The sequence below is a fragment of the Castellaniella sp. genome, from assembly GCF_004321985.1.
Taxonomy (GTDB): domain Bacteria; phylum Pseudomonadota; class Gammaproteobacteria; order Burkholderiales; family Burkholderiaceae_B; genus Castellaniella.
The window spans coordinates 1-112,922 of record NZ_SCQN01000044.1 but is presented as its reverse complement, the minus strand read 5'-3'; the positions used below and the strand labels follow the sequence as shown (position 1 = coordinate 112,922).

General features: G+C 62.0%; 113 protein-coding genes, 2 tRNA genes and 1 riboswitch (1 of these 116 running past the window's edge). Of the genes, 44 read left to right on the top strand and 71 right to left on the bottom strand.

Annotated features, from left to right (window positions below):
* A protein-coding gene (gene argG / locus EPN31_RS10355; RefSeq protein ID WP_291772852.1) for an argininosuccinate synthase crosses the window boundary here: on the bottom strand, positions 1-992 show its 5' portion. 352 nt of this gene lie to the left of the window's left edge; the window shows 992 of its 1,344 coding nt (coding positions 1-992); the start codon lies at positions 990-992; its stop codon lies off the left edge, out of view.
* A 101-nt stretch (positions 993-1,093) separates the two neighbouring features.
* On the opposite strand from argG, the gene EPN31_RS10350 reads away from it, so the two are divergent.
* Positions 1,094-1,169: transfer RNA gene (locus tag EPN31_RS10350), tRNA-Ala, on the top strand.
* A gap of 342 nt (positions 1,170-1,511) precedes the next feature.
* Here the strand turns inward: EPN31_RS10350 and EPN31_RS10345 are convergent.
* Both EPN31_RS10345 and EPN31_RS10340 read right to left on the bottom strand, forming a co-directional pair.
* Positions 1,512-3,806: a cbb3-type cytochrome c oxidase subunit I gene (locus EPN31_RS10345; protein ID WP_291772850.1), complete on the bottom strand. Its 2,295-nt coding sequence runs from the start codon at positions 3,804-3,806 to the stop codon at positions 1,512-1,514.
* 159 nt (positions 3,807-3,965) lie between these two features.
* Positions 3,966-4,712, bottom strand: coding sequence for an N-acetylmuramoyl-L-alanine amidase (locus tag EPN31_RS10340; protein ID WP_291772848.1), 747 nt, complete (start codon positions 4,710-4,712; stop codon positions 3,966-3,968).
* A 232-nt stretch (positions 4,713-4,944) separates the two neighbouring features.
* Here EPN31_RS10340 and EPN31_RS10335 point away from each other — a divergent pair, with 232 nt between their 5' ends.
* Positions 4,945-5,658 (top strand): enoyl-CoA hydratase/isomerase family protein, encoded by a 714-nt coding sequence (locus EPN31_RS10335; RefSeq protein WP_291772846.1) that lies wholly within the window; start codon positions 4,945-4,947, stop codon positions 5,656-5,658.
* A 13-nt stretch (positions 5,659-5,671) separates the two neighbouring features.
* On the opposite strand, the gene EPN31_RS10330 is transcribed toward EPN31_RS10335, so the two are convergent.
* From EPN31_RS10330 to EPN31_RS10295, 8 genes are all read right to left on the bottom strand, one after another.
* On the bottom strand, positions 5,672-6,787 hold the full coding sequence (locus tag EPN31_RS10330) for an ABC transporter ATP-binding protein (protein ID WP_291772844.1): 1,116 nt from the start codon (positions 6,785-6,787) through the stop codon (positions 5,672-5,674).
* 69 nt (positions 6,788-6,856) lie between these two features.
* On the bottom strand, positions 6,857-8,068 hold the full coding sequence (locus EPN31_RS10325; protein WP_291772842.1) for a CaiB/BaiF CoA-transferase family protein: 1,212 nt from the start codon (positions 8,066-8,068) through the stop codon (positions 6,857-6,859).
* Between the two features lie 22 nt (positions 8,069-8,090).
* Positions 8,091-8,963 carry a carbohydrate ABC transporter permease gene (locus EPN31_RS10320; protein ID WP_291772841.1) on the bottom strand — a complete coding sequence of 291 codons (873 nt, stop codon included), beginning with the start codon at positions 8,961-8,963 and terminating at the stop codon, positions 8,091-8,093.
* A gap of 45 nt (positions 8,964-9,008) precedes the next feature.
* Positions 9,009-9,908 (bottom strand): carbohydrate ABC transporter permease, encoded by a 900-nt coding sequence (locus EPN31_RS10315; RefSeq protein WP_291772839.1) that lies wholly within the window; start codon positions 9,906-9,908, stop codon positions 9,009-9,011.
* A gap of 80 nt (positions 9,909-9,988) precedes the next feature.
* Complete coding sequence (locus EPN31_RS10310) at positions 9,989-11,269, bottom strand: extracellular solute-binding protein (protein WP_291772837.1); 1,281 nt, start codon at positions 11,267-11,269, stop codon at positions 9,989-9,991.
* Positions 11,270-11,347: 78 nt separating this feature from the next.
* Positions 11,348-12,139 (bottom strand): enoyl-CoA hydratase-related protein, encoded by a 792-nt coding sequence (locus tag EPN31_RS10305; protein WP_291772835.1) that lies wholly within the window; start codon positions 12,137-12,139, stop codon positions 11,348-11,350.
* Between the two features lie 12 nt (positions 12,140-12,151).
* Positions 12,152-12,922, bottom strand: a complete 771-nt coding sequence (locus EPN31_RS10300) for an SDR family NAD(P)-dependent oxidoreductase (protein ID WP_291772833.1) — start codon at positions 12,920-12,922, stop codon at positions 12,152-12,154.
* Between the two features lie 227 nt (positions 12,923-13,149).
* Positions 13,150-13,887, bottom strand: a complete 738-nt coding sequence (locus EPN31_RS10295; RefSeq protein ID WP_291772831.1) for a TetR/AcrR family transcriptional regulator — start codon at positions 13,885-13,887, stop codon at positions 13,150-13,152.
* Positions 13,888-14,086: 199 nt separating this feature from the next.
* On the opposite strand from EPN31_RS10295, the gene EPN31_RS10290 reads away from it, so the two are divergent.
* Both EPN31_RS10290 and fghA read left to right on the top strand, forming a co-directional pair.
* Positions 14,087-15,196, top strand: a complete 1,110-nt coding sequence (locus tag EPN31_RS10290; protein WP_291772829.1) for an S-(hydroxymethyl)glutathione dehydrogenase/class III alcohol dehydrogenase — start codon at positions 14,087-14,089, stop codon at positions 15,194-15,196.
* A 58-nt stretch (positions 15,197-15,254) separates the two neighbouring features.
* Positions 15,255-16,085, top strand: coding sequence for an S-formylglutathione hydrolase (fghA, locus tag EPN31_RS10285; protein WP_291772827.1), 831 nt, complete (start codon positions 15,255-15,257; stop codon positions 16,083-16,085).
* Positions 16,086-16,110: 25 nt separating this feature from the next.
* Here fghA and EPN31_RS10280 read toward each other — a convergent pair whose 3' ends face one another.
* From EPN31_RS10280 to EPN31_RS10265, 4 genes are all read right to left on the bottom strand, one after another.
* Positions 16,111-16,524, bottom strand: a complete 414-nt coding sequence (locus EPN31_RS10280; RefSeq protein WP_291772825.1) for a PAS domain S-box protein — start codon at positions 16,522-16,524, stop codon at positions 16,111-16,113.
* Positions 16,525-16,623: 99 nt separating this feature from the next.
* On the bottom strand, positions 16,624-17,211 hold the full coding sequence (locus EPN31_RS10275) for a hypothetical protein (RefSeq protein ID WP_291772823.1): 588 nt from the start codon (positions 17,209-17,211) through the stop codon (positions 16,624-16,626).
* Positions 17,212-17,331: 120 nt separating this feature from the next.
* On the bottom strand, positions 17,332-18,336 hold the full coding sequence (locus tag EPN31_RS10270; RefSeq protein WP_291772821.1) for a magnesium and cobalt transport protein CorA: 1,005 nt from the start codon (positions 18,334-18,336) through the stop codon (positions 17,332-17,334).
* Positions 18,337-18,347: 11 nt separating this feature from the next.
* On the bottom strand, positions 18,348-19,037 hold the full coding sequence (locus EPN31_RS10265) for a hypothetical protein (protein WP_291772820.1): 690 nt from the start codon (positions 19,035-19,037) through the stop codon (positions 18,348-18,350).
* Positions 19,038-19,273: 236 nt separating this feature from the next.
* Here EPN31_RS10265 and EPN31_RS10260 point away from each other — a divergent pair, with 236 nt between their 5' ends.
* The gene (locus tag EPN31_RS10260) at positions 19,274-20,236 is read left to right on the top strand and encodes a PIG-L family deacetylase (protein WP_291772818.1); all 963 of its coding nucleotides are present in this window, start codon (positions 19,274-19,276) and stop codon (positions 20,234-20,236) included.
* Here the strand turns inward: EPN31_RS10260 and trmD are convergent.
* Genes trmD through rpsP form a run of 3 tightly spaced genes read right to left on the bottom strand, consistent with a single transcriptional unit; the run spans position 20,233 to position 21,907 of the window.
* A complete protein-coding gene (trmD, locus tag EPN31_RS10255; protein ID WP_291773012.1) occupies positions 20,233-21,012 on the bottom strand; it encodes a tRNA (guanosine(37)-N1)-methyltransferase TrmD in 780 nt (259 codons plus the stop codon). The genes EPN31_RS10260 and trmD overlap by 4 nt on opposite strands.
* Before the next feature lie 6 nt (positions 21,013-21,018).
* Positions 21,019-21,627, bottom strand: coding sequence for a ribosome maturation factor RimM (gene rimM, locus EPN31_RS10250; protein ID WP_291772816.1), 609 nt, complete (start codon positions 21,625-21,627; stop codon positions 21,019-21,021).
* Between the two features lie 19 nt (positions 21,628-21,646).
* The gene (gene rpsP / locus EPN31_RS10245; RefSeq protein WP_291772813.1) at positions 21,647-21,907 is read right to left on the bottom strand and encodes a 30S ribosomal protein S16; all 261 of its coding nucleotides are present in this window, start codon (positions 21,905-21,907) and stop codon (positions 21,647-21,649) included.
* Positions 21,908-22,359: 452 nt separating this feature from the next.
* Here rpsP and EPN31_RS10240 point away from each other — a divergent pair, with 452 nt between their 5' ends.
* Genes EPN31_RS10240 through EPN31_RS10225 form a run of 4 tightly spaced genes read left to right on the top strand, consistent with a single transcriptional unit; the run spans position 22,360 to position 26,777 of the window.
* A complete protein-coding gene (locus EPN31_RS10240; protein ID WP_291772811.1) occupies positions 22,360-23,970 on the top strand; it encodes an acyl CoA:acetate/3-ketoacid CoA transferase in 1,611 nt (536 codons plus the stop codon).
* 42 nt (positions 23,971-24,012) lie between these two features.
* On the top strand, positions 24,013-24,804 hold the full coding sequence (locus EPN31_RS10235) for an enoyl-CoA hydratase/isomerase family protein (RefSeq protein ID WP_291772809.1): 792 nt from the start codon (positions 24,013-24,015) through the stop codon (positions 24,802-24,804).
* Positions 24,805-24,835: 31 nt separating this feature from the next.
* Positions 24,836-25,984 carry an acyl-CoA dehydrogenase family protein gene (locus EPN31_RS10230; protein ID WP_291772807.1) on the top strand — a complete coding sequence of 383 codons (1,149 nt, stop codon included), beginning with the start codon at positions 24,836-24,838 and terminating at the stop codon, positions 25,982-25,984.
* A 10-nt stretch (positions 25,985-25,994) separates the two neighbouring features.
* On the top strand, positions 25,995-26,777 hold the full coding sequence (locus EPN31_RS10225) for a 3-ketoacyl-ACP reductase (RefSeq protein ID WP_291772805.1): 783 nt from the start codon (positions 25,995-25,997) through the stop codon (positions 26,775-26,777).
* A gap of 24 nt (positions 26,778-26,801) precedes the next feature.
* Here the strand turns inward: EPN31_RS10225 and EPN31_RS10220 are convergent, their stop codons facing one another.
* The 11 genes from EPN31_RS10220 to EPN31_RS10170 form a co-directional block, all read right to left on the bottom strand.
* Positions 26,802-27,830, bottom strand: coding sequence for a LacI family DNA-binding transcriptional regulator (locus tag EPN31_RS10220; protein ID WP_291772803.1), 1,029 nt, complete (start codon positions 27,828-27,830; stop codon positions 26,802-26,804).
* A gap of 34 nt (positions 27,831-27,864) precedes the next feature.
* Positions 27,865-28,305 carry a MaoC family dehydratase gene (locus EPN31_RS10215; protein WP_291772802.1) on the bottom strand — a complete coding sequence of 147 codons (441 nt, stop codon included), beginning with the start codon at positions 28,303-28,305 and terminating at the stop codon, positions 27,865-27,867.
* Between the two features lie 22 nt (positions 28,306-28,327).
* Positions 28,328-29,101 (bottom strand): amidohydrolase, encoded by a 774-nt coding sequence (locus EPN31_RS10210; protein WP_291772800.1) that lies wholly within the window; start codon positions 29,099-29,101, stop codon positions 28,328-28,330.
* Positions 29,102-29,145: 44 nt separating this feature from the next.
* Complete coding sequence (locus EPN31_RS10205) at positions 29,146-30,150, bottom strand: NAD(P)-dependent oxidoreductase (RefSeq protein WP_291772798.1); 1,005 nt, start codon at positions 30,148-30,150, stop codon at positions 29,146-29,148.
* A gap of 29 nt (positions 30,151-30,179) precedes the next feature.
* Complete coding sequence (locus EPN31_RS10200) at positions 30,180-31,784, bottom strand: ABC transporter substrate-binding protein (RefSeq protein WP_291772796.1); 1,605 nt, start codon at positions 31,782-31,784, stop codon at positions 30,180-30,182.
* 69 nt (positions 31,785-31,853) lie between these two features.
* Positions 31,854-34,034 (bottom strand): ABC transporter ATP-binding protein, encoded by a 2,181-nt coding sequence (locus EPN31_RS10195; RefSeq protein WP_291772795.1) that lies wholly within the window; start codon positions 34,032-34,034, stop codon positions 31,854-31,856.
* A complete protein-coding gene (locus tag EPN31_RS10190) occupies positions 33,923-34,801 on the bottom strand; it encodes an ABC transporter permease (protein ID WP_291772793.1) in 879 nt (292 codons plus the stop codon). The genes EPN31_RS10195 and EPN31_RS10190 overlap by 112 nt, the downstream gene beginning before the upstream one ends.
* Complete coding sequence (locus EPN31_RS10185) at positions 34,798-35,808, bottom strand: ABC transporter permease (RefSeq protein ID WP_291772791.1); 1,011 nt, start codon at positions 35,806-35,808, stop codon at positions 34,798-34,800. Before EPN31_RS10185 ends, EPN31_RS10190 begins: the two co-directional genes overlap by 4 nt.
* 233 nt (positions 35,809-36,041) lie before the next feature.
* Complete coding sequence (locus EPN31_RS10180) at positions 36,042-36,302, bottom strand: sulfurtransferase TusA family protein (RefSeq protein ID WP_291772789.1); 261 nt, start codon at positions 36,300-36,302, stop codon at positions 36,042-36,044.
* Positions 36,299-38,923, bottom strand: a complete 2,625-nt coding sequence (gene alaS / locus EPN31_RS10175) for an alanine--tRNA ligase (protein WP_291772787.1) — start codon at positions 38,921-38,923, stop codon at positions 36,299-36,301. The genes EPN31_RS10180 and alaS overlap by 4 nt, the downstream gene beginning before the upstream one ends.
* Positions 38,924-38,998: 75 nt before the next feature.
* Positions 38,999-39,751: an RNA polymerase sigma factor FliA gene (locus tag EPN31_RS10170; protein ID WP_291772785.1), complete on the bottom strand. Its 753-nt coding sequence runs from the start codon at positions 39,749-39,751 to the stop codon at positions 38,999-39,001.
* A gap of 259 nt (positions 39,752-40,010) precedes the next feature.
* On the opposite strand from EPN31_RS10170, the gene EPN31_RS10165 reads away from it, so the two are divergent.
* From EPN31_RS10165 to EPN31_RS10140, 6 genes are read left to right on the top strand one after another with little or no spacing between them, the layout of a single operon-like run.
* Positions 40,011-40,424 carry a flagellar protein FlaG gene (locus EPN31_RS10165; RefSeq protein ID WP_291772783.1) on the top strand — a complete coding sequence of 138 codons (414 nt, stop codon included), beginning with the start codon at positions 40,011-40,013 and terminating at the stop codon, positions 40,422-40,424.
* A 37-nt stretch (positions 40,425-40,461) separates the two neighbouring features.
* Positions 40,462-41,862 carry a flagellar filament capping protein FliD gene (fliD, locus tag EPN31_RS10160; protein WP_291772781.1) on the top strand — a complete coding sequence of 467 codons (1,401 nt, stop codon included), beginning with the start codon at positions 40,462-40,464 and terminating at the stop codon, positions 41,860-41,862.
* Positions 41,863-41,880: 18 nt separating this feature from the next.
* Entirely contained in the window at positions 41,881-42,312 is a 432-nt protein-coding gene (fliS, locus tag EPN31_RS10155; protein ID WP_291772779.1) for a flagellar export chaperone FliS, read from the top strand.
* Positions 42,313-42,328: 16 nt separating this feature from the next.
* On the top strand, positions 42,329-42,664 hold the full coding sequence (locus EPN31_RS10150; RefSeq protein WP_291772777.1) for a flagellar protein FliT: 336 nt from the start codon (positions 42,329-42,331) through the stop codon (positions 42,662-42,664).
* A 3-nt stretch (positions 42,665-42,667) separates the two neighbouring features.
* The gene (locus EPN31_RS10145) at positions 42,668-43,960 is read left to right on the top strand and encodes a flagellar hook-length control protein FliK (RefSeq protein ID WP_291772775.1); all 1,293 of its coding nucleotides are present in this window, start codon (positions 42,668-42,670) and stop codon (positions 43,958-43,960) included.
* Positions 43,941-44,246 (top strand): EscU/YscU/HrcU family type III secretion system export apparatus switch protein, encoded by a 306-nt coding sequence (locus EPN31_RS10140; protein WP_291772773.1) that lies wholly within the window; start codon positions 43,941-43,943, stop codon positions 44,244-44,246. Before EPN31_RS10145 ends, EPN31_RS10140 begins: the two co-directional genes overlap by 20 nt.
* A gap of 3 nt (positions 44,247-44,249) precedes the next feature.
* Here the strand turns inward: EPN31_RS10140 and fliE are convergent, their stop codons facing one another.
* Positions 44,250-44,588, bottom strand: coding sequence for a flagellar hook-basal body complex protein FliE (gene fliE / locus EPN31_RS10135; protein WP_291773010.1), 339 nt, complete (start codon positions 44,586-44,588; stop codon positions 44,250-44,252).
* 348 nt (positions 44,589-44,936) lie between these two features.
* On the opposite strand from fliE, the gene fliF reads away from it, so the two are divergent.
* The 13 genes from fliF (at position 44,937) to fliR (ending at position 55,881) form a co-directional block, all read left to right on the top strand.
* The gene (fliF, locus tag EPN31_RS10130) at positions 44,937-46,607 is read left to right on the top strand and encodes a flagellar basal-body MS-ring/collar protein FliF (RefSeq protein WP_291772771.1); all 1,671 of its coding nucleotides are present in this window, start codon (positions 44,937-44,939) and stop codon (positions 46,605-46,607) included.
* Complete coding sequence (gene fliG / locus EPN31_RS10125) at positions 46,594-47,598, top strand: flagellar motor switch protein FliG (protein WP_291772770.1); 1,005 nt, start codon at positions 46,594-46,596, stop codon at positions 47,596-47,598. Before fliF ends, fliG begins: the two co-directional genes overlap by 14 nt.
* Entirely contained in the window at positions 47,591-48,367 is a 777-nt protein-coding gene (locus EPN31_RS10120) for a flagellar assembly protein FliH (protein ID WP_291772768.1), read from the top strand. The genes fliG and EPN31_RS10120 overlap by 8 nt, the downstream gene beginning before the upstream one ends.
* Positions 48,364-49,830 (top strand): flagellar protein export ATPase FliI, encoded by a 1,467-nt coding sequence (fliI, locus tag EPN31_RS10115; protein ID WP_291772766.1) that lies wholly within the window; start codon positions 48,364-48,366, stop codon positions 49,828-49,830. Before EPN31_RS10120 ends, fliI begins: the two co-directional genes overlap by 4 nt.
* The gene (gene fliJ, locus EPN31_RS10110) at positions 49,820-50,266 is read left to right on the top strand and encodes a flagellar export protein FliJ (protein WP_291772764.1); all 447 of its coding nucleotides are present in this window, start codon (positions 49,820-49,822) and stop codon (positions 50,264-50,266) included. Before fliI ends, fliJ begins: the two co-directional genes overlap by 11 nt.
* Positions 50,267-50,279: 13 nt before the next feature.
* Positions 50,280-51,545: a flagellar hook-length control protein FliK gene (locus tag EPN31_RS10105; RefSeq protein WP_291772761.1), complete on the top strand. Its 1,266-nt coding sequence runs from the start codon at positions 50,280-50,282 to the stop codon at positions 51,543-51,545.
* Between the two features lie 82 nt (positions 51,546-51,627).
* Entirely contained in the window at positions 51,628-52,104 is a 477-nt protein-coding gene (locus tag EPN31_RS10100; protein ID WP_291772759.1) for a flagellar basal body-associated FliL family protein, read from the top strand.
* The gene (gene fliM / locus EPN31_RS10095; RefSeq protein ID WP_291772758.1) at positions 52,105-53,124 is read left to right on the top strand and encodes a flagellar motor switch protein FliM; all 1,020 of its coding nucleotides are present in this window, start codon (positions 52,105-52,107) and stop codon (positions 53,122-53,124) included.
* Entirely contained in the window at positions 53,121-53,660 is a 540-nt protein-coding gene (gene fliN, locus EPN31_RS10090) for a flagellar motor switch protein FliN (RefSeq protein WP_291772756.1), read from the top strand. Before fliM ends, fliN begins: the two co-directional genes overlap by 4 nt.
* A gap of 16 nt (positions 53,661-53,676) precedes the next feature.
* The gene (gene fliO / locus EPN31_RS10085; protein ID WP_291772752.1) at positions 53,677-53,997 is read left to right on the top strand and encodes a flagellar biosynthetic protein FliO; all 321 of its coding nucleotides are present in this window, start codon (positions 53,677-53,679) and stop codon (positions 53,995-53,997) included.
* Positions 53,997-54,791: a flagellar type III secretion system pore protein FliP gene (fliP, locus tag EPN31_RS10080; protein WP_291772750.1), complete on the top strand. Its 795-nt coding sequence runs from the start codon at positions 53,997-53,999 to the stop codon at positions 54,789-54,791. The genes fliO and fliP overlap by 1 nt, the downstream gene beginning before the upstream one ends.
* 10 nt (positions 54,792-54,801) lie before the next feature.
* The gene (gene fliQ, locus EPN31_RS10075; RefSeq protein WP_291772749.1) at positions 54,802-55,071 is read left to right on the top strand and encodes a flagellar biosynthesis protein FliQ; all 270 of its coding nucleotides are present in this window, start codon (positions 54,802-54,804) and stop codon (positions 55,069-55,071) included.
* 24 nt (positions 55,072-55,095) lie between these two features.
* Positions 55,096-55,881 carry a flagellar biosynthetic protein FliR gene (fliR, locus tag EPN31_RS10070; protein WP_291772747.1) on the top strand — a complete coding sequence of 262 codons (786 nt, stop codon included), beginning with the start codon at positions 55,096-55,098 and terminating at the stop codon, positions 55,879-55,881.
* Between the two features lie 14 nt (positions 55,882-55,895).
* Here the strand turns inward: fliR and EPN31_RS10065 are convergent, their stop codons facing one another.
* The 12 genes from EPN31_RS10065 to flgB all read right to left on the bottom strand — a co-directional run bounded on the left by EPN31_RS10065 (position 55,896) and on the right by flgB (position 67,068).
* The gene (locus EPN31_RS10065; protein ID WP_291772745.1) at positions 55,896-56,483 is read right to left on the bottom strand and encodes a hypothetical protein; all 588 of its coding nucleotides are present in this window, start codon (positions 56,481-56,483) and stop codon (positions 55,896-55,898) included.
* Positions 56,483-57,769, bottom strand: a complete 1,287-nt coding sequence (gene flgL / locus EPN31_RS10060; protein WP_291772743.1) for a flagellar hook-associated protein FlgL — start codon at positions 57,767-57,769, stop codon at positions 56,483-56,485. Before flgL ends, EPN31_RS10065 begins: the two co-directional genes overlap by 1 nt.
* 29 nt (positions 57,770-57,798) lie before the next feature.
* Complete coding sequence (flgK, locus tag EPN31_RS10055) at positions 57,799-59,487, bottom strand: flagellar hook-associated protein FlgK (RefSeq protein WP_291772741.1); 1,689 nt, start codon at positions 59,485-59,487, stop codon at positions 57,799-57,801.
* Positions 59,488-59,574: 87 nt separating this feature from the next.
* On the bottom strand, positions 59,575-60,543 hold the full coding sequence (gene flgJ / locus EPN31_RS10050) for a flagellar assembly peptidoglycan hydrolase FlgJ (protein WP_291772740.1): 969 nt from the start codon (positions 60,541-60,543) through the stop codon (positions 59,575-59,577).
* Between the two features lie 17 nt (positions 60,544-60,560).
* Positions 60,561-61,664: a flagellar basal body P-ring protein FlgI gene (locus EPN31_RS10045; protein WP_291772738.1), complete on the bottom strand. Its 1,104-nt coding sequence runs from the start codon at positions 61,662-61,664 to the stop codon at positions 60,561-60,563.
* Between the two features lie 67 nt (positions 61,665-61,731).
* Complete coding sequence (locus EPN31_RS10040) at positions 61,732-62,424, bottom strand: flagellar basal body L-ring protein FlgH (RefSeq protein ID WP_291772735.1); 693 nt, start codon at positions 62,422-62,424, stop codon at positions 61,732-61,734.
* 11 nt (positions 62,425-62,435) lie between these two features.
* Positions 62,436-63,221 (bottom strand): flagellar basal-body rod protein FlgG, encoded by a 786-nt coding sequence (gene flgG / locus EPN31_RS10035; RefSeq protein ID WP_291772733.1) that lies wholly within the window; start codon positions 63,219-63,221, stop codon positions 62,436-62,438.
* A 34-nt stretch (positions 63,222-63,255) separates the two neighbouring features.
* Positions 63,256-64,005: a flagellar basal-body rod protein FlgF gene (gene flgF / locus EPN31_RS10030; RefSeq protein ID WP_291772731.1), complete on the bottom strand. Its 750-nt coding sequence runs from the start codon at positions 64,003-64,005 to the stop codon at positions 63,256-63,258.
* A 13-nt stretch (positions 64,006-64,018) separates the two neighbouring features.
* The gene (locus tag EPN31_RS10025) at positions 64,019-65,455 is read right to left on the bottom strand and encodes a flagellar hook protein FlgE (RefSeq protein ID WP_291772729.1); all 1,437 of its coding nucleotides are present in this window, start codon (positions 65,453-65,455) and stop codon (positions 64,019-64,021) included.
* A 69-nt stretch (positions 65,456-65,524) separates the two neighbouring features.
* Entirely contained in the window at positions 65,525-66,214 is a 690-nt protein-coding gene (locus tag EPN31_RS10020) for a flagellar hook capping FlgD N-terminal domain-containing protein (RefSeq protein WP_291772727.1), read from the bottom strand.
* A gap of 11 nt (positions 66,215-66,225) precedes the next feature.
* Positions 66,226-66,633 carry a flagellar basal body rod protein FlgC gene (gene flgC, locus EPN31_RS10015; RefSeq protein ID WP_291772725.1) on the bottom strand — a complete coding sequence of 136 codons (408 nt, stop codon included), beginning with the start codon at positions 66,631-66,633 and terminating at the stop codon, positions 66,226-66,228.
* Between the two features lie 21 nt (positions 66,634-66,654).
* Positions 66,655-67,068 carry a flagellar basal body rod protein FlgB gene (flgB, locus tag EPN31_RS10010; protein ID WP_291772723.1) on the bottom strand — a complete coding sequence of 138 codons (414 nt, stop codon included), beginning with the start codon at positions 67,066-67,068 and terminating at the stop codon, positions 66,655-66,657.
* Between the two features lie 181 nt (positions 67,069-67,249).
* On the opposite strand from flgB, the gene flgA reads away from it, so the two are divergent.
* The 3 genes from flgA (at position 67,250) to EPN31_RS09995 (ending at position 68,825) form a co-directional block, all read left to right on the top strand.
* Positions 67,250-67,948, top strand: a complete 699-nt coding sequence (flgA, locus tag EPN31_RS10005) for a flagellar basal body P-ring formation chaperone FlgA (RefSeq protein ID WP_291772721.1) — start codon at positions 67,250-67,252, stop codon at positions 67,946-67,948.
* Positions 67,949-68,087: 139 nt separating this feature from the next.
* Positions 68,088-68,375 carry a flagellar biosynthesis anti-sigma factor FlgM gene (gene flgM / locus EPN31_RS10000; RefSeq protein ID WP_291772719.1) on the top strand — a complete coding sequence of 96 codons (288 nt, stop codon included), beginning with the start codon at positions 68,088-68,090 and terminating at the stop codon, positions 68,373-68,375.
* A 3-nt stretch (positions 68,376-68,378) separates the two neighbouring features.
* Positions 68,379-68,825 carry a flagella synthesis protein FlgN gene (locus EPN31_RS09995; RefSeq protein ID WP_291772717.1) on the top strand — a complete coding sequence of 149 codons (447 nt, stop codon included), beginning with the start codon at positions 68,379-68,381 and terminating at the stop codon, positions 68,823-68,825.
* 8 nt (positions 68,826-68,833) lie between these two features.
* Here the strand turns inward: EPN31_RS09995 and flhF are convergent, their stop codons facing one another.
* The 14 genes from flhF to EPN31_RS09925 form a co-directional block, all read right to left on the bottom strand.
* Positions 68,834-71,317, bottom strand: a complete 2,484-nt coding sequence (gene flhF, locus EPN31_RS09990) for a flagellar biosynthesis protein FlhF (protein WP_291772715.1) — start codon at positions 71,315-71,317, stop codon at positions 68,834-68,836.
* Entirely contained in the window at positions 71,314-73,428 is a 2,115-nt protein-coding gene (gene flhA, locus EPN31_RS09985; protein ID WP_291772713.1) for a flagellar biosynthesis protein FlhA, read from the bottom strand. The genes flhF and flhA overlap by 4 nt, the downstream gene beginning before the upstream one ends.
* Positions 73,425-74,588 carry a flagellar biosynthesis protein FlhB gene (gene flhB / locus EPN31_RS09980; RefSeq protein ID WP_291772711.1) on the bottom strand — a complete coding sequence of 388 codons (1,164 nt, stop codon included), beginning with the start codon at positions 74,586-74,588 and terminating at the stop codon, positions 73,425-73,427. The genes flhA and flhB overlap by 4 nt, the downstream gene beginning before the upstream one ends.
* A 6-nt stretch (positions 74,589-74,594) precedes the next feature.
* The gene (cheZ, locus tag EPN31_RS09975) at positions 74,595-75,239 is read right to left on the bottom strand and encodes a protein phosphatase CheZ (RefSeq protein ID WP_291772709.1); all 645 of its coding nucleotides are present in this window, start codon (positions 75,237-75,239) and stop codon (positions 74,595-74,597) included.
* Positions 75,240-75,252: 13 nt separating this feature from the next.
* Positions 75,253-75,636: a chemotaxis response regulator CheY gene (cheY, locus tag EPN31_RS09970; protein WP_291772707.1), complete on the bottom strand. Its 384-nt coding sequence runs from the start codon at positions 75,634-75,636 to the stop codon at positions 75,253-75,255.
* A 57-nt stretch (positions 75,637-75,693) separates the two neighbouring features.
* The gene (locus tag EPN31_RS09965; RefSeq protein WP_291773008.1) at positions 75,694-76,752 is read right to left on the bottom strand and encodes a chemotaxis response regulator protein-glutamate methylesterase; all 1,059 of its coding nucleotides are present in this window, start codon (positions 76,750-76,752) and stop codon (positions 75,694-75,696) included.
* Between the two features lie 28 nt (positions 76,753-76,780).
* Positions 76,781-77,626: a CheR family methyltransferase gene (locus EPN31_RS09960; RefSeq protein WP_291772705.1), complete on the bottom strand. Its 846-nt coding sequence runs from the start codon at positions 77,624-77,626 to the stop codon at positions 76,781-76,783.
* 107 nt (positions 77,627-77,733) lie between these two features.
* Complete coding sequence (locus tag EPN31_RS09955) at positions 77,734-78,231, bottom strand: chemotaxis protein CheW (protein ID WP_291772703.1); 498 nt, start codon at positions 78,229-78,231, stop codon at positions 77,734-77,736.
* Positions 78,232-78,261: 30 nt separating this feature from the next.
* Entirely contained in the window at positions 78,262-80,268 is a 2,007-nt protein-coding gene (gene cheA / locus EPN31_RS09950) for a chemotaxis protein CheA (RefSeq protein ID WP_291772700.1), read from the bottom strand.
* Between the two features lie 13 nt (positions 80,269-80,281).
* Positions 80,282-81,259 (bottom strand): flagellar motor protein MotB, encoded by a 978-nt coding sequence (gene motB / locus EPN31_RS09945; protein ID WP_291772698.1) that lies wholly within the window; start codon positions 81,257-81,259, stop codon positions 80,282-80,284.
* Positions 81,260-81,271: 12 nt separating this feature from the next.
* Entirely contained in the window at positions 81,272-82,141 is an 870-nt protein-coding gene (gene motA / locus EPN31_RS09940) for a flagellar motor stator protein MotA (RefSeq protein ID WP_291772696.1), read from the bottom strand.
* 106 nt (positions 82,142-82,247) lie between these two features.
* Positions 82,248-82,811 carry a flagellar transcriptional regulator FlhC gene (flhC, locus tag EPN31_RS09935; RefSeq protein WP_291772694.1) on the bottom strand — a complete coding sequence of 188 codons (564 nt, stop codon included), beginning with the start codon at positions 82,809-82,811 and terminating at the stop codon, positions 82,248-82,250.
* Between the two features lie 5 nt (positions 82,812-82,816).
* Positions 82,817-83,137: a flagellar transcriptional regulator FlhD gene (gene flhD, locus EPN31_RS09930; RefSeq protein ID WP_291772692.1), complete on the bottom strand. Its 321-nt coding sequence runs from the start codon at positions 83,135-83,137 to the stop codon at positions 82,817-82,819.
* A 292-nt stretch (positions 83,138-83,429) separates the two neighbouring features.
* Positions 83,430-85,046, bottom strand: a complete 1,617-nt coding sequence (locus EPN31_RS09925; protein WP_291772690.1) for a glycerol-3-phosphate dehydrogenase/oxidase — start codon at positions 85,044-85,046, stop codon at positions 83,430-83,432.
* 77 nt (positions 85,047-85,123) lie between these two features.
* On the opposite strand from EPN31_RS09925, the gene glpK reads away from it, so the two are divergent.
* The 4 genes from glpK (at position 85,124) to EPN31_RS09905 (ending at position 89,442) form a co-directional block, all read left to right on the top strand.
* Entirely contained in the window at positions 85,124-86,617 is a 1,494-nt protein-coding gene (gene glpK / locus EPN31_RS09920) for a glycerol kinase GlpK (RefSeq protein ID WP_291772688.1), read from the top strand.
* A gap of 57 nt (positions 86,618-86,674) precedes the next feature.
* Entirely contained in the window at positions 86,675-87,145 is a 471-nt protein-coding gene (locus EPN31_RS09915) for a TM2 domain-containing protein (protein WP_291772687.1), read from the top strand.
* A 7-nt stretch (positions 87,146-87,152) separates the two neighbouring features.
* Entirely contained in the window at positions 87,153-87,884 is a 732-nt protein-coding gene (locus EPN31_RS09910) for a lipoate--protein ligase family protein (protein WP_291772685.1), read from the top strand.
* A gap of 131 nt (positions 87,885-88,015) precedes the next feature.
* Positions 88,016-88,108, top strand: a riboswitch (TPP riboswitch).
* A 50-nt stretch (positions 88,109-88,158) separates the two neighbouring features.
* Positions 88,159-89,442, top strand: coding sequence for a cytosine permease (locus EPN31_RS09905; RefSeq protein ID WP_291772683.1), 1,284 nt, complete (start codon positions 88,159-88,161; stop codon positions 89,440-89,442).
* A 1-nt stretch (position 89,443) separates the two neighbouring features.
* Here EPN31_RS09905 and EPN31_RS09900 read toward each other — a convergent pair whose 3' ends face one another.
* Complete coding sequence (locus EPN31_RS09900; RefSeq protein ID WP_291772681.1) at positions 89,444-90,619, bottom strand: ABC transporter substrate-binding protein; 1,176 nt, start codon at positions 90,617-90,619, stop codon at positions 89,444-89,446.
* Between the two features lie 117 nt (positions 90,620-90,736).
* On the bottom strand, positions 90,737-93,013 hold the full coding sequence (locus EPN31_RS09895; protein ID WP_291772678.1) for a nitric-oxide reductase large subunit: 2,277 nt from the start codon (positions 93,011-93,013) through the stop codon (positions 90,737-90,739).
* Between the two features lie 240 nt (positions 93,014-93,253).
* On the opposite strand from EPN31_RS09895, the gene EPN31_RS09890 reads away from it, so the two are divergent.
* The 4 genes from EPN31_RS09890 to EPN31_RS09875 all read left to right on the top strand — a co-directional run bounded on the left by EPN31_RS09890 (position 93,254) and on the right by EPN31_RS09875 (position 97,589).
* Positions 93,254-95,041: an ABC transporter ATP-binding protein/permease gene (locus EPN31_RS09890; protein WP_291772676.1), complete on the top strand. Its 1,788-nt coding sequence runs from the start codon at positions 93,254-93,256 to the stop codon at positions 95,039-95,041.
* 72 nt (positions 95,042-95,113) lie between these two features.
* Positions 95,114-95,491, top strand: coding sequence for a SirB2 family protein (locus EPN31_RS09885; protein ID WP_291772673.1), 378 nt, complete (start codon positions 95,114-95,116; stop codon positions 95,489-95,491).
* A gap of 9 nt (positions 95,492-95,500) precedes the next feature.
* Complete coding sequence (locus tag EPN31_RS09880) at positions 95,501-96,400, top strand: LysR substrate-binding domain-containing protein (protein WP_291772672.1); 900 nt, start codon at positions 95,501-95,503, stop codon at positions 96,398-96,400.
* Positions 96,387-97,589 (top strand): patatin-like phospholipase family protein, encoded by a 1,203-nt coding sequence (locus EPN31_RS09875; protein ID WP_291772669.1) that lies wholly within the window; start codon positions 96,387-96,389, stop codon positions 97,587-97,589. Before EPN31_RS09880 ends, EPN31_RS09875 begins: the two co-directional genes overlap by 14 nt.
* Positions 97,590-97,597: 8 nt before the next feature.
* Here EPN31_RS09875 and EPN31_RS09870 read toward each other — a convergent pair whose 3' ends face one another.
* Positions 97,598-98,584, bottom strand: coding sequence for a DMT family transporter (locus tag EPN31_RS09870; protein ID WP_291772667.1), 987 nt, complete (start codon positions 98,582-98,584; stop codon positions 97,598-97,600).
* Between the two features lie 68 nt (positions 98,585-98,652).
* Between EPN31_RS09870 and EPN31_RS09865 the strand changes: the two genes are divergently transcribed.
* From EPN31_RS09865 to EPN31_RS09845, 5 genes are all read left to right on the top strand, one after another.
* Positions 98,653-99,144: a MarR family winged helix-turn-helix transcriptional regulator gene (locus tag EPN31_RS09865; RefSeq protein ID WP_291772664.1), complete on the top strand. Its 492-nt coding sequence runs from the start codon at positions 98,653-98,655 to the stop codon at positions 99,142-99,144.
* 85 nt (positions 99,145-99,229) lie between these two features.
* Positions 99,230-100,654, top strand: a complete 1,425-nt coding sequence (locus tag EPN31_RS09860) for an efflux transporter outer membrane subunit (protein WP_291772662.1) — start codon at positions 99,230-99,232, stop codon at positions 100,652-100,654.
* A gap of 20 nt (positions 100,655-100,674) precedes the next feature.
* On the top strand, positions 100,675-101,862 hold the full coding sequence (locus EPN31_RS09855; protein ID WP_291772657.1) for an HlyD family efflux transporter periplasmic adaptor subunit: 1,188 nt from the start codon (positions 100,675-100,677) through the stop codon (positions 101,860-101,862).
* The gene (locus tag EPN31_RS09850; RefSeq protein ID WP_291772655.1) at positions 101,859-103,451 is read left to right on the top strand and encodes a DHA2 family efflux MFS transporter permease subunit; all 1,593 of its coding nucleotides are present in this window, start codon (positions 101,859-101,861) and stop codon (positions 103,449-103,451) included. Before EPN31_RS09855 ends, EPN31_RS09850 begins: the two co-directional genes overlap by 4 nt.
* A gap of 45 nt (positions 103,452-103,496) precedes the next feature.
* Positions 103,497-103,572: transfer RNA gene (locus tag EPN31_RS09845), tRNA-Asn, on the top strand.
* Between the two features lie 37 nt (positions 103,573-103,609).
* Here EPN31_RS09845 and EPN31_RS09840 read toward each other — a convergent pair.
* The 12 genes from EPN31_RS09840 to EPN31_RS09785 all read right to left on the bottom strand — a co-directional run.
* Positions 103,610-104,665 (bottom strand): site-specific integrase, encoded by a 1,056-nt coding sequence (locus EPN31_RS09840; protein WP_291772652.1) that lies wholly within the window; start codon positions 104,663-104,665, stop codon positions 103,610-103,612.
* A gap of 229 nt (positions 104,666-104,894) precedes the next feature.
* On the bottom strand, positions 104,895-105,131 hold the full coding sequence (locus EPN31_RS09835; RefSeq protein WP_291772649.1) for a hypothetical protein: 237 nt from the start codon (positions 105,129-105,131) through the stop codon (positions 104,895-104,897).
* Positions 105,128-105,400: a hypothetical protein gene (locus tag EPN31_RS09830; RefSeq protein WP_291772646.1), complete on the bottom strand. Its 273-nt coding sequence runs from the start codon at positions 105,398-105,400 to the stop codon at positions 105,128-105,130. The genes EPN31_RS09835 and EPN31_RS09830 overlap by 4 nt, the downstream gene beginning before the upstream one ends.
* The gene (locus tag EPN31_RS09825) at positions 105,393-106,829 is read right to left on the bottom strand and encodes a DEAD/DEAH box helicase (RefSeq protein ID WP_291772643.1); all 1,437 of its coding nucleotides are present in this window, start codon (positions 106,827-106,829) and stop codon (positions 105,393-105,395) included. The genes EPN31_RS09830 and EPN31_RS09825 overlap by 8 nt, the downstream gene beginning before the upstream one ends.
* A 288-nt stretch (positions 106,830-107,117) precedes the next feature.
* Positions 107,118-107,381: a VRR-NUC domain-containing protein gene (locus EPN31_RS09820; RefSeq protein ID WP_291772640.1), complete on the bottom strand. Its 264-nt coding sequence runs from the start codon at positions 107,379-107,381 to the stop codon at positions 107,118-107,120.
* An 87-nt stretch (positions 107,382-107,468) separates the two neighbouring features.
* The gene (locus EPN31_RS09815) at positions 107,469-109,637 is read right to left on the bottom strand and encodes a DNA polymerase I (protein ID WP_291772637.1); all 2,169 of its coding nucleotides are present in this window, start codon (positions 109,635-109,637) and stop codon (positions 107,469-107,471) included.
* A gap of 139 nt (positions 109,638-109,776) precedes the next feature.
* Entirely contained in the window at positions 109,777-110,145 is a 369-nt protein-coding gene (locus EPN31_RS09810; protein ID WP_291772634.1) for an HNH endonuclease, read from the bottom strand.
* Positions 110,135-110,350, bottom strand: a complete 216-nt coding sequence (locus EPN31_RS09805; RefSeq protein WP_291772632.1) for a hypothetical protein — start codon at positions 110,348-110,350, stop codon at positions 110,135-110,137. Before EPN31_RS09805 ends, EPN31_RS09810 begins: the two co-directional genes overlap by 11 nt.
* Before the next feature lie 179 nt (positions 110,351-110,529).
* Positions 110,530-110,883 carry a hypothetical protein gene (locus EPN31_RS09800; protein ID WP_291772630.1) on the bottom strand — a complete coding sequence of 118 codons (354 nt, stop codon included), beginning with the start codon at positions 110,881-110,883 and terminating at the stop codon, positions 110,530-110,532.
* Positions 110,884-110,893: 10 nt separating this feature from the next.
* Complete coding sequence (locus EPN31_RS09795; protein WP_291772628.1) at positions 110,894-111,478, bottom strand: ssDNA-binding protein; 585 nt, start codon at positions 111,476-111,478, stop codon at positions 110,894-110,896.
* Positions 111,479-111,488: 10 nt separating this feature from the next.
* Positions 111,489-111,692, bottom strand: coding sequence for a hypothetical protein (locus EPN31_RS09790; protein WP_291772625.1), 204 nt, complete (start codon positions 111,690-111,692; stop codon positions 111,489-111,491).
* The coding region (locus tag EPN31_RS09785) for a DUF2800 domain-containing protein (RefSeq protein WP_291772622.1) at positions 111,689-112,922 on the bottom strand (1,234 nt) is incomplete at its 5' end. The genes EPN31_RS09790 and EPN31_RS09785, both read right to left, overlap by 4 nt.

Below are 112,922 nucleotides of genomic sequence, written 5' to 3'. Positions count from 1 at the left end.
AGCCGGCCCAGGCGGATGCCATTGATGCGGTATTGCTCGATGGTGTCCTCGTTGTGGATACCAGTCACCAGACGCTCATAGGCAATGTGCAGCAGCGCCATACCCGGAGCCTCGTAGACGCCCCGGCTCTTGGCCTCGATGATGCGATTCTCGATCTGATCGCTCATCCCCAGCCCATGGCGCCCGCCAATGCGGTTGGCCTCCATCATCAGCGCAACGGCATCAGAGAACTCGACACCATTGAGCGCGACCGGCTGTCCCTCGTGGAACCGGATCGTGACCTCTTCAGCCTTGACGTCAGTCGCCGGCTTCCAGAATGGCACTCCCATGATAGGGTCCACGATCCGAATGCCGGAGTTCAAGTGCTCCAGGTCCTTCGCCTCGTGCGTGGCGCCCAGCATGTTGGAGTCTGTGGAATAAGCCTTTTCCTTCGACATCTTGTAGTCGAAGCCGTTTTCCTGCAGATACACGGACATCTCCGCACGTCCGCCCAGCTCATCGATGAAGCGCTGGTCCAGCCAGGGCTTGTAGATCTTGAGATCCGGATTGGTCAGCAGCCCATAGCGGTAGAAACGCTCGATGTCATTGCCCTTGAACGTGCTGCCGTCGCCCCAGATGTGCACATCGTCTTCACGCATGGCCGACACCAGCATGGTGCCCGTTACGGCGCGCCCCAGCGGGGTGGTATTGAAGTAAGTCACCCCGGCCGTGGACACATGGAAGGCGTTGCACTGCAAGGCCGCAATGCCTTCGGCCACCAGTTGCGCCCGGCAGTCCACCAGGCGCGCACCCTGCGCGCCGTAGCGCAGCGCCTTGCGCGGGATCTCGTCGTAATCAGCCTCGTCGGGCTGACCCAGATTGGCCGTGTAGGCATAGGGCAGAGCCCCATTGTTCTTCATCCACAACAGCGCTGCACTGGTATCCAGGCCACCGGAAAAGGCGATGCCGACCTTCTGCCCGACCGGCAGATTCTCGAGTATGGTTGTGCTCATGGGGCTCCGAAATAGCCAGAGGAAAGACAAACAGGCATTATATCGCCGCCGCAGCGGGTGGCGACCCACAGGAATTTTCTGTGATAGAATTCTGCTCTTTCGGGGACGTAGCTCAGCTGGGAGAGCGTCGCGTTCGCAATGCGAAGGTCGGGAGTTCGATCCTCCTCGTCTCCACCAAGAATTCATGTGGGTTTCCGCGCAACTGGGCCACCTAAACGGGTGGCCCTTTTTGCAGGTTGCCATTTTGGCACTATTTGGCACAACGCCCTATACCCTAAATACACCCGCCTTGGCTGCGTCCAAAACCAGGAGCTTAGGGTATGGCTATCATCTCACTTGAGGCCTTTGTGTTGAGGCCTTTGTGCTGTGATACACCGCGCATAAGATGCACCCAGTTCGGCAAAACGCGCAGGCGCAGATACTCTGGGTGCGTGTGCGGGTGACGCCTCCCCCAGTGTTCATGACGGGCGACATGTAAAGCCGAGCCTCCGGGGGCGATTCGACCCAGGTTGTCCAGGACTACTGAGTAGCTGCCGCCCGCACGCTCATCCAGCCCTTGGCCGTCGCGACCACCAATGGAATCGCACCGAAAATAATGAATACCAAGTCACCAGGCAGGCGTAACCATTCAATCAGATGGGAGCGCTCCATGCCCATGTAGGTCATGCTGCGCGCATGCCAATAGCCATGCTCCATCACGTCCCACATTTGCAGCACGCCACTGGGGAACAGGCTCATGACGAGCATCATGGCCAAGCCGATATTGGTGCCCCAAAACGCGACCTTGAGATGTTTTTCGATACCAGGCCAATCCCTTTCACTTGCAGTCTGGCGCAAAACAAACACCACCAATGCGATTGCCAGCATGCCAAACACGCCCATCAAAGAGGCATGGCCGTGATTCGGTGTCAACTGTGTACCGACCTCGTAGTAACTGATAATGGGCAGGTTGATCAGGAATCCCAGCATACCTGCGCCGACAAAGTTCCAGAAACCTACCGCCATCAGGAAATAGAAGGTCCACTTATGTGGTACGTGGGTTTGCTTGCCATCAATACCGGCCTTGCCACGAGTCGAACTGACAAAGTCCCAGGCGTCCAAAGTCAACAGTGTGAGCGGTACTACTTCCAGCACCGAGAACAATGCTGACATCGCCATATTGAATTGAACGTGACCTACGAAGTACCAGTGGTGACCCGTGCCTATCAGTCCCCCGAGGAAGTACAGAATGGCGTCGAGATAAATCACCCGCAATGCTACGTTGCGGCTGGCAAGCCCAAGCTGGTAGAACATCAATGCCACTACCGTCGTCGCGAAGAATTCGAAGAACCCCTCTACCCACAGATGGATGATCCAGAACCGCCAGGTCTCCACCACTGTATAGTTAGTATGCGCACCATAGAAGAGCGCTGGTATATAGAATACTGGTATAGACAGTGCGGCCCACAAAAACATGCGGACAATTGGGCGCGCATCGGGCTTGGCGATCTTGCTGGGCCGAGCTATCCAATACAGTACAGCAAACCAAACCAGCAGACCAATCACCAGCAGATATTGCCAGATACGGCCCAACTCAAGGTACTCCCAACCCTGATCACCCAGCCAGAACCACCATTTGCCGAGCAGATTGGACATCCCCGCCCACTCGCCCAGCAGGCTCCCGCAAATAACCAATGCGAATGCGACAAATAGGAAGTGCGCCCACACCGCCAAGCCGCGCGGCTCGTCCGAACGCAACGACCGGCCGAGGAACAGGGCTGCGGCGACGTAAGAAGTTGCAATCCACATAATGGCACTTTGCAGATGCCAGGTGCGCATCAGATTGCTCGGGAAGATATCCTCGAGTTGAAAGCCATAGAAACTACCAGGGTCTGCGCGGTAATGCGCTGTCGCGCCCCCAACCAAAGTCTGGAACAGAAACAGCAGTGCCACCACCACAAAAAACTTGACTAACGCGCGCTGGCCTGGACTGGCATGGCCGGGGATGATGCTTGGTTGAAGATCGTGACCGCGGGAGATCCAGCCCAAATAGTCGAATTTTCCGAACATCAATAGAACCGTCGCGATGCCGGCCAATAACACCAGGAGGCTCAGAGCGCTCCACAGAAATGCGCCGGAAATCGGCGTGTTCCCAACTAATGGATCGTAGGGAAAATTGTTTGTATAAGAATAGCCGTAGCCCGGACGATCGGCGACTGATGCCCATGCCGCCCACGTCACGAACGCCGTGAACTGGTGCAGCTCTTTCGGATCGGAAACCAGCCCAGGTTTGAGTCCGCCATTGGTGGCTGGGTGCTGGAAGTAGTTCGTCCAATATTTGACCTGCTGGCTCCAGGCGTCCGCCTCCGGCCGCGTAAGCTGCAATGTATCGGCGGCGGCATCATAGCGATTTTTCTTCAGGAGCACAGCAACCTGTGCATGCACAGCCGCCTGTTGCTGCGGATCAAGCGCGGAGACCGGCTTGCCATATTGGCTTTGTGCCAGTGAAGCAGCCGTATCCAGACCAATATGATGCAGTGCTTCGGCAGAGTAATCGGGGCCCAGGTAAGCCCCATGGCCCCAGATGGAACCATTGTCCATCAGGCCATATTTAAGAAATACCTCTTGTCCGGCCCGGATGTCACTGCCAGTAAATAAGGTCTGCCCTTGAGGATCGACCGTTTTTCCGGGAATGGGTGGCGCTTTATCGTACCCAAGCACGGTAATTGCGATCAAGACCGCAAAGCCAAACACCATGACGATCAGAATCGTCCGTATCCACCAGGGCGACAGCGGCGAGCTATCGGATTCAGACAGCAGATGTGTCGTGGTCATGATCAGGCCTCTGTTCCATTTTTGGCGGCTAGCTGCGCTGGTGCTTGCGACAGAGTACCACCACCGGGGTGATAATTCACCCTATCCAGATCCCGTAAGCCTTGGAGCAATCCATGATTTTGCGGACTGACTGACCTCCACCTTGGCATGCAATTTTGTTTAACGTCGCACCGATGTTTCATTTTGAGCGATCCACACGCGAACCGCCCGGACGATTCCGGCAATCATCCTGCGCCGGTTACCGGCGTCATTCACATAGGACTCGTCTTGCGCATCCGTGATGACGCCGACCTCCAGCAATACGGCAGGCACATTACTGTGCCTCAGCACAGCTAGATGGTCGTATTGATAAATGCCCAGTCGCGCGTCCAGCAGCGGGCGGTTTTCTCCACAAGTCGTTCCGGCATGCTCAAGCATGGGTGATCGTCCGAGCGAACGAAACTGCTCTCCGAGCAGCGTGGCGAACCGATAGGACAGTGTGAAGTCCGGATTCTCTTTGGAGACGTACAGCGAATATCCACCGGTGGGTCTGAGGGTCTCGAACGCGGGGCGCCCTTCCTTCGTGATCTGGCGCAGACACCTCAGTTGCACCGAGTCGTGGTGCACGGATAAAAAGAGGTTCGCCCGCAGCTCATCAGCCAACTGGGCGCGGCCCACGAGGCTGATCGATTCGCCCGGTGCCCGCGTCACCCTGACGCGCCACCCAGCTGCACGCAGAGCAGGTGCAAGCTCAGCCACAAAGCGGTCGTTGTAGCCGATCTCTCTGGTGCCACGAACGCTGGTCGCCCCACCGTCGGCCGGATTATGCCCTGGATCCAAAACAATTATGGGCGCCGCCGGGGCCGACCCTGATAGGGATGGCCGCACGGCCGGCGACGGCTGGGCGGCGCATCCGGCCAGCAACATGAAGACGGCACTCAGCCACATTCTAGACACGGATCACCACCACCGGTTTCTCAGCATCCACGGCCTCTTTTGGCTCCATCCCGAACGCTCTTGCATTTGATTTCGAATCAACAGCCGCCATTTTATGATGCTGAGAAAGCTGAGGACGCAGTATCCTGAGAAGGTGTTCCCTACTCAACGAAAAGGGGGGTTGCCGTCTATGCATTATGTCCAAATCGAGCAGCGCGAATCCGTGGCCATTCTCACCCTTGACCGGCCAGAGCGGCGTAATGCCCTCGGCTCTGAACTGCTCTCCGGGCTCACCGCCACACTGGCGCAGCTGTCCAATGAAACAGCCGTGCGGGCGATTGTGATCCAAGGTGCGGGCAAAGGCTTTTGCGCAGGGGCGGATCTCAAGGAATTCTCGGGCGACGACCGCGATGCCGTTTCACGCCTGAATCTGGAGATGGGCGCATTCGTGCGCTCGATTCCGTTGATGTCCAAACCGGTCGTCGCAGCTGTAGACGGCTTTGCACTGGGTGGTGGCCTGATGCTCGCGATATCCTGCGATCTGGTGGTGACCAGCCCACAGGCGCGCTGGGGACTGCCAGAAGTGTCGCTTGGCTGGCTGCCCGGCTTCGGCCTGAGCACGCTCGTGGACCGGGTCGGCCTCGTCAGGGCGCGGCGCATCGCATTCGGTGCCGAGCCATTCGACGGCACTGAGGCGGTTGCCATCGGGCTCGCTGATATCCTCAGCAACGGGCAGCCGGTGCTCGACAAAGCGCTGTGCCACGCGCAAAAGCTCGCCGCCTTGCCGACGCGTGCCGTCGGCTCGGTCAAGCATTACTTCTCGCTCATGACGCGCAACGCCGAGGTGATGGACGTGCTCGCCAATCGCGTCTATGCGCAGGACGCTGAAAGCCCTGAAGCGCTCGACACGATGCGCTCGCGGCGCGGCGAGAAATAGCCCCACCGCGCGTTCACCACGGCAGGTCTGAATCCTCCTGAAGATCGATGCCCTTCAGGAGCAGGTTGTCCTTCGTGTCGAACAGATACAGTTTGTCGGCGCTGCAGGCAACAGCCACCGCGTCGCCCATCGCGACCCGACGGCCGGGCTCGATCTGCGCCGTCATCACGGTCTTTCCAACCCGTACCTGCATCAAGGTGAAGGCGCCCAGAGGCTCGATGACCTCGACGGTGCCAGTCAGACGGCAGGAATGATCGTCCCGCCGCGACAGGTGCAGGTGCTCGGGGCGTATTCCGACGCAGATCTGCGCATGATCCCTGGCGGCGGCACAACCGGTCTCGTCCAGGACGAGTGAAAAGTTCTCGCCGACCACGCGGTCGCCGTCCAGCGTCGCTTCCAGAAAGTTCATGGAGGGTGTCCCGATGAAGCCTGCAACGAACCGATTGGCGGGCCTCTGGTACAGATTATTCGGCGTATCGATCTGCTGGACCAGGCCATCGCGCATTACTGCGACGCGTTGTCCCATGGTCATCGCCTCGGTCTGGTCGTGCGTCACATAGAAGGTGGTGACGCCCAGGGTCCGGTGCAGCTTGATGATCTCTGCACGCATGTCCACACGCAGCTTCGCATCCAGATTGGAAAGCGGCTCGTCCATCAGAAAGACCTGCGGCTGCCGCACGATGGCCCGCCCGAGCGCGACGCGCTGACGCTGCCCCCCGGAGAGTTCGCGTGGCTTGCGCTCCAGCAGCTTCTCGATTCCGAGAATCCGAGCGACTTTTTCCACGCGCTCCAGGATGTCGGTCTTGCCGAATTTCTTCAGCTTGAGCGAGAACCCCATGTTCTCGCGCACGCTCATGTGCGGGTACAGCGCATAGCTCTGGAACACCATCGCAATATCGCGATCCTTCGGCTCGACGCCGTTGACGTTCACCCCATCAATGAGGATGTCGCCGTGCGTATGGTCCTCCAGACCCGCGATCATGCGCATGGTCGTCGATTTGCCGCACCCGGAAGGCCCCACGAGGACGACGAATTCGCCGTCCTGCGTCACCAGGTTGAAATCTTCGACGGCCAGCGATGTACTCCCCGGGTAGCGCTTGCCGACATGTCTCAATTCAACGATCGCCATGAACTCTCACCTGAAATCTGAATAAACCATCGAACCGCAGCCGGGCATCACGCAATCGCGTCTCCCCAGTCATGCTTTTGTCTGCGCGAGCGTTGCCGCGATCTCGGCCGTGTGTTCCCCCAATCCCGGCGCGCGTTTGCGCGGCTCGGTATTCGTGTCAGAAAATCGGAAGGGTGTGGCGGGAATGCTGATCCGACCCATGACCGGGTCTTCCATGCTGACGAATGAACGGCGCGAGCGGGCCAGCTCGCTGCTGGGTACATTCCTGACTGGTTCCACCGGACCTGCCGGAATGCCTGCAGCCTTCAGCGCCTCGATTGTCCTGCGGGCCGATCCCAGGCCTCTTGACCAGGCTTCAACGCGCTGGCGCACGATGCCATGGGCCTTGATCCGCTGCGCATTGGTACTGAGATCTTCGGTGCTGGCCCCCAGGGCATCGTCCAGCAGCCGGCTGAGGCGGCCCCACAGCACTTCGGTGCCAGCGGCAAGCACGAATGCCGCGTCGGGTGCCTCGTAGACCCCGTAGGGAACCACCTGCGGGTGCTCGTTACCGTTGCGCGTCGGATTGACTTTCCCGCTTCCGACGCAGACCTGCATGAGCGCAATATCGTGATAGGGCAGGCACGAATCAAACAGCGAGATATCGATGTATTCGCCGGCGCTGTCCTGGCTCAGCTTCTTGTAAAGCGCCGTCACGATAGCCCCGTACGCGTGGATCCCGGAAGACACATCGGCCAGTGAAACGCCCAACGGCAGCGGCTGGCCACCTGCCTCGCCATTCATGTCGATCACGCCGGCCATCCCCTCAGCGATGATGCCCTGCCCTGCTTGCCCGGCCATCGCACCACTATTTCCGAACGCGGAAATCGAACACATGACGAGTCGCGGGTTCAGCTTGTGCAGGTCCTCGAACCCCAGGCCCTTTGCGGCCAAGCTGCCGGGGCGCATGTTTTCGACCACCACGTCTGCTTGCGCGATCAGATCACGCAACTGCGCCACGTCCGCCTCGTTGCGCAGGTCGGCCACGATGCTTTTCTTACCCGCGTTCAACCAGGCGAAATAGCCGCTATGGCCGGGACCCAACTGCGGTGGCAGCACCCGCGACGGGTCTCCTGCCGGGGGTTCGACCTTGATCACCTCGGCCCCCATGTCCGCCAGCAACCTCGTGCAATAAGGCCCGGCGAGAACCTGCGTGAAATCGATCACGCGCACGCCGACTAGCGGCCGGGTGTCCGGGGCTGCGGCATGCGTCGTGACGTCGTGTGATTTCGTTGTGCTCATGTCTGCATTTGCTCCCGGGGCCCTAGCCCTTGACGGCGCCAGCCGTGGCGCCTGCCAGCACATAGCGCTGGGCCAGCATGGAAAACAGGAGGACCGGCAACACCACCAGGATGCCGGCAGCCGCCATCTCACCCCAGAAAATGTTGCCGTCCGCAATAAACCCGATGATCGTGACAGGGAGCGTCTGCGTATGCTGCGACGTCAGGACCAGCGGGTACAGGAAATCATTCCAGGCCTGCACGAAGTTGAAGACCACCGTCGCGAACAGACCCGAACTGATGAGCGGCAACGTGATCCGCATCATGGCACCGAACCGTCCCAACCCGTCTATCATGCCGCTTTCCTCGAGCGACGCCGGCACCTGCCGGATGAAGCCAGTCATCATCCAGACGACGAAAGGAACCTGGAAGGTGCTCTCCGCGATGATCATTCCGGTATAGGTGTCGTTCAGCCCGAGGAACCCGAACAGGCGATAGAGCGGCAGCACCAGGGAGACCGCCGGCACCATGCGGATCAGCAGATACGCCGCCAGGAGCGCGTTCTCCCATTTGATGCGAAATCGCGCAAAACCGAACGCGGCGATGGTGCCAAGGAAGGTGGACAACAGCGTGGAACCCACCGCGATCACGATGCTGTTTACCGCGGCGTCAAAGAAGTTGTCGATCCTGCCCGCCTGGTACAAAGACGTGAGCTTGCCGCCAAACCCCATCACGTTCTTGTAGTGGTCCAGCGTGGGGGTGAAGAACCACGCAGGTGGGATCTGGAAGGTCTCGCTGCGGTCCTTGAGCGACGTGAGCAAAAACCAGACGACCGGCGCGAGCGAAAACACCAGCGCGATGCAGATCACGATGAGGGGAACCCTGCGTCGAAAGGCCTTCAAGCTACCGGCTAGCATCGGCACACCTTTTGGAATCGTTCATTTGCAGTTGGATCTCCCCGCTCACGCAACGTCGCTGCGCAGCACCGAGCGCACCATGGGGATCGCAACGACCATTGCGATCAGGATGAGCAGCCAGGAAACGGCCGCGCCACGGCCAAAATCGAAACGCTGGAAAGCATCCACATAAACCATGTAGCTGAGCGTCTCGGTGGCGCTGCCCGGACCGCCATTGGTCAGGACGAAGATCACGTCGAAGACCTTGAGCGACGTCAGCGCACGCGTCAACGCTACGACGAGCAGGACCGGCTTGATGAGCGGCAGAATGACCCAGCGCACCATCTGCATCGAGCTGGCGCCGTCGATCGACGCAGCATCGATCACGTCGCCCGGCATGGATTCGAGCGCCGCAACCGCCGAGATGATGACGAATGGGGTCCATTGCCACAGGTCCACACCTATGATCGACCAGATGGCGATATCCGGACTGCTGAGCCACGAAACGGGTCCCATGCCCACAAGGCTGAGCAGATAATTGAGAATGCCATAGCTGCGGTCCATGATCAGCAGGTACATGAGCCCGATCACTACCGGCGGCACACTGAACGGAATGATGAGCAGCAGCCGCACCAGCTTGCGGCCGCGTGTGAGCTTGATGAGGAGCAGCGCAATGGCCGTGCCCAGGATCATCTCGGCCACGACCGTCGTCCCGGTATAGATCGCAGTGACCTTGAGCGCATTCCAGAAGCTGGGATCGCTCAGCACGTCGATGTAATTCTGGATGCCGTTGAAATGCGGTGGACGCACCGATGTCGCCCGATTGAACGTCAAGCTCGTCCAGAACGAATAGACGAGCGGCACCAGCGTCGTGACGGCGATGTAGATGAGGCCCGGAAGGATGAGCACATAGGGAAACACCCGCCGACGCCACTGTGGCTTGTGTTCGATGCCGGCGTCGTGCATAAGCCTTTTCTCCATTGAAGGGCGGGTTGTTCACCGAAGCTGATCCGGGGAGCCCGGACCTGCTTCGGCATGTGCGTGGCTCAGTTGCCGATCTGCTTCTTGGCGGCGGCGGCCATCTGCGTGACGCCCTGCTCAACCGTCAGCCCCCCCGTCACGACACGTGCGAGGATCGTGGACATGGCGTCGTCGATCGCGGGCCAGGCCGGCGTGCGCGGACGCGGCATGGCGACTTCTTCGGCATCAGCCTGCGCGTTGAACCACGGGAATTTCGCCGACAGGTCCTTGTCCCTCAACAGATTCGTGCGGAACGGCGTACCACCAAGGTCTGCGACCTTTCGGGACATTGCAGGGCCAGTGGCCCAGCGGATGAACCTGAAGGCATCTTCCTTGTTGCGCGAGCTCGCCGGGATGGTGAGGCCCCAGCCGCCGATCACGGCAGCCGGCACCTTGGCAACCGGTGCGGCGGCGAATGCCATCTTGCCTGCCACCTTCGACTGCTTGGGCTCCAGCATGACGGCGGCCGTGTCGGTCCACTGCACTGCCATGGCGACCTCACCTTGCGAGAGGCCAGTCGTGAGCCGCTCGTACGCCCAGTTCGTCACGTCTTCGGGGGCGAATTTGCGCAGACTGACGTAGTACTCAAGTGCCTGGCGTGCCTCGGGGCTGTCGAGAATCACCTTGCCATTGGCATCGATCACACCACCGCCGAACGTGGACAGCCACTGGAAGTACTCTGACGTGAGGTTATGGCTCTTTTGCATCGTCAGGCCGGTCCCGTAGACCTTGGGTGGCGCATTGAGTTTTTGCGCATAGCTGCGGTACTCATCGGCCGTCTTGGGCGGATGCGTCAGACCAGCCGCCTGGAGCAGATCCTTGCGGTAGTATGTGATATAGGACGCGACCTGCCAAGGCATTCCGACCTGCTTGTTGTTCCAGCGATAGAAATTCATGAGCGCATCGGGGATGCTCTTGATGTCGTAGTCGGCTGGTGTCAGCTTGGCATCCTTCAGGTAAGGCGTGACATCTGCCAACACGCCTTTGGTGCCATAGAACGGCATCGAATCACCGCGAATGCTGATGACGTCGAACGAAGTACCCGATCCGAGCAGCTCTGTCGATGTCTTGTTGTTGATGACCTCGCCGCCAATGATCGTCAGGTTCACCTTGATGCCGCTCGCCTTCTCGAATTCCGGCAGATTCTGCTGCGTGAAGCTGGCGATCGGCCCCGCGAACAGCATGACGTTGACCGCTCCGCCCTTGGCCTGTGCCGGTGTGGCTGCCGCAAATGCCGTTGCAGCGCAAACGCAAAGCGCCGCAGCCGATGCCCGGAACCTGCCCGTTGTGTTGTGTGCTTGTTTCATGTCCTGTCTCCGACTTTGGTTTCTCGAACACTTCATGTGCTTCGCTACTCAAAACATGCCAGATGCCCCCAGGCCTGTTCATCGATGCCTGAAACGGGGCTTCTCCTTTGCAAAGAACGCCCTGACGCCTTCACGACAATCCTCCGTATCAAATACGCTGTCGCTCAGATCCATGGTGCGGCGGATGGCTTCGTCTTCGGGCAGTTCATACGACAAGGCGATCGCGGCCTTGCATAACTGCAGTGCCAGATTTGGCTGGTCAGCCAGGCCCCGCGCCATTGCCAGCGCTGCGTCCCGGCTCTGGCCAACCGGGACCACTCGATTCACCAGCCCCCAAAGAAGGGCTGTGGGCGCATCGATAGGTTCGCCGTAAAACATCATCTCCTTGGCTCGACTCGCGCCAATCCTCCGGGTGACACGAACCGTGCCGCCGCTGCCCGGAAATACGCCAAGCTTGATTTCTGGCAGTCCGAGACGGGTGGTTTCCTCGATGACGATGAAATCGCAGCAAACCGCCAGTTCAAGGCCACCTCCATAGGCCAGACCGGAAACCGCCGCAATCGTGGGCTTTGGGAACTTCGCCACCTGCCCGTAAACCCGATTTTCAAAGTCGAGTTTCATCGGGACGATCTTCCCGCGACCCAGCATCTTCGGAAACTCGCTGATGTCGGAACCGGCACAGAATGCCCGCTCCCCCTTCCCCGTCAGAATGAGCACGCGAACATCAGAATCCACGGCCAGGGCGGGCAACACCCGATCCAGCTCCCGGGACATCCCCAGCGTGACGACATTCAAGGGCGGATTGTTCAAGGTGATTGTGGCCACGCCCTCGGCCACATTGCATTCGATCTGCTTGCTGACCTCTGTCATCTCCCATCTCCCTCACAACAGCCACAATCCACCGGTGACATTCAGCGCCTGGCCGGTCATGTAATCAGCCTGATCCGAAGCGAGAAACGACACCAGTCGCGCGACGTCATTGGGCAATCCGACCCGACCGATCGGTATCTCGCCTTCTCGCTGCTTCGCCGTTCGCAAACCCTGCCGGATCGAGGCCGCATCCGCCTCGTCCCGCATGACGGTGTCGACGATGACCCCCGGACACACGGCGTTGACATTGACCTTCTGGCGGGCCACCTCCATGGCGAGCGACTGCGTCAGGCCGATGATGGCCGCCTTCGACGCGCAATACGCGCCGTAGTTCGACTTGCCGACCTTGCCAAGCCAGGACGAGGTGTTGATGATCTTTCCGCCACCCTGCCGGAGCATGTGCGGAACCACGGCCTTGCACCCGTAGAAGACGCCGTCCACGTTGACGCGGAACACGGCGTGGAAATCCTCCACCGAAGTCTCGACCACCTTGCCCACCCGGGTGATCCCCGCGTTGTGGACGGCGACATCGATGGTGCCGAACGATTTGACGAATGCGTCGACGGCCTGCCGGACCTGCTGATAGTCGCCCACATCGCCGCGCACGACTTCACAGGTGCGGCCCTCGGCCCGCACCATGGCCGCCGTGCGATGCGCGCCTTCTTCGTTGATGTCGAAAAGGGCCAGATCCGCCCCGTCCTGCGCCAGCCGGACGGCGATGGCGCGCCCTATGCCTGCTGCCGCTCCGGTGACGAGAGCGACCTTCCCTTCCAAGTTGCGCATGTTTGGCATTTGCATCCAAGAACGTTGACTTACTTATATGCAAGTCAGCATAGTTTGAGCAAACGGCTGACACAACAAGGGTTTTCCCGATACAGATTCAAGCGAACAGCCAACCTCAGGTCAGTGGTTGGGCCACTGACCGGCGTGGGCGGAAACTCGGTGAATGAGGTGACAGTAGTCCACAGGCCTTCGAACGAAGGCCGATCCAAGACGCTGAAGATCAGGAACTAAAGCTGTTTGCGGCGCCGCCTGGCGACTGTCGCGGACGGGGTACCAGCCGTGGCCTGCGTGGGCACCGCAGCCAACTTGCGTTTGGCCGGCCCAGGGGCAGCCCGTAAATCCTGATGGCCATAGGCGGCAACAACGGTCCTCAGGAACGCGCGGTAGATCAGCTCGAGCTGATCGAACCGCGCCGCGTCCTGTGTGACGAGTCCGGCACTATTGATGATGTTGACCAGCAAGGCGACGACGTCCTCGATCGGCGTGCTCGAGGACAATTCGCCGCGACCGACCGCGCTGGAGATACCGACCGTGATGGCGCTGGTCAGCTCGGACGCGAAGCGCTGCACCGACGCGACGCTACGCGGACTCAGCGCATCGCTGTCGGCACGCATCCGCGCCACCAGACTCCAGGACAAGCCGTCATCATCGCCTACATTGAACTCGTCATAGCGCAGGCGGTTGAATGCGATGGTTGCATCCAGCTTGAGGGCAAGCGGGGTTTCCGTATCCGTCCAGATCGAGCGGAATTTCGCCAATGTGGCCGTCACGTACTCGTCGGTCACCTCTTCGACCAGCGAGTTCTTGTTACCGAAGTGGTAGTGGATATTGGCCCGCGTGGTGGACAGCCTGTCGGCAATATCGCCAAAGCTTACACCACGGCAACCGTGCTTGATCAGCAGCTTCGCGGCGAGCAACTTGATCCGTTCGCGCATGTCGGGCTGCTTGATATTCGTTGATTTCACTTCTGCTCGAGGCATGGTTTTTCAGAATCCATAGACCGCCCGGGCCTCCCGAATCAAATGCGTCCACAAACTGGCAGGCAAGTCAGTAGTCTATCAGACTGATGCGCCCCTACCCTGAGCCGCCCGAAATGGTACTGTATAAAGTCGTAGCCAACGGCGTGCCACGCCGTGCCGCCGACAGTCTGAATGGAGAACCCGCATGAAGTCCCGCGCAGCAGTCGCCTTCACTCCCGGAAAACCGCTCGAGGTCGTCGAGATCGACGTGGCAGCCCCCAAAAAGGGTGAAGTCCTGATCAGGATCACTGACACCGGCGTCTGCCATACCGATGCCTTCACGCTGTCAGGTGACGACCCCGAGGGTGTCTTCCCGGTCGTGCTGGGCCACGAAGGCGCCGGTGTGGTCGTTGAAATCGGTGAAGGCGTCAGCTCGGTCAAGCCGGGGGACCATGTCATTCCGCTCTATACCGCCGAATGCGGCGAATGCGAGTTCTGCAAATCAGGCAAGACGAACCTGTGCGTGGCTGTCCGCGCCACACAGGGCAAAGGCCTGATGCCGGACGGCACCACGCGGTTCTCCTACAACGGCGCCCCCGTTTACCACTACATGGGCTGCTCGACTTTTTCCGAATACACGGTCGTGGCGGAAATTTCGCTCGCCAAAATCAACCCCAAGGCCAATCACGAACAGGTCTGCTTGCTGGGCTGCGGGGTCACGACCGGGATCGGCGCCGTCCGCAACACCGCCAAGGTCCAGCCCGGTGACTCGGTCGCCGTCTTCGGCCTGGGCGGGATCGGTCTGGCCGTCATCCAGGGCGCACGCCAGGCCAAGGCAGGCCGCATCATCGCAGTCGACACCAACCCGGCAAAATTTGCGCTGGCAAAGACGTTTGGCGCCACAGATTGCGTAAACCCGAAGGACCACGAAAAGCCCATCCAGCAAGTGATTATCGAGATGACCGGCTGGGGCGTGGACCACTCCTTCGAGTGCATCGGCAACGTGAACGTCATGCGGGCGGCGCTGGAATGTGCCCATCGCGGCTGGGGACAATCGGTGATCATCGGCGTGGCCGGCGCAGGCCAGGAAATCTCCACCCGTCCCTTCCAGCTCGTTACAGGCCGGCGCTGGCTGGGCACGGCGTTCGGCGGCGTCAAAGGCCGCACGCAGCTCCCTGGCATGGTCGAGGACGCCATGAGCGGCAAGATCGATCTGGCGCCCTTCGTGACGCACACGATGGGATTGGCCGACATCAACCGGGCCTTCGACCTCATGCACGAAGGCAAATCCATCCGCTCGGTCATCAAGTACTGACGCGAAACCAGCCCGGCCGCACCCACTGCGGCCGACCCCTATCCCCTAGAGCTGACCCATGAAACGCATCGAACGACACACCTGCTGGGACGGCAGCCAGAGCGTCTGGCGCCACGCCTCCACGACGCTGGGCTGCGACATGAACTTCGCCATTTTCGTACCGGCGCACGAAGACGGCGAAAGACTGCCCGTGATCTACTGGCTGTCGGGACTCACCGCCAACGAACAGAACTTCATCACCAAGGCGGGCGCGCAGCGCTACGCCGCCGAACACAAGGTCATCCTGGTGGCACCCGATACCAGTCCGCGCGGCGATGGCGTCGCCAACGACCCGGCCTACGATCTGGGCCAAGGAGCCGGCTTCTACCTGAATGCGACGCAGCCCCCCTGGTCCGCCCATTTCCGGATGCAGGACTACGTGGCGATGGAACTGCCCGATCTGATCGAAGCACACTTTCCGACGAACGACCGACGCTCCATCATGGGTCACTCCATGGGTGGCCACGGCGCGCTGGTGACCGCACTGCGCAACCCGGGCCGCTATCTGGCAGTTTCGGCATTCGCACCCATCGTCGCCCCCAGCCAGGTCCCCTGGGGTGAGAAGGCATTTACGGCTTACCTGGGCGCCAACCGGTCGGCCTGGGCCGAATGGGACGCCACGGCATTGCTGGCCAGTGCCAGCGAACGGCTACCCATCCTGATCGACCAGGGCGACGAAGACGAATACCTGGACACCCAGCTGCGGCCCTGGCTCTTCACCAAAGAGGCCGAGCACTTCGGCCATCCGGTCCGCCTGCGGCGCCATCCGGGCTACGACCACAGTTATTACTTCGTCGCCAGCTTCATCGACGAGCACATCGCCCATCACGCGCGTGCGCTGCGGGCCTGAAAAGCACGGGATTCTTTTCTGTACCCTACGCCTGCGCGGCCTTGCGGGCAGCCCGCTCCTTCTCAGTGCGCTCGGTGACATCACGCGCCATGGCAACCGCACCCTCCGCGTTGCCCGCCGTGTCCGTTACCAGCGCGAACGTCATCTCGACATAGAGCTTGCGCCCGGTCTTGTGCAAGCCGCGCGTCAGGGTCGGCCGCCCGCCCAGCTTCAGCTGACCGCGTTCCATGGCGGAATTGAAGCCGGCCCAGTGCGCTTCGCGTAGATGCTCCGGGATGATCAGATCCAGGTTCCGGCCCAGCGCCTCGGCAGCCGAAAACCCGAACAGGGCAGCAGCCGCCGGGTTCCAGCGGCGGATATTGCCGTTTCTGTCCGCGTAGATCAGCGCATCAGACACCTGATCGATGATCCACTCCGCCAGCCCAGCAGGTTCATTCACGACGAGTCCTCCAGTTGATCGCCGTACCCGACGTTCAATGGATGACGGCATTTGCTGGCGTTACTTATACCGCGGAAGACTCATGCAATCCAGGCATGCTCAGACACCGGTCACCAGCCGCGCCATGACCACGATGATGGCGATCTGCATGACACCCTGGCTGGCCACCACGTAGTAGAAGCGGCTCATCATCCGGCCGATCCGGGGCCCATCGGGCTGTGGCTTCTGGAGTTCGAGGCACACACGCACGCTCGTGGGCAGCAGATAGCCCAAGCCCTGGATCGCCATCAAGGTCACCAGCACCAGCGCGGCAACGATCCAACCCAGTTGCGGCCAGGGCATCTGGGTAAGGCCAAGCTGCACGGCCAGGAACCAGCCCGCCGTACCGGTGGTGATGGACAGGGTCGGCATCAGGAACAGGGTAACGGGCGTGAGCCGGATGATGATTTCCTTGCGGATGGGAACGGACACGCTGCGGATGATGGGACCGATCACGAACCCCATGAACAGATCGATGCCGGTCCAAAGTACACCGCTCATGACATGGACCCAGTTGAGGAACCAGGCGTTGCCGATCAGAATCGCGGCGACCATGACCAGCAGTACGGCGGCAACGTACCAAAGATAATTCCACCGAATCAGCGGAGGGCCTGGTTGAACGGGGGCCCCAGCGATAGACGCTTCCATGATGACTCCGGCTGCCTTCGACGGCATTTCGAAAGGAATGGAGAAGTATTCTTCTGCTCAGCCGGCGACTTCGTCGATCGGTAGTTTCCCAGGGGCGCAGACAGATGGGACCACGCGCACCTAAAGCCAGCGGATTCGCTTGAACTTCCAGTACAGCAGCGCACAGAAGGCGAACGTTCCGCCCAACATGACCGGGTAACCGAAACGCCAGCTCAGCTCCGGCATGTCATGAAAGTTCATGCCGTAGATGCCCGCGACGGCCGTCGGCACCGCAAGAATGGCGGCCCAGGCGGCCAGCTTGCGCGTGATGTCGGTCTGCTGCATCTGGCCTATCATCATGGCGGCCTCGAACGCAAAGGCCAGCGCCTCGCGCAGGCCCGCCACCGACTCGGTCACGCGCTGGATACGGTCGCCGGTCTCGGCAAAATAGGCGCGGCTGTCGGCCCCGATGTTGCGCGTCTCCACATGCGCCATGCGCCGGCAGATCTCAGCCAGAGGCGCGATGGCGGTCTGCACCCGCAGCAGATCACGGCGACGGCTGTACAGGCGGCGGATATCCGCCTCTCGGAACCCACGTAACAAGAACTGATGTTCCACCTCCTCGACCAGCGCCTCGAAATGCGCGAGCGTGTCCACATAGCGATCCGCCAGCAGATCCAGCAAGGCGGACGCCACGTAATCGCTGCTGCGACCCTGAAAATCGGGAGACTCGGTCAGCAGGCTGCGCAGCTCACGATGTGACTCCGAAGAATGCCGGCGGATGGTCAGGATATAGCCCGAGCCGATCAGGATCTGGATTTCGCCCAGATTCGGCCGGTCACGGCTGAATTCCACGGTAATGGCCACGATCAGCGTCAGGTGGTCATATTCCACGATCTTGGGCCGCCGATGCACGGACAGAATCTCCTCGATGGCCCGGCCCGGGAGGCTCAGCTGTTCGCCTACCTGCTGCAACAGATCGTCTTCCGGGTCCTTCAACCCTACCCACAGCAGGCCGTGGCGGGAGGCGGCAGACGCACCGAGCTCGTCCAGCCCGACTTCCCGCGGATCCTGACCCACTCCATAGTGGGTGGATGCAACGGCGCAACGTTCATACCGAGCTGCCGCCGACGGGCTGGTTGTCACAGAGATGCCCCCTATCTGGACTGCGGGCTGAGGCCCTGCAGCAATTGTCCCAGGTTACCCGGCAACTGCCCCGGGCTCGCCGGCAGATCCAGCACACCCGGCGCCGGGGTCGCCGACGAAATCTTTTCCACTCTGAACTGCGTTTCGTAGGCCAGCAGCCCCATGCCACGCTGGTTCAGGGCAGACAACACCCGCTCGGTCCCCTGAGCAGGCTGCTGAGCAGCTGTCTCCAGCAAGACCGCCATGCGCGCAAGCACCTGGGTCAATTCACGCACCTCGGGTTGCGGCCCCAACACGCCACGCCCCGTCCGCGTACGGCCCTTGGTATCGACATAGGTCACCGAATAGACGTCGCCTGCGCGTCCAGCAACGGTCTCATGCGCACCCGTGGCGGCCAGACGCGTCAGTGACCGGATCATGTCGGGGGACGTCTGCAGCGGCCCACCGCCCAGCAGCCCCGCAGCACTCCGCGCATCCAGCACCAGTGGCTGTCCATTGATCTGCATGACCGAATAGACCTTGTCGCCCCGCATCAGCAGATAACCGCGCTGGACACCCGACACATCCACCCTGGCGTCATTGCCCTGGAAGCGGACGGTCAGCGTCCGGTCGCCCGCATGAACGGTTGCCACCCCAGCCACCGCCGAGCCTGTGGAAACCACGCAACACCCTGTGAACAGCAAAACCGCAATCCCACGCATGGACTACCCCGCAAAATTTGAGCACGCACTCAACGATAGCGGCTCCAGCCATTGCCCGACAAGATGCTGCGGTGCACAAATGTTTCCGGATCTTGCCTGACCGCGCAACTTGGATGATCCCCAGCGCGCTCATCGAGGTAACCCCGAATACATCTTTTTCAGATGCCACAATGGCGCGCGAAGCCGATCAGGGAGTAAATTCCTGGAACCTGTAGTGCAACAGAATACGCAAACTCATGACAGGGTACTTTCCCGCCTTGCAATCCGCTTTTGGTTCTCTTCGCTTTGGGGTGCTTGGCAGGATCGTGCTGGCGCTGTGGTGCCTGACGACGGCGACCGGGTCCTGGGCAGCCCCCCCACACCTCTGCCACGCGGGAACCGTGCTGACTGTGGTCGCCCACACCGACGATGACCTGCTCTTCATGAACCCGGATCAGGACAATGCCATCCACAAGGGGCTCTGTGTGCACACTGTGTACCTCACAGCGGGCGACCGGGGCGAAGGTCTGCCCTACCTGCAGCAACGTGAGCGCGGCATCATGGCCGCTTACGCGGCTATGGCACACAAATCGGACCTCTGGGACACAGACGGCCTGCGGCTGGACGGCCACACATTGTTGCGACACACACTGCGCGGCAACCCGCACATCCAACTCATCATGCTGCGTATCCCTGATCCCTGGCTGGGGCCGGGCTGGGGCAGTCTGACGCCGCTCAGTCGGCTGGAGTCGATCCCAGACACGCAGGTGCAGTCTTACGGGCCCTACAGAGAAACCTATACACGGGGTGGCTTGGTGTCCCTGCTGGCCGGCCTGATCCAGACCGAATACCCTCAGGAAGTCCGCACGATGGACCCCACGATCCAGGTGGCCTACCAAGCCCTGTGCTGGCGCTGCGAGGGGCACGACCATCCTGACCACATCGCCAGCGCGCGCCTGATGGACGACGCCATGGCCACCGCCCCCGGACTGTATGCTCGCGTGGCCTACCTGGACTATCCGAGCCAGGAACGCGCCATCAACCTGACTGACGCGGAAGTCGAACGCAAGACGGCCATCTTCATGCGCTACATGAAGGACGACCCACACTACTGCCCGGATGTGTCCCGGTGCTCTGAAGTCCGGGGGCCGGAGGCCAAATGGGTGGAACGGCAATACACCGTCAGCAACACCCGCGTAACCGCAACGGCGGTCCGCTAATCTTCCGATGTAAGGCCGGCGAGAACCGCCTCGTCGGCAGCATTCAGAAGGCCCGCACGCCGCGCGGCGGCAATCAGATCGGGGCGCTTCACGGCGGTCAGTCTCAAGGACTGCTCGCGGCGCCAGGCAGCGATCCGTGCATGGTGACCCGACAACAGCGGTGCGGGAACGGCGGCCCCATCCCAGACTTCCGGGCGAGTGTAGTGGGGGTTATCGAGCAGACCATCCAGGGTCGGGCTGAAAGAATCCTGCTCTGCCGACTCCGCATCATGCAATGCTCCGGGCAGCAGCCGCACCACGCTATCGATCAGGACCATGGCGCCGAGCTCCCCACCAGAGAGCACGAAATCCCCCAGTGAAACCTGCTGGTCCACGCAGCGGTCAATGAACCGCTGGTCGATCCCCTCGTAGCGCCCACAGATCAGGATGGCCCCTGAACCGCTCGCCCACGACTGAGCCCGTTGCTGCGTATGCACGTCCCCAACTGGAGACAGCAACACGACAGGGGCAGGCCGGCCAACCGGATCGGCCTCCGATTGCTGCCGGGCGACCCGTGCGGCCGCAACGGCCAGAGCCAGCGGTTCGGCCATCATGACCATCCCCGGCCCGCCACCATAGGGACGGTCATCGACTGTCCGGTGGACATCATGCGTAAAATCGCGAGGATTCCAGGTGACCAGGGACCACAGGCCGTGGCCATGGGCGCGACCGCTGATGCCGGAGTCGCGCACGGCGGCGAACATCTCCGGGAACAGAGTGATCAGGTCGAAACGCATGGGCATTCAGAATTCGGCCGGCCAGTCGCTGTCGATGCGTCGTGCCGGCAGGTCAACCCGCTGGACATGCGCCGCAACGAATGGAACCAGCCCGTGACGGGGACGGCCCTGGGGATCGAGCCGGATCTGGAAATCACCGGAATCCGTCAGCTTGCCCAGTGCCACCTGAAGGACTGCATGGGCGCCATTGTCGAAAATTTCGTCCACCTGGCCCAGCAGCACCGGAGACCCATCTGCCTCACCATAGAGGAAACAGCCAATCAGATCGACCCAGTAGTATTCGTCTTCGGCTGGCGCCGGGAACGATGCCCGGGAAACCCAGATCGTCAGGCCCCGCAAAGCCTGTGCCTGGTCCCGATCGGTCACACCCTCGACCTGGGCCAGAAGATGGGAACCGCCTGGCCGACACGCCAGTACACGGACCGCGTGGGGTAAGCTGTTGGCCTGGGCTCCGGCTGTTGCCAACCACCAGATTCTGGCAGATCCCAGGGCACTGCCCTGACGCGAGTGAGGCTGAATTTTCAGCCAGCCGTGCACGCCATGAGCCGCCACCACCTGGCCGACCGCAACCAGATCGCCGGGCGTGGCAAGGCTTGCGTCGGCGGGCTCTGCCATGAAAAAAAGGCGATGCCCGTCAGGCCGTCGCCGAAACCGTGGCGGAGAATTCCTTGACCAGACGATCGACCGTGCCGGAGGGCTGGGCGCCGTTATCCACCCAGTATTTCACCCGATCCAGCGCAATCCTGAGCTTTTCCTGGCCTTCGACCGCGACGGGATTGTAGAAGCCCACGCGTTCGATGAAGCGCCCATCGCGACGATTGCGCGAATCAGCAGCGACGACATTGTAAAAGGGGCGCTTCTTCGAGCCACCGCGTGCCAGACGAATCACAACCATGAAGAGTTCCTTGAAAATACTGTAAAAAGCATTGGATTCTATCATTTGGTCCAATGTGACGCAATGGTCTTTCGAGGTCCACGGAAGCCGCAGTAGCACCCAAGGAGATTCCACTCCTATGTTGGGTTTTAACCTGCTCGCTAACTCGCTATTAGATCGATCTCGTCATTTATTATCAATTACTAAATTATGCTTATCGGACAAATAGGCACTAGGATAGGTCACACCCATACCCCCATCAACTGAACATCTTGGCAGCGAAACCAGCTGAGATGTCCTTCTCGCGGAAGGGCATGAGTACTAAGGTGCAATCCTGGACGGTCTGAGCACATTCAGACGCAGCATTCCCAGATAAGTTTTTTTGACCAAAACTTTAGATCGATCTAAAATTGCCAGAACTACTGGCAGATTCAGAGGACAAACAGTCTGAATCCAAAAGGGAGGGATTCACGATGGCTGAAGTTGTAACAGCGCGTGCCGCTGCCGCGGTAGTACGTTCGGGCGAGACACTACTCATAGGCGGTTCCGGTGGCGGCCACGCAGTCCCCGACGCACTGATGGCCGCGCTGGGCAAACGCTACACCGAGTCTGGAGAACCACGCGGTATCACGGCCCTGCATCCCGTCGGACTGGGCGACGGTAAAGGCAAGGGCGCCGGGTACTTTGCCCAGGAAGGCCTTCTTTCCCGCGTCATTTCTGGCACGTACGTAAACTCGCCAAGCATTTCCGATCTCGTACTAGCCGACAAGATCGAAGGCTGGACCCTGCCACAAGGCGCTCTGTCACAGTTAATGCGCGAAATGGCTGCGGGCCGGGCTGGGCTACTGACGAAGACCGGCCTGCACACCTTCGTCGACCCACGATTGGGGGGCGGCCGCCAGTCGTCGGCAATCACCGAAGAATTGGTCGAACTCACGACCTTTCGAGGCGAGGAATACCTGTTCTACAAGCCCTACAAGGTCGATGTGTGCTTTCTGCGCGGCACCACGGCAGATGAAGATGGCAACGTCACGATGGAACAAGAAGCGGTATTCGGCGAGATGCTGTCCGAAGCCCAGGCCACGCGGCGTAATGGGGGTGTCGTCATCGTGCAGGTCAAGCGCCTGGCCAAACGCGGCACGCTGGCGCCCAAACAAGTCAAGATCCCAGGCATCCTGGTCGACCTTATCGTGGTCGACAGGGATCAGCCTCAAACTTATCTCACGCCGTATAGCCCCTCGTACGCCGGCGAGCTGAAGACTCCAGCATCGGACATGCCTTCGATGCCATTCGGCGTGCGCAAAATCATCGCAAGGCGGGCGGCCCAGGAGTTGTTCCTGCAAGCAGTGTGCAACCTGGGCTCCGGCATCTCCACCGGCATCGCCAACATCGCAGCCGAAGAAGGAGTGCTTGACCATATTTGCCTGACCAACGAGCAAGGCCTGATTGGCGGAGCCCCGGCTTCCGGGGGCGACGCAGGCGCGGCCAGCAACTACGCCGCCATGGTCGACCAGCCCTATCAATTCGATTTTTATGATGGCGGCGGACTCGATATCGCGTTCCTTTCCTTTGCCGAGGTCGACCGCGAAGGCAACGTCAACGTCAGCCGATTCGGCACACGCATCATCGGGCCGGGGGGATTTATCAACATCAGCCAGAATGCCCGCTGCGTGGTGTTCAGCGGCACCTTCGCCGCCGGGGAGAGTCAGATCGACTGGCCCAATGGCCTGACCCGCATCACCCGCGACGGCGCACACCCCAAGCTGGTCAAGGCCGTGCAGCAAATCACCTACAGCGGTCAATACGCGATGGAGCGTGGACAGAAGGTCTATTACGTGACCGAGCGCGCCGTATTCCGCCTGACGGCGGACGGGGTTGAACTCATTGAAATCGCCCCCGGCGTGGACTTGGACCGCGACATCCTGGCGCATATGGGATTCCGCCCTCTGCTATCGCCCACCCTCAAGAAAATGGATGCGCGGCTTTTCCAGGAAAACGCCATCGGACTAGGTGAGCACATGCTCGCCCGCGCTGGCCGCCCAAAGCCGGCGGCACTCGCTGCACTGCAAAACTTGCGCGGATGAGCGGCACGTGAACAAGACCCCCTACCCCGCGGAGAACTAGGCATGAGCGGAAAGACAAGCGCAAAAATGAGCGGGAAAGTCACTCTGGCCATCGCAGACGGCATCGCTGAAATCACGCTGGATCGTCCTGAAAAGATGAACGCCGTCACGCCCGAGATGGCGGCAGAGCTGGAGGCGCACTGCCGCGAAGTCGACCGGACCGACACAGTGCGCGTCGTCCTCATCAAGGGAGCCGGCGAACGGGCATTTTGCTCGGGCAGCGACTTGAACGCCCTGGCCCAATATGAAACGCCCTGGCATTTTCGCAACCGGATCGAATATGCGGCAACCCTGCGTAATGTCCGCAAGCCCGTCGTGGCGGCTCTCCATGGATGGGTGCTGGGCGGAGGCGCTGAGCTGGCGCTGGGCGCGGACATCCGGGTAGCCGGGCGAAGCATGCGCTGCGGGTTCCCTGAAGTGACTCGCGGCTGGGTCGGCGGAGGCGGCGCTTCGCAGCTGCTGCCCCGTCTGATCGGCTATGGGCCTGCCATGAAACTGCTGCTTCTAGGGGCACCGATAACCGCAGAGGAAGCATTCCGCCTGGGATTGGTGGAGTTCTTGGTAGAGGATGCCCAAGTCGCCGAACGGGCCAGGGCCATTGCCTCCCGCCTCGCAACTTTCAGCCCGATTGCCACGCAATCAGTCAAATCCTCGGTGAGAGCGGCACTGTCTTCCTCCCTGGACGCCGGGTTGCGCTACGAAAACGAAATGAACACCTTGTGCTTCAGCGCCGGCGACCACCTGGAGGGGATCAGAGCCTTCAACGACCACCGCGCAGCGAGCTTCAAACGATGACCTCACCTCCTCCTGAAAGAGAACCCTGATCATGACTCCTTGGCTCGACCTGCCGCTGAGCGAGATGCAAACCATGATTCGTGAATCGGCGCGAACATTCGTGAACGAACGGGTACGCCCCATCGCTGCGGAGCTGGATGAAACCGAGCGCTATCCGGCGGAGATTTACCAGGAAATGGCGCAGCTGGGCATGTTCGGCATCACAATTCCCGAGGCCCACGGCGGGGTAGACGCCGGCACCCTAGCCTACGCGGTGCTGATGGAAGAACTGGGCCGAGGCTATGCATCGGTGGCCGATCAATGCGGACTGATCGAACTGGTGTCGTCATTGCTGTCCGAACACGGCACCCTCGAACAGCGTGAACGATATCTGGTCCCCTTGTTGCGCGGTGCGCGGCGCTGCGCTTACGCCATCACGGAAGCGGAGGCTGGGTCCGATGTCGGCGGAATCCATACCACCGCCACCAAAACGCCAGGCGGCTGGGAACTTTCAGGTGCGAAGCTATGGATTCATAATGCGCCCATCGCCGATTTTGCCGTAGTGTTGACGCGCACCTCAGTGGAACTGGGCAAGCGCGGCATGAGCATCTTCATCGTCGATGCCGACCTGCCGGGCTTTGGACGGGGCAGAAAGGAACACAAGATGGGGCAGCGTGCTTCGCCCCTGGGGGCGCTATCGTTCGACAAGGTCCCCTTGTCCGATGATGCCCTTCTAGGGACACCTGGCCAGGGTTTCAAAATGATGATGAACGTGCTCGACAAAGGTCGGATCGGAATCTCGGCACTGGCGGTTGGCATCGTACAGGCAGCGCTGGAGGCCTCGATTGACTATGCCAAGATCCGCCATCAATTCAAACAGCCGATCGCCGACTTCCAAGCCGTGCAGTGGATGCTCGCCGACATGGCCAAAGCGGCACACGCGGCGCGGCTCATGACGCACGCTGCCGCAAGCAAGATGGACCGGGGTGAACGCGCATCGGTCGAGGCATCGATGGCCAAGTGCTTTGCAGGAGACGCCGCCGTCGAACAAACCGCCAACGCGGTGCAAATTCACGGCGGCATGGGCTATACGCGCGGTGTCGAGGTCGAACGCTTGTACCGCGACGCCAAGATCACTCAGATTTACGAGGGAACAAACCAGATACAGCGCATGATCATCGCGCGCGCGCTGCTGGCCTGACGAAAAAAACATGAAAACGACGCAAGAACGCCCCGTAGCGCTGGTCACCGGAGCACGCCGCGGAATAGGAAGAGGCATCTGCCTGGAACTCGCCAAAGCGGGCTTCAATCTGGTCATGAACGACATCGTGCACGATGCCGCCATGACAGACGCCCTGGAAGAAGCGGCAGAGCATGGTGCGCGGGTGCAGCCATTCATCGGCGACATCACCGACAGCCAGGTGCGCCATGCGCTGGCGGATCTGGCATGGACCCATTTCGGCACACTGAATTGCCTCGTGAACAACGCGGGCATATCGGTCAAAAAGCGGGGGGATATCCTGGACGTGACCGAAGCAAGCTACGACCAGTTGCTCGACACCAATCTCAAGTCCATGTTTTTCCTGACTCAGGCAGTCGCTTCACGTATGCTGGCCGACCCTCCGCCGGCCTTTCCCAGGACCATCATTAATATTTCTTCCGCCAACAGCATCATGGCCTCGCAAAACCGCGCCGAATACTGCATTTCGAAGGCAGGTATTTCAATGGCGACCAAGCTGTACGCCCTCCGTCTGGCGCCCGTGGGGATCAATGTGTACGAGATACGCCCAGGCGTGATCGAAAGCGACATGACACGGGTGGCTCGCGCCGACTACGACAAGCGTATTGCCGAAGGACTGACGCCCATCCCCCGCATCGGCCTCCCTCGCGACGTGGGTCAGGCCATCGCCTGCCTGGCGCGAGGAAACGCATTCCCATTCAGCACGGGCGATGCATTCCATATCGACGGCGGCCTGCATATCCATCAGCTGTAAGGCTGTAAGTGACCGACAGGTTGCTCAAGTGGATTCCCGCTTGATCAGCGTGGGGGAAAGAATGATCTTCTGCGGCGGGCGGTCGGGATTATCGATGCGGTCGAGCAAGACGCGCGCTGCATATCGCCCCATCTCCTTGATCGGCACCCCGACCGTGGTCAGGCGGGGCATCCACAGTCCGGACTCCGTAATGTCATCGTGTCCGGTGACGGCGAAATCCACGCCTATGCGCAAGCCATGGCGCATCAGCCCAAGCATGACGCCAAAGGCGGATATATCGTTGAAGCAGACCGCGGCAGTCGGTGGGTTCGTGCGTTTCAGAAGTTCTTCGATCGCCACCATACCGTTCTGGCGGGTGGGCGCCGCATCGATCACCAGGCTTTCGTCGAAGGGAAGTCCCGCGCCTGTGATGGCATCCACATAGCCCCTGAGGCGTTCCCTGCCGGTGGACGTCCGCTCGCTAGAGCAGACCATCGCGATGCGGCGATGTCCCAGACCTATCAAATGCTCAGTCGCCAGATGCAGCCCGAGTTCGTTATCGTTTCCCACGAAATCGGCCCGTACACCGCGTACATGACGCGATAGGAAGACAAACGGGATGTGCAGCTCATTCAGGCGCCGGATGGTGGCGACAGGCGTATCAATGGCCGGGCAGATGATCAGGCCATCGACGTTGTATTCACGCATGGTGTCAATGAACGCGGCCTGTTTCTGCAGCGACTCGCTATTATGGCTCAGCACCGTCACGCGATCGACCGTCGACAAACCGTCCTCAGCTGCTGCGGTCAACTCGGCAAAATACGGATTGGTCAGATCCGTGATCGACACGCCGACGATATGCGAACGGCGCGAGCGTAAGCTCGCAGCCCCACGGTTATAAACGTATCCAAGGTCGTGAGCAGCCTGTTCAACGCGGATGCGCGTGGCTTCCGCAACCAGCGGGCTGTTGCGCATCACCAGGGAAACCGTGGCACGCGACAGCCCCGTTTGCCGCGCGATATCCAGCAAGGTGACTCCGCGCACCCTTGCACCAACCGAATCGTCCGCCACCATTCAGCCTATCCTGATAAGGTCTCACCCAGAAAACCTATTGCTTAAGTACCCACTTCAAGATGTGACTTCCAGTCAGGCAGAGCTCGCCCTCCTGATTGGTAATCTCGACCTTCGATCGGCTACGTACCGCCTTTTCGTCCACCTCTTCTATGGTGTAGCGCGCGGTCAGTGTATCACCGACGAATACGGGCCTTATGAAGCGGATTCGGTCATAACCCAGGGAGACCGGGGTGCCCGAAGCGCCCCGTTCCATCGAGCGGTGCGACATGAGGGACGCGACCGTGGACAATAGCCCCATGACGAGTCCGCCATGCGCAATTCGTCTGCCAAAGGCCGTCCCGCGTGCGTAGGCTTCGTTGACGTGTATGGGGTCAAAATCACCGCTGATCGCCGAAAAAAAGGCGAAATCACATTCATTGACTGTCTTGCTGAACTCGACCTGCTCACCAGGCCAAAGTTGTGTGGGATTGGTCATCGAACGCTCTACACCCAGGGATTCAAAAACCGTACAGCTCGGCCGGGTTATCGACTAGTATCTTCCTGCGCGTATCCTCATCGGGCGCCCAGTCCAGTAACAGGTCGAGCATGGCCGGCGTGGAAGGTTCGGTCAACATGCCAGGATGCGGCCAGTTCGAAGCCCACAAGCAGCGGTCAGGATGGGCGGCAACCAGCGCACGAGCCAGGATACTCACGTCGTCATAGGCCGGCGCGCCGATTTTGGACGTCTCATAAGGGGCTGAAAGCTTCACCCAGCACCGGCCGGAATCCAGCAGCCTCAGCAGCGACTGAAACCCCGGATGCGAAAGCGCCACGGGTTCAAGAAACTTGCCATTATGATCAATGACCAGGTTGCCGGTCAGGCGCGCCAGCATGGGTTCATACTCCGGCAAGCGGCGGCCATCGAGTTGCAAATTGATATTCCACCCCAGCGGCCGAATCCTCTCCGACATCATGGGAAGCGAATCCCAGGTCATCAAGGGATTACCCACCATGAGATAACGCAAGCCGCGAATGCCCTGGTGATGCCATTGATCCAATTCCCCATCGCTGACCTCGGGCCGGGCCACGGCGATGCCGCGCGCCGATGCGCCGAATGCAGCCAATGCATTGAGCGTGCATCGGTTATCGAAACCATAACTGCTGGGTTGCACCACCACGACCCGCGACAGGCCCAGATCCCTTTGCACCTCCCGGTAAGCATCGGCTGTCGCCTCGGGAGGAAAAGTCGTCGCCGTCGGCGCCCATGGGAACCGACGGTCGTAAACGTGCATGTGACAATCACAGGCGTCCGCTGGGGCTCGCAGCTTTACGCTCGTCACAACCCGCCTCCAGCAACCAGCCACGACAGGCGTGTCGCCTGCGCGGCATTGACCGCTCCCTCGGGGGCAAGCCCGGACAAGATAACACCGACCTGTTTGACGGTCTGTAGCGCCTGGAACTCCACTGCGGGCGGCGTCAGGCCGGCCATGTGCGGCGTGGCAATGACTTTTGGATGGCGTGCCAGCAACGGGCTGGGCAACTGATCAGGCGCACGGCCGACATCGATAGCACAGCCCGCGATCCGCCCCATATCGAGTGCCCCCAGCAGGGCAGCCTCGTCCACGAGATTGCCGCGTGAGGCATTGATGAAGAAGGCAGTAGACTTCATGTGCGAGAATGAACTGGAGTCCATCAGATTCTCGGTTTCTCCGGTCGCAACCGCTAGGCAAACGACATAGTCGGACCGCTCGAGTAGCTCGGGTAGCCCGACCTGACGGACCCCAGCATCATCGACTGAAACATGGGGGTCGGACACCAGAATCTCCATCCCGAAAGCCCGGGCCAACCCGCAGACATAACGACCGATCTGCCCGTACCCTATCACGCCTAGCGTAGATCCTCGCAACTCACGCCCCATCATGGGTGTCGGTGACACACCGGAGCGGAAGCTTTGCGACAACGCGCTGATCTGGCGGCTGAGATCGATCATGACGCCCATGATCCACTCCGACACCGAGGCCATGAACCCGGGCCCGGTGTGCGTCACCAGGATGCCCAGGCCGCTGGCTGCCGCTACATCGACGTTGCGGATGTCAACGGCGCAACGAGAAAAGGACACCAAGTCCGGCAATGCCTGAAAGAGGGCCGCCGGGGCTGCGGTCTGGCGATACGACACAATTACATCGCAGCCCTGCGCAGCCTCGATCAGCTCGTCCAGGTTCCATTCCCGCCCAACTTCATTAAGCCGCACGTCGGCAAGCTTTTGCAAACCGCACAGAGCCTTGTCACCGTAGTACTTCACCAAGGCTTCGTGCGGATGCGTCAACAATATCCTGGCCATTGATGTCCCCGCTCATTCAATGAACACGCTCAGCGATGCGCATTACGCAAATCTGCCTGCCATCCAGCCGCCGTCAGGGGAAAACTCTTCACATCGTTACGGACGGCAATTCTGTAGATCGGTTGAAACAGGATCACCAAATTGGCCTGATCGACCATCTGCTTCTGGTACTCGACCCACAAATCGCTCTGCTTCGCCGGATCGGCCTCCACTGTTGCGCGGCGCACCAGGTCCTGTAGTTCTTGCGGTGGCGTCCAGTGCACCCGCTTGGCGACTCGCCCCACCGTTGCTTGCGCCCAAAGCTCATCCGCAACCGCAGGCGGATTCCAGAAGGTCAGGACCGCGGTGCTCTTGCCCGTCGTATACGCCGTGCGCAGGTTGACCTGATCCACAGGTTTCAGGTTGACCTTGATGCCGACACGCGCCAGGTCGGACTGAATCTTTTGCCCGAGGATCTGATATGAAACCCCGGCAATCGTGGCATTGCCATAGCTCAGGTCGAACTCAAATCCATTCGGCAGTCCAGCCTTTTTCAACAGTTCCTTCGCATGGTCCAGGTCCTGCCTGAAACCTATTTTGCGTGCGATCTCTTCGGTGGAGCCTATCACACCGATAGGGAGAAACGATGCGGGCCGCTGCGCATATCCGCCCAACAGGCCGTTCTTGATGCCGTCGTAATCGATGGAATATCCAATCGCCTGACGCGCTTCCTTGATGGCCAGCGCCTTGTTGAATTCGGGGTTCTGGGTGACGGCCATATAGATGAAATCGAGGCTGGGCAATTTCTCGATCCGGACTTTCGAATTGTTTTTCAAGCCGCCAATCTGCTCGGGCAATAAGTTGAACGCTACATCGACATCTCCACGCTCGACGGCCAGCAACTGAGCCGCGCTATCGGGGAGGTGGCGAATCACGATCCGCTGGAACCCGGGCTTGCCGCGCCAGTAGTGCGGGTTCTGAACTAACTGTATTTGTACATTGCGCTCCCACGCGGCAACACTATAGGCGCCGGTTCCGCATGAGTGCCCATTCAGCCAATCGGTCGCCTTGTCACCCGCGCCACCCACCCCGCCGTGCTTTTCGAGCACCTTGCGTTCGTAGATCGCCCAGGTCGGCGAGGCCAGCAGGTCCATGATGGGAGCGGCAGGGTCCTTGAGAAGAACGTCGATAGTCTTGTCGTCGACCGCCGTCACAGCCTCGATATTCTTCAGGTAAAGCCAAGGCTGATCATTGAGCCCTCTCAGGCGCTCGAACGACCAAACTACGTCATCCACCGTCATCACGTTGCCGGTGGCAAACTTGACCCCCTGGCGAATGGACAGCCGCCAACCCTTGCCGTCGGAGGTACGCGCCCACGACGTCGCCAGCGCTGGCACGACCGCGGTGTAGTTGCCGGGGTTCATGGTGTCCAGCATGTCATAGGCCGCCAACAACGTCAGCGGCGGCGTGTACTGGGCCTGCCGCCCAGGATCGAGCGTAATGGTGTCACTGATATCCAGGCCTATGACCAGAGTTTCCTTGCGGCCGCTTGCGGCGGCGATGCCCGGCAACCCCGACAGCGCTAAGCCTGCTCCACCACCCGCCAATAGCTGCAACAGTTGGCGGCGGTTGACCGAGATTATCTTGTCGTTCATGAGAGTTCTCCTTTGCTGGATTGACAACGTCATGCTCGATGACCGAAACGATCAAGCTGCATGAACTTCTTAAAATTCACCCGGAAAATGGCAGGCGACGAAGTGACCAGGCTGCCGTTCCACTAAAGGCGGTTCCACTTCGGCACAAATTCCTTTCGCGATCGGACACCGCGTACGGAACGGACATCCTGAAGGTGGAGCGATGGCACTGGCCGCTTCACCGGCTAACACCAGCCGCTGACGCTCGCGCTCGATCTTCACATCGGGCACAGGAATCGCGGAAATCAGGAACCGCGTGTAAGGGTGCAACGGAGTGGCAAACAATTCGCCCGGCGAAGCAACCTCCACGATTCGCCCCAGATGCAGAACGATGATTCGGTCAGAAATGTGATGGACGACGGCCAGATCATGGGAAATGAACAGATAGGTCAACTTGAAACGTTCACGCAGATCAGCCATCAAATTGATGATCTGGGCCTGGATGTTGACGTCCAGCGCTGATATAGGTTCATCGGCGACGATGAAATCGGGTTCGAGCGCAATCGCTCGCGCAATCGCCACACGCTGCCGCTGCCCGCCCGAAAACTCATGCGGATAACGGTCGATGACCTGTGGCCCCAGGCCCACCACGTCAAGCAGCTGTTTGACACGTTCGCGGGTCTGAGCATCGCCACAGGTCACCCCGTGGAACTGCAGGGGCTCGCCCAGTGTGCGCCCGATCGTCATGCGCGGATTCAAACTGGCATAAGGGTTCTGGAAAACCATCTGCATGCGCCGCCGAAGCGGTCTGAGCTCGGACGGCAGCGCGTGAGTGATGTCGTGGCCGTCAAACATAATGCGGCCGCTGGTTGGCTTCAACAAACGCAAAAGCGTGCTACCCAGCGTCGACTTGCCGCAGCCGGATTCACCGACGAGACCCAGGACCTCGCCCGGCCAGATTTTCAGGCTGACTCCATCCACCGCGTGCACCACGGATCGCCTGCCAAACACGTGGCCACGCAACGGAAAATGCTGCACCAGATTCTCGGCCTGCAGCAAAGGGGTGCCGGGATCGGCTGAGGCCCCCTTCGCTTCTTCGTCATCCATTGTCGATGCCACCGCCGTCCTGCGGACGAACTTCGTGCCGTCGCGCGCCACCCAGCAACGCGAGGTATGGCCCGGCTGCATCTGGAACAGAGGCGGATGCTCGTCACATTGCGGCGTGCGAAATGGGCAGCGAGGTGCGAAACGGCATCCCTTGGGCTGGTTCAGAGGATCGGGAGGCATCCCCTCGATGCTGTTGAGGCGGTGATCCCTCATCGCGCCCACTCTAGGGGAAGCGTTCATGAGGGCCCAGGTATAAGGATGGCGAGGATTGCTCAGGACTTCTTCAGTCGGCCCCTCTTCCACGATCTCGCCCGCATACATGACGACGACGCGCGAACATACTCCCGCGATGACGCCCAGATTGTGACTGATCAGGACCACCGCCGTGCCGTAATCGCGGTTCAGATCCTTCAACAACTCGAGAATCTGCGCCTGCACGGTGACATCCAACGCCGTGGTAGGCTCATCGGCTAACAACAGCGCCGGCTGGTTACTGAGCCCCATGGCAATAACGACCCGCTGGCGCATGCCACCAGAGAATTGATGAGGATAACAAGTCACCGCGTGCTCTGGCGCAGTAATGCCCATGCTGCGGAGCAGGAATACAGCGCTGCGCGCGGCGTCCGCCTCGCTGCGGCCATGCACCGTCATGGCTTCGGACAATTGCTGCTCGATGCGCAGAACCGGGTTGAGCGAGCTCATGGGGTCCTGAAACACAATGGCAACGTCGCCGCCGCGCAACTGGCGCAACTCTTCGGTGCCCATCTTCAATACATCGCGGCCCCGGAACAATACCTCGCCACCGGCAATATGCGCCTGGCCCTCGATCAGGCGGACGATGGACATTGCCGTCACGCTCTTTCCCGAGCCGGATTCACCGACGATACCGACGATCTCTCCGGCCGAGACGCTAAAGCTCACGCCGTCGACGGCGCGCACCATTCCGGAATCCGTATAAAAATAGGTCCGCAGATCCCGTACTTCAAGCAAGGGTTGCTGCGCTTTTTCGGCGGAAGCAACGGTCGCTATCGTGTCGTTCAACTCATCCATGGCTACCGCCGCCTCGTCTTGGGATCTAGCCAGTCGCGAACGCCGTCGCCAATGAAGTTGAACGCCATCACCACCGTGAAGATGGCCAGGCCAGGAAAGGCCGATACCCACCATTGCGCGACCAGTTGACGGCCCTCGGCCACCGTCGACCCCCATTCCGGCATCGGCGGCACGACCCCGAGTCCCAGGAACGAAAGCCCCGCGAAGGTAATGATGGCGTTACCGATATCCAGCGTCACCAGCACGATCAGCGGACCGATCGCATTCGGAATGATATGGCGTGCCAGGATGCGGCCGGGGCCAAACCCCGCGACGACGGCCGCCGTGACATACTCCTGCGAACGCTGCTGCAGCACCAGCCCTCGTGTCAAGCGGGCAAACTTGGGCCACCACACCACCAGCATGGCGGTAATCGTATTGACGGTTCCTATCCCTAGCGCGGCGCCGATGGCCAAGGCAAGAATGATGGGCGGAAAGCACAGGACCAGATCAGTGAAGCGCATCAGCACGCTGTCAATCCAGCTCCCCGCGTAACCGGCAACTCCTCCGATCAACGCCCCCAGCAACGCGCCAATGGCTACCACGATAACGCCGGACGTCAACGAAATACGCGCCCCATAAAGCAACCGAGTGAAGCCATCGCGACCCAGTTCATCGGTTCCCAGCAAATGGGCCATGCTGGGCGGCTGAAGCCGGGCCGAAAGATTGACCGCGTCGGGCAGGTAGGGACCCACCAGTGGTGCGAAGACCGCCAGGAAAACCCAGACGAGAATGATCAAGGTGCCCAGGGCGGCCAGACCGTAACGCCGTTGCCAGCGCAAGGCACGCTCCATGAAGGGCGGCCGGGCATTATCGACAAGGGTGGCTGGGACAGCGCTCATGTGCGCAACCTAGGATCGAGAAATGCATAGCTGACGTCAACCAGAAAATTAATCACAAGATAGACCAGGGCGACCAACAAGGTGACCCCCATGATGGCGGGAATATCGAGGGTAGCTGCGCTCTCAAAGGTGTAGCGGCCCAGCCCGGGCCAGGAAAATACCGTCTCGGTCATGACCGCCCCCGTCAGCAGTTGGGCGTAGGCCAGGCCGCTGACGGTGACAATGGGAATCAGGGCATTAGGCAGGACATGGCGCAGGAGCAAGTAGCGCTCGCCAAGCCCTTTGGCCCGACCCATGCGCACATAATCCTGGTAAATGACTTCGAGCATGCTGGCGCGCACGGTGCGGGTAATCAACCCCGTCGTCGCTGCCGCGAGCACGATCACGGGCAGCACCAAATGAGAGGCCACATCACGCAAGCCTTCCCAATCGCCCGCCATGATGGTGTCGATCAAGTAAAAACCCGTCCCTCCCTGTGGCGGTAAACTGATGGGATCGAGCCGCCCCGGTCCTGGTGCAATCCCAAGATAGCCATAAAAGAAGGAAAGCATGATGAAGGCTAACCAGAAGGTTGGGGCCGACACGCCCAGCAGTGAAACGAATCGTGCCAGGTGATCCTGCCAGCCGTCTCGTTTGACCGCGGCAAGGATCCCCAACGGCAACCCCACGACCAGGGCCAGCAGGAAACCCAGCGTCGCCAATTCAAGCGTGGCAGGTGCGTAGGTCTCGATATCGGTCAAGACCGGGCGATGCGAGGCGATCGATATCCCCAAGTCGCCATGCAGCAGATTAGTCAGAAAGACCAGGTAATGCTGCCACAGCGGTAAATCAAGCCCGTATTGGTGGCGCATGGCGGCCACGAAAGCCGGATTGGACGCTGCAAGATCCCCCAACTGAGCCAAGACGGGATCTCCGGGCACCATGTTCGTGATCAAAAATACGATCAAAGTCGCTAATAGGGCCATTCCTAACGCAGACAACAACCGTAGGAAACAAAACCGAATCATGTGCCGGACGCCCTCGATACGATTTAGATCGATCTAATTAGCGACTGGTCTATGATAATTATGTGGTCTGAGTATTGTCACTATGGATTTCCCTAATGCAGGACCCGCTGCTCGGGAGAGCCTGTAGGCAACAATCAACAAGCGCTTTCACACTCGTTGCGTTAGATGAAATGAAGGGCGATTCTGGAAGAGAACGCCCTTAGATCGGTATGCGCCCGAACCCGAACAAAATCTCAGCGTCGCCGAATATAGTGAACAACCGAAGCGACGACGTCTCCTTGCGGCTGCTGAGCCAGCAGCGCATTCCCAGTCTGTCGGCAAAACGCCTGAAAATCGCCCACTGCGTGGGGATCCGTCGTCAGAACCGACAGCACCTGCCCGCTCTCGAGCGCCGCGAGCGCCTTCTTGGCGCGCAAAATCGGCAGCGGGCAATTCAGGCCGCGCGCGTCGATCTGCTCATCGACAACCGGCAGCCCGCTGGCACCCTCGGTCATGCAGCCCCCAAACGATCGGACAGCCAGGCCCGTACGCCGGCGATGGCACCATCCAGCGCGCCCACATCGGAGCCGCCACCCATGGCCATGTCAGGACGACCGCCCCCTTTGCCACCCACCTGCGCAGCAACCGCTCCCACCAGATCGCCAGCCCGGACCCTGGACGAAAGCTCCGGACTCACCCCCGCCACCAGGCTGATCTTGTCGTCCGTCACTGCCGCCAGGAGAATGACGGCCGAGGACAGCCGGGATTTCAGCTGATCGACCATGCCGCGCAGCGCCTTGGGGTCAACGCCATTGAGGCGATGGGCGAGGAGCTTCACGCCAGCCACCTCCACCGCCTGGCTGGCCAGGTCGGCGCCAGCTGCAGCCATGAGCTTCCCCTGCAGGCGCTCGCGCTCATGCTCGCCCTCACGCAACTGCTGCTGCAAGGCCAATACCCGGTCAGGCACGTTGTCCGGTTGCGTCTTCAGCAAGCCTGCTGCATGCTGCAGGACGCCCTGAGCCTGCTGCACCCACGCCAGCGCGTTGCGCCCGGTGATGGCCTCGACCCGGCGAATGCCGGCAGCCACGCCACCTTCGGATGTGATTTTGAACAAGCCGATGTCGCCGGTACGGACGACGTGCGTCCCACCGCACAGCTCACGCGAAAACCCGATGTCGAGCACCCGCACCACATCCCCGTATTTTTCGCCGAATAGAGCCATGGCGCCGCCCGCAACCGCCTGATCGTAGGCCATCTCCTGAGTCTGAACGGCCTGGTTGGCCAGGATCTGATCATTGACGATCACTTCTACCTGGGCGATCTGCTCAGGCGTCATGGGAGCGTCGTGCGCAAAGTCGAAGCGCGTCTTGTCGGGGTCGACCAGAGAGCCGCGCTGATGCACATGATCTCCCAGGACCTGACGCAAGGCCTTGTGCATGAGGTGCGTGGCAGAGTGATTCCGCATGGTATCCGCGCGCCGCCGGGCATCGACTTGGGCTTCCAGCACATCGCCCACCGACAGGGTGCCCTCGACCAAGGTGCCATGGTGGCCAAACACATGGCTCTGAATCTTTTGAGTATCGGCGACCCGGAACCGCGCGGCCGGGTTGGACAGCAGGCCGGTATCGCCCACCTGACCGCCCGATTCCGCATAGAACGGCGTGGCATCCAGCACGACCACAGCGTCCTGGCCCTGGGCAATCGCAGTCACCGAGGTCCCGTCTACATACAGGGCCGTCACGGTCGCCGGACCGTCCAGACGCTCGTAGCCGTCGAACCGCGTTTGCACGCCGTCGTAGTCCAGCCCCGCAGCAGCCTTGAACTTTCCGGCCGCGCGCGCCTGCTCGCGCTGGTGCGCCATGGCCCGCTCGAAACCCGCCAGATCGACCTGAATCTTGCGCTCACGGCAGATATCCGCCGTCAGATCCACCGGAAACCCGTAAGTATCGTAGAGTGTGAAAAGCGTCTGGCCATCCAGCGCCTGCCCCGCAGGCAACTCCGCCAGGGCTGACTCCAGGATGCGCATGCCGTTTTCCAGCGTTTCACCGAAGCGCTCTTCTTCCTGGCGCAGCACCTGCTCCACGCGCGACTGCTGCGCAGCGAGCTCGGGATACGCGGCCCCCATCTGGGCCACCACATCAGCCACGAGGCGATAGAAAAACACCCCCTTCTGGCCCAGCTTGTGACCGTGACGCAAAGCCCGGCGGATAATCCGCCGCAGCACATACCCCCGCCCTTCGTTGCCCGGAATCACACCGTCGACCACCAGAAAGCTGCAGGCGCGGATATGATCCGCGATGACCTTCAGGGAGTTGTCGGACAGATCCTGTGCGCCCGTCTCGCGCGCAGCCGCACGGATCAGATGCTGGAACAGGTCGATGTCGTAGTTGGAGTGCACATGCTGCAGCACGGCGGCAATCCGCTCCAGGCCCATGCCGGTGTCCACGCAGGGCTTGGGCAGCGGATGCATGACGCCTTGGGCATCACGCTCGAACTGCATGAACACCAGGTTCCAGATCTCTATATAGCGATCGCCGTCTTCCTCAGGCGACCCCGGAGGCCCACCCCAGATTTCCGGCCCGTGATCGTAAAAGATTTCGGAACACGGGCCGCAAGGCCCAGTATCGGCCATCTGCCAGAAATTGTCCGAAGCATAACGGGCGCCCTTGTTGTCGCCGATGCGGATGATGCGCGCAGCCGGCACGCCCACCGTCTTTTCCCAGATCTCATGAGCCTCGTCATCGTCCTGGTAGACCGTGACCCAGAGCTTGTCCTTTGGCAACCCGAAGACCTCGGTCAGCAGGGTCCAGGCGAAGATGATGGCGTCACGCTTGAAATAATCGCCGAAGCTGAAATTGCCCAGCATCTCGAAAAAGGTATGGTGGCGCGCCGTATACCCCACGTTTTCAAGATCATTGTGCTTGCCGCCCGCCCGCACGCAGCGCTGCGCGGTAGTGGCGCGGCGATAGGCGCGCGTATCTTTGCCCGTGAAAACGTCCTTGAACTGCACCATCCCCGCGTTGGTGAACAGCAGTGTGGGATCGTTGGCCGGCACCAACGGTGACGACGGCACGATCTGGTGTCCCTGGGATTCAAAGAAAGACAGAAACTTCTGACGAATTTCGGCGGTTTTCATTCTGGGATTCGCAACGGCGGAAATGCCAACGGAGCATTATAGAATGGCTTTCCACCGCGCATGTGCGCGCCACCGCTACAACAAGCGGACGTAGCCTCCTGCATCCGCCTCGGGTTCCCAGGAGTGCTCGGCCAGCCATGCGCGGATCCGGGCAACAGCCTGCGAGCGGATCTGCGACACGCGGCCCTCGGTGATCTGCAGCACCGCGGCGATTTCCTTCTGATTCAGATCCTGTTCGAACTGCAGCGACAGTAGCAGTTTTTCCCGCTCGGGCAGACTTTCAATGGCCCGGATCAGCGCAGTGCGCAAGCCATCGTGCATCAGCCAGTCCAAGGGATTTGCCAACGTGTCGGCCGCCACACTGTCGATCACCGATTCGCCATCACGGTCCTCACGGTGCTGAGCCAGATCCTCGTACATCAGGACCTGCACGCCGCGAGCTTCTTCAAGCAGCGTCTGATAGGCTGCCAGGTCCAGGCCCATTTCCTCAGCAATTTCCGACTCGGTCGCCTGGCGCATCAGCCGGTGATTGAGCGTCCGGATACTGGCTTCGATGCTGCGCGCCTTGGTGCGTACGCTGCGCGGTAGCCAGTCCTGGCTGCGAAGTTCATCGAGCATGGCGCCCCTGATACGCGTGACCGCGTAGGTCTCGAATTGCGCGTCAGCTTGCTGCTGATAGCGGCGCACGGCATCCAACAACCCCATCATGCCCGCCTGCATCAGGTCGTCCAGCTCCACGTTGGCTGGCAATTTGCCAATCAGCGCCAGCGCCTGGCGGCGCACCAAAGGGGCATATTGTCCAATGAGCTGGTCCTCGGACAGAGGCATCGCGCAACCCATGATCCATGAAAGACGCCAACAGTATGCACCATGCACGCCGACACATTTACGGGAGCAAACGCGGGTTCTCCCGGGACTTTCACCGACTGGGGTCGGTTTCTCACGGGATATCATCCGAAAAGGAGCGTCCCCCACCTAAAGTTTCGGACGACACGACCGTTATTGCTGAGCGAGAAGCATGGATCTGGGCGTGCAAACGAAGGCGCCCTCCGATCGAGAACAAGGCAAAACCCAGAGAGGTCAGCGCATGATTCAACCTATCGTCAACTCACTGACGTCCAGCGGGCTGGGCCAGGCTGCGCCGATACTGGATCAGCCCAATGCCCAGCCTCAGCCGGCCACCCAGGTGATGCCTGCCGCGGAGACCGGGTCTGAACAGGCGCCGCAAACGCTCGTTGGTACGGGTACCCAGGCCGTGCAAAAATACCCCGAGCCGTCGAAATCTTCTCTGGAAAAGGCGCTGGACTCCGTCAACGACAGTCTGAAGGCCTGGTCCACGGGAATGCGGTTCGATATGGACAAGGACGCCCAGCGCCTGGTGATTTCCATCGTGGACAGTTCCACTGGAAAAGTCCTGCGGACGATCCCGTCCGAGGCAGTCCTCAGAGTTGCCAAGATGATTGCCAAATTCCAGGGCTCCGGGGTGGACACCCAGGCCTGAAGCCCCCGGCGAGACACCACCACACGGAGAACCACTGATGCCTACCGTACAATCCTTGGGAATGTCGGGGCTACCGCTCGACAGCCTGCTCACCAATCTGCGAAACAACGAAAATCTGGCACTACAGGCAATCCAGAACCGGCAGACTGCAGCCCAGGCCAAGCTGTCGGCGTACGGAAAACTGCAGGCTGCGGCATCGGCCTTCCAAGTCGCCGCACAGCTAGTCGCCAAATCCGACAGCTACGGCGCCATCACCTCGACAGCGGGCTCCGACGCGATCTCGGCCACAGCGACCTCAGCGGCCATCCCGGGACAATATGCGATTCAGGTGAACCAGCTCGCGACTTCGCAGACACTGGTCTACAACGGCCTCAGCGACCGCACCACCCCGATCGGCACCGGCGGCACGCTGAACATCACGACCGCTGATGGCAAGACCCACACGCTGGACCTGACGGGGCAGGACACTTCGCTCGACGGCTTGGTAAAGGCCATCAACGCCAACGCCGATATCGGCGTGAACGCCACGATCGTGAACGACGGCGGGACCAGCCCCTACCGCCTGCTGCTCACCAGCCGCACGACCGGCACGCAAGCGGCCGTGACCCAGATCGGCGTCACGGGCAACAGCAACCTGCAGGCCTTCCTGGGTACCTCCATCACCACCGGCGCTTCGGGCTCCACCAGCAGCAATGCCGCCATCCAGGTACAGGCCGCGCAGGATGCCTCACTCTCCGTCAACGGCATCGCCATCACCAGCCACACCAACACGGTGAGCAATGTGATCGACGGCGTGACGCTCACGCTGAACAAAACCACCACCAGTGCAACCAGCCTGAATCTGTCGCGTAACAACGACGTGGCCAAGAAGGCCATTACCGATTTCGTAGCGGCTTACAACACGCTGCAAAGCACGGTGAAATCACTCACCGCATACGATGCCGACAGCCGGACGTCGTCGGCCCTGACGGGCGACTCCGTAGCCCGCTCGATCCAGACCCGTATGCAAGGCGCGCTCTCCGGCGCCATCGATTCCACCACCGGCACCACACTGGCATCCATCGGCATCACAACAGATCCGACCACGGGCCAGTTGAAGGTCGATCAGACCAAGCTCGACAAGGCGCTGTCGGACAACATGAATGGCGTAAAATCGCTGTTCACGAGCAGCGCCGGCGCGGGAACACGCGTCGGGGCGGCGGCCGACACCTTCACGCGCGCTGGGGGCATCTTCTCGACCACCACCGACGGCCTGAACAAGACCATCGCCGACATCAAGAAACAGTACGACGCCACATCCAGCCTGATCGACCAGCGCATGGCGACCTACAGATCTCAATTTACGCAACTGGACGGCATGGTGACCCAGATGAATTCGCTGAGCAGCTACCTGACCCAGCAGCTTACCGCGCTGAACAGCACCAAGAACTCCAAGTAATCCAAGTAATCTCTGGCCATGACCTACGCACCTCGCTCACGCACCGCCCGGGCCACCGGGTCTTATGCCAATATCGGACTTGAAACCGAAGTCATGGGTGCCTCTCCGGAGCGCCTGATCTCACTGCTGTTTCGCGGCGCCCAGACGGCGCTAGCGCAGGCGCGACACCACCTGCGAAACGGCAACGTCGCCGAACGCGGCAAGGCCCTGTCCAAGGCAATCGACATTGTTGAATCGGGGTTGAAAGCCAGCGTCGATACAGAGCGTGGCGGGGAAGTGGCACGTCACCTGATCGCTGCCTACGAACTGATCATCCGTGACCTGATGCAAGCCAATCTGCACCAGGACGAGGCCAAGCTCGATTCGGCTGAGGCGCTGCTGAACAATCTGGCAGAAGCCTGGCAAATCGCAGCCGATCCGCAATTCGGCCTTTCGGCTACCGCCCCCTGATTCACGGAGAGTGCAATTGGTCTCGCCGCATACTACTTTGTTGCAGCATTACCAGGCGATTGTGACGCTGTCCGCCCAGATGCTGGACAAGGCCCGGGAACAGCAATGGGACGACCTGGTCGCCCTCGGCGAACAATACCGCGACGCGGTCGAACGCCTCAGAGCTCTAGGACCGCTGGATGACAATCAGAGGAACGCACGCCGAGAACTGCTGACCCACATCCTGGATAACGACGCCAACATCCGCCAACTGGTATCACCGGAACTCGACAGGCTCAGCCATCTGCTCGGCTCGTTCAAGCGTCAGCGCAGCGTCCTGCAAGCGTACTACTCCAGCGTCCGCCCCAGGTAGGTCATGAGCATCGGCGCACCTTCAAACCTCGGCACCCTGCTGGTCCAGCGGCTTGACGCAGCGCTGGGAACCACGCTCGGGCAACAGGCCAGCACGATCAATGGCGCCGGGCCACTGGCCATCCCGCAACCCGGTAATCCAGAAAACCCCAATGCCCTGCAGAACCCGACCCAGCGTGACACCCGGGAGGCAGTGGACCAAGCGGCAACCCAGGGCCAGCAACGCGCCGCCGTCGGCAAGGCGACGCGGGACATGCAACTGGATAACCTGCTGGGGCGCGCCACCACGCTGCACAGCGTGACCCAGTCGGCACCCACCACCCTGGGGTACGCCGCCCGCATCATCCTGGCCCTGCTCAACGCCTACCCCGAGGCCGACCCAACCATCCGGGCTCAGACGCCGCTGCTGCCCGGGGCACCACAAACTGCCCCAACGGACGGCACCAGCGGCCCTGCAACGAACGCCACCGCCGCGGGGTCTCCGTCCGCCGCCAACCCGACCCAGATCGGCGGAACCAGTCCCACCTCGGGACAACTTGCCACGACCTTGAACCAGCCCGGAGCCCTGGCGGCACGCCTGACAGAGGCACTGACACAATCCGTTCAGTCCAGCGGGCTATTCTACGAATCGCATCTGGCACAACTTGCGGCGGGCCAGTCATCGCCTCAGGCACTGCGCCAGGAGCCCCAGGGACGAATCCCCTCCACTCAATCGTCGCCAACCACACTGCCATCGGACCAGGGAATCAACCCACACCAGGTGCCGGCCAATCTGACGGCCTCATTGTCCGCTGAGACGACCGCCACGTTTCCGGGCGGCGACAGCACACGGCAGGCCGCAAGCACCTCGACCGGCCCTGCTGCCGCGCACGGATCGGTGCCCGGAATCGACCCACAGGTCCAGGGGCTGGTACGCCAGCAGCTCGACGTGCTCGCCAACCAGAGCTTTGTGTGGCAGGGCGAAGCCTGGCCGGGGGCAGCCATGCGATGGGAGATCCAGCGCCGCGAGGCTGACGACTCAGGCCCCAGGGATTTCGAAGACCGCCACTGGGCTACTCGTCTGAGACTCAGCCTACCCTCCCTGGGAGACGTTCAGGCGCGTATGAGCCTGTCGGGAGACCACCTGGTCATGCGGCTGACAGCCCCCCAGTCCGCACAGCGGCTGGGCAACGCCATCGAGACACTACGGACCCGATTACTGGCCAAGGGCCTGCAGGCCAGCCAGCTCGCCGTTGCAAGCCACGAAGAAACCCCAGACGCTGCGGCGCCCCAAACCCATGCAATCGGCCCAACCTGACCCCGACCGCACCAGCGCCGTCGCCATCGCCTACGATCGCTCCGACCAGGCGCCGCGTGTGGTAGCCAAGGGTTATGGCACGCTTGCCGACACCATCGTGCAGACAGCACGGGAGCATGGCCTCTACGTCCATGAGTCCCCCGAACTCGTGGGCCTGCTCATGCAGGTCGATCTGGATGCGCATATTCCGCCGCAGCTCTATGTGGCGATTGCGGAACTGCTGGCCTGGCTGTACGCGCTGGATTCGGATCAGGAACTGGTGCGTCGGCCATCCGGCTCCGAATAGGCATCAGATCGACAGGTTGGCGATTTCCTTGTAGGCGTCGACCAGCCGATTGCGGACCTGTACCGTCGCCTGGAAGGCCAGGTTGGCCTTCTGAAGATCGATCATGACGTTGCTCAAGCCGATACCTGTATCGCCCAGTTCAAAGGCCTGGGCCTGGGCATTGGCGGCGTTCTGGACCTGGGAGACACGGTTCAGCGAACGCGTGAGTTCCGCTGCGAAACCACCCTGCGCCCGCGACGGCTCGCCCACCTGCACCGGCTGGTCCATCCCCTGAGCCGCACGCGCCACCGAACGCATCTGCGACAGCAGATTTTCCACACTGGAGAGGGCCTGGGATGTCATCATGAAAGTCAGGGATCCTGTTTGACGTGAAAACGCTGCAGCACGGGCGTCTGCGCGCCCAACCTGGAGCATTGGACGTACTATAAGGCGGCCGCCAGGGTGGCAAGTCCGCCATTAGACCCTCCAAAAGCGGGCAATTCCGCGAATTGACACCAGACCGGCAATTCCATCCGGGGATCGACCTAACTATGCCCCAAAACCGGGGTTTTTCCAGACTTGCCTGAACCGCAATCGCGGCCATAATGGCCGCCACCGTCCCTTGATTTCGTCACACCGCATGTCCACCCTCCCGACCCACAGTCCCCGGACCCGGTCCGTTCTGGCGCCCCCAACCTGCCTCTCGCCTCAATGAGCACCGCCACCGACTGGATGAACCGCAACCCGGTCCTGACCCGGCTGAACGAATTGCCGCGGCCGGTTCTCCTGGGGCTGGGTGCTGCGCTGATCGCAATCTTTGTGGTCCTCGCGCTGTGGATGCGCGAACCCGATTACCGCACTCTGTTTTCCAACGTCGAAGGCCGCGATGGTGGCGCCATCGTCAACATTCTGAACCAGCGCAACATTCCCTATAAATTCGCCGACAATGGCAGCACGATTCTGGTTCCGGCGGACCAGGTGTACACGCTGCGGTTGGAACTGGCCGAACAGGGCCTGCCCCGGGGCGGCAATGTCGGTTTCGAGTTGCTCGACAAGCCCAACTTCGGCGCGAGTCAATTCACAGAGGAAGTAACCTATCAGCGTGCGCTGGAAGGCGAGCTTGCACGCTCCATCGAAGCGCTGCAGCCGGTCAAATCGGCGCGTGTCCACCTGGCTATTCCGCGCCAGTCGCTGTTCGTGCGCGACCGCGAGGCACCGACCGCTTCCGTACTGCTCACGCTCTTTCCCGCCCGCACACTGAGCGAGTCCCAAGTCTCGGCCATCGCCTGGCTGGTGTCCTCCAGCGTGCCACAGCTCAACGCCGCCAGCGTTTCCATCGTCGACCAGGACGGTCATCTGCTGTCTACGCCGGGCGGGACCGCCGGCATGAACAGCACCCGGCGAAACTTCATCAACGACATCGAGCAGCGCACCACCCAACGTATCCTGACCTTGCTCAACCCCATCGTGGGCCAGGGCAATGTCCGTGCACAAGTCAGCGCGACCGTGGACTTCGCGCAGCGCGAGCAAACATCGGAGACCTACCGGCCCAACGAGACACCGGGTACGGCCGCCGTCCGCAGCAAGCAGACCAGCGACTCCGCACAAAGCGACGTACTGCCGCCACAGGGGGTTCCTGGAGCGCTGACCAATCAACCTCCCGCCAACGCAACGGCACCGATTCAATCGGCGCCTGCCAATCCGCAGCCCCCCGCGGCCGGGCAAAGCGCACCGGCCGGCGCGGCGTCGGCCGGCACTCAGGCGCTGGGGACGAGGGGATCAGCTGCGACGCCCAAATCAGTGCGCAACGATGCCACCGTCAACTACGAAGTGGATCGCACCATCGACCACGTCAAGCACGAGCCGGGCGCGCTGCAACGGCTCTCCGTAGCCGTGGTGGTGAACTACCGAGACAAGGACGGCAAGGCAGAGCCGCTAGGCAGCGACGAGATGGCCAACATCAATGCACTGGTCAAGCAAGCCATGGGCTACTCTGCCGACCGGGGTGACACGCTCAGCGTGGTGAACAATGAGTTCACCGTCCAGACACCCAGCGTCAAGCCGTGGGAGGACCCGGTCTACCGCAATCTCGCACTGCAGGTTCTCAAGGTCCTGCTCATCCTCGCGGTGCTGTTCTTCCTGTGGCGCTCAGTCGTGCGACCCATCGTCCACGGGTTTGCCAATGCGCAGGTTGAGCGCGTGAAAAACGAGGCTCATCTGGAGAACATGCGCGAGCAACGCCGCCAAGACGAAATGCGTGCCTCCGAACTGAACCGCTACGAGGACAATCTGAACACCGCGCGCCAGCTGGCCAATAGCGACCCGCGCGCCGTTGCGATGGTGTTGCGATCCTGGATGGACTCAAAGAATGCCAAATCCTGAAGACGACCTGTCGCGCTGTGCGATTCTGATGATGTCGGTCGGAGAGGACGCCGCCGCCGAGGTCTTCAAATATCTGTCCTCGCGCGAGGTCCAGCAGATCGGGCTCGCCATGGCGAATCTGAAACAGGTGTCGCGGACCGACGTGGACAAGGTCCTCGAAGATTTCCGCCGTGAGGCCGATCAGTTCATGGCAGTGACGCTGGGTTCTGACGACTACATCCGATCAGTACTCACCAAGGCGCTGGGGACGGACCGCGCCGCCAGCATCATCGAGGACATTCTGGAAGCCGGCAATGACGGCACATCATCGGGTATCGATGCTCTGAACTGGCTGGAACCCAGCAACGTCGCAGAGCTCATTGCCGACGAGCATCCGCAGATCATTGCCACCATCCTGGTCCATCTGGAACGCGACCGCGCTTCGGCGATCCTGGCCCTGCTCAATGAACGGCTGCGCAATGACGTGATGATGCGCATCGCGACCTTCGGCGGCGTGCAGCCGGGCGCCTTGCACGAACTGACCGAGGTCCTCAACGAAGTACTCTCGGGCCAGGGCGCCAAGCGCTCGAAGATGGGCGGCGTGCGCACAGCGGCCGAGATCCTGAACTTCATGAACACAACCGAAGAAGAAGCCGTGGTGAGCAGCCTGCGTGAATTGGACGCGGATCTGGCCCAGCGCATCGTGGACGAAATGTTTGTCTTCGACAACCTGGTCGACGTGGAAGATGCAGCGATCCAGCTCATCCTGAAGGAAATCGACACAGCCTCACTCACCATTGCCCTGAAGGGCGCCAGCGAAGAACTTTGTGCCAAGTTCTTCAAAAACATGTCCAACCGCGCGGCCGAGATCCTACGCGATGACCTGGAAGCCCAGGGGCCGGTGCGCATGTCGCGCGTGGAAACCGAACAAAAAGCCATTCTCATGGTCGCGCGCAAACTGGCCGACGCCGGCCAGATCAACCTGAGCATGGGCAACGACGAATATGTCTGACAAGCCTGGGCCCTCCTCCAATCTGGCGGCGCGCGCCCGCTGGCAGCGCTGGGAAATGGAATCGCTGGACGCCCTGCGCGCCAACCCCATGCGGCGAGAAAGCGACCGCAACGCGGAACAGCGGAAGGCCGAAATGCGGCAGCGGGCCACCGAGGCTCTGACGCAAGCGCGCGAGCAAGGGCAGGCGCGCGGCTACCAGGAAGGCTTCGAACAGGGCCGGCTGGCCGGCCGCAAGGAAGGGCTGGAATCGGGCCGCGCCGAAGGGCTGGAGCAGGGCCGTACCGAGGGCCGAACGGTAGGATACCAGGACGGCATGGCACAGGGACACACCGACGGAGCTGCGCTCGCACGTGAACAGGCCGAGCGCCTGGACACGTTGGCCAACGCCTGCGGTGCAGCCCTCAACGGTCTGGAAGCCGAGGTCGGCCAGGCCCTGATCCAGCTGGCGACGGGCATCGCGGAGCAGGTCCTGCGCAGCCACCTGCGGGAGCACCCCAACCAGATCCTGGAACTGGTCCAGGACGTGCTGCAATCTGCCCCTCGCCAGGGCTCCGCCATCATCCTGCGCCTGCACCCGGATGATCTGGCGCTGGTTCAGGCTTTCCTGCCGCAGAACCCCGACCTCAGCGAGTACCAGTTGGTTGCCGACGAGCAGATCACCCGGGGCGGCTGCATCGCCGAGACACCGCAGGGCTCCATCGATGCCACGCTGGAGACACGCTGGCTGCGAGTGACCGCCGCACTCGGCAAGACCACCGGATCACCATGAGTGCCACAGGCGACTTGCTGGAATCGCCGGGCGCACGCTGGAGGGCACAGCTTGCCGTCTGCCAAGACCGCGTGAACTCACGACAGGCGACCCGCAGTCAGGGCCGCGTGGTGCGCGCCACAGGTCTGGTGCTCGAAGCCACCGGCCTGCAACTCCCGGTCGGCGCAGCCTGCAAAGTGCAGGTTTCCCCCCGCAAGGACCTTTGGGCGGATGCGGAAGTCGTGGGGTTCCAGACGCATACTCTGTTTCTCATGCCGCAAAGCGACATTACTGGCCTGCAGCCGGGCGCCCGGGTGCTGCCCGCAGAGACGCTATGGCTGGATCCCGTACCGCTGCCGACCACAGTTGGGTGGAAATCGCCGCGCCCTATCGGTGCGGACCAGGCCCGTCACCTGCCAGTGGGCAGGGCCCTGCTGGGCCGCGTACTGGACGGCGCCGGACGCCCGCTGGACGGCAAACCGCTGCCCACCGATCTGGAAATGGCGCCGCTTACAGCTCTGCCCATCAACCCGCTGACCCGGGCTCCTGTGGACACGGTACTGGATGTGGGCGTGCGCGCCATCAACGGGCTGCTCACGATAGGCCGCGGCCAGCGCATGGGCCTGTTCGCCGGATCGGGCGTGGGCAAGAGCGTGCTGCTGGGCATGATGGCACGCTACACCCAGGCTGACGTGATTGTGGTTGGCCTGATTGGCGAGCGCGGGCGGGAGGTCAAGGAATTCATCGAACTGAACCTCGGAGCAGAAGGGCTGGCGCGTTCCGTTGTGGTTGCCGCCCCCGCCGACGTGTCGCCACTGCTGCGCATGCAAGGGGCCATCTACGCCACGCGCCTGGCCGAATTCTTCCGCGACCAGGGGCAGCACGTCCTGCTCATCATGGATTCGCTGACGCGCTACGCCATGGCGCAGCGCGAAATCGCATTGGCCATCGGCGAGCCTCCCGCCACCAAGGGCTACCCGCCATCAGTGTTCGCCAAACTGCCAGGTCTGGTGGAGCGGGCCGGCAATGGGGCGCCTCAGGGAGACCACCCTGCCGGGTCGATCACCGCCTTCTATACCGTACTCACCGAAGGTGACGACCAGCAGGATCCCATCGCCGATTCGGCCCGCGCCATTCTCGATGGTCACATCGTGCTCTCCCGCAGCCTGGCCGAATCGGGGCACTACCCGGCCATTGACATCGAAGCATCGATTTCGCGGGTTATGTCGGCCATCGTGCCTGAAGGCCAGTTTCACAACGTGCATCGGTTCAAGCGCATGGTTTCGCGCTACCAGCGCAATCGCGATCTGATTGCCGTGGGGGCATACATCGCCGGCAACGATCCCGAAATCGATCAAGCGATCGAGCGATTCCCATGGCTCGAAAAGTATCTGCAGCAAGGAATCGATGTCCGCGTCGGCTATCCGGATGCTGTCGCTGCGCTGACCGGTGCGCTGGGACAGGAGCCAGGCTATGGCGCCTGAAACACCGCTGGACGTGCTGATCGGCCTGTCCCAGGACAAGCTTGACGCAGCTGGCGAAGTCCTGGCCGAACTGGGCAACGAACGGCGACAGGCCCAAGGCCAGCTGACCACGCTGGACGGATATCGGGTCGATTACACGCGCAGGCTCCAGTCCACCACCGAAGGCGGAGTAACCGCCTCGAATTACCACAACTTTAGGCAGTTTATCGCGACATTGGACGAGGCCATATCCCAGCAAAATAGGATCATCGCGCAGATCGACACGCGGCTCGAGGCCGGACGCAAGCAGTGGCACGACGAAAAACAGCGGCTGAACTCCTACGAAACCCTGAAGACCCGCCAGAATCAGCAGTTTCAGTACCACGAACAGCGTCGCGAACAACGCGCCAGCGACGAGGCTGCGGCGAACCTGTATCGGCGGCGACAGCCTCATTGAATCAGTTCTAGCCATGAACATGCCCGTGCTTCCAGTGACCAGCTCCAGCAAGCCTCCAACCGAGGCCCCGGCCCGAGCTGCCGACGCCTCGGTATCGGACGGCCCCCAGACCTTTTCCAAAGTGCTGTCACAGCAGCAAGGCCGCCCGGCAACCGGCCAGCAGGCCGCATCGGCCCCGCATGCTCCCGGTGGACAGCCGCACGACGAAAAAGTGCGCGATCCGCTGGACCCGGATACCACGCTCAACCTGATCATGGACAGCACGGCGCTGCCGCTGATGCAGGCCCAGATCCAGACACCAGCTACCATGATGCCGGCTACCACGACGGCCCAGGTGGCTGGGGCGGCCGCAACAGCTTCCGCGACCCAGGCGGATGCCCGTTCGTTGGCAACGCCAGCGGCGGCGGTCCTTTTGGCCAGCCTTGCATCCACTTCGCAAAAGCCAGCCGGCGCAGCGGCACCGGCAGCCGGGCCGCAGGCACAGACTGGCCCGTCGCCTTCGGAGAATCTCGGGTCCTTGCTAGCCCCAGCGACCACACTTCCAGCCTTCGAAAAGACCCCAGCCGTAACCGACCGTAGCGACTCATCCAGCCTCGCACTGACGGCGGCCGTCGCAGTTGCACAACGGACGGAGGGCGGCACCAGTCCCGGCGCCGCCGGATTGCCGGCCTCGACGGCCACCTCTCCTTCGGCTCACGCCGCCACCGCGACTGCGTCAGCGCTGGATGCCGCCAATGGCCAGGCGGCGCTGTTCGGATCCCCTGTGACAGCCGCTGGCCTGCCGACCAGCCCGGCAGCGCAAGCATTCGCGCCGGTCATCACGCTGGCCGTCCCGACCCCGTTGGCATCCGCTCAATGGGCACAGGACCTCGGCCGCCAGCTGGCAATGGTGGCTCAAGCGGGGCCGAATGGAATGCACACGGTGCACTTGCACGTGAATCCGCCCGAGTTGGGACCGGTTCACATCACGCTGCAGATTGGCGACACACTGACCCAGGCGGCATTCGTCTCGCCGCACGCACACGTTCGCCAAGCTTTGGAAAACGCGCTGCCCAGGCTAGAGCAACAGTTCGCCCAGGCGGGCTTGTCCCTGGGCCAGGCCAACGTCAGCGACCAGCAGACCGGACAGCAGGGGTTCGCGCAGCCGCCAGCCCCCCCCCGGAACCCTTCCGGCGCGGCATTCAATCTGGAGATAAAAGCGACAGGGGCCGGCGCACTGGCCGTTCATGCGCCCAACCCCACAGGACACCCGGATGCGTTGGTGGACACGTTCGCTTGAACACTTTTGTAACATTGTCTATTAAGGCATTACAATCAGCCCCTTTGCTCCCCAATCTGTCGCGACATTTCATTCCTGAATCATGTTAAGAAGGCTCCTCAAACTCATCATTCTGCTAGTCGTAGTCATCGGCGCTGCCATCGGTGGCACCATCTTCTTCATGAACCGGAACAGCAGCGGCAACACCCAGGCCGTGACTCCCGCACTGGCCGCATATGCTCCCACAGCCGCTCCGACCGTACCGGCACCGATTTTTGCCGAGCTGGATCCCTTCACCGTCACACTGTATGGTGAAACTCGCAACCGAATCCTGTACACGGCCATCACGCTGCGGATGGGCGACGAGGCCTCGCGCAAGCAGGTCCAGGACTATATGCCGGAGGTCCGCGACCGCATCCTGAAGGTATTGTCGTCACAACAGCTCCCGGTGATTCAGACGGCCCAGGGGCGCCAGGCGCTGGCGGACTCGGTCAAGACGGCTCTGTCGCGTCCGTTCGTCTCCCAACTGGCCGGCCCACATGTGGCCGACGTGCTGTTTACCGCTTTCGTGGTGCAGTAAATGCCCTATTCCAGCATGCTTTCTCAGGACGAGGTCGATGCCCTGCTGGCAGGCGTCACCGGCGAGGAGGCCCCTGTCCAGCAGCAGCCACCGGCGGAGGACGGGAATGGTGTACGCCCCTACGATCTGGGCTCCCCGGACCGAGTCGCGCGCCACCGCATGCAAACGCTGGAACTCATCAACGAGCGGTTCGCGCGTCGGCTGCGCCCCATGTTCTTCAGCTTCATGCGGCGCAACGCGGACATCACGGTCAACGCGATCAAGATCCAGAAATATTCGGACTTCGAGCGCAACCTTCCAGTGCCCAGCAACCTGAACATGGTGGTGCTCAAGCCACTGCGGGGCACTGGTCTGTTCACCTTTGATCCCAACCTGGTGTTCCTCGTCATCGACAGCCTGTTTGGCGGCCATGGGCGCTACAACACCCGGGTCGAGGGACGTGACTTCACCAGTACGGAGCAACGGATCATCCGCCGGTTGCTCGCCCTGACACTGGAGTGCTACGGCGAGGCCTGGGAATCCATCTACCCGCTGGAGTTCGAATACATCCGCTCGGAGATGCACACCAAGTTCGCCAACATCAGCTCGGGCAACGACACGGTCGTGGTGTCCTCGTTCAACATCGAACTGGGCAGCTCGGGCGGGAAGCTCAACGTCTGCCTGCCCTACTCCATGCTGGAGCCCATCCGAGACTTGTTGACACGACCGCTGCAGCAGGCCGCTTCGGACTCCATCGACCAGCGCTGGACCCAGCAACTGACACGCGAAGTGCGCAGCGCCGAAGTCGAGCTGGCAGCAGAATTCGCCCAGATTGAAACCTCCATCGCCGAGCTACTGCATCTGGCGGTGGGCGATGTCCTACCCGTCGATGTGCAGCCCACCGTAATTGCCAGGGTCGGCGGCGTGCCGGTGCTGGAATGCAGCTACGGAACCTTCAACGGCCGCTATGCCCTGCGCGTCCGCAACACGCTTGCCACCCCTGCAGACTCCGACCAACTGTTAGCCCGCAAACCGAAATGAGCGACCCAAAAGACGACCATACCCAGGATCCGCAACAGCCGGAACAGACGCCCACCAGTACGCCGGAAGACGACTGGGCGGCCGCACTGGCTGAACAGGAATCGGCACACAACCAGCCTACCCAGGCTTCTGGGCTGGGGGGGGGCGACGACTGGGCAGCGGCTCTGGCCGAACAGACCGCCGCCACACCGGCCGGTGGGAGCGGCATCGCACAGGCGGCGGCTGCACAGGTCTTCCAGCCCCTGGTAAACCAGGAAAACAGCGCCGACAGCGACATCGACATGATCATGGACATCCCTGTCCAGCTCTCGGTCGAACTGGGGCGTACACGGCTGACCATCAAGAACATTCTGCAACTCGGCCAAGGCTCTGTCGTGGAACTGGATGGGCTGGCCGGTGAACCCATGGATCTCTATGTCAATGGCTACCTGATCGCTCAGGGCGAAGTCGTCGTCGTGGATGACAAATACGGCATCCGGGTCACCGACATCATCACGCCGTCGGACCGTATCGCACGGCTGAACAACCGGCGCTGAGCCGCTCCGAACCGCCATGAGCCCCGCCCAATCGTTGCAAGTCATCCTGGCACTCCTGTTCATCGTGGGGCTGCTGCTGGCCATGGCTTGGGTCGCACGGCGCAGCGGTTGGATCCGGCAGCACGTCAACCGCACCGACCTGAAGGTCCTGGGCACACTGCGCCTGGGCGCACGCACTTCGATCGCGCTGGTCCAGGTGCGCGATGCTCACCTCGTGGTGGGCGTGACGGCGCAACAAATCACCCTGCTGCACACCCTGCCGGCCGGCCCCTCAGGCACGCAGGCAGCGCCGGCCGACTTCACTGAAAGCCTGAACAAGGCCGTGGCCCGTCTCTGATGTCCGCCACCGCGCTTTCCGCAGTCCCCGCCCAGCACCGGGCACTTTGCTGGCCTTGCATCGCACTGTTCGTGATCACGCTGGCGCTGATCTGGCCCGCAAACAGCCTGGCTCAGGCAACCCTGCCCGCCCTGACCGCCACACCCGGCCCTAATGGATCCCAGACCTGGTCGCTCAGCATCCAGACACTGGTGATGCTGACCATGCTGTCGTTCCTGCCGGCGGCACTGCTCATGATGACGAGTTTCACGCGGATCATCATCGTTCTCGGTCTGCTGCGCAACGCGCTGGGAACTGGCGTGTCGCCACCCAATGCCGTGCTGGTGGGACTGGCGCTGTTCCTGACGTTCTTCATCATGTCGCCTGTCTTTGACCAGATCTACACGCAGGCCTATCAGCCGCTCGCACAAGACAAGATCACCTTCGAGCAGGCCCTCGACCGAGGCAGTCAGCCCCTGAAGACCTTCATGCTGCACCAGACTCGGGAGTCTGACCTCAGCCTGTTCGCCGACATAGCCAATGTCGGACCTTTGCAAAGCCCGGAATCGGTGCCACTGCGCATACTGGTTCCGGCCTTTGTCACCAGTGAATTGAAGACCGCCTTCCAGATCGGGTTCACTATCTTCATCCCATTTCTCATCATCGACCTGGTAGTCGCAAGCCTGCTCATGGCGCTGGGGATGATGATGGTCCCGCCAGTGACGATTTCGCTGCCCTTCAAGCTCATGCTGTTCGTGCTGGCAGACGGCTGGCACCTGTTGCTGGGGGCGCTGGCCCGCAGCTTCTACCAATGAAAGGAGCCCCATGACCCCCGAAGCCGTGATGTCCATGACCTATCAGGCGCTGAAGGTCGCTCTGGTCATGGCCGGTCCGCTGCTGCTGGTGACGCTCGTCGTTGGCCTGGTGATCAGCATCTTTCAGGCAGCGACCCAGATCAACGAGATGACGTTGTCCTTCATCCCCAAGCTGCTTGCTGTCGGCGTAGCCCTGGTACTGCTCGGACCCTGGCTGGTGTCGACCATGGTGGACTATATCCAGACACTGTTCAATACCATCCCGGGGCTGGCCAGTTAGCGTCCCCGCCGCATACCCACCGCCGTGATCGAACTTCATCTGGACCAGATCTATCAGTGGCTCACCGCGTTCCTGTGGCCACTGTGCCGTATCGGCGGCCTGGTGACCACGGCTCCGATCTTCGGCGAATCGGCCATCCCCGTCCGGGTCAAGATCGGGCTTACCGTCGTGATCACCCTGATCGTGGGGCCACTGCTGGGGCCGCTGCCAGCCATCGCTCCAGCTTCATGGGCAGGGCTGCTGATCGCCGGGCAGCAAGTCCTGATCGGACTGGCGTTGGGCCTGTGCGTACGCCTGGTATTCACGGCCGCGATGATGGCCGGCGAATTCGTCGGCCTGGAGATGGGGCTGGCCTTCGCCTCTTTCTTTGACCCGGCCACCGGCGCCAATACGGCCGTGCTGTCACGCTTCATCAACCTGGTCGCCATGCTGATCTTCCTCGCGGTGAACGGCCATCTGCTGCTGCTCGACGGTCTGGTCAGGACCTTCGAGTTCCTGCCCATCGGCAGCTCATTGAATCCGAACGGCTGGGGCGCGCTGATCGAATGGAGCCGACAGCTCTGGATCTCCGGCATGCTGCTTGCGCTGCCGCTCATCATCGTGCTGCTGTCCATCAACCTTTCTCTGGGCATCCTGAACCGCACGGCTCAGCAGTTGTCGGTCTTTGCCGTGGGCTTTCCGATTTCTCTCACCACCGGACTGGTCATGCTGGCCATTGTGCTGCCACAAAGCGGCAATTTCCTGACTGGGCTGTTCTCGGACGCCTACCAGGCCATGGCTCGCATCGCCCGGGCTCTGGCCGGGCTGTAAGGCCGGACTGTGATTTACTGAGCGGCGCCACCGGCCGGATAGGGCGGCACTGGAATCGCCATCGTCCGCGCATCGCCGCCCGAAACCGGGCTGCTCGATCCCGCTGGGGTGCCCGAAACGCCACCCACGGGGGCCCCGGATGCAACGGATGCTTGACGATCCGCTTCCGCTGCAGTGCGCGTGTGATATTGCAGCGGCACATTGATGGCACGCTCCGTGCGAACGAACCGGCCATCCGGCCCGAATCGCAACCAGACCTCCTGGCGGAAATACACGGCATCCGTGGCGACGGTTCCCTTGTAGGCCCAGCGTGCCAGCAGGGTATCACCCTGCTGCCAGGTATCTACCGGCTCGGTTCCCAGGTCTTCAACCGCCTGTGCGAACGTGGTGCGGCCAGCGACGATGCGGTCCAGCCCCGCAGACTGAAAGGATTCCCCGGTCGTCGAGCAACCCGTCAGCGCCGCCAGCGACAATGCCAGCACCGCGCCGCGCGACCAGGCCCGCAGCCCGCCTTTCCGCAATGACTTCATCATCAGGACTCCTTCCAGCAAGGTCACCACCATGGTCAGACGCGCCCAAAGAGACACATGGCTCAACGCCATCACCGGCTGTTCATCTTGAACAGGCTCAGGTTCTGAATGGTCTGGAAGGCTGACGTCGCACCCTGCAGCGCCATCTGCCGCAGGCTGAGTTTCATCGAAGCAGCGTAATAATCCAGATCCTCGAGGCCCGACAGCGTCTTGGTGTAGCCCAAATTGTTCTGGGTCCCCGTGTTGTCCAGCGCAGTCAGTTCATTCATGCGAGAACCGACCGACGAACGCACCGTCAGCACATTGTCGTAATTGGTCGAAAGCTTCTGCATGGCCGAATTCAGGACGTTGCGCAGGCTGGCCGTGGACTGCTGACTGCTCTGGGAGGGAGCCGACAGCGCGGCAATTACCTGATCCAGCGTGTCGAACATGTTGACATTGGTGTTCGGGCTTCTCAGCGGTTCCACCGCAAACGTGTCGCCGATTGCCGGATCACCCGAAATCTGCACCGTCGTTCCCTTGCCCAGATCGATAGCCTGCTGACCCGCCGTCCAAGGCTGAGCCGGGTTTGGGCTGGGCGATACATTAACGGGGGGCTGAACCGACTCATCCATCGTCGTGACCACGTACTGCAGTCCGCCCGCGCCATTGTTCTGGAATTGCACACTGAACGCGTACCGCGCAGCCGCATTGCCCTGTGACGGATCGACAACGGCAGGTTGCCCGACGATAGCCGATCCGGTGTTGGCGGACCCCGCCGACGAGGTGTAAGCGAGTGTCCCTGGCTGCGCCCGCCCGAAAATATCCGAGCCGATATCACCGCTGGCGATGCGCCGCGTCTGGTCGGCCTGAATGTCACGCTGCAGGCCGTCGCCCTTGTACTGGTAGCCGCTGCTCGGATTGCTGGGGTTCGCCAGCTGATAGGGTGCCGTGCCCCCCAAGGACCCTGAGAACAGGTACTGCCCATTGCCATCGGTTGTGTTCGCAATGCCCAGCATCGTCTTCTGGGCGTTGCGCAGCACATCGGCAAGCGTTCCTCGGTCCGCATCGGAGAGCGTGCCGTTACCGGCCTGAACCAGGCTGGTGCGGACGCTGACCAGCAGGTCCGTCAACGAGCTCAGCGCATTCTCTTCGCTTCCCAGGTCCTGATTGGCAACAGCCCGGTTGGCGGCATAGCGGCTGTTCAGCGCCTGGGATTGCGAAATATTGATGGCCTGGGCGGCGGCCAGTGGATCGTCGGCGGGCGTCACCATCTTTTGGCCAGAGCCGATCTGCTGATACAGGTGCATCAAATCGGACTGCTGAGCATTGATGGTATTCAGGCCGGTGTCGTAGATGAGGCTGGAGCTGATACGCATGACGGGCTTTCCGGTGAGGGGCGCGCGGCTTAGCCGCGCAGGCTGAGCAGCGTGTCAAAGAGCGTGGACGCCGTGCTGATCAGGCGGGCGGCCGCCTGATACTGCTCCTGGTACTGCTGCAGGTTGATGTATTCCTCGTCCAGATTGACGCCGGACACCGCCTGCTGCGCGGCCGTATTCTGCTGCACCAGCGTGTCCTGGGCCTTCTGGGCCGTGGTGTTCTGCCCCGCCTTGACCGCAACGTTGTTGACGAGCTGGGAATAGGCCTCGTTCATGCCCATGGAACCGTTGGCCAGGACCTTGGCCGTACGCAGCGCCGCCAGCGCCAGGGCATTGTCGCCATTGGCCGGCCCCGCCCCCACGCCCGACCCCGCAGCAGTCTCACCCGCTGCAGCGATCTTGTCGGGTGCGCTGATGAGCACATTCATGCCGGCAGCCGCGTCACGGGTCGGCTGCACCAGCCAGCTATCGCCAGCGGCGGGCGCCATGCCAGCGGTATTCAGCGTCACACCATCGAAGCTCAGCGTGGTTCCCGAAACCGTCGCGGATACCGCAGTGCCATCTGGCAGGCGGGTGACGGTGTAGTCGGTCGCCCCCGGACCGGCATACTGCACCCGATAGTCCTGGCTGGTGATCTGCGACAGTTTCCCCGGAGTGTAGGAAGCCGCTGGAGCGCCCGCCGTGGCGCTGTTGCCGGCATTGTCGATGACCTTCGGTGTTCCGACGCTGAACAGATCAGTGCCCGGCGCCCCCGCCATATCGTAGCCCTTGGCATGCTGGTCATTGATGGCCACCGAAATCCCCAGCGCTACACGCCCCAGATCATTCTGCACCGAATCCAGGGCGTCCGACCGAAACGTCAGCAGCCCGCCAAGTTTGCCACCCGTGATCATGCTGTCGGACATCTCGACCGCCTTTGGCTGGCCACTAGTATCCGTCGTCGTATAGCTGATGGAAAGGCGACTTGGATCGGCTGCCGACGGCTGTGCCTGCAGCGGATAGACAGTGTTGCCACCCAGAACGGTCTGGCCATTGCCGACCGTGATGCTGACCTGATCGTCCTGGTTGTAGACCTTGACATTGACCAACTGCCCCAGCTCGCTCACCAGTTGATCGCGCTGGTCTAGCAGGTCGTTGGGTGGCTGATTCGGTGTAGAGGCCTTGGCTACCGTGATCTGCTTGTTCAGGCCCTGGATGCGCGTCAGATAGCTGTTGATCTGCGACACCGTGGTGGTGATCTGGGTATTGATGTTCTGGCGCTGGCTGTCCAGGAAAGCGTTCGCGTCGCGGACCTGCGAGGCCAGACTGTTGGCCTGGCCGATCAGATCCTGGCGCGCGGCGACGTCGGCGGGCGACGAGGCTACGGCATCCAGGCTGTCAAAGAATTTCTGGATGGCGGGCGAAATCCCCACCGTGCGGTCCGCCACCAGATTGTTGATCTGGCTGATCTGGTCGCCGTAGGACGTCAGCGCAGCGCTTTTGGTCTGGGAATCTGACAGCTGCTGGTACAAGAAGTTGTCGTAGGATCGCTGGACGCTGACGGCAACCACGCCACGCCCGATCCAGCCGGCCGACGTGGCCGTCGCCCCCGCCGTCTGGACCAGCACGCTCTGGCGGTTATAGCCTGGCGTCGCGGCATTGTTGATGTTATGCCCCGCCGTCTGCAGACGGTTCTGCGCAACCAGCAGGCCCGCCTTACCCAGATTAGCCAGATTCATACGCTGCAACCTTATCCATTGCGGACACGCCGCGCAGGCCTGCCCTGTGTGTCATTCACCCCGATAACGGCATCCGGGCCCCGAAATTTAGCGCGTCTGGAAGTACCCCATGATGGAGATCAGCTTGTCCGCATACGAGGGATCGGTAGCGTAGCCAGCGTTCTGGATGCGCCTCGCCGCATCCTCGGCTGAAGGCGCGGTGGCGACTTCGCTGTACCGTTGGCTGTTGCCGATCAGATTGACATAATCGGTAAACGAATCAGCATAAGACTTGTAGGCGCGAAACGGCTGCTCGACCTTGCGTGGTACTCCGTTTTCGAATTCCGTCGTCATGACGTTCACGACCTCACCATGCCAGTTGCTGCCGGCCTTGATGCCGAACAGATTGTGCGTAGTGGTGCCGTCCGGTCGCAGGATCTCGCGCTGCCCCCAGCCTGACTCAAGAGCCGCTTGGCTCAGGATGAGCTTGGCCGGCACGCCGCTGCGGGTCGACGCCGCCTGAGCGGCTGCCGACATCTGGTCCACGAATGCCCGAATATGATCAGGCGCGCCCCGGATGGCGCTGCTGACCTTGTCCCCCAGCCGCCGACTGGCCAGCAGATCGATGAGCGAATCGATGGAGTCGGCCACGACCTGCTGGCCGCTTCCGATGCGCGACTGCAGGCCCGGCAGGCGGGAACGGGACGCTTCGGGCGCATTGGCCAGCGGGTCAGCCGCCTGGGAGCCCGACTGGCCGCGCATCTGCGCCATCAGGGCGCTGGCCAGGCCCAACCCAGGGTTGGCCAGTGCCAGCGCCGATTGTTCATCGCTCAGGCTTTGCGCCATGCGGGTCGCCTGCGAATCAAAAAGCGCGGGCATTTCGCTCTTGCGCGCCTGCTTGAGCATCATCTGGATGAACATCGCCTCGAATTGCCGGGCGACCTCACGCTGCTGATCGGCAGGCGCCTGCTGCCCGGCCTGCACGCCGCGCTTGAGCGCGTTCAGGCTGCTGAAATCCAGTGCGGACGGCGCCGCAGTATTGAAGGTAGGCAGTGGAGTGCTCGAAACGAAGGCCATGGCTGTCCCCCTCTGTCCTAGATCACGTCCAGATCGGCATGCAAGGCGCCGGCACTTTTCAGGTTCTGCAGAATGGACAGCAGATCCTGCGGTGTGGCTCCCAGAGCATTCAAGGCCCTCACCACGTCAGCCAGATTCGCGCTGGTCTTCATCCGCTTGATGGTCCCGTTGCCGCTGCGCATTTCGATCTGGGTATTGTTGGTCACTACGGTCTGACCGCCGCCAAATGGCGTCGTGGGCTGGCTCACCTGCTGTTGCGGACTGATGGTGACCGACAGATTACCGTAGGCCACGGCCGATTCGTCGATGGTGACCGTACGGTTCATCACGACCGAACCCGTACGTGCATTGATCACCACCCGGGCGCGCGCCGGCGGCAAACTGACCTGAAGGTTTTCGACCTGCGACAGAAAAGAGAGTTGCGACTTGGGATCCATGGGTGCACGCAGCTCAATGGTGCGCGCATTCAGCGCTGTCGCCGTCTGCCCGCCAAAGCGCCGATTGAGGGCCGCCACCACGTTTTCCGCCACTCCGAAATCGCTGGAATGGAGTTCCAGGCGGACCGCACCGTTCTGGGCGTAGGTCGTGGGCACGCCTCGCTCCACAATTGCGCCGTCCGGAACAATGCCACCGTTCAATTGATTCACCTGGACGCTGGCTCCCCCCTGGGACGCCCCCGCCCCGCCTACCAGCAGATTACCCTGCGCCAGCGCGTAGACCTGACCATTGGCACCCTTCAGCGGCGTCATGAGAAGCGTGCCCCCACGCAGGCTCTTGGCGTTACCCATGGACGACACCACCACGTCCACGGACTGGCCAGGCTGGGCGAATGCCGGCAGCCGCGCCGTCACCATCACGGCGGCGACGTTCTTCACCTGCATGTTGGTCCCCTGCGGGACCGTGACGCCAAGCTGCGAAAGCATGTTGGTCAGACTTTGCTGGGTGAACGGTGTCTGACGCACCTGATCACCGCTGCCGTCCAACCCCACCACCAGGCCATAGCCCACGAGCGGGTTCTCACGCACACCGGTGAAAGTAGCCAGATCCTTGATGCGTTCAGCCTGCGCCACCTGCAACGGCAGCAGCATGGCTACTCCCAGGACCAGCAGCCAGCCCGCCATCCGGCACACCAGGCGCCTCACACCGTTTAACCCGGGACCAGAAGATGCCGAAAACACGATCATGACGTCAGAACGGGGCGATATTGAGGAAGAAACGCTGCAGCCAGCCCATGGTCTGGACCTCGTCCATCACGCCCTTGCTGCGGTACTCGATGCGGGCATCGGCCACCTGGGTCGAGGCCACGGTACCGCTGCCGGTGATGGAACGCGGATCCACAACCCCAGAGAAGCGCACATATTCACTGCCGCGGTTGATGGCGATCTGCTTTTCACCAGCGACCTGCAGATTGCCGTTGGGCAGCACACCGATCACGGTGGTGGTCAGGGTTCCGCTGAAGACATTGGTCGCGCTGCTGGAACCCTTGCCGTCAGACTTGTTACCGCTGGCCATCTGGAAGTTCTGCTTGGCGCCCAGATCGGTGGGCAGGATAGCGGGCGCCAGACCGATGTTCATGCTCGTGCTGCCATTACGGTTCGTGTTGGTATCCACGCTCTTTGCTGCATTGGTCTTTTCCTGGATCACGATGGTGACGATGTCTCCCACGTTGCGCGGGCGCCGGTCTTCGAACAACGGATAGTTGCCATAGGCCGTCGGCTGATAGATGGAGCCGTTCGCCTCGGCCGCAGGCGCGGCGGGTGCCGGCGGCGGTGCGGTCAGAGGCCCTGTCACGACAGGCTCGGGCGGCACCAGCGCGCAACCCGCCACCAGTAGGACGAGAGCGGCAATCCCTGCCCTCAGAAAACGGTGCAGACCCTTCATGCACGACCCGCTTATAGCTGCGTCAGACGCGCCAGCATCTGATTGGAAGTCTCGACCGCCTTGCTGTTCATTTCAAAGGCCCGCTGAGTGGTGATCATGTTCACCAGTTCTTCCGCGACATTGACATTGGAAGTCTCGACATAGTTCTGCAGCAGGATACCGGCCCCGTCCAGGCCGGGCTGCAGCAGGTTGGCCGGGCCAGACGCATCAGTTTCCGCATAAAGATTCTCACCCATGCTCTGCAGCCCGGTCGGATTGATGAATGTCGCCAGCTGCAACTGGCCGACCTGCACATTGGTCCCGGTCGCACCGGGTTGGGTGACGGATACCGTGCCATCCCGAGCAATGGTGATGGATTGCGCGTTGTCCGGGATGTTGATGCCAGGCTGGATCGGATACCCACCGGCCGTCACCAGCATGCCGTTCTGGTCGCGCTGAATACTGCCGTCGCGCGTGTAGGCAAAGGTCCCGTCGGGCATCTGCACCTGCAGGAACCCATTGCCCTGAATGGCCACATCCAGCGCGTTGCCGGTTTGCTTCAGGTCGCCCTGCGTGTGGATACGCTCGGTGGCGACCGTGCGGGCACCAGTCCCCAGCTGCAGGCCGGACGGCAGCTGATTGGCGGCTCCGACCGCCGCACCTGGCTGGCGCACCGTCTGGTACATCAGGTCTTCGAACACGGCGCGTCCGCGCTTGAAGCCTGTGGTATTGACGTTGGCCAAATTGTTGGAAATCACGTCCATCGCGGTCTGCTGTGTTTCCAGGCCGGTCTTGGCGATCCACAGTGAACGAATCATGAGAGTTGTTCCTGGTCAGGGGCGGTGCGGCGCTTCAGCTCTGCGCCGAAAGAATGGAATTGCCACGGTCCTCATTGCTGCTGGCGTTCTTGATGACCTGCATCTGCAACTCGAACTGACGGGCGTTGGAAATCATCGCAACCATCGCCTGGGCCGGATTGACGTTGCTCTTTTCCACGAATCCCGGTGCGATCTTCACGGCTGGATCTGCCTGCGCAGGCTGGCCACCAGCCAGGCGAAACAGCCCATCACCGCCGCGCTGCAATTGCGCTGACGGAGGATTCACCAGCTTGAGCTGGGCCAGCATCTGAATGTCGCGTGGGTTGTCACCCGCGCCCAGCGCACTGATCTGGCCATCTGTGGCAAAAGTCACGGAGCCGCGCTCGGGAATTTCGATGGGTTGCCCATCGGCTGAGAGCACCGGCCAGCCACTTTGCGTCACTAGCTGATTCTGCTGGTTCACCGCAAATTCGCCGGCGCGCGTATAGGCCTCTCCCTGGGGCGTCCGGACCGCAAACCAGCCCGGCCCTGCAAGGGCTGCGTCCAGCGCGTGCCCCGTCTCCACCATGGCGCCTTGCGACATATCGCTGCCAGGCGTGGATGCCACGGTGCTCACTCGCGTCGGCAGCTCGCCCGCTTCCGGCACCACGGGGACCGAGCGGTACATCGCAAGCTGCGCCCGAAAGCCGGTGGTGGAGACGTTGGCCATGTTGTTGGAGATGACCGACTGCTGCTCCAGAATGCGGGCTGCGCCGTTCGACGCCGTGTAGAGAATTCTGTCCACGCCAGGCTACCGATCAACGCATCGAAATGAGGGTCTGCAGGATCTGATCCTGTGTCTTGATGGTCTCCGCATTTGCCTGATAGGTGCGCTGGGCGATGATCATGTTGACCAGTTCCTGGCTCATGTCCACGTTGGACTCCTCCACCGACTGTCCCTTGATGGTGGCCAGGCCGTTGCTGCCGGGCGTACCAAGGATGGGCTGACCGGAATTGGCAGTCTCGGCCCAGGCATTGCCGCCCACGGGCTGCAGGCCCTGCAGGTTGTTGAAATTGGCCAGCGCCAGCGTTCCGATGGTCTTGGTGACGCCATTGGTGTAGTTGGCAATCAGTTCGCCATTGGTGCCGATGGACATGCTGGCGTATTCGCCCGTCGCGTAGCCGTTCTGGATGAAATTCTGGGAGAAACCGCCCCCAAACTGAGTGGACCCATCATAGGCGACCTTGATGGATAACGGCGCGGCCGGCGACGTGGCGCCCCCCGGCGTAAAGGTGATCGTAGCGGGCGACCCCGACACGAGACGGCCGGCATTGTCGAACGCCAGCATGGCCTGGTTGGCAGGCGGCGTCGGCGGGACGCCATCAACCACATAATTGACTTCCCAGACACTGTTGCCGCCGCTGGGCTCGCGCTTGGTGTAATACTGCTGCACGGTGTGCGCGTTGCCCAGCGAGTCATATACCGTGACGGGCGTCATGTTGGAAAACGAGGCCGCATTATTCGGGTCGAATGGCACCGCAGGCGCATACGCCACGTTGCCTCCTCCCGAGGGCAAAGCAGCAGCCGGCTGGCCGCCAGTGATCGTCACGGGAGTTGCGGCCGAGCCCGACGTGTAAGACCCGTTAGCCGGAGCCAGGGCAGGGTTGGCGGTTCCTGCACTATCCGTCCAAGTGTAGGTACCGCCCGCAACCGTGTAGTAATAAGCACTGGAAACACCGCCACTGGTCAGCAACACCTTACCTACCACCGTATTCTGCGGCACCACCGTCGCATTCGCGTCCAGATTCACCGTATTAGTGATGGTCGATGTAGCCTGTGGATTGATGTTGCCGGTGGGGACGGTCATGCCGATCACCGTGGTTCCGCCTGGCGCATAGCCCATGAGCTGCTGTCCCTGGGCGTTGACGATCTTGTTGTTCTTGTCGGCAATGAACTGACCATTACGGGTGTAAAGCTTGGCGCCGTTGGGCTGGGTCACCACGAACAGGCCGTTGGCACCATCGATCGCCATGTCGAACTGATTCCCTGTCGAGGAAACCGTACCGGTCGTGAATCGCTGGTTGACCGAGGCTACCTGTACCCCCAGGCCCACGCGCGAACTGGCATAGACGTCGGCGAACGTGGCCGAGCCCGCCTTGAATCCCACGGTACCGGAGTTTGCGATGTTGTTGCCGATGACGTCCAGGTTTTGCGCCGCGGCGTTCAAACCGCTGAGACCTTGTCCGAAACCCATGTTTGACCTCTGGTGTGCGTAAGTCGTGAATGCGGGAAGCGGAGCCGGATCGGCGCCGCCCACGGGGGGTTACATGATCTGCCGGATGTCCAGCAGGGAAATCTTGTCGCCCATGGCGAGATTCAGTTTCAAGCCGTCGGTGGCATAGGCCACGCTGGAGACATGCCCGGAGGTCAGCGCCTGGACCGACACCGGCTGTTCGTTGGCATCGGTGGCGCCGAAGCTCACCGTATAGGCACCATCCGGAGCCTGCGTGCCGCCAGTAGTCCTGCCGTCCCAGGCCAGACGGTAGACACCCGAGTCTTGCGGACCCAGATCCTGCGTGTACACGGTGGCTCCGGAGGCGTCACGCACTGTCATCACGGTCTTTGCCGCCGGGGACATCAGGTCGTAGCCGAAAGGCGTGACGATAGTCGCGTCGGGGCTGCCGCCCACGGAGAGCTTGGCGCCCGGATACAGGATGTCCTTGCCGATCAGGCTGGCCGCCTGCAACGATTGGGACATGTCCATCTGGCCGGAAAGCGCCAGCAGCGTGCTGTTCAGCTGTTGAATCCCGTTGACCGTGGAGAGTTGCGCAATCTGCGACGTGACCTGCGCATTGTCCATGGGGTTGAGCGGATCCTGGTTCTGCAGCTGCGTGACCAGCAAGGTGAGGAACCGGTCCTGCGTACCGGACACCAGACTATTGGTCTGCGCATTGGCCAGCGAAGCAGCTGCGGCGCTGGCGCCCGAACCGGAGACATCAGAAACAGTGGACACGATGTAGCTCCTTACTGACCCAGCGTCAGCGTTTTGGCCATGAGCGATTTGGCCGTGTTGATGACCTCGACGTTGGCCTGGTAGGAACGTGAGGCGGAGATCATGTTGACGGTTTCGGCCACCACGTCCACATTGGGCAAGGTGACGTACCCACGGCTGTCGGCCAGTGGGTTGCCAGGCTCGTACTGGAGGCGCGGGGGCGCGTTGCTCTCGACCACAGACGCGACCTTCACGCCGCCCACGGCCTCGGATTGCGCCGACGGCGTCATCTGAAAAACGACCTGGCGGGCACGGTACGGCTGGCCGCCGGGGCCGACTGCGCTGTCGGCATTGGCGACATTGCTCGCCGACACGTTCATCCGCTGGGACTGTGCCGCCAGCGCCGATCCGGCGATCTGGAAAATGCTGAACGTCGACATGAGGAATCCTGGATACCGTTATTACTGCAGAGCAGAAAGCATAGACTTGATACGTTGATTCAGAACCTGGATGTCGGTCTGGTACCGTGTCGTGTTGTCGGCGAACTGCACGCGTTCGACGTTCATGTCCACAGTGTTGCCGTCCAGACTGGGCTGCAGGGGCACCCGATACAATTCCTGTCCGGGAGCCGCCGTGTGGGCCTTCGCGGGGATGTGGCGCGGCGAGGTCAGCGTCAGCGACGTATCCGGCAGACGCGGCAGGCCGCCACCCTGGCCCATGGCCTGGCGGAGCGTTGCACTGAAATCGATGTCGCGGGCCTTGTAGTTAGGCGTATCCGCATTGGCGATGTTGGTGGCCAGAACTTCCTGCCGCTGCTGACGCAATGTCAGGGCTTTCTGGTAGAACTCGAAGTCCTTGCCGATACCGTCGATCATGACTATCCGTAAAACAGACCCGCGCTTCGGCCGCGCACCCGATGATCCTCGACCATCGACGGCCCTATCGCACGCCATCATCGTACGGCCCCGGGTACCACCACAAAGACTCAAACAATGCGGGGTTTGAAGGCCTATTCGGCCGATGCCGGCCACCAGCGCCTTCTCGTACAATGAGGCCATGCCTGTACCCTGCCTCCTGGCCGCGCTTTTGCTCGCCCTTTCGCCGGCGCTATCGCTGGCCCAGACACCGGCCGCTGCCCGTCAGGATCCGGCGGCGCTGGTCGCCCGAGCACAGGCCATGGTCAAGGACCGTGCGGCCTCCTATCCGGGACGGGCCGTAATCAGCGTCACTCCGCCCCCCCAGTTCAACCAGCCGGTCTGCAATCAACTGGAAGCCTTTCTGGCCGGCAACGGCGGTCTGCAGCCACGCACTTCCGTGGGCATCCGCTGTCTGGCACCCCACCCCTGGACAACCTATCTGCAGGCCAGCGTACAGATCATGGGGCCCTACTTTGTGGCCAGCCACACGATCCAGCGGGGCGAAGCCGTGAACCAAGACGATCTGGAAACCCGAGAGGGCGACCTGCTACGCAACCGGCGGTTGGTCAGCGACCCCAGCCGTGTGGTCGGCTGGATTGCCACACGCAATATCCGCGCGGGCGGCGCAATCGAATCTTCCGCCCTGCGTGACCCGAACGCCATCCAGCGCGGCCAGCAGGTCCGTACGGTCGCCCGGGGCGCGGGTTTCGTCGCCACCAGTGAGGGGCGGGCGATGGACTCCGGCGGCCCCGGGACTCAGATCCAGGTGCGCACACCCAGCGGCCAGATCGTCACGGGCACGGTGATCGACGGACACACGGTTCAGGTTATGATGTAGAACGGGTTGAAAGATCGATGCGTCAAAGGCCAAAGAATGATTTACCAAAGGCTAAAGAATCCCGGGCGGCCACCGTTACAGGGACTGCACCCGATGAACCCGACCGATTCCGCGCTTTGACCGAATCCGGAGACGAACCTTGAAAATCAATTCCACGTCGTCCAATCCCTTGTTGAACGGGGTGTCGGGAACTACACGCGGCGAATCCCCTTCGCATGCCAACACCGGCGCTGCCACCACGAGCCGTTCGGATGTGGATCTCAGTCCGGCTGCCCGCCACCTCGCGGCGCTGCAGGACAGCGCTGCCGACGTCCAGACCACCCGCGTCCAACAGATCCGCGACGCGCTCGCCTCGGGGGATCTGCGCATTGACCCCAGCCGTATCGCCGACGGCCTGCTGGCCAGCGTGCGGGATCTCCTGAAATAGCCCATGACCCATGTCGATGCCCTGCTGCGGTGTGTGGACGAACAATCCGCACTGCTGGATGACTTCATCCAGACTCTGCGGGCAGAAGGCCAGCTCCTGCTCGAGACACCGTCCGACGAAGCCCTGGGGACGCTGACCTCGCGCAAGAACGATTACGCACGCCGCCTGGCCGATCTGGATCTGGTGCGCGCACAGGAACTTTCCGACATGGGGTTCTCCGACACACGCGACAGCATAGAAGCCGCCTGCAAGGCGCACCCGGATCTGCAGCCGGCATTCGCGTCACTGTGGCAACGGGCCGGGCAGGCTCAGTCACTGAACCAGGAAAACGGTCAGATCCTCCAAACCTTCATCGAACACAACCAGCGCGCCCTGGATACCTTGCGCACACTCATGGGTGAAGACCTGTACGACGCGCGCGGCCGCCTCGCCCGCCGCCCCACTCCCTGACCGGGATTTCAGCGGGTCAACAGTTCTTTCAGTGTGAACAGCTTCAGCAACGCTGCCTGAGCGTGCCGGGGACCTGGGCTCTCCAGACCCATCATGCGGGCCGCGACGCGGGCGGCCGGAACCAGATCCGGATTCTGCTGCAGGTGCCAGGCCGCCAGGCCAAGCTGGGCGAAATAAAGCGCCCGATCCACCAGCGGCTCACGCCCGGCATCCTCGGCCAGCAGTCCAGCCGACAGGCGCCCCATGGCGTGATGTTCCTGCCGCAGAATCAGGGCACGCGCGGCTCGCGGGGAGTCCACCCCCAAGGCCGTGGAACCGACAGCCAACCAGGTCCGCAGCACACGGCCATCCCGAAGGTCTACCGCACGCAAGCTGAAAAGCTGCACCGGCAAAGGGTCTTCGCCCCGAGCCCGCAACTCTACAGGCCCACAAGCCACCCACCAAACGACAGACCCGGGCTCGAAACCGGCCGGGGCCCTCATCCCACTGAAGGCCTGCGGGTCCAGCGGTCGGTGCGACAGGCGCCGGGCGGCAGCCGACGCCACGCAGGCCTCTCCAGATTCATGGACACGGAACGAAGCCCCGCACGCCGACAGCCAGTGCCGATCAGCGCCTTCCAACCGCCGCAGTAACGCTTGAGTGCCCGCATCCAGCACATGGCAAGGCGGGGGCGCGACATTCGAAGACTCGGCGTCGATTTGAGCCACCCAGGCATCGATCGCCGAAGGCGACTTCAGGTACGCTCCACTCGGCGCATACCAGCCATCGGCCAGGCCCACCTGCTGCATCGCGGCCGCAAGCGGCCGTTCGCTACCAAACCAGGCCGCACCGAACCAGACACCCCGCCGCCCGGGCCAGAGTAGCGCCTGGTGATCGTGCACCACGATGCCGGACTCGCTGCCGCCCAGCGCGCCCTGAGCCTGATACCGCAGATGTGTCACCGCTTCCGCAGCGGGCAGCAACTCGCCAGTCGAACGGCCGCGCCAGAGATCACAGGCTTCCGATAACACTGGATCGTCGTCGAGCCGGGCGACGGCATCACGCAGCTCGTCCACTCCCAGCGAATCGCCGTGTGTCGACTGCGTCAGCAACTGAGGCAGCAGGATTTCCTGACGGCGGCGTTCCGCAGCCGTCTCGGGGCTCTCGGGCGGCTGCGTCATGGACAGCAGCGCCACCAAATCCGCTTCCGTGGGTGCGTACAACGTCCGGTTGCCCTGGACTGGGGCAAGCGCCCGGTCCACCAGTTCCATGGCGGACAGGAACAGAAGATTCTCCGGGACCTTCTGGCCGTTGGAGACGTAATGGATGGGGAGCTGATACCGGATTGCCGTATCCAGCACGGTACCCAGGCAGGACGCCTCGTCGATCTTGGTGACAATGCAGCCGCGCAACGGCGTACCGCCATCGTTCGCGTAAGATCGGGCGACCTCGTCCAGCGTATCGCCCTGGCTGGAAGCATTCAGCGCCAGGAGACGCTCGACCCGACGGCCGGCGCCGGCCAGCAACGCCGCCTGATCGGCAATGTAGCGGTCACGCTGGCTGATTCCGACGTTGTCGACGAGCACCGTCTGATCCGGCCGCACCGACTCCAGGGCTCGACGGAACTCGTGCACGTCCTGGACCACATAGACCGGGACATGCAGCATCTGGCCATAGATTCTCAGCTGTTCATGGGCGCCGATACGGTAGGTATCGGTCGTGAGCAGTACCAGGCCGCCGGGGCCCGCGCGGCGCACGCATCGGGCTGCCAGCTTGGCGATGGTCGTCGTCTTGCCGACTCCGGTGGGGCCCACCAGCGCCAACGCAAGTCCCGGTTGCCAAAGGGTGTCCTCCGCATCCAGCACCGGCAGGTGCTTGCCCAGTTCGTTACGCGCCCATTGAAAGGCGGCCCGGGAGGTTGCCTGTTCCGGCATGCGCTTGAGCATCGCCCGCAGCAGCGCCGTGCTGAAGCCAAAGCGCAGCAACGTCTGGAACAGCGTGATAGCCTGAGGTGACCGGCGCAGCTGATTGCCCCACAGCAACTCGTCTATTCGAGATTCCAGCGACCCCTTCAGGTCGTCGATAGCTCCCAGGAGCTGGATATTGCCCGCCGGAATCGGGCGCGGCGCGTCCGTGCCTGCCGACAGCTGACCCGACGACATTGGATCTGATGATACGGAACCCGACGATACCGGAGCTGACGATGCGGAGCCTGATGGTGCGGGTCCAGGCGAACCCGTCTCCGGCGAGGCCGGACTGAGCGAAGAGGCCGCGACGCGGGCTGGCTGAGAGGTGGACGCACGGAACAGTGGGCGAGAGGGCTCAGCCAGCACCGGGGCACGAGACGCCACCGCACGAGGCAGCTCCGGCAGAGCTGTCTGGTCCGTCGCGAGGATCTCAACGCCGCCATTGACCCGCTTATTGGAAACGATGAGCGCGTCGGGCCCCAGCGCCAGCCGCACCTGGCGCATCGCTTCGCGATTGGTGGCACCGAAGAAGCGGCTGATGTTCAAGCTGGGCTCCCGCCAATGATCGCAGTGACCCGAATCATACGCTCCTCAGGAATCTCGGCGCTGGAGAGCACCGCCATATGCGGCAGGTGATGGCGCAGGAACCGCGACAGCGAGGCCCGCAGCACCGGCGGCACTACCAGCACCGGAGCGTCCCCCCGATCTTCCTGGCCCTGAACTACCCGCTGTGCATCGTTGAGCAGGTTCTCGGCCAGGCCCGGCTCCAGCGCCCCGCTGCTGCCCAGCGCCTGCATCAGGACACGCTCCAGGCGCGCATCGAGGCCGACGACACGAAGCTCGCTTTCGCCTTCGAACCAGTGCTGCACGATGGCACGCCCCAGGGCCACCCGGACCTGAGCGAGCAATTCGTCCAGATTCGGTCCGGTCCCGGCAGGGTTCAGTCCCGCCAGGCGCGGCGCATGTTCGGTCACAGTCTCCAAAATGCTGCGCATGTCGCGAATCGGAACGTCTTCGTCCAGCAGGCTGCGTAGCAGATTCTGCAGTTGCGGCAGGCTGAGCGTCTTGGGCACCAAGTCCTCGACCAGTTTGGGGACATCGCGCCCCACATGATCAAGCAATTGCTGGGTTTCCTGGCGACCCAGCAGCCGTGCGCCATAGCGGTGCATCAGGTGGTTCAGATGCGTGGCCACCACCGTTGCCGCGTCGACCACGGTGTAGCCCGCGATCTGCGCCTGTTCACGCAAGGCGGGCTCGATCCACACAGCCGGCAGGCCGAAAGCCGGGTCCTTGGTCGGCGTCCCCTGGAGCGTACCCGTCACACCCCCGGGGTTGATGGCAAGCCACTGCCCTGTCTGCGCCACGCCACGGCCCACCTCCACCCCGAACAGCAAAATCCGGTAATCGGTGGGCTTGATCTCCAGGTTGTCGCGAATGTGCACGACGGGCGGCAAGAAACCCATTTCCTGCGCGAACTTCTTGCGCAAGCTGCGAATGCGGTGAAGCAGCTCGCCATTCTGCTGGTGATCGACCAACGAAATCAGACGGTACCCGACCTCCAGCCCAAGCGGATCGATGGTCGAGACATCGTCCCAGCTCGCCTCTGCGGCGGCGGCCACGGCAGCTGCCTCCTCCTGACCTGGGTCTTTTGCCGCCGCCAGTCGACCCTCCTCCTGGCGCTGGCGCAGCAACCAGCCGCTGCCGCCCAGAATGGCGGCCAACAACAGGAACGCCACATGGGGCATGTTGGGAATCAGGCCCATGAGCGTCAGGATTCCGGACGTGATGAACATGACGTTGGGGTTGGCAAAAAGCTGCCCCATCATCTGCTGGCCAACGTCCTGATCGGTCGCGACACGCGAGACCACAACGCCGGCCGCCGTGGAAATCACCAGCGCCGGAATCTGCGCCACCAAACCGTCACCGATCGTGAGCAGCGTGTAGACACTGCCGGCATCGGACACCGACATCCCGTGCTGTGCCACACCCACGATGAGACCGCCCAGGATGTTGATCACCATGATGAGCAGGCCAGCGACCGCGTCACCGCGCACAAACTTGCTGGCCCCATCCATGGCGCCATAGAACTCGGCCTCCTGGCCGACTTCCGACCGGCGCTTGCGGGCCTCTTCCTCGCCGATCAGACCGGCATTCAGGTCCGCATCGATCGCCATCTGCTTGCCCGGCATGGCATCCAGGGTGAAGCGCGCACCGACTTCGGCAATCCGGCCGGCGCCCTTGGTGATCACGATGAAGTTGATGATGACCAGGATGATGAACACCACGATCCCGACAGCGAAGTTTCCACCCACCAGGAAGTGCCCGAAAGCTTCGATCACATGACCGGCCGCCGCCGGCCCCTTGTGGCCGTTGAGCAGTACCACCCGTGTGGAGGCGACATTCAGGGATAGCCGCAGCAGGGTCGCGAACAGAAGCACCGACGGAAAGGCGGCAAAGTCCAGCGGTTTGCGGGTGAACATCGCCACCAGCAGGATCATCACCGACAGGGAGATATTGAAGGTGAACAGCAGATCCAGGATGAACGGTGGCAATGGCAGAATCATCATGGCCAGCACCATGAGGATCAACACCGGACCCGCCATCAGCCGGGCGTGCGCAAAGCCTTGGTTCTTCAGGAAATCCAGGAAGCTGTTCATGAGGCGGACATGAGGACCGACTCAGGTCGGTACTGCGGATCGAGTTCGGGCGGCACGGGCAGCGACTGCGGCCGTTGCGGGAGTTTACCCGAGCCCTGATTCCAGCTGCGCAGCTGGTACACCCACGCCAGTACCTCGGCCACCGCCGCATACAGGGCCGCCGGAATCTCCTGTTCCAGCCCCACATGGCGATACAGCGCGCGCGCCAGCGGCGGGGCCTCCAGTGAAGCCACATGGTGTTCTTCCGCGATCTGACGGATCTGGGCCGCAATCAGGCCGGCGCCCTTGGCGACCACGACCGGCGCACTCCCCTGCCCTTCGCGGTAGCGCAATGCCACGGCAAAGTGCGTAGGGTTGGTCACCACCACATCGGCTTTCGGGACGGCGCTCATCATGCGCTTCCTGGCCATGGCCCGCTGCTGCTGACGGATGCGGCCTTTCACATGCGGATCTCCTTCGTCTTCCTTGTGCTCCTGGCGTACGTCTTCCCGGGACATGCGCAGCTGCTTGGCGTGGTTCCAGAGCTGCCACGGCACATCGATGAGGACGATGATGACAAGCGAGGCCGCAATCAGCAAGCAGCACAGGGCTGCCAGGCTCAGGCCGTGCGTCAGGGCCTCTGTGGGCGCCATGTGCGACAGGGCCAGCATGTCGTCCTTGTAGGCCCATATCACCCGGACCCCCACATACCCGATCAGTACCGCCTTGGCGACGGTCTTCACGAGCTCGATCAGCGTCTGCATGGCGAACAGACGCTTGAAACCCTTCAACGGATCGAGCCGATCGAACTTGGGCTCCAGCGCCTTCGCCGACAGCAGGAATCCACCCAGCACCACGGACGAGAAAACCCCCACCACCAGCAGCAGTCCGAAGATCGGGAGCACGAGGAGCAAGGCCTCCCACGCTGAATGACCCGCCACCGACAGCATCACGTCGGTCTCCCGCGTGACCCTGGGATCGAACCAGAGGCCGCTGCGCAGCACCCCCTCGAGAGTGCGGTACATCAGCCCACCGCCGAACCAAAGCGCTCCGATTCCGCTGATCAGGGCAAGGAAAGTCCCGAGCTCGCGCGAGCGCGCAACCTGGCCTTCATCGCGTGCCTTCTCCAGGCGCCGGGGCGATGCCGGTTCGGTTTTTTCGAGATCGCTTTCTTCGGCCATTCGGAATCAGAACCCTAGGTTGGCCAGGAGATCGTCCACCTGATCCTGGTTGGTCACCACGTCGTTCCTGCCTTCGGCGCTGACGACGGGGCCATTGAGCAGACCGCGAGTCTCATCGCGCTTGTCGGCGGGCGCGTTGTCGATGAGCACCTGGACGAGTTCCGTCTCGATCGTGCCGATCACGCCCAGCATCTTCATGATGACCTGGCCAGTCAGATCCTGGAAATCCTGGGCCATGATGATGTCCATCAGATTATTCTGCGATGCGCGGGCCTTTTCGGGGATGTCCTTGAGCAAGGCACGGGTGTCATCCACCAGACCGCGCGCCTGGTCCAGCGCCACAGGATGGTCGAACCACTGCTGCCAGCGCGCGTCCAGGCTCTGCGCTTGAGTCTGCATGGACTCCTGCCACGGCTGCATCTGTTCGGCGGCATTGAGCACCCGGTTGGCCGCCTGCTCGGTCATCTGCGCCACATAGTGCAGGCGATCACGGGCGTCCGGAATCGCGTGGGCGGCATCCTTGATGGCCTGGTCCAATCCGAGTTCGCGCATGCTCTCACGCAAGGTGCGGGTGAGATGGGCGATGCGGTGGATCAGGTCCACCGAAGGTTCAAGACCGTTCGGGGAGCCGGAAGATATATTGGTCGTCATGCTGCGCCTCCGCTCAGAGCTTCTCGAAAATCTTGTTGAGTTTTTCCTCGAGCGTCGCCGCCGTGAAGGGCTTGACCACATAACCGCTGGCGCCAGCCTGAGCAGCTGCGATGATGTTCTCCTTCTTGGCCTCGGCCGTCACCATCAGGACGGGCAGCGCTGACAGATTCGGATCGGCACGGATGCTCTGCAGCATGGTCAAGCCGTCCATGTTCGGCATGTTCCAGTCCGACACCACAAAGTCGAAGCTGCCATTGCGCAACTTATCCAGCCCCATCACTCCGTCTTCGGCCTCGTCCACGTTTTCATAGCCCAGGTCCTTCAACAGATTCTTGATGATCCGACGCATGGTCGGAAAATCATCGACGATCAGGATCTTCATCGTTTTCTGTACCACGGATCTCTCTCCCTTGAATTGAGGTACTGGGTACCGGCCGCGGCCGGGCCCCGATGTTCACACACGATGCCCGTAGGCACCCGCACTCTGCAATAGCCTCTCGCTGAGATCGTCCAGCGCCACGGCCTCCTCGGCCGCACCAATCAGCATCGCCTCGCGAGGCATGCCGAAGACGACACAACTCTCCTCATTCTGGGCAAAGGTGCGTGCCCCCGCCTGCCGCATGGCGAGCAGGCCCTGGGCGCCATCCTTGCCCATGCCGGTCAGAATGGCACCGATGGCGTTCTTGCCCGCCACCCGGGCGGCGGAATGGAACAACACATCCACTGACGGCCGGTGCCGATTGACGGGCTCACTATATTCGAGTCGGACCACATAATTCGCGCCCGAACGCTCGAGTTTCATGTGTGCGATGCCGCCCGGCGCCAGATAGACGTGGCCGGGCAGAACGCGCTGTCCGTCCTCGGCTTCATGCACCTGCACGGCACACAAGGCATCCAGGCGCTGCACGAACGAGCGAGTGAATCCCGCCGGCATGTGCTGTGTGATCAGGATCGCGGGGCTATTGGCCGGTAACGGCTCCAGCACATGCCGGATGGCCTCGGTCCCACCAGTGGACGAACCGATCATGATGAGCTTTTCCGTAGTGGAGAAATTGCCCAGCAGCCGGGGCCGCGGATTCGCGCCTGAGCCATGCGTCGCATACGGGCGCAGCCGCGCGTGCGCCGCTGCGCGGATCTTGTCGGCGATCATTCCGCCATACTCCGTCAATCCATCGCGCAAGCCGAGTTTCGGCTTGGTGACGAAATCCACTGCTCCCAGTTCGAGCGCCCGCAGCGTGATGTCCGAGTTGCGTTCAGTGAGCGACGAAACCATCACCACCGGCATCGGACGCAACCGCATGAGGCGCTCCAGGAAGTCCAGCCCGTCCATGCGCGGCATTTCCACATCCAGCGTCAGGACGTCCGGGTTGTGCTGCTTGATAAGCTCGCGCGCAATGAGTGGATCGGGTGCAGTTGCCACAACCTCCAGATCCGGTTCCTGACTGATGATCTCGGTCATCAGGCTGCGCACCAGGGCGGAGTCGTCGACGCACAGTACGCGAATTTTCTTGATGGCTTCCATTTTCCTGGTGCCCCCCGTCTCAGGTTACGGAGTAAACGGTCTGTCCCTGCAAACGCAGGGACTGGGTCAAATAGGTAAAATTTTCGGAATGGCCGGCAAACAGCAACCCCCCTGGTTTCAGCAAGGGCACGAAACGCTCCAGTATTTTGGTCTGGGTTGCCTTGTCGAAATAAATCATGGTATTTCGGCAAAAGATCGCATCAAACTTCTGACTCAGCGGCCAGCTCGGTGATACCAGATTCAACTCCTGAAACGTCACCAGATCGCGGATCACCGGCTTGACGCGCGCCATGCCGGCCTGCCGCCCCGTTCCCCGCAGAAAATACCGGCGCAGGAATTCAAGCGGCACGGGCTTGATACGATCCAGCGTATAGACCCCCTTGCGGGCCTGAATGATCACCTGGGCATCGATATCGGTAGCCAGTACCGAAACATCCGTGCCCGACTGTCCACAGGCGTCGTGCAGCGTCATGGCCAGCGTGTAGGGCTCCTCTCCCGTCGAAGAGGCACAGCACCAGATCGCGATGGGCTTGGCGCGACGCTGCACGAAATCCTTCAGGATCCGGAAGTGATGCTGCTCGCGAAAGAACGCGGTATGGTTAATCGTAAAGGCGCTCACGAACCGATCCCATTCATCGGCCTGCGGGTTCTGGTCCAGGAAATCCAGATAGGCATGCACCGACGGCTGCCCTGCATGATGCGTACGCATCCCCAGCGTCCGCGCCGCCATGTCGCGCTTGTGGTCACCCAGAACGATCCCCGTGCGCCGATGAAGCACCTGCACGGCGCGCGCCAGATCGGCAGGCTCCACCCTGGGTAGAGCTGGCTGCGCGAAATATGAAGCAATGGGAGACTCTTGAAGCATCGTGGCGAACCAGGCCTTGCTGCAAACTCAGAAGCGGCGCACGGGCACGGGACGGGACCAATGTGACACCACGCCCCGACAACACCCGCCCGAAATCTTGCGGAACATCAGACCGACGCACTCTCGACCAATGCCATTTCGTCACTGGTCATCAACCTTTCGATGTCCACCAGAATCAGCATGCGATCACCCACCGTCCCGATTCCGGTCAGGTGCTCGGTGGAAAACGCAGAGCCGAACTGGGGCGGAGCGCTGATCTGGGAAGACTGCAGGATCAGCACGTCGGACACGCCATCCACCACCACGCCCATCACGCGCGAGTGCACATTCAGGATCACCACCACCGTCTGCGATGTGTACTCCACATTTTCCATGTTGAACTTCATGCGCAAATCGACGATGGGCACGATCACCCCGCGCAAATTGGTGACACCCTTGATGAACGACGGCACATTGGCGATCCGGGTGACCGACTGGCTGTCATAGCCACGAATCTCCTGTACCTTCAGGATGTCGATTCCATACTCCTGACTGGCCAGCGTGAAGATCAGGAACTCGCGGCCCTGGGTTTCGGCCTGGTCCTGCTTGGTAGCGGTATTGTTCATGGAAGCTCCGAAAAACGAGAATTCAAGACTTCAGGCGGCCGCGACGATCCGCTGCGTGGTCGTCCGGCGCAACGCGAATACGTCCACGATCAGTGCGACGCTTCCGTCGCCCAGAATGGTCGCCGCCGAGATCCCGGGAACCTTGCGATAATTGGTCTCCAGGTTCTTCACGACCACCTGATGCTGGCCGATCAGATGATCGACGATCAGGGCAAACCGCACATCTTCAGCCTGGAGAATGACCGCAATCGCCCGCGTCAGATCAGCCTCCGCACCCCGGACTCCAAAGACCTCGTGCAAGGCCACGATCGGCAGGTATTCCCCCCGCACATGCAGCATTCGTTCTGATTCCGAAATCCGGTGGATCTGGTCCTCACTGGGCTGCATCGATTCCGTGACATGGCTCAACGGCAGGATGAAAGTCTCTTCTCCGACCTTCACAGACATGCCATCCAGAATCGCCAGGGTGAGCGGCAGCACGATGCGGATAGTGGTGCCCTCGCCTTTGCGCGACGACAACTGGATATGACCACCCATGCTCTGAATGTTGCGGCGCACGACGTCCATGCCGACACCACGTCCGGAAATGTCGGTAATTTTGTCGGCCGTCGAGAACCCCGGAGCAAAGATAAGCTGCCAGAGTTCCTCGTCCGGCGTCGTCTCTGATACGGCAAAGCCAGTCTGCCGGGCCTTCTTCAGGATCTTTTCACGATTCAGGCCGGCACCGTCATCGTCCACCTCGATGATGATCTGCCCGCCATTGTGCTGGGCCGACAGGGTCAGGGTACCCTCTGGGTCCTTCCCGGCCGCAGCCCGCACCTCAGGGGTCTCGATGCCATGATCCAGGCTGTTCCGGACCAGATGCGTGAGCGGATCGATGATGCGTTCGATGAGACTCTTGTCGAGCTCGGTCGCCTGACCCTTGGTGACCAAACGGATGCGTTTGCCCAACCGCGACGCATTCTCACGCACGACACGCGGGAAGCGGCTGAATACATAGTCCATGGGCATCATGCGGATCGACATCACGCATTCCTGCAGGTCGCGCGCATTGCGCTCCAGCTGTTCAATGCCGTTCAGCAAGCGATCATGCAGCACCGGATCCAACGATTGTGAAGTCTGCACCAGCATCGCCTGGGTGATGACGAGTTCGCCCACCAGGTTGATGATCTGATCGACCTTCTCCACGCCGACGCGGATGGTGCCGCTTTCCTTGTGTACGGCTGGCTTGGGATGTCCGGTTTCACGGCCCCCCACCGCCGCAGGCGCAGCCGGTGATGTGACGGCCGGTTCATCCGGCAGCGGCTCGTGGGTCACCTTCACCTGATCGGCGTTGACGATGAAGCAGCAGACGGCCTCCAGATCCGCTGGCCCCGTCGTAGTCTTCAGCCACAATGCCAGATTGCCATCGCGATGCTCACGGTGCAGGATCTCGCCCATCAAGGCCATTTCATTGCAAAGCGGCTCGACATCCTTGTCTTCGATCCGTGCAACTCGCAGGCAGACCGGCGCATCCGCCGCCGGCACGGCCAAGGCAGCTGCAGGGGCGGCGGCAGGCGCGGAGGCCGACGCTACCGGTGCGCCCGACGCAGGAGCACCAGCGGCGACAGTCGGGGTAACAGCCCGAGGATCATCCTGGTGCTCCTCAGCCAGTTGACGAAGCTGCGCACAGATTCGTTCGTAGGCTTCCTGGTCCGGTTTTTCAGAGCCACGATAGGCTGCAACCTGATCGGTCAGCACGTCCTTGGTTTCCAGAAATAAGTCGATCATGTCCCGGCGCAACGCCCGTTCCCCGTGCCGGATCAAATCCAGCAAGTTCTCCAGCAAGTGGGTCGTCTTTGCCAGCTCTTCGAAGCAGCCAAACGTTCCTGCGCCGCCCTTGATGGAGTGAGCGGCCCGGAAAATGGCATTCAGATGATCCGGATCGGGGTGCTCCAGATCCAGATCGAGAAGCTGCTGCTCCATGTTGGTGAGCAGTTCATCGGCCTCATCGAAGAACGTGTCGAAAAACTCGCTCAGATCCACGCCTGCACTCATATCAGTCCTCACCTCATTGAGCCGATGGGCCGGCTGATCCAGCAGGAGAAGCCCCTGCAGTCTTGCCCGGAACCGGCGGCGGCGCGGGCGGCTGATCCGGAGAAGGATTGCCAAGCTCTTCCAGCCGCTTGCGGATATCGACGGTCTCGCCCGCAGCATTCTGCTGATCAATGCGGCGCTCGGCCTGGCGATTCAGCACCAGAATGCTGATCCGCCGGTTGACCGCAGCCAGCGGATCGTCCTTGATCAGGTCGACCGTGTCGCCCAGCCCCAGGATGCGCTTGACCTTGTGCTCGATGAGCCCACCGATCACCAGCTCTCTCCTGGCCGCGTTCGCCCGGTCCGCGGACAGTTCCCAATTGCTGTAACTGCGGTCCCCCAAGGCGTAGCGCGTGGCGTCGGTATGCCCCGAAATCGTGATGGAGTTGGGCAGCTGATTGATGGGTGGCGCGAGCTCGCGCAGGATATCCCGCATATAGGACTGAACGACCGCGCTGCCAGTCGCAAACATAGGACGGCTCTGCTGGTCGAGGATCTGGATGCGCAGGCCATCGGGCGTCATGTCCAGCAGCAACTGTGGCCGGAACTGCCGTAGCACCGGATTATGCTCGATCAGATTCTCGAGCTGGGACTTCAGATCCTCCAGATTCTCCAGATCCTGCTGATCGGCAGGATCGGCATCCTGGTTGCTGGGGGCCGGTGTCGGATAAGGATTGGGAACCACACTGGGATCACCGCCTGGAACCTGCGACTTGCTGTTATCGAGCTTGGGGCCCCCGGTGATGGCGGTCGCCAGCGGCATGCGGAAATACTGGGCAATGCCCTCCAGATTCTTCTTGGGCACCAGCAGGAGCAGCCACATGACCAGGAAGAAGGTCATCATCGCGGTCATGAAGTCCGCGTATGCGATCTTCCAGCTCCCCCCATGGTGCGCTTCACCATAGGCGCGCTTGCGTCGGACGACGACCCGGCCGTGTTCTTGCTTGGCCATGGCTGCAGCCCCCTAGGCCTTGGCCGCGTTCTTGGTCTGGCGCACGTGCTCCTCGAGCTCGGAGAACGACGGACGCACCGACGAGAACAGGACCTTGCGGCCAAACTCCACCGCCAGTGGCGGCGGATAACCATTCATGCTGGCCAGCAGCGTGACTTTGATGCATTCCAGGACCTTGATGGCAGCCACGGACTGGCGCTCCACTGCGGAGGCAAAGGGCGACACGAAACCATAGGACAACAGGATGCCCAGGAAGGTCCCGACCATGGCCTCGGAAATCAGATGGGCCAGCACGGCGGGCGGCTGGTCCACGGCCGCCAACGCTTTGACCACCCCCAGCACCGCTGCCACGATCCCGAAGGCGGGCAGACCGTCTGCCACGGCACGCACGGCATTGATCGGTGTGTTGTGCTCATTGTGCAGCGCCTCGATTTCCTGATCCATCAAGGTCTCGATCTCGAAGGAGTTCATGTTGCCGCTGATCATGATGCGCAGGTAGTCGGTCAGGAACTCCATGAGCTTGGCGTCTTTCTGGACCTGGGGAAACTGGCCGAAGATGGCGCTTGCGCCCGGATCCTCGATGTCGGACTCGATCGACATCAGTCCGTCCCGGCGCGACTTGTTCAGCAGCGTGTACATGAGTGCCAGCAGCTCCATGTACAGCGGTTTGCCATAGGGGCTGGGCTTGATCGCCTTCGGAAAAGCCTGGAACAGGAGCCGGATGGAAGCGCCGTTGCTGCCGCCAACATAGGCACCAGCTGCCGCACCACCGATCAGCAGGAATTCAAAAGGCTGATACAGGGCGCCCAGATGCCCCCCGACCGCCGTGAAACTGATGATCACCGAAGCGGCGACAACCAGATACCCCAGAATGATAAACACGCGCCCGCCCCAATTATCCGAATGTCGCTCATCATCGCCCGTTTCGGCTCATTCAAAAGCACGGTTCAACGGGGCTTTTTGTCCCCAAATCCGTCCTCTGGACCGATCACGCGCGCACCCGGCCGGTGGGCTTGCGCCGGGCCCGCGTCTTGCCCGCCCGCGGCGGCGGTTTGCAGATGGCGCAGACGAAGCTGGATTCGAGGTCGTGAGCGTGAGCGACGAACTGCCCGCCACACTGCTGGCAGCGGGAGAGCTGCACCAGACCACTGTCAAAGAATCGCACCAGCATCCACGCGCGCGTGAAGCTGAGCACGGGCTCATCGGCCACTTCGCCAGCCGGCAGCCCGACCGAGGACTGCTCCATGTAGAGGCGATAGGCCTCTACCAGCGCCTGGGATTTCTTGGCAGGCGTGACGGCATCCACATAGCGGTAGATGTTGTAGAACAAGCTGGAGTGAATGTTGGGCAGCCAAGTCATGAACCAGTCGACCGAAAACGGCAGCATGCCCTTCGGTGGCGAAGCGCCCTTGATCTCACGGTACAGGCGCGCCAAGCGATCGTAGCTGAGCAAGGTTTCCGCCTGCAGCACCTGCAGGCGGGCGCCGAGCCGTATCATATCGGTGGCCAACAGAATGTCGTCGGCCTCGCGTGCAACACTCTTGGAGGCCATGACGCTCAGGCGCTGATGGGTTCGTGCCGGGCCATGAGGATGGTGGAGTGCGCCTGCTGCAACACGCCACCCAGGACTTCGTGCGTCAGCGACGCGAGCAACTGGGCATCGTTCAGCCGGAAGGCGCAGAGCACCGAATTGGAGCCGGCAAGCTTGACGATCTGAGCCGGCGAAAGGTTCAGGACGATGTCCGCCACATCCGCGCTGAAACCCAGCCTGAACATGCCCGCCGGAAGACTCTCGCGTAACAGCCGCTGTGCGAGCATCAGATAAGAAAGATTGACCTCGCGGATATCATCCAACAGCGCAGAATCAAGGTTGAACATGACGTTCCTCTAGTGCGAACTCGTACTCGGTTAGAGACAATGGATTACGTTGCAAAGCGCAACTTCCAGACAAGCGCCTTGAATGCATTTGTCACATTTGAAATCGCAACAATATTAGATCCAGACATCAAGTACAGATTTTTATGCGTATTTAGTATGGACAGGGGAAGTATATCGCCTTGTTTCCTGTTCTCTACTGTTACTTGAGACATAAGCATAGAGATTGTTGAAACTTCATGTAACATAGGTTGGGATAACCTCTGACACACGTAGGTAACAAATGAAGTCTCGTCTAGGGGGCAATTGTGCCGGGGACCGTACGGTAGTGCCTGGCCAGGGTCAGAAAATCAGCCAGCCCGCCGTCGGTAGCAATCTCCTGCTGTAGGATTCCTGCAACAGCTGGGGCCTGCTGAGCAGCCAGCGCCGCATTCAGGAACAACATGCGATGCCGCCGCGCCAGTATGTCCTCCACCGTACGCGCGTACTCGTGCCGGACAGCGAAACGCACCATCGCCGCCGTCAGCCCAAGCGCCAGTTCCCAATCGGCGCCTGGCAGTTCGCGCACCCGGTCCGCCTCGCTGCCATAGGTATGCAGGCCGGGAGGCGCTGTCATGGGGGTGGCAGCTGTGCCTGGCCCGGGCGCTCCAACCAACTGAAAATGCGCGGTACGCGAAGCCGGAAGATCATCGAGCAGGCCAGCCTGCTGGCAGCGTTGCAGAACATCCTCGGCCATCGCACGATAAGTCGTCCACTTGCCACCTGTGACCGTCACCAGCCCGGCGGGGCTGACGCGAACCGTATGTTCGCGACTGATGGACTTCGTGCTCTCGTCTCCATCATCGGACGGCCGCACCAGCGGGCGCAGACCCACCCAGATGCTCAGGACGTCCTCAGCCTGAGGCGCGCGTTCCAGAACATGCGCGGCCTCACCCAGGATGAAGGCGACTTCTTCAGGCAGCGCCTGCGGCTCACGGGCCACCGCGTGGCGCGGCGTGTCCGTCGTGCCCAGAATGACATGCCCCAGCCACGGGACCGCGAACAGAACCCTGCCATCGCGTGTGCGCGGGACGAGCAGCGCCTCTCGGGACGGCAGAAAGGACCGGTTCACCACCAGGTGGACACCCTGGCTGGGCGCAACCATAGGAACCGTGACACGGCCTGCGGCCGCGTCATCCATCTGACGCACTTGGTCCACCCAAACCCCTGCCGCGTTGACGACACAACGTGCGCGAACTTCGCCGCCCTCCGAGACCGGGTTCAGCGCATCGCGCCAGCGCACACCCCGGACGCGGCCTGCTTCGTGCATGACCTCGGTCACCGGACAATAATTGAGCAAAAGGGCGCCCTGCGCCGCTGCCGTACGCGCGAGCGCAAGCGCCAGGCGCGCATCGTCGAACTGGCCATCCCAATAGCGCACGCCGCCGAACAGCCCGCGCGTGTTCAGACCCGGGAGATGGCATTTGGCGCCCGCCGGCCCCAGCCAACGAGTGCTGCCCAGACTGGCCGAACCCGCCAGGGCATCATAGGCCTTTAGGCCCGTGCCATAGAACGGAACCTCCCAGAACCGGTAGGCCGGCATCACGAACGCCAGCGGCTGCGCCAGGTGAGGCGCATTTCTCAGCAGTGCCTGGCGCTCGTGCAGCGCCTCTCGTACCAGACCGATGTTGCCCTGGGCCAGGTAGCGGACACCGCCGTGCACCAGCTTGGTGGCGCGCGAAGAAGTCCCGCCGGCAAAGTCGTGCGATTCGAGCAGAAGAACCGACAGGCCGCGCAAGCGCGCATCCAGCGCAACGCCCAGACCGCTGGCGCCGCCGCCGATCACGATCACATCCACTTCACGCCGGGCGCGTAGATCAGAAAGCAACCGTGCGCGATCGGTGGTCAGAGGAGGCAAAGTGGTCGAGTTCATTTCGCAGCAATCTTTTCATGCCCGCTCCAGGCACTTTTCCGGCATTCTATTCGCTTACGCTGATCAAAGGAGTGGCCATGAGCTACCTGCTTGCCCTGGACCAGGGAACATCCAGCAGCCGCAGCATCGTCTTCGACCGACAAGGCCGCATCGTGGGGCTGGCGCAACGAGAATTCACTCAGCACTACCCGCAGCCCGGCTGGGTCGAGCACGATCCAATGGAGATCTGGCGCACCCAGCAGGACACGATGCGGGAGGCACTGGTGAAGGCGCGGATCTCCGCACCGGAGGTTGCTGCAATCGGCATCACCAACCAGCGTGAAACCACAATCGTTTGGGACCGCCGCACCGGGCAGCCCATCCACCCCGCCATCGTTTGGCAGGACCGCCGTGCCGAACCCACCTGCGCGGCTTTGCGCGAACAAGGGCTGGAACCCATGATCCAGGCCAGGACGGGGCTGCGCATCGACGCCTACTTTTCCGCCACGAAGCTCAAATGGATACTGGATCACATACCTGGCGCCCGGGCACGCGCCGAAGCCGGCGAGCTCCTGTTCGGAACAGTGGACTGCTGGCTCATCTGGCAGCTGACGGGAGGCCGGTGCCACCTGACTGATGTCAGCAACGCGTCACGCACCATGCTCATGGACATTCACCGCAACACCTGGGATGCGGAGCTGCTGGACCGGCTGCAAATCCCGGCTGTCATGATGCCCGCCATCCTCCCCTCCTCCGCCGACTTCGGCCACACCCACCATGACTTGGTCGGCCGTGAGATCCCAATCTGCGGCGTGGCAGGAGATCAGCAGAGCGCGCTGTTCGGCCAGGCGTGCTTCCATCCTGGGATGGCCAAGAACACTTACGGAACGGGCTGCTTCATGCTGATGCACATCGGCGACCATTTCCAGACATCGGCCAACGGCCTGGTGACCACCAGCGCCGCACAAATCGACCACCACCCGGCCTTCGCTCTGGAAGGCAGCGTGTTCGTGGGCGGCGCAGTCGTCCAGTGGTTGCGCGACGGTCTGCGCGCCTTCGTGCACAGCAGCGACGTGGAGGCGCTGGCCCGCAGCGTGCCTGACGCGGGCGGCGTGATGCTTGTTCCTGCCTTTACGGGACTGGGAGCCCCCTGGTGGGACGCCCAGGCGCGAGGCACCATCACCGGACTGACTCGCGGCAGCACCATGGCGCACATCGCGCGGGCCGCGCTGGAGAGCATTGCCTACCAGAGCGCGGCCCTTCTGCTGGCCATGAGCCGGGACGCTCAGGCAACGGGCACCACACCGCTGGAGGCATTGCGCGTGGACGGAGGCGCTTGCGTGAACGACCTGCTCATGCAGTTCCAGGCGGACCTACTGGGTATTCCCATCCTGCGCCCCACCATAGTGGAGACTACCGCCCTGGGGGCTGCCTTTCTAGCCGGCCTTCAGGCGGGCGTCTACGCCGACACCGGCGAACTGGAATCGCTCTGGCGTGTGGAACGCCAATTCGACCCGCTCATGCCGCGCGACGAAGCCGCCCAGCGGCTGGCTGCGTGGGATCACGCCGTGCGCCAGGCCTGCACCCGGTAACGCCAGCATAGTTCCCTATAAAATGAAACCTGTCACCGCCGTCTGCCACAGGACACCATGCTGAAAAACCTGATCCTGATTGTTGCCATCTTCGTCGCCATCCTGCTGGCCCTGACGTTCGGGGAAGCGGTATTCCACGACATTTTCGCCTGGGTTTCCGCCATCACCGGCGTGCTGATCCGCAATTTCGGCGACCTGTTCACCCTGCTGGCGGACTACCTGCACGCACACACGAGCAAGGTCCTGATCGCCATCGTGCTCACTGTCCCGGCCAGCCTCTGGGTGCTGCGTTCGCGCCGCGGCGAACTTGGCCACCCGGCCACCCAGCGCAGAATCGCGATCCTGCTGGCCCTGTTCCTGGGTTGGCTCGGGGTACACCGCTTCTACCTGGGCCAGGTCGGCTGGGGTGTCGTACTGCTGGTGATCGCCTGGGTCTTCCTGCCGCTGGCGGCCGTCATCGGCCTGATTGACGCAATCCGCTATCTGTTCATGGATGAAGAAACCTTCACCACCACACAGCTGTCCTGATCCCGCGATGAACACTGCGGGGCCCCTCTTCTACCGCATCGTGGCGCCGCCCGCCGACGCCGCGCGAGGCCCACTGGCCGACGAAGCTCTGCTGGCTCTAGGGGTCGACGGGGCCGTCGGCTGCATCTGGCAGGCCCCTCAAGGGCTGGTCGTGCCGCGGACCTATGCGGCACACCCCGGATTCGGCGACGTCCGGGCAGAACTGGCCGATCAGGGCTGGCCCGTCCACATACGGCAATCGGGCGGAGGCGTGGTTCCGCAGGGCCCGGGGATTCTGAATATCAGCCTCGCACAGCGCTTCACGGGCCGTCCGCTGGACCACGCCGACGCGTTCTACCGGCACCTGTGCGCCCTGCTCCAGGCCAGTCTGTTCGATTTCGGAATCGAAGCACGCGCGCAGGCCGTGGAGGGTTCGTTCTGCGACGGCCGCTACAACTTGGCCGTCGGTTCCCCGGCGCGGAAAGTCGCGGGGACCGCGCAACTATGGCGCCACATCCCGGGCCGGGCCTCCACGCAGCAGATCGGGATCGTGCACGCAATGATCCTCGCACAATGTGACACCGCCCTCGCAACGGCCCGGGCCAACCAACTGGAGACGGCCCTGGGGTCAGGCCGCCGCTACCAGCTCGAAAGCGTGGACTCGCTGGACCGCTGGTTGCCCAACTCCCGACGGCCGGGTTTCTGCGCCGACCTGCAACACGACCTGCTGGACCGGCTCCGGACCTGGCCAGCCTTGTGACCGGTGTCGGCTGGCCACTTGGCAAAGCCGGCCCCATGCATCCGACCGCACTATCGGCCGCACGGCGCGATCACCCAGCATGCTTGCTGCACAAGCCCGACACTCCTAAAATCACCGAAGATTCACCACACGAGCATCGCTAGGGGTGCCGCTCACGCGGCTGAGACAGTCCCTTCGAACCTGATTGAGATCATCCTCGCGCAGGAAAGCAGCTCGCTACGGTGGCGCTTTGCGTTGCCGCGCGCCTGCCTCCTCGCTTTTTGACAGGCGCATCATGAGTTCCTCCGTTTCATCTCCTTCGTCCGACACCATCCCGGCCGCAGAACGCGTCTTCAGCTGGCGAGACCACACATCCCTCTGGTTCAGCCTGGGAGTAGGGCTGCTAGTGATTCAGGTGGGTGCCTATCTGGTGCCCGCGCTGGGCACCCGAGACGCCTTGTCGGCGGTCATCGCCGGTTCCGTCGTGGGGGCTGGTCTGCTTGCGTGGGTCGCCCGCATCGGCTGCGAGAACGGCCTGTCCAGTGCAGGCTTGATCCACGTGGTCTACGGCCACCGGTTTGCCCGCCTCCCAGTCTTGCTCAACGTGATTCAGCTGCTAGGCTGGGCCACCTTCGAGCTGGTCGTGATGCGCGACGGCACGCGCGCCATTGGCCGCCAGGCGTTCGGCATGGACCCCGGGCTGGTCCTGCCCACCCTGCTGTGGGGCCTGATCGTCATGGCTCTGCTGCGCGGATCCATGGTAACGCTGGTGCGGCGCATCGTCAGCCGCGCCGGGCTGCCGCTCGTCATCCTGTCCCTGCTGTGGCTGTCGGCACAATTCGCGCTGAAGCTCGACACACAGGGACTTCACGCCCTTTGGCAACGCGCCGGCGACGGAAGCATGAACACCTTCCAGGCGCTGGATCTGGTGATCGCAATGCCGGTCTCGTGGCTCCCGCTGGTCGCCGACTACGCGCGCCACGGCAAGAGCGCACGAGGCGCACTGGGCGGCACATGGCTGGGCTACACCATCGCCAACATCTGGTGTTACGCGCTGGGGGTGCTGGTCATCACCGTGACCGGACCAAACGTGGACATGGTCAGCGCCCTATTGCTGGCACAAGGCGGGCTGCTCGCGCTGGGCCTGATCTTGATCGACGAGCTGGACAACACCTATGGCGACCTGTATTCCGGGTCCGTCTGCACCCAGAGCCTGCTGCCGTCGATCAGTGTACGGACCTGGAGCACCATTCTGGCTGCTGCCTCCATCGCCTTCGCGATGGTCCTGCCGATGCATAGTCTGGAGCCGTTCCTGCTGACGCTGAGCTCGGTCTTCGTACCGCTCTTTGGGGTGATCCTGGGGCGCCTGGGCACACACCCGAACCAACAGCCCAACGCGCCTCGAGCGATCCACACGGCACCGGCCCTCATTTGGGTACTGGGAATCGCATGCTATCAGGTGCTGGCTCAATGGGCACCCCAATACGGCAGTGCCCTGCCCACCCTGCTGCTGACCTTCGTCCTGGGAGCCGCGAGTGCCCGTTTCGGTGCTCGCGCCACCCGGGCGGCCACGCAATGAATCAACTTTTCTCAGGGTCTTTCACCGCCTGGTAGGTATGGAACTCCACGTTCTGCAAGACACCGTTGACCCGCTCCACCCGGCGAATATAGACGTTCTGGATGATGTCTCGGGTCTTTGGATCAATCAGGATGGGCCCGCGCGGGCTCATCCACTTCATGCCCTTGACTGCCGCCATGAAAACATCCCCGCTGGCGTCGCCTTTGGTCTTCTCCAGGGCTTGGTAGATCAGATGCATGCCGTCGTACCCGGCCACTGAAATCATGTTCGGGCGCACCCCCGGATACGCCTTTGCATAGGCCGCGACATACGCCTTGTTTTCCGGCGAGTCGTGAGACTGTGCGTAGTAATAGGAGGTGATGATCCCCAGTGCGCTGTCGCCCATGGCATCGATCATGTCCTCGGTCGTGATGTCACCGGTCGCCAGCAGCTTGATCCCGGCCTTGTCCAGACCACGCTCTTTGTAGCCCTTGGCGAAAGCGATCCCCTGATCACCGTTGGGGATGAACAAGAACAGGGCATCCGGCTTCGCGTCCTTGATCTTCTGGAGGAACGGCGCGAAGTCCGGGCTGGTCAGCGGCGTATGCAATTCCCCAACGATTTCCCCACCCGCCGCCGTAAAGGTCTTCTTGAACTGTTTGGCGGCATCATGACCGGGACCGTAGTCAGCCACGATGACATAGACCTTTTTGACGCCATTTTCCCTGGCCCAGGTCGCCATGGGCGCCGCAACTTGCGGCAACGTCGTGGAAGTACGGGTGATGTAGTCAGACTTGGTGGTGATGGCCGAGGTGGCCGCGTTCATTACGACCATGGGCGTGTGGGTCTCTTGTGCCAGCGGTGCCGCCGCAAAGGCGCCCGGAGTCAGACCAAAGCCCGCCAGTACGTCGACCTTGTCGTTGATGAGCAGCCCCTGGGCCTCACGTTTGGTGATAGTGGGGTTGACACCGGTATCGTCCTTCACGATCAGCACGACCTTGCGCCCGGCTACCGTATCGCCATGCTGCTGAACGTACAGCTTCACGCCGTTCATCATCTGCTGACCGGTCGTGGCAAAAGGCCCCGAAAGCGGAACGACGAGCCCGATTTTCAAATCCTTGGCCTGTGACAGGCCAGGCGCCGCTGCCGCAAGACACAAGGCAGCCAGCGCGACTTTCAATTTCGGTATTCGAATCATGTATGGTCTCCTCCGGGATCCATCGATCCCACCGATTCAATGTAACCCGGTCGGGGCCTGCGGAACCGGCGACGTCGCCCGCCGCCGGCCCCAAAAGACCCTAGGAGAATCCCTGAGTCAGCTCTTCTGGGCAGCCAACGCCGCATCCGACGCTACCGTTTGCCGGCCGCCGAACAGGGCCGAAACCACCTGCCACATGACGCCCAGGCCGCCCACGATGAAGACCACATCACCGAAGGTCCGCATCCAGCGCAGGGTCTGCAAAATGTCCTGCTGCATGAAGGTCTCGCCGCGCGCCCACCAGGTTCCCACACTGACACTGGCATGGAACTGCATGAGGCCGATGGGCAGAAGACTGAGCACGATCATCAGGACCAGGCCTGCGTTCATGCACCAGAATGAGGTCTTCATCAGCCCGTCATTGAATTGCATCTGCGGGCGTACATAGCGCAGCACGAACAGCGTGAAGCCCAGCGCCAGGAAGCCATAGACACCGAAGAGCGCGGCATGGGCATGCACGGCCGTGGTGTTCAGACCCTGGATGTAGTAGAGGGCAATCGGCGGGTTGACCATGAAGCCGAACACACCGGCACCAAACATGTTCCAGAAGGCCACCGCGACAAAGAACTGCAGTGGCCAGCGCAATGCCTCCATCCAGGGGGCACGAGCCTTGAGGCGCCAGTTTTCCCAGGCTTCGTAGCCCAGCACGACCAGCGGTACGACCTCCAGCGCGCTGAACGACGCGCCGATGGCCATGATGGGTGTGGTAGTCCCCGAGAAATACAGGTGGTGCATGGTACCCGGCGTCCCGCCCAGCATGAACAGCACGGCGGAGCTCAGGCTGGCGACAGTTGCGCCGCGCCGGGAAACCAGCCCCATGGTCGAGAAGATGAAGGCGAGCGCGGTCGTGGCGAAGACCTCGAAGAAGCCCTCCACCCACAAATGCACCACCCACCAGCGCCAGTATTCCATGATGGAAAGGTTGGTCTTCTCACCGTAGGCAAGGCCCGCGCCATAAAACAGCCCGATGGCGATCACGGAGGCAGTAAAGAGCGCCAACAGGTTCTTGTCGCCCCGCTGCCTGAGGCCAGGGACAATGCCGCGCAGCATCAGAACCAGCCAGAACACCACACCCAGGAACTTGCCAATCTGCCACAGACGGCCCAGCTCGACATACTCATAGCCCTGGTGGCCCAGCCAGAAGTTCCACTCCGGCGGCATCAGATGCGCGATCGCGGCAAAATTCCCGGTGAACGAGCCGATCACAACCACGATCAGCGCCCAGAACAGGATGTCCACCCCCAGCTTCTGGAATTTCGGGTCCTTGCCACCATTGATGATGGGCGCAAGAAACAGGCCTGCCGCCAGGAAACCGGTCGCAATCCAGAACAGGGCGGCCTGCACATGCCAAGTCCGCACCAGAGAATAAGGAAACCAGGCCGATATGTTGATGCCGTAGAAAGTCTGTCCCTCGACCGTATAGTGCGCCGTCAAACCGCCGATGAAGATCTGGGCCACGAAGAGCGCCACCACGAGGAACAGGTATTTGCCCAGCGCTCGCTGCGAGGGAGTGAGCGCAATACGCGTGAGCGGATCATGGGCGGGGGCCGGCTCAGGCGGCTCCTCGCGATGCGTGAAGGCCCAACCCCACACCAGCAACCCCACCCCGGCGATCAGCACCACGACGCTGACGATGGACCACACCATGTTTTCCGCGGTCGGCACGTTGTTGATGAGCGGCTCATGCGGCCAATTGTTGGTATAGGTCGCCACGCTGCCCGGACGATCCGTGGATGCCGCCCACGCCGTCCAGAAGAAGAAGTTGGTCAGACGTTCGCGCGCCGTGGCATCCGGCAGCGTACCTTCCTTCATGGCGAAGTGCTCGCGGCTCAGGTGCAAGGCCGGATCATCACCGAACAACTGCTCGTAATAGCGAGCCGTCTGCGCGATGGCCTGCGCCCGACGCGCCGAAACCGTCACCGAACCCGTTGCCGGATCGTAGGTGTTCTTGCGGTATTCCGCCGTCAACCGGCGCTGCAGCACCGCTTGGGCATCCCCATCGAGCCGAGCAAAATTCACTCCATACTGGGCCTGCGCGGACAGATCCAGCCACGCGGTCAGCTCGCGGTGCAACCAGTCCGCCGTCCAGTCCGGCGCCTGATAGGCGCCATGCCCCCAGACGGAGCCCAGCGTCATGCCACCAGCCGACTGCCAGGCGCTTTGCCCGTCCAGAATGTCGGTCTGAGTCATCAGGACCCGACCATCGGCTGTCGCGACCTGTGCCGGGATAGGCGGCGCCTGGTGATAGACCTCCTTGCCCATCCACCCCAGCACGGCGAAAGACGCGACCAGAACACCGATCAGCGTCCACCACAACTTCTTGTACTCTCTCATGAAGGTTTCCTTTAGCAGCGTTGAGAGCTTCCGGTCGGGTGCGCGGCCCACGGCCACCTCCCCGAGTCGCTAGGATGCTAACCCAGGGTTTTAGGGAAAACCCTGATATAGATCAAACCAGCCTCACACTCATGTGCATTCGCAGCAAAATCGAAAACTTCCCGGTCCTGTACCATCCAACCTACAATGCCCTCGCCCCGGGCTGCATCTGGAACGAACCCTCAAGGACATCCAACACCCATGGAATGGAAAGTTGCGCTGATCGAAAGCGGCATGTGGCTTCTCAAGGCCTACGTCCTGACACTGCTGGTCGGGGTATTCATCACCTGGGGGCTGGTGCGTTTCACCCGATGGGGCAACCAGTTCTGGCGTCTGACGGCCGCCTACTTTTCCCCTCGCCGAAGCTGGAAGCCGATCGCCGGGCTCGCACTGATCCTGCTGCTGACGCTTGCGGCCGTTCGCGTGGATGTACTGTTCTCGAACTGGTACAACACCATGTACAGCGCATTGCAAAAGCTGGACGAAGCGGGTTTCTGGGCCGCAATGCTGCTGTTTGCCGTCCTGGCGACTGTTCACGTGGTGCGCTCACTATTCGACTTCTATGTCGAGCAGGCTTTCGTCGTCCATTGGCGCGAATGGCTCAATGAACGCATGCTGGTGCGCTGGATGGAGCATCAGGCCTATTACCGGTCACTATCGCTGAGCCACCTCGCCGACAACCCGGACCAGCGGATCCAGCAGGACATCACCAGCTTCGCCCAGACGTCCATGACGTTGGCGGTGGGCCTGATCAATTCGCTGGTCTCGACGATCGCGTTCACGGCCATCCTGTGGTCCCTGTCCGGTCCCATGACCGTGCTGGGCTACCAAATCCCACGAGCCATGGTGTTCCTGGTCTTCATCTACGTTTTCGTCGCCACGATCCTGGCCATCTGGATCGGCAAACCGCTGATCAACCTGAACTTCCTGAACGAAAAACTCAACGCCGACTACCGTTATGCACTGGTCCGTGTGCGTGAATACGCGGAGAGCATCGCGTTCTATCGCGGTGAGCGCGTCGAGGGCGGCACGCTGCGCGGGGTATTCAGACAAGTCATCGGCAATGCCTGGGACATCATCTACCGGTCGCTGAAATTCCTGGGGTTCAATTTCGTGGTGACACAGACCGCCGTGGTCTTCCCCTTCATCATCCAGGCAGTGCGGTTTTTCACGAAGCAAATCAGTCTGGGCGATCTGATCCAGACCGCACAGGCCTTCGGGCAGCTGCAGACCAACCTGTCCTTCTTCCGCAACATTTACGACAGCTTCGCCACGTATCGCGCCACCCTGGTGCGTCTGTCCGGATTCGATGACACCATCGATGCAGCACGGGCCATGACGCTGCCATCATCGCGTCAGGACGGACAACGGCTGGCGCTGCTGGGCGTCACGGTTTGCCGGCCAGACGGCCAGGCGTTACTTAAGGACGTGAACCTCGAGGTCTCCAGCGAACAGCCGCTGCTGGTGCGGGGACCGTCGGGTTCGGGCAAGACGACGCTGCTGCGCATGATCGCGGGGATCTGGCCCTATGGGTCCGGCGAAATCGTGCGACCCCAGACCGCATCGCTGTTTCTGGCGCAAAAGCCCTATCTGCCGCTGGGTACATTGCGGCAGGCGCTGCATTACCCGTTGCCGGTGACTGACGATACAACGGTGGATGACCAAAAAATCTTGCAGCTCGTGCAGCTCGGCCAGCTGCGCGACCAGCTCGACGTACACGACGACTGGAGCCGCATTCTGTCGCTGGGTGAGCAGCAACGCCTGGCCTTCGGGCGCCTGCTCATCACCCACCCCAGCGCCGCATTCCTGGACGAAGCCACCTCCGCCATGGACGAGGGGCTGGAAGACGCCATGTACCGCCTGCTGCGCGAGCAGCTGCCCGGTGCTCGCATCGTCAGCGTGGGCCATCGCAGCTCGCTGCGCCGCCACCATGGGATGGAGTTGGTCCTGACGGGCGTCGACGGCGGCTGGTCGCTGTCGCCGATCTAGGGACCCATGACGGGTACGGTACACTGCCTGGACACCTTGTCGTGCGCATCTGGTGCGCTTCCGTGAGACCCCATGGAATACTATCTCCCCATCAAGAACCTGCACATGACCGCCGTCGGTCTGAGCATCCTCTTCTTCGTCATCCGGGCCTACTGGTCCATCACGGGATCAGCGCTGCTGCAGCATCGCGTGGTCCGCATCGTGCCGCATATCGTGGACAGCGTACTGCTCATCTGCGGGGTGATCCTGGCAATGATGATCGGGCCCAACCAGCCATGGATACTGACCAAGATCATCCTGCTGGTCTTCTATATCGGTGTGGGTACCATTGCCATCAAGCGCGGGCGCACCCCGACCACGCGACTGGTTGCCGCACTGGTCGGCGTCGCAATCTTCATCTACATCGTTGGCGTGGCCATCCGGCACGACTCGGCCTCATGGTTCGCATAATGGCGCGCCATGATCGGCATCAGCATCCGTCAGCTTGAAGTCTTCATCGCCGTCGCCACCCTGGGCAGCGTACGGCGGGCCTCCGAGCAGCTGCACCTGACCCAGCCCGCGGTGAGCATGGCGCTGGGCGACCTTGAGCGCCAGCTGGGAGCGCCGCTGTTCGACCGCATCCGGGGACGACTGGTCCTGAACACTCAGGGCGCCGAGCAGCTTGCCCAAGCGCGCGAGATCCGGGAGCGCCTGCAGGACATGCAGCGCCGCCACGCCGACCTGCAAGGAGCCCTGACGGGTGAACTGCGCATCGGCGCCAGCAACACCGTGGGCAACTATCTGGTCGGGGAACTTCTGGGGCCCATCGTGGCCCAACATCCCATGATCGCCCTGCACCTGACTGTCGACAATACACGCGACATCACCCGTCGCCTGCTGGATCGAGAGATCGATCTCGCCTGTGTCGAAGGCCCAGTGCATCATGCACAACTGGAGACGCTCCCCTGGCGCAGCGACGCGCTGGTGGTCTGCGCGGCCCCGACCAATCCGCTGGCACTGAAGGCTCGGCTGGCACCGCAGGACTTCGCCGACGCCCACTGGATCCTGCGCGAGCGCGGTTCCGCAACCCGCAGCCAGACCGAACAGATGCTGACCTCGCTGCCGCCCGGGCACATCCTGCTGGAACTGGGCCAGATCGAAGCCATCAAGCAGGCGGTCATTGCCGGCCTGGGCATCGCTTGCCTGCCGGCAGCTGCCACGGTGGACGCAGTCGCCACCGGCCGCCTGCGGGTGCTGCACACGCCCTTCCTGCATCTGGACCGACGCCTCTCCCTGGTCCTGCACCGCAGCCATTATCGCGGTACCCTGATCGAAGCATTCCTGCATTCCCTGGAGATTTCCCCCAATGCCCAAGACTGAAAACCGTATCGCCACCGCCGTACAGGACTACGAAGTCCGTGCGCTCGTGCTCCAGGGCGGAGGCGCACTGGGAGCCTATCAGGCGGGGGTGTTCGAAGGCCTGGCCGAGGCCGGCATCGAACTCACGGACTTGGCGGGGATCTCGATCGGTGCACTGAACGTGGCCGTCATCGCCGGCAACCCTCCTGAAAAGCAGGTGGAACGCCTGCACGAATTTTGGGACCTGATTTGCCAACCGTACTTCGGCCAAAGTGCCAGCCCTCTGCTCGAACAGACCTTGTTCCACACCACTGACCTGGCGCGCCAGACGCTGGGCGCGCTGCACGCGAGCAGTGCCCTGATGATCGGCCAGAAGGGTTTCTTTCGGCCGCGTTTCCCACCCGCCTTCCTGCCGGGCACGCTTGATCCCGCCTGCGTCGGGTATTACGACACGCGGCCACTGAAGGACACGCTGGAGACGCTGTGCGACTTTGACCGTATCAATGACCGCAGGCTGCACGTATCGGTTGGCGCCGTCAACGTACGCACTGGAAACTTCACTTATTTCGACAACCACCACACGGAGCTGCGGCCGGAGCACTTCATGGCGTCCGGGGCGTTGCCACCCGCCTTCCCGGCCATCGAGATCGAGGGAGAGTACTACTGGGACGGCGGCCTGGTTTCCAACACGCCCCTGGCAAAGGTCCTGGAACACCGCTCCGAACGCGACACGCTGGTATTCCAGGTCGACTTGTGGTCTGCGCGTGGACAGGTTCCGCATAAAATGGACGAGGTCAACGATCGCATCCAGGACATCCGTTATTCCAGCCGGACCCGGCTGGTCACCGACGAAATGCGCAGCCTGCGGAAGATGCAGCTGCTATTACGCCAGGTGCTGGACAACGTTCCAGCAAAGAAACGCGACGAGATTCTAGCCTGCCGCAAGGCGGCTGAGCTGGCTGCGTCATCGCGCAGCAATATCATCCACCTGATCTACCGCGACAAGCCCTACGAACAGCACTTCCGCGACTTCCAGTTCGGACTGGCCAACATGCGGGAACACTGGGCCAGCGGCCTGCACGACATCCACAACACGCTGGCACATCCGTCGTATCTGGCCATGCCGGACAACGATTCAGGCTTCGTGACCCACGACGTGCACCGCGATGAGATCGAACAGGCGATGGAGTCGCACGGCCGCGTGGGCTGATCTCCACCTCAACGGACCGTGCCGTCCGGCATGCGCACCGACCCCGCCTCAGATCCGGCCGGCGAAGGCATCCGCACTACCGGCACCGACTTGCGCCGCCCCAGGATCACAGCCGCGATCGCAACCAGCACAGTCCCGGCCACCTGGAGCGTCGTGATGGGCTCGCCCAGGAACAACCAGGCCAGGAACAGGATGGAAACAGGCCCCAGCAAGCCCAACTGCGCGGTCAGCGGCGCACCGATGCGCGCCACCGACCACATGATCATGAAAGTAGGCAACACCGTATTGACGGTGGCATGAATCATGGACAGGCCATAGACGGGCCAGCTCTGGTCCAGCCCGGCCCAGCCTTTCACAATAAAGAAATGCACCATGGTCACCAGTGTGGACACGGTCATCGCGTAGGCCGTGAGCCGCGTCGCCGTGACCCGTTCGACCAGTTCACCCGAGCCGATCAGATACAACGCGTAGGAAAACGCAGCGGCGAGCACGAAACCGGCCCCCAGAACCACATGGTCCCCCGACGCCGACAGGTCTCCCCAGAACACCAGGGCTACGCCGCCGTAGGCCAGCGCCATGGCGACCCACTGGCGTAGTGCGATCGGCTTGCGCAGAAACCAGGCGGAAATCAGCAGAACGAAGGTAGGCGCTAGAAACAGGATCAGGCGTTCCAAGCCGGCTGTCACATACTGCAGCCCCAGGAAGTCCAGGAAGCTGGACAGGTAATAGCCAATGAACCCCAGCACCGTGATCCGAAGCCCGTCGCGCCATCCCAGGCGCTGAATCAGTCCACGACGCGCGCGCAGGGCCTGCGTCCACGCGATGACCGCGAAAAAGGGAAAAGCTAGCAGCATCCGAAACCCGATCACGTCCAGGGCATCGACACCATACCGGTACAGCAGTTTGGCCACCACCGCCTTGGCCGAGAACAGAACAGCCCCCAGGCCAGCCAGAACGAAACCAGTCCAGAACAGGCTGCGAGAGGGGGAATCCATGGTGGTTGCCTAGGCAGATACTGAGTAGTAAAATTTTAGCATGTCAGCCCATTTTGAAATGCCACGCAATGCCCGACTCCCAGCCTTTCTACAGTAGCGATCCGGGCGATCTGGGGACCGATCAAAACGTCGGTCTGCTGATCCGCCAGCTTCACACGCTGATTCACCAGGTCATCAATCTGAAGACCTGCCCGCTAGGGCTTACATCGCACCAATGGCGCCCGTTGCTGCTGATCCGCCACAAAGGCATCGACACCCCGGCCGGTCTCGCGCGCTCGCTGTGCATCGACGCAGGCGCCGTCACGCGCGCACTGGACCGCCTGGAGGCCAAGGGCTTCGTGCAACGCGAGCGCGACTCCGACGACCGGCGCGTCGTCAAGATCGTGCTGACCGAAGCGGGGCTGGCCGCGACGTCACAAATTCTGCCCATCATCGCTGACACGCTGAACCTGTACCTGCAGGGGTTCTCAGACGATGAATTCCGGATGCTGGTCAGCCTGCTCAGGCGCATGATCGCCAACGGAGAGCACCATCTCCAGAATTACGCCAAAGAACAATAAGGGACCTCACCACCTCCCGGACAAGCCTTATATAATTGCCTAGTCAGATACCAACATCATCAACAATATTCAGTTTCCTGTCAGCATGAAACCGCTTCTTTCCCTGCTGCTCGTCCTCACCCTGTCGGCGTGTGCACAGATCGATTCTGGCCAGCCCGCCGTTCAGCCCCTCACGGGTCAGTCGCTGGCGCTGGAAGAAAATTCCAACGTCGTCTGGCCGCAAGCCCAATGGTGGCGCCGTTACCAGGACTCTCAACTGGATGCGCTGATCACCCAGGCACTGCAATCCAGCCCGACACTGGAGAGCGCTGCAGCACGCGTACGCATGGCGCAGGCCGCCGCACGGGGCGCACGCGCGGTGCAATGGCCCCAGATCAACGCCAACTACCATCTGACGCGCGAGCGCCTGAGCGAAAACTACATCTACCCGCCCCCCCTGGGCGGGTCCTTCCAGACCGATACGGGGCTCGGGCTGCAGCTGAATTTCAACCTGGACCTCTGGGGCAAGCAGCGTTCACTGGTCAAAGCCGCCGGGCAGCGTACCCTGGCCGCGCAGGCCGTGCAGCAACAGGCTCGCACTGTCCTTGTGTCAGCCGTCACCCAGAGCTATTTCCAGCTACAGGACGCACTGGCGCAGTCCGACGCGATCACCACCATCGTCGGAAAACTGCAAAAAGCGCTGGACATCACGCGCGATCGCTACAAGAACGGCCTGGGGATCCAGGTTGATGTGGACCAGGCCGATTCAGCCGTGTCGGCGGCCCAGGTGCAACTCGCCCAAGCCCATAACAATGTGGAACTGCTGCATCACCAACTGGCGGCGCTGCTGGGACTATCGCCTGACCAGCTCTCCACCGTCTCGGCTCGAACCGGGACTGCGCTGCCCAACGGCGTGCCCGAACACATGCCGATGGCGCTCCTGGGCCGCCGCGCAGACATCGTGGCGGCGCGCCTGCAGGCCGAAGCCGCCGGTGCGGAAGTCTCAGCTGCCAAGGCCGATTTCCTACCCAACGTCAACCTGTCGGCCGCTGCCAGCTACCTGTCGCTTGGGCTGGACAAGCTCATCCGCAGCGGCAGCGCGAATGAAAGCGTCGGCCCCGTGATCACGCTGCCCATCTTCAACGGCGGCGCGCTGAATGCCCAGCTCTCCGGGCGCCGCGCCGCTCGCGACGAGGCCGTTGCTCAATACAACCAGACAGTCCTTGGGGCCTTGCGCGAGGTTGCCGACACCAGCACCTCGATCCGTTCGCTGCACGAACAGATCCGCCACCAGGCGGCCAGCCTGAAAGCCATCACGTCGGCCTACGACGTGGCGCTGGACCGTTATCGCGAAGGATTGGGCAACTTCGTCCAGGTGCTGCTCGCCCAGAGTGAGGTCCTCAAGCAAACCATCCAGACCACGGACCTGCACGCTCGAGCCTATATCCTCGATGCCCAGCTCGAGACCGCACTAGGGGGCGGCTACGGTGCGGAACCTGCAGCTTCCCCAACCGCTTCGAACCCACAATAATTCCATCGCTTCGCTGAATCATGACCGAACCCAGCACCCGTATCAAACCCACCCGCAAACACCTGCTGGTGTGGGCCACCCTCATCTTCATTCTGCTTGCCGTCATCTATGGCATCTGGTGGATGCTGTACGCCTCGCACTACGAATCCACGGACGACGCCTACGTCCACGGCAACCTGGTCCAGGTCAGCGCCCAGATTCCGGGCACGGTCATCTCGATCGGCGCGGACGATACGCAGACGGTCGCCCAGGGCAAACAACTGGTCACGCTGGATGGCAGCGACACCGAAATTGCGCTGACACAGGCCGAACAGGCGCTGGCGCAGACGGTCCGCCACACGCAGACCCTGTTCGTCCAGAATGACGCGCTGGCGGCCGATGTGGCCGTGGGCGCAGCCAACGTCGAACAGGCCGACGCGCTGCTGCACAAGGCCGAGAACGATCTGCAGCGGCGCAACGCGCTGCGCAACTCCGGTGGGGTGAGCGGCGAGGAGCTCCTGCACGCCCAGGTCGCTGTGAAATCAGCCCAGGCCAGTCTCGCGCAGGCTCGCGCGGCACGGGCGGCGTCCAAGGCCAAGCTGGCCACCAACCAGGCACTGACGCGCGGCAGCACCGTGCAGACCCACCCCGACGTCCGTCAGGCAGCTGACCGCGTCCGCCAGGCCTGGCTGGCCAATGTGCGCACGCACGTGCAGGCACCAGTGGGCGGCATGGTTGCGCAGCGCTCGGTCCAATTGGGGCAACGCATCCAGCCCGGCACGCCGCTCATGACCATCGTGCCGCTGAATACGCTCTGGGTCGAGGCCAACTTCAAAGAAAACCAACTGCATGATGTACGACCCGGCCAGAAGGCGACGGTCGTGTCGGATCTGTACGGCAGCAAGGTCACCTACCATGGAACCGTAGTGGGCATCTCGGCGGGCAGCGGCAGCGCTTTCGCCCTGCTGCCGGCCCAGAACGCCAGCGGCAACTGGATCAAGGTCATCCAGCGGGTGCCGGTGCGCATCGCCCTCGATCCCAAGGAACTGCAGGAACATCCCTTGCGCGTCGGGCTGTCCATGACCGTCGATATAGACCTCTCCTCCACGCCGAAAGAGGCCCCGAAGGAAATATCCCAGACCACCATGCGTACCCCCGTCTACGATCATGACCCCGCAAAGGTCGATGCCGTGATCCAGCGCATCATCCGGGAAAACATCGCCTCATGAGTGCAGGATCTGCTTCTTCGGGGACGGCGCCAGCCGCTCACCCAGCGGCGATCCTGCCGCCGCTGGAGGGCAGCGCCCGTGCCTTCGGCACCATCGCTCTGTCGGCGGCGGTGTTCATGAATGTGCTGGACTCTTCCATCGCCAACGTGTCCATCCCGACCATCGCGGGAGATCTAGGCGTGAGCGCCACTCAGGGTACCTGGGTGATCACGTCCTTCGCGGTGGCCAACGCCATCACGGTACCGCTCACGGGATGGCTCACGCAGCGCTTCGGCCAGGTCCGACTGTTCGTGATGGCCATAGCGCTGTTCGTTGTCAGTTCCTGGCTGTGCGGCATGTCCTGGTCGCTGGAGTCCCTGGTGTTCTTCCGGGTCATCCAGGGGGCAGTCTCCGGGCCCATGATCCCCCTGTCGCAATCGCTGATGCTGGCGAGCTACCCACGCGACAGGGCCGGCATGGCTCTGGCCTTGTGGTCCATGACTATCCTGGTCGGCCCCATCGCAGGACCGTTGCTGGGCGGCTGGATTTCCGACAATTATGCATGGTCCTGGATCTTCTACATCAATATCCCGATCGGCCTGCTGGCTGGCTGGGCCTCCTGGCAGATTTACAAGGCGCGCGACAGCCGACGCGTGAAGCTGCCCATCGACCGGATGGGCCTGTTCCTGCTCGTCGTCTGGGTGGGTGCCCTGCAGGTCATGCTGGACAAAGGCAAGGATCTGGACTGGTTCAGCAGCCCGCTCATCATCGTCCTGGCGATTCTGGCGGTAGTAGCCTTCGTGTACTTCGTGATATGGGAACTGACGGCCGGCCATCCTGTCGTCGACCTCTCCCTGTTCGCGGAGCGCAACTTCTCGGCGGGGACTGTCGCGCTGTCCATCGCCTATGGCGTGTTCTTCGGTACCGTCGTGCTGCTGCCGCTCTGGCTGCAGAACACAATGGGCTACACCGCCACCTGGGCGGGCGTGGCACTGGCGCCGGTCGGGATCCTTGCCATCGTCCTGTCGCCCATCGTCGGCAAGCTCATGGGGCGCCTGGACCCACGCGCGATTGCCACAGTGGCATTCCTGGTGTTCGCGCTCATCAGCTACATGCGCGCGCTCTACAACACACAAGTGGACTTGTACGCGATCATGCTGCCCACCTTCATCCAGGGCGTAGCAATGGCGACCTTCTTCATCCCGCTGACCGCCATTTCGCTCTCGGGCCTGCGCCACGAACGGATCCCGGCCGCAGCGGGTCTGACGAACTTCGTCCGTCTGGTATGCGGCGCATTCGGCACATCCATCACGACCACGCTCTGGGAGAATCGGGCCTCGCTGCACCACAGCCAGATGACCGAAGTGGCACGTCCCGGCGAGCCGGCTTTCGACCATGTCATGAACGGCCTGCAGCACTTGGGGCTGACTCAGCAGCAAGGCGCGGGGCTGATCGACGGATTGATCAACCAGCAAGCCTATACGCTGTCGGCCACCGACTTTTTCTATGCGTCCGCCCTCCTGTTCCTGGTGCTTATCAGCCTTATCTGGCTGGCTCGTCCGAAGACCGCATCCGTCAGCGAGTCAGGCGTCTCGCCAGCCGCACACTGACCATGTGAACGCAGAAATTGTGCTATAGTTTTGCTTCTTTGCAATTCCCCGATAGCTCAGCCGGTAGAGCGACGGACTGTTAATCCGCAGGTCGCAGGTTCGAACCCTGCTCGGGGAGCCAAGAAACATTAGTGAAATCAGTAAGTTATCGCCGCCTCTCACGCGGCGATTTTCTTTTCTGATTCCGACTTTGCCAAAAAATTGACAGTGTGCGCGTGGGCGGCCATGTGGCTCGGCGCAAGGTGGGCGTACCGCTGCACCATCTTGAATGAACGCCAGCCGCCAAGCTCCTGCACGACCATGAGCGGTGTACCCGCCTGGGCGTGCCACGAGGCCCAAGTGTGGCGTAGGTCGTGAAAACGGAAGTCGGTGATACCAACCAGCTTGCACGCTCGATTGAACGCTCTACGGTCGATTTCCCGGACCCGAACATCCTCGCCCCCATCGCGGGTGAAGATGTAACGCCCGGCGGTTTTCAGCCGCCGCTTCATCACAGCCATCGCGTCGTCGTTCAGCGGCACGGAACGCGCATGCTTTGACTTGGCCTCCTCGTGTGTGACCCAGGCCGTGTGCTGATCAAGGTTCACCTGTGAGGGCTGCATGGAGAGAATCTCGTCCTCGCGCATGCCTGTTGCCACGGCCACAATCGCTGCGTCCCGCATCCATTCCAAGGTCAGCGCGCCGACCAGACGGGTGATAACCGCCGGGGGTTCCCAGCGCACGCGGATATCCGGCTCCTGATACCGTGGCAGCTTCGGCACTTTGTCCACCCAGCCCCACTCCATGCCCAGGTACAGCATGCACTTGATCGTGGCGATGTAGCGGTTCTTGGTGGCCGCCGTCAAGGGCGTGGGCTTCTTCTTCTGGTAGATGCGATGCGTGGGCAGTGCGTCCACAATGTCGTCAGATGTTAAAGAGCGAATCGTCCGGTCTGCAAACTTGCCACGCCAGTACGCGACGTGCCTTTGCTTCGTGGCATAGTCGCGCTGGCCCGCTGTCTCTCGCAGAAACCGCACGGCGACGTCCTGGAAAATCTTGTCGGGCATCTCGCCCAGCTTGGCCTGACGCCATAGGCTGGCCTTCAACCCGTCGTGATATTCCTGTGCGGCTTGCCGGTCTTTCGTACCAGCAGAGCATCTAATTCGCGATCCACCGCCCGGCGGGCTGATGGCGATTTGATAGATGCCGGATACTTTATCTTTGCGGATTGACATAGGGTTTCCTCTACAGCCCGCAATGGTAGCCGGGTAACAGTATTACGTGGAGCGGATAATTCCGCAAGCCGGGACGGCCATACCCGCCATACCCGGGATCCGGGCAGACGAAAGCCAATCTGGTGGCGCTTGGCAAAAATGGTGCTGTACGCCATCCCCAGCTGGGCGGCGACTTCCTGCAGCGTCAGAGCCTTTTCCCTGGTCAGCGGGAGCGTGGCTGGGTCTTCATTCATCTTTCCAGCCTCTTGATGGCGGCAGCCACGTCATACCGGGCGCTGCGCAGCGCCTGGCGCGCTACCCCGATGGCCCTGCAGGGCACGGTGATTTCCCCCGCCACCTGTTCAAAGGCATCGGCGGCCTCGCGTGGCCCAGGGGCGAGCTCACCCGTCTTCACCCAGGCATCCTGCAGGTACCGGGCGGCGTGGCGCGCGGTGGCTGGGGGTACCTGGTTGCCGTGGTAGATCATGATTTCCCCGGCGCGGGAGGCAGTGGCATCCAGTGACTCGGGTTTCGCACACGGCCCCCCATGTCTATCCATTCTCCAAACGCACCACAGTACATTTCAAATGGACGATTTCGACCATATCCGCCAATCAGATTTCGGCCATCTTCTGGTGCAGTGGAGATCGGCAACCACTTTGGTGCGTTGGCCCTCATCACCAGACGCGCGTAGTTCTGGATGTATTCCTCGTTCAGGGTGCCGTCTGGCAACGGCGGGAATATCAGGTCAGACATTGCTGGTTCCTTTTCTCATGGCTTCAAGTAGTAGGTCCTGCACCGTGCGCTTGCTCTTGTGCCTGGCGATTACCAGTTCATCGACCGTGCTGCGCGCGATGATGTCGTAGATGTAGACGGGCCGATCGTGCCCGGCCTGGGCCTGACGCACGGCGCCCACCCGTTCAATGATTTGCTGACGGCTTTCCAGGTTCCACCAGTGGCCAAAGAACGCCACGGCGTTGCACACGTCCTGCATGCCGTCCAGGCCGTGGCCGGCGCTGTCGGGGTGGGCGAACAGGATGGGAATGCGCCCAGCCTTGAAGTCGCGCAGGGTCTGCGGGTCGGCATCCAGGTGGCGGCCGCGTGGGAAGGCTTTCAGCAGGCGCGCCAGGTCGCTCTTGAAGTGGTATGCCACCAGCAACGGCGCACCCCCCAGTTCTTCCACAATGGATTCCAGGGCCTGGATTTTCAGGGAATGGACTTCCGCCCAGGGGCGGTTATCCCCATCGTCATCGGTGGTGTAGGCTGCGCCGTTAGCCAGCTGCAGACATTTGATGGTGCGCGCCGCCGCGTTGAAGGCCTCCACGTCATGGCCATCAATCTGCATGAACATTTCCCGTTCCATATCGCGGTACAGATCCCGGGCACGGCCCGGCAAATCGACGTACACCGGCACGCTGATGGGTTCGTGCAAGTCGAACCAGTCTGCCGGATCCAGGGAAATGCACAGGTCGCGCAACAGGCCTTCAATTTCCTTTTGGGCAAACGGCAGCGGCACCAGATCAACGGCATGCGCGTCGGCGCCCACCTGGATGGTCTGGAACCAGCGAGACTTGAAGGCCTCAAATGACCGGCCTAGACGTTCGCCCCGATCCAGGAACCAGACTTGACCCCATAGATCCTTCAAGCCGTTGGGGCTGGGGGTGCCGGTCAACTCGATGAAGTGGTGCACCTGGGGCAAATGGGCGACCTTGCCAAGTGCCCGGGCGCGCTGGCCACCTTGCCGAGTGCGGAAGGATTTCAGGCGCGTGGCTTCGTCGGGAATGATCTTGCCAAACGGCCAGGGCTTTTTCTGATCGGCCAGGGTTTCCACCAGCCACGGGATATTCTCGTAGTTGATCGTGAAGACGCTGGCGGAAAAGTTCGACACGAGGGCTAGCGCCTTGCGGCGCGCGGCGGCGGTACCCACGATGGGTGTCACTTCCACGTTGCGCAGGTGCTGCCACTTCGCGGCCTCATCCGGCCACGTGCTTTGCGCCACGCGCAACGGCGCCGTGACCAGCGTGGGGCCCGGGGCGACAAGCTCCAGCATGTCCACAGCCGTCAGCGTCGATACCGTCTTGCCCATGCCCATACCTGCCCACACCGCGCAGCGCGGTGTGGCCAGAACATGATCCGTGATGATGTCCTGGTACGGCCGAGGGGTGAAGGCGCGGCGGTCAGTCATTTTTGGCCTTTCGAACTTCGTCCCAGGCGGTATCCAGTTCAAAAGACAGACGGGATGACAGGGCTTCCAAAAAGTTCATTTGAGCATTTTGCCGCGCTGTCTCTATACGCCCGCGAATGTTCCTTCTCCCAATAAATATTGAATCTGCGATAAGTCGGGGAAGAACTCTTGTGGCGCAACTTGAACAGCAACATAAAAGAGTGTCTGACTCGTGGAGCTCCCAACAACCCTCTGCGCCATCGCGCCCACAGAATGCACACTTCGGATCTTCGAGAAATTCATCAGCTCTCATTTCAATACTCCATCGACGCCTTCCAGCGAATCAACCACGGCAACGTATTGGCCCATGCGGCGCATGCGCTCATGTTCCCGCGCCTGGTGGGGCTTCACCTTTTCGCCAGGGGCTTTCAGTTCAATCCAGACCGTGCGGCCGGGCAGCATCACCAGCCGGTCGGGTGCACCGTTGCGGCCGATCCAGCGGACTTTCCGCACTTCGCCACCCAGCGCCTTCACACGTTCCACCAAGTAGGTTTCGATTTGGGATTCACGCATGGATGCGCCTCCACGCGGAACGCAGGGCGGCCCAGCAGCCATACCCCAGGGATCGGTAGTATCTGAAGAAGCGTAGTAGCAGCATGGTCAGTCTTTCCTATAGCGATAGGCTTCAAAGCCAGCTGCCGACAGCGGCAGGCCATCGGCCCAGGGAGGATTGGTCGCCATCAGCGCGGCCAGGTGTGAGGGATTGAATTCAGGCGAGTCGGGAGCTTCGGTCAGGATTTCGTCGTGGACGGTCAGCACGATGCCGTAGCCAGCAGCTTCGACGGCCGGCATGCTGGTGGCCAGCACGTCACGGGCGGCGGCCTGGGTAATGTTTTCCGACAGCTTGCCGCCGTAGGTCTTGAGTCGCGCCCATTTCCTGCTGTACTGGTTGATGCCCATGTATGACAGCTTGCCGGTGTCATCGACTTCGGGCAGCGGGTAGCACAGCAGTCGACCGGAGGGCAGCTGCACCCGCAGCCAGGCGCCGGCGCGCTGCAGGCGGATGTCGCGCACATGCTGGGTCACGCCCGCATTGATGACGGCCATCATGGCGGCCTGGGCCAGGGCTGGCCAGAATGCCGACACGGCGGGGTGTGCCCGGCGCCACAGGCGCTTCAAGGCATCGCACACCATGAAGGTTTGCGGTGTCAGGCCAAAGCTGCCGTCACGGCGGCGCGTGCGCGAAGTCAGATAGCGTTCGGCCTCGCCCATCACGTCGGCGGGGATGCTGGGCAGCGCGGCGACCGCCATGGCGTCCAGATCGATGCCGTAAGTGGCGGCCCCTGTCAGGAATGCGCCCACACCACCTTCGTAGCCCAGCATCAGTTCCATGACCTTGCCGATCTGGCGCTGGTTGCCTTCGACGGTTTCATGCTTGACGGCGAACGCCTTGGCGTAGGCCAGCTTATAGAGGTCGGGGCCCCGCCGGACGGGGGCGCCTTTCTTGTTGCGTTCCAGTGCGATCGGCTGACCAGTCAGGGCCGCGTCACGCAGGGCCACGCCATCATGCCACTGGCCATCTACGCCCAGGCAGGTGTCGAATTCACGAAACGCCTGCAGCTTCCATTCTTCGCCGGCCAGCCACGCAATCACCCGGCCTTCAATGTTCGACAGGTCGGCCACCACCAGCTTGCGCTTGGGCGGCACGATGATGCACCCCCGGATGGCGCTGCTGGTCAGCTCCATCACGTTGGGAAACACCAGGTCGGCACAGTCCGCTTTCAGGGTGTCGATGCCCAGCTCAATCGCAGGCTGGTGCAGCGACGGCCGGGGCAGGTTCTGAGGCTGGAACAGCCGCCCAGCCCAGCGGCCCGTGCGTGCAGCCCCGTCGAATTGCAGGGTGCCGCGCAGGCGTCCATCCGGGCTCACGCCTTTGACAAGCGTTTTGTACTTGCTGATGCTGGTCTTGCTCGCCTGCAGCCGGATGCCCAACAGTTCAACCAACATGCGCGGCAGGTCTGTTTCCCGTTTCAGAATGTCTTCCAGGGTGCTGTTCTGCAGGTCGGGAACCTCAATGCCGTATTGGGTGAGGATGTGCGCCAACAGCCTGTCGCGCTGGGTGGCGGCCTGCACCTCGCCATCAGTCAGCACCTGGGTGCGTTCGGCCAGGTCTATCTTGGCCAGCTCGGCGGCGCGGATCGCGGCCTGGGCCAGCTCCACATCCACCAGCACACCACGGTCGTTGATGGTCTGGTCCAGGTGCCACAGCGCGAGCTCGGTGCCGGTGTAGTTCCAGCTGGGCAGCTTCGCATCCACCACGCGCATGGCCTCGATGTCCAGACCCGCGTACTCCTTGAATCGTGCCCAGTCTTCCGGGTGGGTATCCCGGGTGGCACGGCGCAGTTTGCGGTTGGCGGCCAGGGGCTTACAGAACAGCTGGATCAGTTGCTTGCCTGCCTTGTCTTTGGCCTTGTCGGTGGGCACGGCCAGGATGTCGCAAAGCGTGCCAAGAGCGCCCGGCATGCCGTGCGCCAGGGCCTTCACCATGGTGTCGTACCAGCGCCATATAGATGTTTGCTGCCCCGTGTAGCGCAGCACATTGCGGTCAAAGTGACTGTTGTGAGCGGCCAGCTGCACTAGGGGATCGGCCAGGGCGTCCACCAGGTCGCGGGGGCGCGACTCACCATTGACCTCATCGACCACCGACACCGGGCCATCATCGATGGCCCAGGCTGCCAGCAGGATCTCCACGCCTTGCATGTAGGCGTGCGTACCGCAGTTGATCGGCACGTCGCTGAATGTCTCGAAGTCGATCCAGAGTCGGGTCACTTGCTAAACTCCATCAGCCACGCAATGCACCAACCGGCTACTACCACAGCGGAGCCCAAAGCGATCCCGTCGAAAGAATGCCCAAGACCGTCTAGGGTTAGCCACACAGGCCAATACAACTGGGCAATGAGTATGTATTTCATGCAGCCTTCCTGAATGGGGTGAAGTGGCGGCCCTCGGCCACGCACTGCTTGATGTTTTGCTTCTGCGTGCCGCCCTTTAGGTGTGCCGGGTTACAACACAGGCGGTTGTTGCACAGGTGCATGGCCACGCTGCGGGTTGTCAGCCTGCGGCCACCGAGTTCCTGCACGGCCACGCGATGTACCAGGAAGGTACCCACCTTGCCCTTACGCGGGCCCCGCTTGAAGCGACGGTTGATTTGCCCATAGCCTGATGAGTTGCGCTTGCCCATCCAGATCCAGCACGGCGACCCGTTGTAAAACGAGTCTTGCGACAGGTAGGTGTTGGCGATGATGCGCTCAGCCAGACTGGCGTACTTAGAGGGCATGGAAGCCATCCAGTGATGCGGCACGCAAGACCTTGGGGTCGCAGTGGTGAACCTTGTACTGACCTTCCATCAGCACCCATTCACCGTCCTCATCTTGCCAGCGCAGGCCATCCTTGCCACACCGCTTGCAAGTCACATCGAACGTGGCCCAGGCGGGGCGCTTGCCGTAGGTGGTCCGGTCTTCGTTGTCGTCGAAAAAGCTCATAAATCACCTCTTTAAAAAGTCCTTTGCCAGGATTTCCAGGTAGTCACTTGCCCGGCCGTCCTGGTTTCGGCACACCCTCCGCTTGAGTAATGAGTGGGAGCGGAGGGTTAGCCATCCTGGCCTGGGTACCACGCGGACATTTCGCAGTTGGGGAGAAAACGGCCGCCCACAGTTTTGGGTTACACGGGGCGGGGTCGGCCTTCCAGGTCAGCCAGCGCGTCGACTTCGGTCAGCACGATTTGCGGGTCATAACTGGCCGCGAAGATATCGGGCTTGCAGGGATAGAACTCACCCTTCACACCTTTGATGACCCAATCTCCGGGGGAAACCCAGTGCGCACCTTCCAGCGTGCTGATGGACAGACACCGACCGCGCTCGGGGTGGTCGTCCATGCTGGCCGGAGTTTCGCTGCCGTGCGTCCACTGGATGATCTGGCGGTTGCTCTCGGGGGTGCCTGTGGCCTGGATGGCTTCGATCGCAACAGGCTTCTTCACGAAGCGTTGCGGTGCTGCCTCTTTCTCAATGTTTTCCATGTCGATCTCCCTAGACCAGGTCGGCGGCTGCGTCGACGCCTTCGCTGACGTCCGCGAAACCGTCCAGGCTGGGCGTGCCTGCGCTGAACGCCTCACCCTTACCAGCGAACTGCACGACCGAGAACGAAGCCCGGATGCCGGCGTTGGGCGACCCCTGCGCGTAGATGCTGACCTTGGCGTTCACGTAGCAGCCCGCGTAGGGGCGGCCATCGTCAGGCAGCAGCGGCGACATGTTGGAGTCGATGATTTCCGGGCGCGCGTTGGGACGACCTTTGATGAGCGCCTGACGGTGCGTGGACAGATACCAGTTACCCGGATAGCCGTCATACTTGGCGGCGGTGCCCTTGTCACCATCCAGATAGCACATCTTCTGAGGGTTGCCGTCGAAGGCTTGCAGCTGGGCGGCCGCCTTGTCCTTGAACACGGTGGCGGCTTCGGCCTTGATGGCGGCGCGAATCGACTTGTCGTTCTCGCTGCCCGGAACGATGAGGAACGTGGCGTTCCAACGAGGCTTGCCGTCGCCCTTTTCGTACTCCTGCGGCGTCCACAGGTCAGGGAAAGACAGTCGAACATTCTTGAGAATAATTTCAGCCATGGTGGATCCTTTACTTGGTTGCGGCGGCGTATTTGCTGACGCCGGCTTCGGGTTTGAACAGCTGGGGGAAAGAGCGGCGCACGCGAAGGCTGGCTTCTTCGACAGCCCGACGACGTGCGAGTGATTCGGTGGTGCCCACGGATGCGGCTTCCCGCAGAATTTGCTGAGCGGATGCGGGCAGAATTTCATGCCGCCAGTGGTGCCATTCGGTCATACAAGGCCCTCCATGTCGGCGGTGGCGTCAGCTTCAACAACCGTTTCATCCCTGAAGCCATCCAGCGCAGCGGTCACCACCAGCGCGGTGCGCTTGTCTGCAGCAGGCGCCACGGTGGGCGCGCCATCGGCCTGGGTGATGAGGGTTTGCAGCTTCGTCCACTGGCGTGCGCCGATGGTGTCGGCCTTGTGCAGCTTCTCGGCTGTCGTCGGGGAAATCAGCGACAAGTCGTACATTTGCTCCACCTTCAGGCGCATCTTTTTCAGGGTGGCTTCGGCTTCCACCTTGTCCACCCAGGCGCGTGCGCCTCGCTTGCCCGATACCAGCTTGAAGCCTGGCACGATGCGCCCCGCCAGCAGTTCGACCTTGGCCTGCGCGCGGATCGCGGCACACCAGTTTTCGATCAGGTCAACGGCGCCCATCAAGTTGCCCAGCAGCGCGTTGCCCACCGTGCGAGTCACGGCGGTTTCCAGCTGCGGGGCGACCAGCTTGGTGATGTTCACGAAGTCATCCGCCACGGTGGACAGAACGTGGTCACGCAAGGCTGGGCAAATGGCCTTCGCCTTGCAGAACCGACAAGGATCTTCACCCGGGTTCAGGTCGTCCGCGCTGACATCGGCGGGCCCCTTACCGATGTACGCGAGCGCCCGGTGCGCCATGGTGCGGGTGTTGACCGCCCAGGTCTGCAAACTTTCAGCCGCCATCGGCTGGCTGACCGGCATCACCCATTCGCTGATGTGGTCCAGCCGCGGCTGGTGGATGACCATGCGCACCCGGTCGAAGTCACCTACGATGCCGAATTCTTCCAGGGCGGCCGACCCGTAGATGCCCAGCTGAGGGTTGTGGTTGGCGTCAACGCGCACGCCCCGTCCGTACTTCAGGTCAACCACCACCATCTCATCGGGCAGTAGCACCACAGCGTCGGCTGTGCCCTTGGCGCCGGGCTCGCCGGTGACGGACTCGATGGATAGGCGCTGCTCAACCAGCAGCTGCCCACCCAAGGCACGCACATAGTCCAGATACTTCTGAACGTGTTCGGCCATGTCCTGCGTGACTTCGACCGTCGGCACGCCTTCAAGCCTGCCCGGCAGGTCAAAGTGCTCGGTGCCCTCGGTCATGGCGACGAATTTGCCAACGTGCACGACAGCGTCATCACCAGATGTCAGACAGGTGGACGCCACGAAGTGGGCGGCAGTACCCTCCTGCGCGAAGGAACTAGATTCGTCCGGG

What these genes read in the sequence shown, in the direction of transcription:
- EPN31_RS10345 (WP_291772850.1), bottom strand. Translation starts at nt 3,806, where the DNA reads ATGACCACGACACATCTGCTGTCTGAATCCGATAGCTCGCCGCTGTCG.
- EPN31_RS10340 (WP_291772848.1), bottom strand. Translation starts at nt 4,712, where the DNA reads ATGTTGCTGGCCGGATGCGCCGCCCAGCCGTCGCCGGCCGTGCGGCCA.
- EPN31_RS10330 (WP_291772844.1), bottom strand. Translation starts at nt 6,787, where the DNA reads ATGGCGATCGTTGAATTGAGACATGTCGGCAAGCGCTACCCGGGGAGT.
- EPN31_RS10325 (WP_291772842.1), bottom strand. Translation starts at nt 8,068, where the DNA reads ATGAGCACAACGAAATCACACGACGTCACGACGCATGCCGCAGCCCCG.
- EPN31_RS10320 (WP_291772841.1), bottom strand. Translation starts at nt 8,963, where the DNA reads ATGCTAGCCGGTAGCTTGAAGGCCTTTCGACGCAGGGTTCCCCTCATC.
- EPN31_RS10315 (WP_291772839.1), bottom strand. Translation starts at nt 9,908, where the DNA reads ATGCACGACGCCGGCATCGAACACAAGCCACAGTGGCGTCGGCGGGTG.
- EPN31_RS10310 (WP_291772837.1), bottom strand. Translation starts at nt 11,269, where the DNA reads ATGAAACAAGCACACAACACAACGGGCAGGTTCCGGGCATCGGCTGCG.
- EPN31_RS10305 (WP_291772835.1), bottom strand. Translation starts at nt 12,139, where the DNA reads ATGACAGAGGTCAGCAAGCAGATCGAATGCAATGTGGCCGAGGGCGTG.
- EPN31_RS10300 (WP_291772833.1), bottom strand. Translation starts at nt 12,922, where the DNA reads ATGCGCAACTTGGAAGGGAAGGTCGCTCTCGTCACCGGAGCGGCAGCA.
- EPN31_RS10290 (WP_291772829.1), top strand. Translation starts at nt 14,087, where the DNA reads ATGAAGTCCCGCGCAGCAGTCGCCTTCACTCCCGGAAAACCGCTCGAG.
- fghA (WP_291772827.1), top strand. Translation starts at nt 15,255, where the DNA reads ATGAAACGCATCGAACGACACACCTGCTGGGACGGCAGCCAGAGCGTC.
- EPN31_RS10275 (WP_291772823.1), bottom strand. Translation starts at nt 17,211, where the DNA reads ATGGAAGCGTCTATCGCTGGGGCCCCCGTTCAACCAGGCCCTCCGCTG.
- EPN31_RS10265 (WP_291772820.1), bottom strand. Translation starts at nt 19,037, where the DNA reads ATGCGTGGGATTGCGGTTTTGCTGTTCACAGGGTGTTGCGTGGTTTCC.
- EPN31_RS10260 (WP_291772818.1), top strand. Translation starts at nt 19,274, where the DNA reads ATGACAGGGTACTTTCCCGCCTTGCAATCCGCTTTTGGTTCTCTTCGC.
- trmD (WP_291773012.1), bottom strand. Translation starts at nt 21,012, where the DNA reads ATGCGTTTCGACCTGATCACTCTGTTCCCGGAGATGTTCGCCGCCGTG.
- rimM (WP_291772816.1), bottom strand. Translation starts at nt 21,627, where the DNA reads ATGGCAGAGCCCGCCGACGCAAGCCTTGCCACGCCCGGCGATCTGGTT.
- rpsP (WP_291772813.1), bottom strand. Translation starts at nt 21,907, where the DNA reads ATGGTTGTGATTCGTCTGGCACGCGGTGGCTCGAAGAAGCGCCCCTTT.
- EPN31_RS10240 (WP_291772811.1), top strand. Translation starts at nt 22,360, where the DNA reads ATGGCTGAAGTTGTAACAGCGCGTGCCGCTGCCGCGGTAGTACGTTCG.
- EPN31_RS10235 (WP_291772809.1), top strand. Translation starts at nt 24,013, where the DNA reads ATGAGCGGAAAGACAAGCGCAAAAATGAGCGGGAAAGTCACTCTGGCC.
- EPN31_RS10230 (WP_291772807.1), top strand. Translation starts at nt 24,836, where the DNA reads ATGACTCCTTGGCTCGACCTGCCGCTGAGCGAGATGCAAACCATGATT.
- EPN31_RS10225 (WP_291772805.1), top strand. Translation starts at nt 25,995, where the DNA reads ATGAAAACGACGCAAGAACGCCCCGTAGCGCTGGTCACCGGAGCACGC.
- EPN31_RS10220 (WP_291772803.1), bottom strand. Translation starts at nt 27,830, where the DNA reads ATGGTGGCGGACGATTCGGTTGGTGCAAGGGTGCGCGGAGTCACCTTG.
- EPN31_RS10215 (WP_291772802.1), bottom strand. Translation starts at nt 28,305, where the DNA reads ATGACCAATCCCACACAACTTTGGCCTGGTGAGCAGGTCGAGTTCAGC.
- EPN31_RS10210 (WP_291772800.1), bottom strand. Translation starts at nt 29,101, where the DNA reads ATGCACGTTTACGACCGTCGGTTCCCATGGGCGCCGACGGCGACGACT.
- EPN31_RS10205 (WP_291772798.1), bottom strand. Translation starts at nt 30,150, where the DNA reads ATGGCCAGGATATTGTTGACGCATCCGCACGAAGCCTTGGTGAAGTAC.
- EPN31_RS10200 (WP_291772796.1), bottom strand. Translation starts at nt 31,784, where the DNA reads ATGAACGACAAGATAATCTCGGTCAACCGCCGCCAACTGTTGCAGCTA.
- EPN31_RS10195 (WP_291772795.1), bottom strand. Translation starts at nt 34,034, where the DNA reads ATGGTGGGTATCGGCCTTTCCTGGCCTGGCCATCTTCACGGTGGTGAT.
- EPN31_RS10190 (WP_291772793.1), bottom strand. Translation starts at nt 34,801, where the DNA reads ATGAGCGCTGTCCCAGCCACCCTTGTCGATAATGCCCGGCCGCCCTTC.
- EPN31_RS10185 (WP_291772791.1), bottom strand. Translation starts at nt 35,808, where the DNA reads ATGATTCGGTTTTGTTTCCTACGGTTGTTGTCTGCGTTAGGAATGGCC.
- EPN31_RS10180 (WP_291772789.1), bottom strand. Translation starts at nt 36,302, where the DNA reads ATGACCGAGGGTGCCAGCGGGCTGCCGGTTGTCGATGAGCAGATCGAC.
- alaS (WP_291772787.1), bottom strand. Translation starts at nt 38,923, where the DNA reads ATGAAAACCGCCGAAATTCGTCAGAAGTTTCTGTCTTTCTTTGAATCC.
- EPN31_RS10170 (WP_291772785.1), bottom strand. Translation starts at nt 39,751, where the DNA reads ATGCCTCTGTCCGAGGACCAGCTCATTGGACAATATGCCCCTTTGGTG.
- EPN31_RS10165 (WP_291772783.1), top strand. Translation starts at nt 40,011, where the DNA reads ATGATTCAACCTATCGTCAACTCACTGACGTCCAGCGGGCTGGGCCAG.
- fliD (WP_291772781.1), top strand. Translation starts at nt 40,462, where the DNA reads ATGCCTACCGTACAATCCTTGGGAATGTCGGGGCTACCGCTCGACAGC.
- fliS (WP_291772779.1), top strand. Translation starts at nt 41,881, where the DNA reads ATGACCTACGCACCTCGCTCACGCACCGCCCGGGCCACCGGGTCTTAT.
- EPN31_RS10145 (WP_291772775.1), top strand. Translation starts at nt 42,668, where the DNA reads ATGAGCATCGGCGCACCTTCAAACCTCGGCACCCTGCTGGTCCAGCGG.
- EPN31_RS10140 (WP_291772773.1), top strand. Translation starts at nt 43,941, where the DNA reads ATGCAATCGGCCCAACCTGACCCCGACCGCACCAGCGCCGTCGCCATC.
- fliE (WP_291773010.1), bottom strand. Translation starts at nt 44,588, where the DNA reads ATGACATCCCAGGCCCTCTCCAGTGTGGAAAATCTGCTGTCGCAGATG.
- fliF (WP_291772771.1), top strand. Translation starts at nt 44,937, where the DNA reads ATGAGCACCGCCACCGACTGGATGAACCGCAACCCGGTCCTGACCCGG.
- fliG (WP_291772770.1), top strand. Translation starts at nt 46,594, where the DNA reads ATGCCAAATCCTGAAGACGACCTGTCGCGCTGTGCGATTCTGATGATG.
- EPN31_RS10120 (WP_291772768.1), top strand. Translation starts at nt 47,591, where the DNA reads ATGTCTGACAAGCCTGGGCCCTCCTCCAATCTGGCGGCGCGCGCCCGC.
- fliI (WP_291772766.1), top strand. Translation starts at nt 48,364, where the DNA reads ATGAGTGCCACAGGCGACTTGCTGGAATCGCCGGGCGCACGCTGGAGG.
- fliJ (WP_291772764.1), top strand. Translation starts at nt 49,820, where the DNA reads ATGGCGCCTGAAACACCGCTGGACGTGCTGATCGGCCTGTCCCAGGAC.
- EPN31_RS10105 (WP_291772761.1), top strand. Translation starts at nt 50,280, where the DNA reads ATGAACATGCCCGTGCTTCCAGTGACCAGCTCCAGCAAGCCTCCAACC.
- EPN31_RS10100 (WP_291772759.1), top strand. Translation starts at nt 51,628, where the DNA reads ATGTTAAGAAGGCTCCTCAAACTCATCATTCTGCTAGTCGTAGTCATC.
- fliM (WP_291772758.1), top strand. Translation starts at nt 52,105, where the DNA reads ATGCCCTATTCCAGCATGCTTTCTCAGGACGAGGTCGATGCCCTGCTG.
- fliN (WP_291772756.1), top strand. Translation starts at nt 53,121, where the DNA reads ATGAGCGACCCAAAAGACGACCATACCCAGGATCCGCAACAGCCGGAA.
- fliO (WP_291772752.1), top strand. Translation starts at nt 53,677, where the DNA reads ATGAGCCCCGCCCAATCGTTGCAAGTCATCCTGGCACTCCTGTTCATC.
- fliP (WP_291772750.1), top strand. Translation starts at nt 53,997, where the DNA reads ATGTCCGCCACCGCGCTTTCCGCAGTCCCCGCCCAGCACCGGGCACTT.
- fliQ (WP_291772749.1), top strand. Translation starts at nt 54,802, where the DNA reads ATGACCCCCGAAGCCGTGATGTCCATGACCTATCAGGCGCTGAAGGTC.
- EPN31_RS10065 (WP_291772745.1), bottom strand. Translation starts at nt 56,483, where the DNA reads ATGGCGTTGAGCCATGTGTCTCTTTGGGCGCGTCTGACCATGGTGGTG.
- flgL (WP_291772743.1), bottom strand. Translation starts at nt 57,769, where the DNA reads ATGCGTATCAGCTCCAGCCTCATCTACGACACCGGCCTGAATACCATC.
- flgK (WP_291772741.1), bottom strand. Translation starts at nt 59,487, where the DNA reads ATGAATCTGGCTAATCTGGGTAAGGCGGGCCTGCTGGTTGCGCAGAAC.
- flgJ (WP_291772740.1), bottom strand. Translation starts at nt 60,543, where the DNA reads ATGGCCTTCGTTTCGAGCACTCCACTGCCTACCTTCAATACTGCGGCG.
- EPN31_RS10045 (WP_291772738.1), bottom strand. Translation starts at nt 61,664, where the DNA reads ATGGCGGGCTGGCTGCTGGTCCTGGGAGTAGCCATGCTGCTGCCGTTG.
- EPN31_RS10040 (WP_291772735.1), bottom strand. Translation starts at nt 62,424, where the DNA reads ATGAAGGGTCTGCACCGTTTTCTGAGGGCAGGGATTGCCGCTCTCGTC.
- flgG (WP_291772733.1), bottom strand. Translation starts at nt 63,221, where the DNA reads ATGATTCGTTCACTGTGGATCGCCAAGACCGGCCTGGAAACACAGCAG.
- EPN31_RS10025 (WP_291772729.1), bottom strand. Translation starts at nt 65,455, where the DNA reads ATGGGTTTCGGACAAGGTCTCAGCGGTTTGAACGCCGCGGCGCAAAAC.
- flgC (WP_291772725.1), bottom strand. Translation starts at nt 66,633, where the DNA reads ATGTCGACGTTCAGCATTTTCCAGATCGCCGGATCGGCGCTGGCGGCA.
- flgB (WP_291772723.1), bottom strand. Translation starts at nt 67,068, where the DNA reads ATGATCGACGGTATCGGCAAGGACTTCGAGTTCTACCAGAAAGCCCTG.
- flgA (WP_291772721.1), top strand. Translation starts at nt 67,250, where the DNA reads ATGCCTGTACCCTGCCTCCTGGCCGCGCTTTTGCTCGCCCTTTCGCCG.
- EPN31_RS09995 (WP_291772717.1), top strand. Translation starts at nt 68,379, where the DNA reads ATGACCCATGTCGATGCCCTGCTGCGGTGTGTGGACGAACAATCCGCA.
- flhA (WP_291772713.1), bottom strand. Translation starts at nt 73,428, where the DNA reads ATGAACAGCTTCCTGGATTTCCTGAAGAACCAAGGCTTTGCGCACGCC.
- flhB (WP_291772711.1), bottom strand. Translation starts at nt 74,588, where the DNA reads ATGGCCGAAGAAAGCGATCTCGAAAAAACCGAACCGGCATCGCCCCGG.
- cheZ (WP_291772709.1), bottom strand. Translation starts at nt 75,239, where the DNA reads ATGACGACCAATATATCTTCCGGCTCCCCGAACGGTCTTGAACCTTCG.
- EPN31_RS09960 (WP_291772705.1), bottom strand. Translation starts at nt 77,626, where the DNA reads ATGCTTCAAGAGTCTCCCATTGCTTCATATTTCGCGCAGCCAGCTCTA.
- EPN31_RS09955 (WP_291772703.1), bottom strand. Translation starts at nt 78,231, where the DNA reads ATGAACAATACCGCTACCAAGCAGGACCAGGCCGAAACCCAGGGCCGC.
- cheA (WP_291772700.1), bottom strand. Translation starts at nt 80,268, where the DNA reads ATGAGTGCAGGCGTGGATCTGAGCGAGTTTTTCGACACGTTCTTCGAT.
- motB (WP_291772698.1), bottom strand. Translation starts at nt 81,259, where the DNA reads ATGGCCAAGCAAGAACACGGCCGGGTCGTCGTCCGACGCAAGCGCGCC.
- flhC (WP_291772694.1), bottom strand. Translation starts at nt 82,811, where the DNA reads ATGGCCTCCAAGAGTGTTGCACGCGAGGCCGACGACATTCTGTTGGCC.
- flhD (WP_291772692.1), bottom strand. Translation starts at nt 83,137, where the DNA reads ATGTTCAACCTTGATTCTGCGCTGTTGGATGATATCCGCGAGGTCAAT.
- EPN31_RS09925 (WP_291772690.1), bottom strand. Translation starts at nt 85,046, where the DNA reads ATGAACTCGACCACTTTGCCTCCTCTGACCACCGATCGCGCACGGTTG.
- glpK (WP_291772688.1), top strand. Translation starts at nt 85,124, where the DNA reads ATGAGCTACCTGCTTGCCCTGGACCAGGGAACATCCAGCAGCCGCAGC.
- EPN31_RS09915 (WP_291772687.1), top strand. Translation starts at nt 86,675, where the DNA reads ATGCTGAAAAACCTGATCCTGATTGTTGCCATCTTCGTCGCCATCCTG.
- EPN31_RS09910 (WP_291772685.1), top strand. Translation starts at nt 87,153, where the DNA reads ATGAACACTGCGGGGCCCCTCTTCTACCGCATCGTGGCGCCGCCCGCC.
- EPN31_RS09905 (WP_291772683.1), top strand. Translation starts at nt 88,159, where the DNA reads ATGAGTTCCTCCGTTTCATCTCCTTCGTCCGACACCATCCCGGCCGCA.
- EPN31_RS09900 (WP_291772681.1), bottom strand. Translation starts at nt 90,619, where the DNA reads ATGATTCGAATACCGAAATTGAAAGTCGCGCTGGCTGCCTTGTGTCTT.
- EPN31_RS09895 (WP_291772678.1), bottom strand. Translation starts at nt 93,013, where the DNA reads ATGAGAGAGTACAAGAAGTTGTGGTGGACGCTGATCGGTGTTCTGGTC.
- EPN31_RS09890 (WP_291772676.1), top strand. Translation starts at nt 93,254, where the DNA reads ATGGAATGGAAAGTTGCGCTGATCGAAAGCGGCATGTGGCTTCTCAAG.
- EPN31_RS09885 (WP_291772673.1), top strand. Translation starts at nt 95,114, where the DNA reads ATGGAATACTATCTCCCCATCAAGAACCTGCACATGACCGCCGTCGGT.
- EPN31_RS09880 (WP_291772672.1), top strand. Translation starts at nt 95,501, where the DNA reads ATGATCGGCATCAGCATCCGTCAGCTTGAAGTCTTCATCGCCGTCGCC.
- EPN31_RS09875 (WP_291772669.1), top strand. Translation starts at nt 96,387, where the DNA reads ATGCCCAAGACTGAAAACCGTATCGCCACCGCCGTACAGGACTACGAA.
- EPN31_RS09870 (WP_291772667.1), bottom strand. Translation starts at nt 98,584, where the DNA reads ATGGATTCCCCCTCTCGCAGCCTGTTCTGGACTGGTTTCGTTCTGGCT.
- EPN31_RS09865 (WP_291772664.1), top strand. Translation starts at nt 98,653, where the DNA reads ATGCCCGACTCCCAGCCTTTCTACAGTAGCGATCCGGGCGATCTGGGG.
- EPN31_RS09860 (WP_291772662.1), top strand. Translation starts at nt 99,230, where the DNA reads ATGAAACCGCTTCTTTCCCTGCTGCTCGTCCTCACCCTGTCGGCGTGT.
- EPN31_RS09855 (WP_291772657.1), top strand. Translation starts at nt 100,675, where the DNA reads ATGACCGAACCCAGCACCCGTATCAAACCCACCCGCAAACACCTGCTG.
- EPN31_RS09850 (WP_291772655.1), top strand. Translation starts at nt 101,859, where the DNA reads ATGAGTGCAGGATCTGCTTCTTCGGGGACGGCGCCAGCCGCTCACCCA.
- EPN31_RS09840 (WP_291772652.1), bottom strand. Translation starts at nt 104,665, where the DNA reads ATGTCAATCCGCAAAGATAAAGTATCCGGCATCTATCAAATCGCCATC.
- EPN31_RS09835 (WP_291772649.1), bottom strand. Translation starts at nt 105,131, where the DNA reads ATGATCTACCACGGCAACCAGGTACCCCCAGCCACCGCGCGCCACGCC.
- EPN31_RS09830 (WP_291772646.1), bottom strand. Translation starts at nt 105,400, where the DNA reads ATGTCTGACCTGATATTCCCGCCGTTGCCAGACGGCACCCTGAACGAG.
- EPN31_RS09825 (WP_291772643.1), bottom strand. Translation starts at nt 106,829, where the DNA reads ATGACTGACCGCCGCGCCTTCACCCCTCGGCCGTACCAGGACATCATC.
- EPN31_RS09820 (WP_291772640.1), bottom strand. Translation starts at nt 107,381, where the DNA reads ATGCGTGAATCCCAAATCGAAACCTACTTGGTGGAACGTGTGAAGGCG.
- EPN31_RS09810 (WP_291772634.1), bottom strand. Translation starts at nt 110,145, where the DNA reads ATGCCCTCTAAGTACGCCAGTCTGGCTGAGCGCATCATCGCCAACACC.
- EPN31_RS09805 (WP_291772632.1), bottom strand. Translation starts at nt 110,350, where the DNA reads ATGAGCTTTTTCGACGACAACGAAGACCGGACCACCTACGGCAAGCGC.
- EPN31_RS09800 (WP_291772630.1), bottom strand. Translation starts at nt 110,883, where the DNA reads ATGGAAAACATTGAGAAAGAGGCAGCACCGCAACGCTTCGTGAAGAAG.
- EPN31_RS09795 (WP_291772628.1), bottom strand. Translation starts at nt 111,478, where the DNA reads ATGGCTGAAATTATTCTCAAGAATGTTCGACTGTCTTTCCCTGACCTG.
- EPN31_RS09790 (WP_291772625.1), bottom strand. Translation starts at nt 111,692, where the DNA reads ATGACCGAATGGCACCACTGGCGGCATGAAATTCTGCCCGCATCCGCT.